General features: G+C 29.4%; 75 protein-coding genes and 1 riboswitch (1 of these 76 running past the window's edge). Of the genes, 50 read left to right on the forward strand and 25 right to left on the reverse strand.

From position 1 onward, the window contains the following. The 3 genes in view from ACWYN7_RS09935 to ACWYN7_RS09945 are tightly spaced (at most 9 nt apart) and all read right to left on the reverse strand, a layout consistent with a single transcriptional unit that may run on beyond the window. Nucleotides 1–515: the 5' portion of an HlyD family secretion protein gene (locus tag ACWYN7_RS09935; protein WP_462859772.1), read on the reverse strand. The gene continues 850 nt to the left of window position 1, outside the view; 515 of the gene's 1,365 nt are visible here — the first part of the coding sequence; the start codon lies at nucleotides 513–515; its stop codon lies beyond the left edge, outside the window. 9 nt (nucleotides 516–524) lie between these two features. Further along, entirely contained in the window at nucleotides 525–2,189 is a 1,665-nt protein-coding gene (locus ACWYN7_RS09940; protein WP_462859773.1) for a peptidase domain-containing ABC transporter, read from the reverse strand. A 4-nt stretch (nucleotides 2,190–2,193) separates the two neighbouring features. Beyond that, entirely contained in the window at nucleotides 2,194–2,865 is a 672-nt protein-coding gene (locus tag ACWYN7_RS09945) for a TetR/AcrR family transcriptional regulator (protein ID WP_462859775.1), read from the reverse strand. Nucleotides 2,866–3,169: 304 nt separating this feature from the next. On the opposite strand from ACWYN7_RS09945, the gene ACWYN7_RS09950 reads away from it, so the two are divergent. The 3 genes from ACWYN7_RS09950 to ACWYN7_RS09960 all read left to right on the forward strand — a co-directional run bounded on the left by ACWYN7_RS09950 (nucleotide 3,170) and on the right by ACWYN7_RS09960 (nucleotide 7,234). After that, nucleotides 3,170–3,622, forward strand: a complete 453-nt coding sequence (locus ACWYN7_RS09950) for a cold-shock protein (protein ID WP_462859776.1) — start codon at nucleotides 3,170–3,172, stop codon at nucleotides 3,620–3,622. 88 nt (nucleotides 3,623–3,710) lie between these two features. After that, nucleotides 3,711–4,526, forward strand: a complete 816-nt coding sequence (locus tag ACWYN7_RS09955) for an AraC family transcriptional regulator (protein WP_462859777.1) — start codon at nucleotides 3,711–3,713, stop codon at nucleotides 4,524–4,526. 191 nt (nucleotides 4,527–4,717) lie between these two features. Next, nucleotides 4,718–7,234 carry a TonB-dependent receptor gene (locus ACWYN7_RS09960; protein WP_462859778.1) on the forward strand — a complete coding sequence of 839 codons (2,517 nt, stop codon included), beginning with the start codon at nucleotides 4,718–4,720 and terminating at the stop codon, nucleotides 7,232–7,234. A gap of 92 nt (nucleotides 7,235–7,326) precedes the next feature. Here the strand turns inward: ACWYN7_RS09960 and aroB are convergent, their stop codons facing one another. Beyond that, nucleotides 7,327–8,385: a 3-dehydroquinate synthase gene (gene aroB, locus ACWYN7_RS09965; protein WP_462859779.1), complete on the reverse strand. Its 1,059-nt coding sequence runs from the start codon at nucleotides 8,383–8,385 to the stop codon at nucleotides 7,327–7,329. A gap of 89 nt (nucleotides 8,386–8,474) precedes the next feature. Between aroB and ACWYN7_RS09970 the strand changes: the two genes are divergently transcribed. The 11 genes from ACWYN7_RS09970 to typA all read left to right on the forward strand — a co-directional run bounded on the left by ACWYN7_RS09970 (nucleotide 8,475) and on the right by typA (nucleotide 19,604). After that, nucleotides 8,475–9,641, forward strand: coding sequence for a proline dehydrogenase family protein (locus tag ACWYN7_RS09970; RefSeq protein WP_462859780.1), 1,167 nt, complete (start codon nucleotides 8,475–8,477; stop codon nucleotides 9,639–9,641). Next, nucleotides 9,638–9,934 (forward strand): LETM1 domain-containing protein, encoded by a 297-nt coding sequence (locus ACWYN7_RS09975; RefSeq protein WP_462859782.1) that lies wholly within the window; start codon nucleotides 9,638–9,640, stop codon nucleotides 9,932–9,934. Before ACWYN7_RS09970 ends, ACWYN7_RS09975 begins: the two co-directional genes overlap by 4 nt. A gap of 49 nt (nucleotides 9,935–9,983) precedes the next feature. Beyond that, nucleotides 9,984–10,079: riboswitch (TPP riboswitch) on the forward strand. A gap of 72 nt (nucleotides 10,080–10,151) precedes the next feature. Then, on the forward strand, nucleotides 10,152–10,352 hold the full coding sequence (gene thiS, locus ACWYN7_RS09980) for a sulfur carrier protein ThiS (protein ID WP_462859783.1): 201 nt from the start codon (nucleotides 10,152–10,154) through the stop codon (nucleotides 10,350–10,352). Between the two features lie 168 nt (nucleotides 10,353–10,520). Continuing rightward, nucleotides 10,521–12,383, forward strand: coding sequence for a phosphomethylpyrimidine synthase ThiC (gene thiC / locus ACWYN7_RS09985; RefSeq protein ID WP_462859784.1), 1,863 nt, complete (start codon nucleotides 10,521–10,523; stop codon nucleotides 12,381–12,383). A gap of 121 nt (nucleotides 12,384–12,504) precedes the next feature. Beyond that, nucleotides 12,505–13,104 (forward strand): thiamine phosphate synthase, encoded by a 600-nt coding sequence (locus ACWYN7_RS09990; protein ID WP_462859785.1) that lies wholly within the window; start codon nucleotides 12,505–12,507, stop codon nucleotides 13,102–13,104. A gap of 199 nt (nucleotides 13,105–13,303) precedes the next feature. After that, complete coding sequence (locus ACWYN7_RS09995) at nucleotides 13,304–14,065, forward strand: hydroxymethylpyrimidine/phosphomethylpyrimidine kinase (RefSeq protein ID WP_462859786.1); 762 nt, start codon at nucleotides 13,304–13,306, stop codon at nucleotides 14,063–14,065. Then, a complete protein-coding gene (gene thiE / locus ACWYN7_RS10000) occupies nucleotides 14,065–14,697 on the forward strand; it encodes a thiamine phosphate synthase (RefSeq protein WP_462859787.1) in 633 nt (210 codons plus the stop codon). The genes ACWYN7_RS09995 and thiE overlap by 1 nt, the downstream gene beginning before the upstream one ends. A 24-nt stretch (nucleotides 14,698–14,721) precedes the next feature. Next, nucleotides 14,722–15,492: a thiazole synthase gene (locus ACWYN7_RS10005; RefSeq protein ID WP_462859788.1), complete on the forward strand. Its 771-nt coding sequence runs from the start codon at nucleotides 14,722–14,724 to the stop codon at nucleotides 15,490–15,492. 3 nt (nucleotides 15,493–15,495) lie between these two features. Next, nucleotides 15,496–16,608 carry a 2-iminoacetate synthase ThiH gene (thiH, locus tag ACWYN7_RS10010; RefSeq protein WP_462859789.1) on the forward strand — a complete coding sequence of 371 codons (1,113 nt, stop codon included), beginning with the start codon at nucleotides 15,496–15,498 and terminating at the stop codon, nucleotides 16,606–16,608. Between the two features lie 45 nt (nucleotides 16,609–16,653). Then, the gene (moeB, locus tag ACWYN7_RS10015) at nucleotides 16,654–17,706 is read left to right on the forward strand and encodes a molybdopterin-synthase adenylyltransferase MoeB (RefSeq protein WP_462859790.1); all 1,053 of its coding nucleotides are present in this window, start codon (nucleotides 16,654–16,656) and stop codon (nucleotides 17,704–17,706) included. A gap of 125 nt (nucleotides 17,707–17,831) precedes the next feature. Beyond that, nucleotides 17,832–19,604, forward strand: coding sequence for a translational GTPase TypA (typA, locus tag ACWYN7_RS10020; RefSeq protein WP_462859791.1), 1,773 nt, complete (start codon nucleotides 17,832–17,834; stop codon nucleotides 19,602–19,604). A gap of 89 nt (nucleotides 19,605–19,693) precedes the next feature. On the opposite strand, the gene ACWYN7_RS10025 is transcribed toward typA, so the two are convergent. Together ACWYN7_RS10025 and ACWYN7_RS10030 are read right to left on the reverse strand one after the other, a co-directional pair. After that, complete coding sequence (locus ACWYN7_RS10025; RefSeq protein WP_462859792.1) at nucleotides 19,694–20,548, reverse strand: alpha/beta fold hydrolase; 855 nt, start codon at nucleotides 20,546–20,548, stop codon at nucleotides 19,694–19,696. Between the two features lie 18 nt (nucleotides 20,549–20,566). After that, nucleotides 20,567–21,451, reverse strand: a complete 885-nt coding sequence (locus tag ACWYN7_RS10030; RefSeq protein ID WP_462859793.1) for an alpha/beta hydrolase — start codon at nucleotides 21,449–21,451, stop codon at nucleotides 20,567–20,569. A 90-nt stretch (nucleotides 21,452–21,541) separates the two neighbouring features. Here ACWYN7_RS10030 and priA point away from each other — a divergent pair, with 90 nt between their 5' ends. Next, nucleotides 21,542–23,983: a replication restart helicase PriA gene (priA, locus tag ACWYN7_RS10035; protein WP_462859851.1), complete on the forward strand. Its 2,442-nt coding sequence runs from the start codon at nucleotides 21,542–21,544 to the stop codon at nucleotides 23,981–23,983. A gap of 21 nt (nucleotides 23,984–24,004) precedes the next feature. Here the strand turns inward: priA and ACWYN7_RS10040 are convergent, their stop codons facing one another. Continuing rightward, nucleotides 24,005–25,642, reverse strand: coding sequence for a carboxypeptidase-like regulatory domain-containing protein (locus ACWYN7_RS10040; RefSeq protein WP_462859794.1), 1,638 nt, complete (start codon nucleotides 25,640–25,642; stop codon nucleotides 24,005–24,007). Nucleotides 25,643–25,798: 156 nt separating this feature from the next. Between ACWYN7_RS10040 and ACWYN7_RS10045 the strand changes: the two genes are divergently transcribed. The 4 genes from ACWYN7_RS10045 to ald all read left to right on the forward strand — a co-directional run bounded on the left by ACWYN7_RS10045 (nucleotide 25,799) and on the right by ald (nucleotide 29,650). After that, a complete protein-coding gene (locus ACWYN7_RS10045; protein WP_462859796.1) occupies nucleotides 25,799–26,359 on the forward strand; it encodes an RNA polymerase sigma factor in 561 nt (186 codons plus the stop codon). Next, complete coding sequence (locus ACWYN7_RS10050; protein WP_462859797.1) at nucleotides 26,346–27,143, forward strand: hypothetical protein; 798 nt, start codon at nucleotides 26,346–26,348, stop codon at nucleotides 27,141–27,143. Before ACWYN7_RS10045 ends, ACWYN7_RS10050 begins: the two co-directional genes overlap by 14 nt. 112 nt (nucleotides 27,144–27,255) lie before the next feature. Then, nucleotides 27,256–28,365 (forward strand): hypothetical protein, encoded by a 1,110-nt coding sequence (locus tag ACWYN7_RS10055; protein WP_462859798.1) that lies wholly within the window; start codon nucleotides 27,256–27,258, stop codon nucleotides 28,363–28,365. 202 nt (nucleotides 28,366–28,567) lie between these two features. Next, the gene (ald, locus tag ACWYN7_RS10060; protein ID WP_462859799.1) at nucleotides 28,568–29,650 is read left to right on the forward strand and encodes an alanine dehydrogenase; all 1,083 of its coding nucleotides are present in this window, start codon (nucleotides 28,568–28,570) and stop codon (nucleotides 29,648–29,650) included. Between the two features lie 31 nt (nucleotides 29,651–29,681). Here the strand turns inward: ald and ACWYN7_RS10065 are convergent, their stop codons facing one another. Next, nucleotides 29,682–30,596: a sterol desaturase family protein gene (locus tag ACWYN7_RS10065; RefSeq protein WP_462859800.1), complete on the reverse strand. Its 915-nt coding sequence runs from the start codon at nucleotides 30,594–30,596 to the stop codon at nucleotides 29,682–29,684. Between the two features lie 126 nt (nucleotides 30,597–30,722). Between ACWYN7_RS10065 and rpsF the strand changes: the two genes are divergently transcribed. From rpsF to ACWYN7_RS10120, 11 genes are all read left to right on the forward strand, one after another. Beyond that, nucleotides 30,723–31,064, forward strand: a complete 342-nt coding sequence (rpsF, locus tag ACWYN7_RS10070) for a 30S ribosomal protein S6 (protein ID WP_462859801.1) — start codon at nucleotides 30,723–30,725, stop codon at nucleotides 31,062–31,064. Nucleotides 31,065–31,067: 3 nt separating this feature from the next. Beyond that, nucleotides 31,068–31,364, forward strand: a complete 297-nt coding sequence (gene rpsR / locus ACWYN7_RS10075; RefSeq protein ID WP_015480245.1) for a 30S ribosomal protein S18 — start codon at nucleotides 31,068–31,070, stop codon at nucleotides 31,362–31,364. A gap of 15 nt (nucleotides 31,365–31,379) precedes the next feature. Beyond that, nucleotides 31,380–31,826, forward strand: a complete 447-nt coding sequence (rplI, locus tag ACWYN7_RS10080; protein WP_462859802.1) for a 50S ribosomal protein L9 — start codon at nucleotides 31,380–31,382, stop codon at nucleotides 31,824–31,826. Between the two features lie 100 nt (nucleotides 31,827–31,926). Then, nucleotides 31,927–35,055 (forward strand): TonB-dependent receptor, encoded by a 3,129-nt coding sequence (locus ACWYN7_RS10085; protein WP_462859803.1) that lies wholly within the window; start codon nucleotides 31,927–31,929, stop codon nucleotides 35,053–35,055. A 62-nt stretch (nucleotides 35,056–35,117) separates the two neighbouring features. Continuing rightward, nucleotides 35,118–35,585, forward strand: coding sequence for a DUF6495 family protein (locus tag ACWYN7_RS10090; protein ID WP_462859804.1), 468 nt, complete (start codon nucleotides 35,118–35,120; stop codon nucleotides 35,583–35,585). Nucleotides 35,586–35,729: 144 nt separating this feature from the next. Beyond that, nucleotides 35,730–36,143 carry a response regulator gene (locus ACWYN7_RS10095; RefSeq protein WP_462859805.1) on the forward strand — a complete coding sequence of 138 codons (414 nt, stop codon included), beginning with the start codon at nucleotides 35,730–35,732 and terminating at the stop codon, nucleotides 36,141–36,143. A gap of 226 nt (nucleotides 36,144–36,369) precedes the next feature. Further along, nucleotides 36,370–37,509 carry an FIST signal transduction protein gene (locus ACWYN7_RS10100; RefSeq protein ID WP_462859807.1) on the forward strand — a complete coding sequence of 380 codons (1,140 nt, stop codon included), beginning with the start codon at nucleotides 36,370–36,372 and terminating at the stop codon, nucleotides 37,507–37,509. Next, nucleotides 37,509–38,555 (forward strand): sensor histidine kinase, encoded by a 1,047-nt coding sequence (locus tag ACWYN7_RS10105; protein WP_462859808.1) that lies wholly within the window; start codon nucleotides 37,509–37,511, stop codon nucleotides 38,553–38,555. Before ACWYN7_RS10100 ends, ACWYN7_RS10105 begins: the two co-directional genes overlap by 1 nt. 2 nt (nucleotides 38,556–38,557) lie before the next feature. Then, complete coding sequence (locus ACWYN7_RS10110; RefSeq protein WP_462859809.1) at nucleotides 38,558–38,881, forward strand: Hpt domain-containing protein; 324 nt, start codon at nucleotides 38,558–38,560, stop codon at nucleotides 38,879–38,881. Nucleotides 38,882–38,894: 13 nt separating this feature from the next. Then, entirely contained in the window at nucleotides 38,895–39,599 is a 705-nt protein-coding gene (locus tag ACWYN7_RS10115; protein WP_462859810.1) for a LytR/AlgR family response regulator transcription factor, read from the forward strand. A 292-nt stretch (nucleotides 39,600–39,891) separates the two neighbouring features. Further along, nucleotides 39,892–40,167 carry an STAS domain-containing protein gene (locus ACWYN7_RS10120; RefSeq protein WP_462859811.1) on the forward strand — a complete coding sequence of 92 codons (276 nt, stop codon included), beginning with the start codon at nucleotides 39,892–39,894 and terminating at the stop codon, nucleotides 40,165–40,167. Nucleotides 40,168–40,172: 5 nt separating this feature from the next. Here ACWYN7_RS10120 and ACWYN7_RS10125 read toward each other — a convergent pair whose 3' ends face one another. Continuing rightward, nucleotides 40,173–40,862: an SIR2 family NAD-dependent protein deacylase gene (locus ACWYN7_RS10125; protein WP_462859812.1), complete on the reverse strand. Its 690-nt coding sequence runs from the start codon at nucleotides 40,860–40,862 to the stop codon at nucleotides 40,173–40,175. Between the two features lie 71 nt (nucleotides 40,863–40,933). On the opposite strand from ACWYN7_RS10125, the gene ACWYN7_RS10130 reads away from it, so the two are divergent. Together ACWYN7_RS10130 and ACWYN7_RS10135 are read left to right on the forward strand one after the other, a co-directional pair. Then, the gene (locus tag ACWYN7_RS10130) at nucleotides 40,934–41,608 is read left to right on the forward strand and encodes a TrmH family RNA methyltransferase (RefSeq protein WP_462859813.1); all 675 of its coding nucleotides are present in this window, start codon (nucleotides 40,934–40,936) and stop codon (nucleotides 41,606–41,608) included. Between the two features lie 2 nt (nucleotides 41,609–41,610). Then, entirely contained in the window at nucleotides 41,611–42,201 is a 591-nt protein-coding gene (locus ACWYN7_RS10135) for a YdeI/OmpD-associated family protein (RefSeq protein WP_462859814.1), read from the forward strand. A gap of 19 nt (nucleotides 42,202–42,220) precedes the next feature. Here ACWYN7_RS10135 and ACWYN7_RS10140 read toward each other — a convergent pair whose 3' ends face one another. The 3 genes from ACWYN7_RS10140 to tsaE are packed head-to-tail and all read right to left on the reverse strand — an operon-like array spanning nucleotide 42,221 to nucleotide 44,249. Further along, nucleotides 42,221–42,589 (reverse strand): DUF4258 domain-containing protein, encoded by a 369-nt coding sequence (locus tag ACWYN7_RS10140; protein ID WP_462859816.1) that lies wholly within the window; start codon nucleotides 42,587–42,589, stop codon nucleotides 42,221–42,223. A gap of 48 nt (nucleotides 42,590–42,637) precedes the next feature. Beyond that, nucleotides 42,638–43,834: an alanine dehydrogenase gene (locus tag ACWYN7_RS10145; protein WP_462859817.1), complete on the reverse strand. Its 1,197-nt coding sequence runs from the start codon at nucleotides 43,832–43,834 to the stop codon at nucleotides 42,638–42,640. Between the two features lie 7 nt (nucleotides 43,835–43,841). After that, nucleotides 43,842–44,249, reverse strand: a complete 408-nt coding sequence (gene tsaE / locus ACWYN7_RS10150) for a tRNA (adenosine(37)-N6)-threonylcarbamoyltransferase complex ATPase subunit type 1 TsaE (RefSeq protein ID WP_462859818.1) — start codon at nucleotides 44,247–44,249, stop codon at nucleotides 43,842–43,844. Between the two features lie 222 nt (nucleotides 44,250–44,471). Between tsaE and ACWYN7_RS10155 the strand changes: the two genes are divergently transcribed. The 3 genes from ACWYN7_RS10155 (at nucleotide 44,472) to ACWYN7_RS10165 (ending at nucleotide 51,131) form a co-directional block, all read left to right on the forward strand. Further along, nucleotides 44,472–45,152: a hypothetical protein gene (locus tag ACWYN7_RS10155; RefSeq protein ID WP_462859819.1), complete on the forward strand. Its 681-nt coding sequence runs from the start codon at nucleotides 44,472–44,474 to the stop codon at nucleotides 45,150–45,152. A gap of 10 nt (nucleotides 45,153–45,162) precedes the next feature. Then, nucleotides 45,163–46,854 carry a hypothetical protein gene (locus ACWYN7_RS10160; protein ID WP_462859821.1) on the forward strand — a complete coding sequence of 564 codons (1,692 nt, stop codon included), beginning with the start codon at nucleotides 45,163–45,165 and terminating at the stop codon, nucleotides 46,852–46,854. Between the two features lie 281 nt (nucleotides 46,855–47,135). After that, nucleotides 47,136–51,131: an FG-GAP-like repeat-containing protein gene (locus tag ACWYN7_RS10165; protein ID WP_462859822.1), complete on the forward strand. Its 3,996-nt coding sequence runs from the start codon at nucleotides 47,136–47,138 to the stop codon at nucleotides 51,129–51,131. A gap of 49 nt (nucleotides 51,132–51,180) precedes the next feature. On the opposite strand, the gene porX is transcribed toward ACWYN7_RS10165, so the two are convergent. After that, on the reverse strand, nucleotides 51,181–52,728 hold the full coding sequence (gene porX / locus ACWYN7_RS10170) for a T9SS response regulator signal transducer PorX (protein WP_462859823.1): 1,548 nt from the start codon (nucleotides 52,726–52,728) through the stop codon (nucleotides 51,181–51,183). A 251-nt stretch (nucleotides 52,729–52,979) separates the two neighbouring features. On the opposite strand from porX, the gene ACWYN7_RS10175 reads away from it, so the two are divergent. The 12 genes from ACWYN7_RS10175 (at nucleotide 52,980) to ACWYN7_RS10230 (ending at nucleotide 67,408) form a co-directional block, all read left to right on the forward strand. Then, a complete protein-coding gene (locus ACWYN7_RS10175) occupies nucleotides 52,980–54,203 on the forward strand; it encodes an HD domain-containing protein (RefSeq protein WP_462859824.1) in 1,224 nt (407 codons plus the stop codon). 45 nt (nucleotides 54,204–54,248) lie between these two features. Beyond that, a complete protein-coding gene (gene lpxD, locus ACWYN7_RS10180; protein ID WP_462859826.1) occupies nucleotides 54,249–55,277 on the forward strand; it encodes a UDP-3-O-(3-hydroxymyristoyl)glucosamine N-acyltransferase in 1,029 nt (342 codons plus the stop codon). Between the two features lie 4 nt (nucleotides 55,278–55,281). Continuing rightward, on the forward strand, nucleotides 55,282–56,673 hold the full coding sequence (locus tag ACWYN7_RS10185; protein WP_462859827.1) for a bifunctional UDP-3-O-[3-hydroxymyristoyl] N-acetylglucosamine deacetylase/3-hydroxyacyl-ACP dehydratase: 1,392 nt from the start codon (nucleotides 55,282–55,284) through the stop codon (nucleotides 56,671–56,673). 3 nt (nucleotides 56,674–56,676) lie between these two features. Continuing rightward, nucleotides 56,677–57,462, forward strand: coding sequence for an acyl-ACP--UDP-N-acetylglucosamine O-acyltransferase (gene lpxA, locus ACWYN7_RS10190; RefSeq protein ID WP_462859828.1), 786 nt, complete (start codon nucleotides 56,677–56,679; stop codon nucleotides 57,460–57,462). Nucleotides 57,463–57,470: 8 nt separating this feature from the next. Continuing rightward, the gene (gene efp / locus ACWYN7_RS10195) at nucleotides 57,471–58,037 is read left to right on the forward strand and encodes an elongation factor P (RefSeq protein ID WP_462859829.1); all 567 of its coding nucleotides are present in this window, start codon (nucleotides 57,471–57,473) and stop codon (nucleotides 58,035–58,037) included. 60 nt (nucleotides 58,038–58,097) lie between these two features. After that, nucleotides 58,098–59,018: a UDP-3-O-(3-hydroxymyristoyl)glucosamine N-acyltransferase gene (locus ACWYN7_RS10200; RefSeq protein WP_462859830.1), complete on the forward strand. Its 921-nt coding sequence runs from the start codon at nucleotides 58,098–58,100 to the stop codon at nucleotides 59,016–59,018. Nucleotides 59,019–59,084: 66 nt separating this feature from the next. Beyond that, nucleotides 59,085–59,957 carry a succinate--CoA ligase subunit alpha gene (gene sucD, locus ACWYN7_RS10205; RefSeq protein WP_462859831.1) on the forward strand — a complete coding sequence of 291 codons (873 nt, stop codon included), beginning with the start codon at nucleotides 59,085–59,087 and terminating at the stop codon, nucleotides 59,955–59,957. A gap of 104 nt (nucleotides 59,958–60,061) precedes the next feature. Then, the gene (locus ACWYN7_RS10210) at nucleotides 60,062–63,025 is read left to right on the forward strand and encodes a M16 family metallopeptidase (RefSeq protein ID WP_462859832.1); all 2,964 of its coding nucleotides are present in this window, start codon (nucleotides 60,062–60,064) and stop codon (nucleotides 63,023–63,025) included. Nucleotides 63,026–63,123: 98 nt separating this feature from the next. Beyond that, nucleotides 63,124–63,870, forward strand: a complete 747-nt coding sequence (gene fabG, locus ACWYN7_RS10215) for a 3-oxoacyl-[acyl-carrier-protein] reductase (RefSeq protein ID WP_462859833.1) — start codon at nucleotides 63,124–63,126, stop codon at nucleotides 63,868–63,870. Between the two features lie 221 nt (nucleotides 63,871–64,091). Then, a complete protein-coding gene (locus ACWYN7_RS10220) occupies nucleotides 64,092–64,301 on the forward strand; it encodes a hypothetical protein (RefSeq protein ID WP_462859834.1) in 210 nt (69 codons plus the stop codon). A gap of 237 nt (nucleotides 64,302–64,538) precedes the next feature. Then, nucleotides 64,539–66,512 (forward strand): VWA domain-containing protein, encoded by a 1,974-nt coding sequence (locus ACWYN7_RS10225; RefSeq protein ID WP_462859835.1) that lies wholly within the window; start codon nucleotides 64,539–64,541, stop codon nucleotides 66,510–66,512. Nucleotides 66,513–66,577: 65 nt separating this feature from the next. After that, entirely contained in the window at nucleotides 66,578–67,408 is an 831-nt protein-coding gene (locus ACWYN7_RS10230; protein ID WP_462859836.1) for a prohibitin family protein, read from the forward strand. Nucleotides 67,409–67,748: 340 nt separating this feature from the next. On the opposite strand, the gene ACWYN7_RS10235 is transcribed toward ACWYN7_RS10230, so the two are convergent. From ACWYN7_RS10235 to ACWYN7_RS10255, 5 genes are all read right to left on the reverse strand, one after another. After that, complete coding sequence (locus ACWYN7_RS10235; protein WP_462859837.1) at nucleotides 67,749–68,252, reverse strand: nuclear transport factor 2 family protein; 504 nt, start codon at nucleotides 68,250–68,252, stop codon at nucleotides 67,749–67,751. A 72-nt stretch (nucleotides 68,253–68,324) separates the two neighbouring features. Then, nucleotides 68,325–69,050 (reverse strand): head GIN domain-containing protein, encoded by a 726-nt coding sequence (locus ACWYN7_RS10240; protein ID WP_462859838.1) that lies wholly within the window; start codon nucleotides 69,048–69,050, stop codon nucleotides 68,325–68,327. A gap of 96 nt (nucleotides 69,051–69,146) precedes the next feature. Then, the gene (locus ACWYN7_RS10245; protein ID WP_462859839.1) at nucleotides 69,147–70,847 is read right to left on the reverse strand and encodes a PspC domain-containing protein; all 1,701 of its coding nucleotides are present in this window, start codon (nucleotides 70,845–70,847) and stop codon (nucleotides 69,147–69,149) included. Continuing rightward, nucleotides 70,840–71,184, reverse strand: coding sequence for a PadR family transcriptional regulator (locus ACWYN7_RS10250; protein WP_068358205.1), 345 nt, complete (start codon nucleotides 71,182–71,184; stop codon nucleotides 70,840–70,842). The genes ACWYN7_RS10245 and ACWYN7_RS10250 overlap by 8 nt, the downstream gene beginning before the upstream one ends. Before the next feature lie 108 nt (nucleotides 71,185–71,292). Beyond that, entirely contained in the window at nucleotides 71,293–71,733 is a 441-nt protein-coding gene (locus ACWYN7_RS10255) for a DUF4870 domain-containing protein (RefSeq protein ID WP_462859840.1), read from the reverse strand. A 231-nt stretch (nucleotides 71,734–71,964) separates the two neighbouring features. On the opposite strand from ACWYN7_RS10255, the gene ACWYN7_RS10260 reads away from it, so the two are divergent. Further along, complete coding sequence (locus ACWYN7_RS10260; RefSeq protein WP_462859841.1) at nucleotides 71,965–72,420, forward strand: DUF4442 domain-containing protein; 456 nt, start codon at nucleotides 71,965–71,967, stop codon at nucleotides 72,418–72,420. A 25-nt stretch (nucleotides 72,421–72,445) separates the two neighbouring features. Here the strand turns inward: ACWYN7_RS10260 and ACWYN7_RS10265 are convergent, their stop codons facing one another. Then, complete coding sequence (locus ACWYN7_RS10265; protein WP_462859842.1) at nucleotides 72,446–72,598, reverse strand: hypothetical protein; 153 nt, start codon at nucleotides 72,596–72,598, stop codon at nucleotides 72,446–72,448. Nucleotides 72,599–72,969: 371 nt separating this feature from the next. Between ACWYN7_RS10265 and ACWYN7_RS10270 the strand changes: the two genes are divergently transcribed. Continuing rightward, nucleotides 72,970–73,818: a TIGR00266 family protein gene (locus ACWYN7_RS10270; protein WP_462859843.1), complete on the forward strand. Its 849-nt coding sequence runs from the start codon at nucleotides 72,970–72,972 to the stop codon at nucleotides 73,816–73,818. Between the two features lie 70 nt (nucleotides 73,819–73,888). Here the strand turns inward: ACWYN7_RS10270 and ACWYN7_RS10275 are convergent, their stop codons facing one another. Both ACWYN7_RS10275 and ACWYN7_RS10280 read right to left on the reverse strand, forming a co-directional pair. Continuing rightward, nucleotides 73,889–75,151: a helix-turn-helix transcriptional regulator gene (locus ACWYN7_RS10275; RefSeq protein WP_462859844.1), complete on the reverse strand. Its 1,263-nt coding sequence runs from the start codon at nucleotides 75,149–75,151 to the stop codon at nucleotides 73,889–73,891. 240 nt (nucleotides 75,152–75,391) lie between these two features. After that, a complete protein-coding gene (locus tag ACWYN7_RS10280; protein ID WP_462859845.1) occupies nucleotides 75,392–76,108 on the reverse strand; it encodes a YebC/PmpR family DNA-binding transcriptional regulator in 717 nt (238 codons plus the stop codon). Nucleotides 76,109–76,261: 153 nt separating this feature from the next. Here ACWYN7_RS10280 and ACWYN7_RS10285 point away from each other — a divergent pair, with 153 nt between their 5' ends. After that, on the forward strand, nucleotides 76,262–77,431 hold the full coding sequence (locus ACWYN7_RS10285; protein WP_462859846.1) for a T9SS type A sorting domain-containing protein: 1,170 nt from the start codon (nucleotides 76,262–76,264) through the stop codon (nucleotides 77,429–77,431). Nucleotides 77,432–77,492: 61 nt separating this feature from the next. Here ACWYN7_RS10285 and ACWYN7_RS10290 read toward each other — a convergent pair whose 3' ends face one another. From ACWYN7_RS10290 to ACWYN7_RS10305, 4 genes are all read right to left on the reverse strand, one after another. After that, on the reverse strand, nucleotides 77,493–78,680 hold the full coding sequence (locus tag ACWYN7_RS10290) for an acetate/propionate family kinase (protein ID WP_462859847.1): 1,188 nt from the start codon (nucleotides 78,678–78,680) through the stop codon (nucleotides 77,493–77,495). Between the two features lie 2 nt (nucleotides 78,681–78,682). Beyond that, a complete protein-coding gene (pta, locus tag ACWYN7_RS10295; RefSeq protein ID WP_462859848.1) occupies nucleotides 78,683–80,776 on the reverse strand; it encodes a phosphate acetyltransferase in 2,094 nt (697 codons plus the stop codon). A gap of 100 nt (nucleotides 80,777–80,876) precedes the next feature. Continuing rightward, nucleotides 80,877–82,505 (reverse strand): acyl-CoA carboxylase subunit beta, encoded by a 1,629-nt coding sequence (locus ACWYN7_RS10300; protein WP_462859849.1) that lies wholly within the window; start codon nucleotides 82,503–82,505, stop codon nucleotides 80,877–80,879. Between the two features lie 72 nt (nucleotides 82,506–82,577). Next, nucleotides 82,578–83,464, reverse strand: an 887-nt coding sequence (locus tag ACWYN7_RS10305; protein ID WP_462859850.1) for a T9SS type B sorting domain-containing protein, incomplete at its 5' end; no start/stop codon positions are given.

Consider the following 83,464-nt stretch of genomic DNA (forward strand, 5'->3'; position numbering starts at 1 on the left):
CTATCACTTTTTACTTTCAACTTAGATTGCAATAATTTGTTTTGGGCTTGCTCTAACTTTAATTTTCGTTCTTCTTTTAAAGCAACAATTTGTCTTTCTAAAGCTTCTACTTTAAATTGATAAGCATTTACTGCAGATGCTTTTGCATTAATCTGTTCGTTTGTTCTTTCTATTAATTTGTTATCAAAATAATCGCTTTTTACTTCAGATATTCTTAAAATAACGTCGCCTTTTTTAACAGTATCTCCTTCTTTTACAAACCATTGTTCTATTCTACCAGGAATTTGAGATTGTATTGTTTGCGGCCTGTGATCTGGAGTTAACGTAGTTACCAAACCATTACCTGTAATGTTCTGTGTCCAAGGTAAAAAGAGTACAATAACTCCAAAAATTGCAGCAATTAGTAAAAACTTGTTCACTGATCTGTAATAGTTTTTTGCAAAAATGGCTTTTCCCGATTTAAACTCTTTTAAATCTACAGTTTTATTCAGTGGATTGTTAGTTATATTTAACATGACTTTTTCTTAGTTTATAGATTTAATTTCACCCTTTTCTAACGTAATAATTTGATTACATTTTGTTCTCCAACTTTTTTTACTACTCACCACAATTAACGCCCAAGGTTTTTTGGCGTCTGTTAAATAATCGATAATTCTTACAGTTTCTTCTAAATTAAACTGATCTAAAGGATCTTCTAAAATCATTATTTTAGGTTCCTTAATTATGGCTCTAGCTAAAATTATTTTTTTGGCAATGGTATAAGACATTTGTTTACCTTCTGGATAAAGAATGGTGTCTAAGCCATTAACTTGTTCTTTTAAAAATTGCGATAAACCAACAACCTCTAAAATTTCAAAGATTTTATTGTCTTTAATTTTATCATTGCCAAAAATTAAGTTTTCTCTAATAGTACCTTCAAAAGGCGTTTCTTCAGAAAGAGATAAACCTAATTGAGATCTATAATGATTTCTGTGTAAGCTGTTTAAGGAAAGATTGTTAATGTAAATGTTTCCAGAAGTTGGTTCTATTAGCCCAGAAATTAATCGGAGTAAACTCGATTTACCTGCACCACTTTCTCCCATCACCAATATTCTACTTTTTTGTTCAAGGGTTAAAGAAATATCATTAATAATGGATTTTTCTCTGTTTTCTACTTCAAAACAAACTTCATCTAATTCAACTCGTAACCCATTTTTAAACATTGGTTTTTCGCCTTCTTGCGATTCTAATTCTTTGTCTACAACCTGACCAATTTTTTCTATTGATGTTAAAACATCATAAAAAGATTCGAGTCCTATAATTAATTTTTCTACGGATGCAATTACCAAAAGAATAATAATTTCTGCTGCTACAAATTGACCGATATTCATTTCTTGACTTAATACCAAAGCACCACCAATTAATAATAAACTAGCAGTTACAATAACCTTAAAACCAATCATTTGACTAAATTGTAATAGTAATACCTTAAAGTGATTTTCTCTAGCTTCTAAGTATTTACTAACTAAGTCATCATTTTTTGTCATGGCTAAATTGGTGTTTCCAGAAAGTTTAAAACTAACCACGGTTCTTGCAACTTCTTGAATCCAATGTGCTACTTTATATTTAATTTTAGATTCTAATAAACTGGTTTCTAAACCTCTTTGAGCTGTAAATTTAAAAACGATAAATATTAGTAATAATAAAAGAAGACCAAAAATTATAAAAAATGGATGATAGAAAGATAACAATATCAACGCAAAAATAATTTGTAAAATTGCAGTAGGTACATCAATTAAAATTTTTGATAACCCTTTTTGAATGGTTATGGTATCAAAAAAGCGATTTGCCAATTCTGGTGGATAATAATTATGCAATTCGTGCATTTTTATTTTTGGAAAGCGATAACTTAGTTCAAAAGAAGCTCTTGTAAATATTCTTTGCTGAATAGTTTCTATAATTCTTAATTGCATCAGCTGTAAAGCTCCAGAAAAAAGCACACCAATAGTAACTACAACCACTAATACAATCCAAGAAGTAGATACTTGTGCACCTTGTATTAGGTTGATGATAGCTTGAATACCAAGAGGTAAGGTTAAACTTACAATACCGCCAAAAATAGCGTAATAAAATATCTGAAAAATATCTTTTTTCTCTAATCTTAACAATCCAATAAAACGGTGCCAAGGAGTTCGTTTTTTGTTTTCCATTGAATTAATTTAAAGTTTGGTGTATTAGGTTCATAAAAAATTTTGTGGGTGTTTTGCCTTTCTTGGCATTGGTAATTTTAGGAAAATGTTCGTGTAAAAAATGTTGATGTAAACCACCTTCTATAATAGTGCTCGCCAAACTTAAAGGGAATTTATAATCAGGATTTACATCAGTAATCATATTTTTTAATCGTAATATTAAACGTTTGTAAACTTCAAAATAGCCTTCTTTATTGTCTTTATCTACTTTTTTAGTTAAAAAAGATTTAGAGCTTTCGTTTACAATTATTTTGTACAATATGGTTTCGTTAATATGCGAAAAATTACTGTCCTTTTCAACAGTTTTTGTAACAATATGAATAGCCTTGTCTAATTTTTCTTTTTTATCAGAAATACTAAAAGTTTCTAATACCAATTGGTATTCTAACCAAGCCCAATACCAAGAAGATAAGTAGAGTAGTAGTTTGTGTTTGCTTTCAAAATATCTGTAAATAGAACTTTCGTTAGAACCTATTTTAACACCCAACTTTTTAAAGGTAAAATTTTCGAAGCCCATTTCATTTATTAAAATAATACTGTTTTCTATAATTCTTTTGCCTAATTCTGAGGTTTCAGGATCTTTAATGTAAATTTTATTGGGTACTGATATTTTTAAAACTGATAATAAATCTTTCATAATTAAAAATTATATATGCAAATATAATAGTAATACTATTAAAATTGAGATTGATAATTTTTTTAATGTTTTTTTAACATTAGTTATTCTAGTTAATAATTTATTATCGTTTTCAATTTTGAAAACCTTTTTTTTTATAATACCTTTGTAAAACTGAGAAATTTCTTAAAATTACCTACTTAGTACTTAGCTATTTTGTCTAGAATTTTATTTTTTAAGACAATTTCTAAAGCTTATATTCTTAGAAAAATAAGATTTCTCAAATGGGTATAGGTTAAATCATATTAAAACATTTATAGAGTTAATGGCAAAATCGCAACAAACATTTAGTAAAAGTGAGAAAGAAAAGAAGCGTTTAAAAAAACGTGAAGACAAGCGTAAAAAAATGGAAGCTAGAAAAGCTGCCAAAGATGAGAATGGAACCTCAGGAATTCAATTTGCATATGTAGATCATAATGGAAATTTAACAGATACTCCACCAGATCCAGAATTAAAAGTAGAATACGAATTAGAAGATATTCAGATTTCTGTAACTAAAAAAGAAGATTTACCAGAAGAAGATCCTGTAAGAAAAGGAAAAGTAAATTTCTTTGATACTTCTAAAGGTTTTGGTTTTATTATTGATGCTGATAATGGCGAAAAATATTTTACACACGTAAGTGGTTTAATAGATCAGATTGCAGAAAATGATAAAGTTTCTTTTGAGTTAGAAAAAGGAATGCGTGGTATGAATGCTGTTAAAGTAAAGAAAATATAACCTTCTTTTTTTTAAAAATAATAAATTGGCCTTTTTTTAAAGGCTTTTTTTTATGCCTATTATTTAGTAAAAATAAATATTGTTTTTGATGAAAAATGTGATTGATACCTACAATAAAATTCCGGATTATAAAGATATTAAAATAGAAGAGTTTGATGTAAACAAACGATATACAAAACCTCATAAACATAACAAATACTTAGAAATTGTTTACTTTATAAAAGGCTCAGGTTTTCATCATTTAGATTTAAAAAGTTACAAAATAAAACCAGCAACTGCATTTATTGTAAAAAAGGATGAAGTGCATCATTGGGAAATTACCACAAAACCCAAAGGCTATGTAATTATTATAAAAGAGGCTTTTTTAGCAAAAACTTTAGACAAGTTTTTAAACAATCAATTGTTAAAGCTACAGCATAAATCTTTTATAAAAATAGATAAAGATGATCTTTCTTTAAAGGCACTTTTTAAAGCTTTAGCTTGGGAAAAAAAGCAAGAAATAATTAATAAAGAAGCTGTAGAAGGTGGTTTAAAAGCACTTTTATCTAAACTTGTAAATTATGCAGAATTAGAAAAAGTACAACATACAGACTTGCTAATTCTGTTTACAGATTTTTTAGAACGAGATTTAAAGAATGATGTTCATTTTTATGCCGAAAAATTAAATACTACACCTCAAAACTTAAATGCTATTTGTAGAAAAGAGTTTAATAAAACAGCATCAGAAATAATATCAGAACATATTATTAAAGAAGTAAAAAGAAGTTTACTGTATACCAATAAAACAATAAGTGAAATAGCTTTTAGTTTGGGTTTTAAAGATTCTTCTCATTTTACAAAGTACTTTAAAAGGCACACAAATACTACTCCCAAACAATATAAATTAGAAAATTTAGCTTCTTAGACCATTTGTTTTTCAAATAGACCATTTTGCTATTGGTTTCAAAATTACATTTGTATACTATTGTTAAGGATTTAATTAAAAAGCGAAATTTTAATGGAAACTAACAAATCAATCCATTTTAGTTGTGTCGATATTTTATCCAACATTTAACATATAAGCAAACCAAATAAAATTAACTAAAAAGCAAAACAATGAAATTTGTAAAATGTATGTTTTTATTTCTGATTTTACTCACAAGTCAGATTTTAACAGCACAAATAACTGGAAAAGTTATTGAAAATGAAGAAGATTATCCACTAGAATACGCATCAGTTGTGTTGTATAATTCTGCTACAAAAAGCCTTGTAAATGGTGTGGTTACCAATGCTGATGGAATTTTTTCTATAGATAATATAAAACCAGGAAATTATTATATAGAAGCTTCTTTTATCGGTTATCAATTACAAACCATATCAAATATTATCATCAATAAAAAAGGAGAAAAGAAAGATTTAGGATTGATTAAATTAGCTTTAGGTACTAACAATCAGTTGAATGAAGTGGTTGTAAAATTAGAAAAAAAGACAGTTTTACATAAAATTGATCGTCAAGTTTTCGATACCAAAAAGTTTCAGAATACAGTTGGTGGTAATGCTGTAGATGTTGTTAAAAATTTGCCATCTGTAACTATAGATGGTTTAGGAGAAATTAGTGTAAGAGGTAGTAAAGGGTTTACAGTTTTAATAAATGGCAAGCCAACTCAAGGTGATGCAAGTGCAATTTTAGCACAATTACCAGCAAATGCTTTAGAAACTGTAGAGTTAATTACGGCTCCGTCTGCAAAATACGATCCTGAAGGTAAAGGAGGTATTTTAAATATCATCACTAAAAAAGGGGCAATTAACGGAACTTTTGCACAAGTAAATGTAAAAGGTGGTTTTCCTTCTATAGAAGATTACGATACAAAAGTTGCTGCAAAAAGATACGGAATTGATGTTACTGTAAACAACAGAACAGATCATTTTAATGTTTCTGTTGGTGCTAGTTATCAAAGAAATGATAAAACTGGTAGAAGAGAAGGAGATATGTTTATTGTAAATGCAGCAGAAAATAAAACCACATTTTTGCCTTCTGATGGCGAGCGTAGTTTTGATGAAGTTACCTACAATGGTCGTTTTAATATTGATTATACACCCAACACATCTGATAGTTATTCCTTAGGATTTTTTGCAGGTAAACGAACAAAAGAACGTTTGGCAGACATTGTGTATTATGATAATCATTCCATTTCGCCTATTGGCGGATCTACAAGAGATTATACTTTTGCGTATTACAATCATAATTTAAGAATTCGAAAAGGTGATTTTGCTTTAGGTAGTTTTGATTATGCACATCAATTTGATAATCAATCTAAAATTTCTACTTCAATTTTATACGAATATACTTTTTTAGGTGGTCCAACAGAGAATGACAATTTAGGGCATCCAGATAATGATATCGTTTATCAAAGAGAATACAATACCAATGATAATCCTTTGTATGGAGCTCGTTTTAATTTAGATTATAAATGGAAACCTTTTTCTTTCGGAACTTTAGAAATGGGTTATCAATACAGAAATTTAGATCATGCAGGTAAATTTGTGTACGAAAGAGATGGTGTTTTAGTACCAGAATTTTCTAGTGATGTAAGCTTAAAACGAAGTATACATTCAGGTTATGCACAAGTTTCTGCATCTAAAAACAAATGGGATTATGCTGCTGGTGTTCGTGTAGAATCTATGGACAGAGAATATAAAGAAGCGTTGCAAAGCGAAACCACAGAAAATGTTTATCATTACGATTTTGTAAAACTTTTTCCTTCTGCATCTTTACAATATAAAATTGATGAAAAGACAAATATTAAAACAGCTTACAGCAAAAGAGTAGAAAGAACCACTACTTTTAAAATGAATAGTTTTGCAGAACGTGAACATTCTGAAGTTTTTGAACAAGGTGATAATACTTTATTACCAGAGTTTATAGATTTGGTTGAATTAAGTGTAAATAAAAAATTAAAAGGCGGTAATTCTGTGTATGCAACTGCTTATTTTAGACATGTAGATAATGTTATAAATCGTGTAAATACCTTAGCTTATCAGGCAAATGGACAAGTTATAGATAGTATTATCAACCGAGTTTATTCTAATGTGGGTAAAAGCAATTCGTTAGGTTTAGAATTGGGTGCAACTTTAAAACCAACTCAAAATTGGACCAACTTTATAGGCGTAAATGTGTATAATTATGATATTGATGGCGTTTTAAATTTTAGACATAGAGATGGTATAGAAAGAAATTATGATATCGATTCTAAATCAACAATTTATTCTATCAATTTAAACTCAACCTATAATTTTTGGGAAAGCGCTTCTTTGCAATTTACCTTTAATTATTTATCTGATAGAAATACAGCAATGGGTGAAGACTCTCGTTTTTACTCACCAAATTTAACGTTTCGAAAAAAGTTTATGGACGATAGATTAACAGCAACTTTACAATGGCAAAATATAGATATGGGCTTGCTAAACACAAATGAACAACGGATTACAACCTCTAGAGCCAATGAATTTTACACAACCACAAATTATGTTTATGAAGTAGATATGGTTACACTAAATCTTTCTTATACATTTAATGCGGCTAAAAATAAATCGAAATTTATTGATAGTGAATTTGGTAAGCGTGAGTTTTAAAAATTTCTTGATGAAATTAAAAAGACCTTTCAAATGTAAAATTGAAAGGTCTTTTTGTATATTCTAAATTTAAAATTTTATCATCAAAAGTTTTATTGATTATAAAACTCCATACTTTCAATAATTAATTCTTCAGGAACTTTACAGTCAATTTTATAGTCTTCAAAATCATTTAGTAAAACAAAATTTACTTGTCCGTTTACGTTTTTCTTATCGTGTTTTAATAAATCTAAGATTGATGAAAAATCTTCTTTTAATAATTTAATTTTATCATAAATAGAAACAACAACTTCTTTAACATCATTCACTTTTTCTTCTGATAAACCTAATAATTTAGAAGACATGTAGCATTCGCAAACCATACCAATTGCAATGGCTTCTCCATGTGTTAAGTTTTCTTTGTCTTCAGATTCAAGGTAAAAAGATTCAATTGCATGCCCTAAAGTATGCCCGAAATTTAAAATTTTACGTAAGTTTTTTTCTTTAGGATCTTGTAAAACAACTTCATTTTTAATTTCAACAGATCTAAAAATTAAATCGCTAATTTTTAAATCTTTATTGTCTTTAATTTCATTAAATAAGTTGATGTCATAAGTTACACCATATTTAATAATTTCTGCAGTACCTGATTTTATTTCTCTTGGTGCAACCGTTTCTAAATATACATTATCAACAATAACCATTTCCGGATTTGCAAACAAACCAATTTGGTTTTTTAAAACACCAAGATCAACACCCGTTTTTCCACCAACAGAAGCATCAACCATAGATAATAAGGTTGTTGGGATGTTTACAAAATCAATTCCACGTTTAAAACAAGAAGCCACAAAACCACCTAAATCTGTAATCACTCCACCTCCTAAAGTAATCAATAAACTTTTTCGATCTCCACCTAAATCTGTAATTGCATTCCAAACACCAATGCAAGTTTCTAAATTTTTGTTGATTTCTCCAGATTCAATTTCTATCAATTCAATCTTTTTAACTGTAACTAAATTGGGTATAAATTTCGGATAACAATGCTCTAAAGTATTCTCATCAACCAAAATAAAGATTGTAGAATAATTATTTTTTTCGATTAATTTAGAAAGTGCTGCATAGCTTTCTTCTTGAAAATGAACAGGATAAGAAACTGCTTGTATGGTTTGCATTCGTGTATTTATTAAGTATGCAAATTAAAAATAAATAATTGAATTATTTGTACTCTTCAACTATCTTTGTTTTCAGTAAAATTCAAATTATGAAACTTTTCGATAACACAGAGGTTGCTTTTGCATTAAAATCTGATTCTCAATTAGAGCGTGCGTTTTTTTTATTTAAGATGATACAAAGTCAACCCATGGTAAAAATAGGTAGTGCAGTAACCAATTTTGCTTTAAAAGCGCATTTGCCTGTAGAAGGTTTAATTCGTACTACTGTTTTCGATCATTTTTGTGGAGGGGTAACCGAAGACGATTGTTTGCCAATTATCGATAATATGTTCGATAATGGAAAAGTGCACAGTGTGTTAGATTATTCTGTAGAAGGTAAAGACGAAGAAATTAGTTTTGATGGAGCTTTGAATAAAATTCTTAGAATCATTAATTTTTGCGAAGAAAAAAAATCCATTCCTTATGCTGTATTTAAACCATCAGGTTTTGGAAGATTTGGATTGTATCAAAAAATATCAGAAGGTATCGATTTAACATCCGAAGAAAAAGAAGAATGGAAAAGAGTAGAAGATCGTTTTCATAAAGTTTGTAAAGTTGCTGTAGAAAAAGATGTGCCTTTATTAATTGATGCAGAAGAAAGCTGGATGCAAAAAGCTGCAGACGAATTAATTGAAGAATTAATGGCAACTTATAATAAAGAAAAAGCCATTGTTTTTAATACTTTACAAATGTACAGGCATGATAGAATGGATTTTCTTAAAGCGCTACATCAAAAAGCACAAGAGAAAGATTTTTACATTGGTATGAAAGTAGTTCGAGGTGCTTACATGGAAAAAGAGCGAGAAAGAGCCCAAGAAAAAGGATATCCATCACCAATTTGTAAAGACAAAAAAACTACAGATGAAAATTATGATGCTGCCATAAAATATATGATGGAGCACCCGAAAATGGCCATTTTTGCGGGTACACATAATGAAGAGAGTTCTTATTTATTAATGGATTTGGCAAAAAAATATGATATAAAAGTTAATGACAATCGTCTTTGGTTTGGACAGCTTTTTGGTATGAGCGATCATATCAGTTATAATTTGGCAAGTAAAGGTTATAATGTGGCAAAATACCTACCTTTTGGACCTGTTAGAGATGTAATGCCGTATTTAATTAGAAGGGCAGAAGAAAATACCTCTGTGGCTGGGCAAACCAGTAGAGAATTGAATTTGTTAAAAACAGAACGTAAACGAAGAAAACTAGAATGATTTCTGTTGATGAATTAAAATTATTGCTTCAAAAAAATAAGAGAAATCTTTTGCAAGAATTAAAGCAAAGTAAAGAAGCTATGCGTTTAATTCAGAAATCAACACACACACCATTAACCCCTGAAGAAAAAGAAAAAGTAAAAATTCTTTTAATCGATATTATAAAATCTATACCTGCATTAACCGTTTTTTTACTTCCTGGAGGTTCTATTTTATTGCCACTTTTAATCAAATTAATTCCAGATATTTTACCTTCTGCGTTTCAAGACAATACTTCAGAAGACAAAAAATAAAAAGTACATCATTTTAAAATATTTCAGAATATTATAATATATTTGAACTATTAAACTTTAGGAGTAGCTAGTTTTACTAGTTTGAGAAATATCCTTAGAACCTGATTTGGTTAATACCAACGTAGGAAAAAGTCATTCTTAAATGCATGCTTATACATTTTTTGTGTATATAAATGTATCTATTTTCTTCTAGAGTTTACTTTAAAAATCAAGTACGATGACAATAAAAGTAAACAACAAAAGGCAAGAAATTTCCAACAAAACAACTTTACAAAAGCTGGTTGATGATTTAAAAATCACTACCAATGGCATTGCTATTGCCATAAATAATGCTGTTGTTAAAAAAACAGATTGGAGTTCTAAAATTCTTCAACAAGAAGATGTTGTTTTAATTATTAAATCCACTCAAGGTGGATAAATCTACTGATAATTAAATGTTTAAATAGGTCAGTCCGAATGATTTTAAGATACAAAAAATTGTATCGAGAACTTTTTGAAATCGTAAAATTTACGAAAGTTGACCAAGTTTTATAATACTGCACAATAGTTTTAATATTAAACAAAACAACATCTTTTAAAATATAATATGAAGAAAAAAGACACAGCACCTAAAAAAGGTCAAGTAACAAGAAACCCTTTTCCAAATTCGAAAAAGATTTATGTTCAAGGAAAAATCCATCCACAAATTAACGTAGCAATGCGTGAAATTTCTTTGAGTGATACAATTGATTCCATGACGAAAAAGAAAACGCCAAATGAACCTGTTACTGTTTACGATACTTCTGGGCCTTACACAGACCCAACTAAAGAAATCAATGTTCATAATGGAATAGAAAGAATTAGAGAACAATGGATTTTAGACAGAAATGATGTAGAAGAATTAGACACTTTTACTTCTAAATATTGTAACGAACGTTTAAATGATAAAAGTTTAGACCACATGCGTTTCGATTTAAAACATAAGCCAAAACGTGCAAAAAAAGGAAAAAACGTTACCCAATTACACTATGCTAAAAAAGGAATCATAACCCCAGAAATGGAATACATCGCAATTCGTGAAAATCAACGAATTGATGAAATGACTGAAATAAGAAAACAACACAAAGGAGAACATTTTGGAGCTTCAATTCCAGAAAAAATAACTCCAGAATTTGTAAGAAATGAAGTTGCCAGAGGTCGTGCAGTAATTCCATCAAACATCAATCATCCAGAAGCAGAGCCTATGATTTTAGGGAGAAATTTCTTGGTAAAAATTAATGCAAATATTGGTAATTCTGCCACAACTTCATCCATAGAAGAAGAAGTAGAAAAAGCAGTTTGGGCTTGCAGATGGGGTGCAGATAATATTATGGACTTATCTACAGGTCAAAATATTCATGAAACTCGTGAGTGGATAATCCGTAATTCTCCAGTTCCTGTGGGTACAGTTCCTATTTATCAAGCTTTAGAAAAAGTAAACGGAGTTGCAGAAGATTTAACTTGGGAAATTTTTAAAGACACTTTAATAGAACAAGCAGAACAAGGTGTAGATTATTTTACCATTCACGCAGGTGTTTTGTTACGTTATGTGCCAATGACTGCAAAACGTGTAACAGGTATTGTATCAAGAGGTGGTTCTATTATGGCAAAATGGTGTTTGGCACATCATAAAGAAAGTTTTTTGTACACCCATTTCGAAGAAATTTGCGAAATATTAAAACAATATGATGTTGCTTTTTCTTTAGGTGATGGTTTACGACCAGGTTCTGTTGCTGATGCCAATGACGAAGCTCAGTTTGCAGAATTAGAAACTTTGGGAGAATTAACACAAATTGCTCGTAAACATGAAGTTCAGTGTTTTATAGAAGGTCCAGGACACGTTCCAATGCACATGATTAAAGAAAATATGGAAAAGCAAATTGAGGTTTGTGACGAAGCTCCTTTTTACACTTTAGGCCCTTTAACAACTGATATTGCTCCAGGTTACGATCATATTACATCTGGAATTGGAGCTGCTATGATTGGTTGGTATGGCTGTGCAATGTTGTGTTATGTTACACCAAAAGAACATTTAGGTTTGCCTAATAAAGAAGATGTTCGTGTAGGAGTGGTTACTTATAAACTAGCAGCGCACGCCGCAGATTTGGCAAAAGGGCATCCAGGAGCTCAGCACAGAGACAATGCACTAAGTATGGCGCGTTTTGAGTTTCGTTGGGAAGATCAATTCAATTTAGGATTAGATCCAGAGCGTGCTCGCGAATATCATGATGAAACGTTACCAGCTGCTGGTGCAAAAATTGCACATTTTTGTTCTATGTGCGGACCAAAATTTTGTTCTATGAAAATATCGCAAGAGGTGCGTGATTTTGCAGCTGAAAATGAAATTGATGAGAACAACGAGGTTTTTCAAAAAGGAATGGAAGAAAAATCGAAAGAATTTAAAGAAAAAGGATCAGAAGTGTATTTGTAAAATTTTTAGGAAGTTCCCACGCTTTTGAAAAAAAAGCGTGGTCGGGCTTTACGTTATATCTTTTTTGTAGAAAAAACAAAAAAGGATGCCACTTCAATCCCTAACTCAAAACAAAACAGTTATGATAATTCTAATTGCTCCAGAAAAAGACATTCCAAATGAAATTGAAATAGTACATCAATTATTTAAAGAAGGTTTACAGTGCTATCATTTTAGAAAACCAGATAAATATTTCGAACAACATTGTGCGTATTTACATCAAATAGACAAACAATATCACAATAGAATTGTAGTACATTTTTATCATGAATTAATTAATGAATTCAATTTAAAAGGCATTCATTTTCAAGAGCAAAAAAGGAGAGATTGTTTAGAAAAAGGTATTGGATATTTTAATGGTTTAAAAATGAATGGTAAAACAATGAGCAGTTCTTTTCACGAACCAGAAGATGTAGAAGCTTGTAATTTAGTATTCGATTATCATATATTGAGTCCTGTTTTTTCATCAATTTCAAAAGTGGGTTATCAAGGTAGAGGTTTTGATGTCAATCATATCAATAAAACAATTATAGGAATGGGAGGAGTAAATGCCGAAATTATTCCACAAGTTTTAGCATTAGGTTATAAAGGAATAGGCGTTTTAGGTGGTGTTTGGAATGCAGAAAATCCAGTAGAAAGTTTTAAAACTATTAAAAGTCAGTTTGATTTGTTGATTAGATAAAATAATATTTAAGTCCTCACAGGTTTTTAAAACCTGTGAGGTCTAAATCAAAAAAAAAATTGCGTTAAGAATTGAGTATTTGGACTTCGCTCAATACAGGTTAATTGTTTGAGCTCTTTTTGTGAATTTTTATTTCACAAAAAAGCGAGTAACGAAAGCCTGACCTGCAAAGGAACGCCATAATTATAGAAAAAAGATATTGAAAAAAAATAATTACATACTAACGATAGCTGGTTTAGACCCATCAAGTGGAGCAGGAATCACTTCAGATATAAAAACATTTGAAGCACATAATGTATACGGATTGTCTGTTTGTACAGCAGTTACCGTTCAAAATGACATTGAATTTAAAAACTGCATTTGGATAGAAAAACAAGTGATTTTAAATCAAATTGAATTGCTTTTTCAGCGGTTTTCGATTGATGTAGTAAAAATAGGAATCATTAAATCATGGGAAGTTTTGTTAGAAGTTGTTTTGCTGTTAAAGAAGTTTAATCCTGAAATAAAAATTGTGTTAGATCCTGTTTTAAAAGCAAGTGCAGGTTTTAATTTTCATACAAAACAAAACGTAAACATTTTAGAAAAAGTATTAACGGAATGCTATTTTATCACTCCAAATTACGATGAAATAAAAGAGTTGTTTCCTGATAAAACGATTGAAGAAACCATCGATTTTATATCAGAAAGAACAAATATTTATCTAAAAGGAGGACACAGAGCAGATAAAAAAGGCTTGGATGAGGTGTATTTCAGTAAAATTGTAAAACTGAATATTCCACCAATAACCACGGATTCTAAATTCGAAAAACATGGAAGTGGTTGTGTTTTATCATCAGCTTTGGCTGCAAATTTATCAAAAGAAATTGCGTTAGAAGATGCTTGTAAAAACGCAAAATTATATACAGAACAGTTTTTAAGATCAAACAAAACCTTATTAGGAACGCATAATTATCAGAATTAATGATTTGTAAATTACAATACATAACACAAGGCAAAACACCAGAAGAACATTTAGAAAATTTACAAAAAGCCTGTGTTGCTAGTGCAGATTGGGTGCAATTACGATTAAAAAATATGGATGTTAATGTTATTTTAGAAACTGCCAAAAAAGCGAGAGAAATAACATCAAAATATCAAACAAAATTAATTATAAACGATCATTATAAAATTGCGAAAGCTGTAAATGCAGACGGAGTTCATTTGGGTAAAAATGATGAATGTCCGTTAATAGCTCGTCAGTTTTTAGGAAGCCTTTTTATAATTGGCGGAACAGCAAATACAATAGAAGATTGTAAAATTTTATTAGATAAAAAAGTAGATTATATTGGTTTAGGGCCTTATCAATTTACCAAAACAAAAAAGAATTTAAGTCCGGTTTTAGGTGTTTTAGGCTATCAAAATATATTAGAAAAACTAGAAACTGAAACACCCATAATTGCTATTGGAGGCATTGAACTAAAAGATGTTTCAGAAATTATAAATACAGGTATTTATGGAGTTGCTGTTTCTGGAGCAATTACAAAAGATACCCATACAATTTCAAAATTTCATCAAAATATAAATAATCAAAAAAAGCAAAAAGAAGTTTGCTAGATGATTGATAAAAAAAATAAAAATATGAATCAAAAATTAAAAATAGCCGATAAAGAATTTACATCTCGTTTGTTTACAGGAACAGGAAAATTTAGCTCTTCTAAATTAATGAGAGCATCTTTATTGGCATCCGAAAGTGAGTTGATTACTGTAGCTTTAAAAAGAGTAGATGTAACGAATGATGAAGATGATATTTTAACACATTTAAATCATAAACACATCAATTTATTGCCAAATACTTCTGGAGTTAGAACTGCAAAAGAAGCGGTTTTTGCAGCAGAATTATCAAGAGAAGCTTTACAAACCAATTGGGTAAAATTAGAAATTCATCCAGATCCAAGATATTTATTACCAGATCCAATAGAAACTTTAAAAGCTGCAGAACAATTAGTAAAGTTAGGTTTTGTGGTGATGCCTTATATTCATGCAGATCCTGTTTTATGCAAACGTTTAGAAGAAGTAGGTGTGCAATGTGTAATGCCTTTAGGTGCACCAATTGGGAGTAATAAAGGTTTAAAAACACAAGATTTTTTAGAGATTATTATAGAACAATCTAATGTGCCAGTTATTGTAGATGCTGGTATTGGATCTCCTTCTCATGCTGCTCATGCAATGGAATTAGGTGCAGATGCAGTTTTGGTAAATACTGCAATTGCGGTTTCTCAACATCCGATTTCCATGGCAAAAGCATTTAAAATGGCTGTTGAATCTGGTAGAATGGCTTTTGGAGCAAAGTTAGCTCCCATAAAAAATCAAGCAGAAGCCAGTAGTCCATTAACAAGTTTTTTAAATTAAAAAATGAGTCATTTTAAAACACTTTTTGATACTTATAATTGGGACTTTACACTAAAAAGTATTTTCGATAAAACTACTGTTGATGTAAAACAAGCTTTAGCAAAAAAGAAACGAGATTTAGAAGATTTTAAAGCATTAATTTCTCCTGCAGCCAAACCTTTTTTAGAGCAAATGGCTTATAAAAGTCAGGTTTTAACCAAAAAAAGATTCGGAAATACCATACAAATGTATGCACCAATGTATTTGAGTAATGAATGTCAGAATATTTGCACCTATTGTGGTTTTAGTTTGACAAATAAAATTCCGAGAAGAACCTTAACAGATGCAGAAATTTTAAAGGAAGTTGCATTTCTAAAGCACAAAGGTTATGATCATATTTTATTAGTTACTGGAGAAGCCAATCAAAAAGTGGGTGTAGATTATATTAATAATGCAATTAAATTAATTCGTTCTAATTTTTCTAATATCACTATAGAGGTTCAGCCTTTAAATCAAGATGAATATGAACTTTTAATACAAAATGGTTTGTATGCGGTTTTGGTGTATCAAGAAACCTATCATAGAGATGAGTATAAAAAACACCATCCAAAAGGAAAAAAATCGAATTTCGATTATCGTTTAGACACTCCAGATCGTTTAGGAAAAGCTGGAGTTCATAAAATTGGTTTAGGCGCTTTATTTGGATTGGAAGATTGGAGAGCAGATAGTTTTTTTACAGCTTTGCATTTACAATATTTGCAAAAAACGTATTGGAAAACCAAGTATTCGATTTCTTTTCCTAGATTACGTCCACATTCTGGAGGATTAGATCCAAAAGTAGAAATGACAGATGCAGATTTGGTACAATTAATTTGTGCTTTTCGTTTGTTAGATGAAGATGTGGAATTATCAATGTCTACCAGAGAAAGCGAAATTTTTAGAAATAATATTGTTAATTTGGGCATTACATCCATCAGTGCAGAATCTAAAACAAATCCTGGTGGTTATGCTGTAGAACCACAATCTTTAGAGCAATTCGAAATTTCGGATGAAAGAAGTACAGAAAAAGTAGTAGAAATGTTAAAAAGTAGAGGTTTAGAAGTGGTTTGGAAAGATTGGGAACATTTTAGTTATTAATTACTGATTTCAAATTATAAATTACGAGTTTTAATCAAAATAGAAATGCTAACATCCGAAGAAAAAAAGCAATACAATCGTCATCTTATTTTAGATAAAATAGGAGAGAAAGGACAATTAAAACTTAAAAAAGCCAAAGTTTTGGTGATTGGAGCTGGTGGTTTAGGTTGCCCTGTTTTACAATATTTAACTGCTGCAGGAGTAGGTACAATCGGAATTATAGATGATGATGTTGTGGATCAAAGTAATTTACAACGTCAAATTTTATATTCTATTGATGATATTGGATTTTCTAAAGCAGTAACAGTTTCAAAAAGATTATCAAAATTAAATCCTTTTGTAAAATTCGATGTATATCAAGAAAAGTTAACAAGAGAAAATGCAATTCCTTTATTTGAAAAATATGATATTATTGTAGATGGAAGCGATAATTTTTCTACTCGATATTTAACTAATGATGCATCAATTATCACTAATAAACCTTTGGTTTATGGAGCAATTTTTAAGTTCGAAGGTCAAGTGAGTGTATTTAATTATAAAGAAAGTGCAAGTTATAGATGTTTGTATCCAACTCCGCCAAAACCAAATGAATCTCCAAATTGCTCAGAAATAGGAGTTTTAGGAGTTTTACCAGGAATTATAGGTAGTTTTCAGGCAAACGAAGTCATTAAAATGATTTGCGAAATAGGAGAGGTGTTAACCAACAAAGTGCTTATATATGACACCTTAACAATGCGTCAGTTAACATTGAAATTTGAGAAGTCAGAAAATGCCAACATCACTAAATTAGAAAAAGATTATGATTTTTTCTGTGGATTAATATCAATAGAAAATGAAATTACTTTAAATGAGGTTGAAAATAATTTAGAAAACTACAATTTATTAGATGTTCGTGAAGAATATGAACATGAAGACTATAATATTGGAGGTAAAAATATTCCATTAAGCGAATTGGATGATAGATTAGATGAGCTTGATACTCAAAAACCAATTGTTGTGTATTGTGCATCTGGAATTAGAAGTAAAAAAGCGATAAACTTGCTAGAAAAATCAACTAAAAAACTCCAATTGTTAAACCTAAAAAACGGTTGTTTTTAGATGATAATCAAAAAAATAATGCTAAGTTTTAAGAAGTTAAATGTTAACAACCTAAAAATAATATGCAGAATAGTAATAAATTACATTTAATCAACTACTTTTGCACGAAATTTAAGAAATAATAAATGCAATCCATAAGAAACATCGCAATTATTGCACACGTTGATCACGGAAAAACAACGTTAGTAGATAAAATTATAGATCAAGCAAAAATTTTAGACGACAGAAAAGAGCGTACAGATTTATTACTAGATAATAACGATTTAGAAAGAGAAAGAGGAATTACCATTCTTTCTAAAAACGTTTCTGTTAACTACAAAAACACTAAAATTAACGTAATTGATACACCTGGTCACGCCGATTTTGGAGGAGAAGTAGAACGTGTATTAAAAATGGCAGATGGTGTTTTGTTATTAGTTGATGCTTTCGAAGGCCCTATGCCACAAACTCGTTTTGTATTAGGTAAAGCTTTAGAATTAGGATTAACACCAATTGTGGTTGTAAATAAAGTTGATAAAGAAAACTGTACACCAGATTTAGTACATGAAAAAGTTTTTGATTTAATGTTTGCTTTAGAGGCAACAGAAGAGCAATTAGACTTTACTACAATTTACGGTTCTGCAAAGAATAATTGGATGTCTACAGATTGGAAAAACGAAACTACAGATATTGTACCTTTATTAGATGCAGTATTAGAATCGATTCCTGAAACAAAATATAACGAGGGTACACCTCAAATGCAAATTACTTCATTAGATTTTTCTGCTTTTACAGGTAGAATTGCTATTGGACGTATTTTTAGAGGCGATTTAGAAGCTGGTAAAGATTACATGTTATGTAAAGCTGATGGTTCTACTAAAAAAGTAAGAATTAAAGAATTACACGTTTTTGAAGGAATGGGTAAAGTACAAGTAGATAAAGTTCCTTGTGGAGATATTTGTGCAATTACTGGTGTAGAAGATTTTGAAATTGGTGATACAATTGCAGATTTAGAAAACCCAGAACCATTACCAAGAACAGAAATAGACAAGCCAACAATGAGTATGTTGTTTACCATTAACAACTCGCCATTTTTTGGTAAAGAAGGTAAGTTTGTAACATCTCGTCATTTACGTGACAGATTGTTCAAAGAAATGGAAAAAAACCTTGCATTAAGAGTAGATACTACTGATTCTGAAGATAAATTTAACGTTTTCGGACGTGGAGTTTTACACTTATCAGTATTAATCGAAACAATGCGTAGAGAAGGTTATGAATTACAAGTAGGTAGACCACAAGTAATTTTAAAAGAGATAGATGGTGTAAAATCTGAACCTTACGAAACTTTATCTATAGATGTACCAGAAGATGTTGCTTCTAAGGCAATTAATTTGGTTTCTTTAAGAAAAGGAGATTTATTAGTAATGGAGCCAAAAGGAGATTTACAACACTTAGAATTTACAATTCCTTCTAGGGGTTTAATTGGTTTACGTAACAAAATCTTAACAGCAACTGCTGGTCAAGCAATTATTAATCACCGTTTTTCTGAATATGGACCTTATAAAGGCGATTTTTCTGAAGAAATTAAAGGTGCAATTGTATCGTCTGCAGCAGGTAAAGCAACAGCTTATGCAATTGATAGATTACAAGATAGAGGTCGTTTCTTTATAGATCCTAACGATGAGATTTATGTTGGTCAGGTTGTGGGTGAAAACTCCAAGGCAGACGATATGGGTGTAAACTTAATTAAAGGTAAAAAATTAACTAACGTTCGTTCTTCTGGTACAGATGATAGTGTTAAGATTGCTCCAAAAATCGATTTTTCTTTAGAAGAATGTATGGAGTATATTAAAGCTGATGAGTATTTAGAAGTTACTCCTGTTAGTTTACGTATGCGTAAAATTAATTTTAGACCATAACACAAGTTCTAAACAATTCTATTTTAATAGAATTAGATGATAAAAAAAGCTCAAGTTAATACTTGAGCTTTTTATTTGAATAAAAAAAATTAAGATTTTAAAATTAAATCGGTCAATTGTTTTGGCTGTTCTAACATTGGGTAGTGCCCACAATTTTCTATAAAATGAAGCGTGCTATTGTTAAATTGATCAGCAAATGAAATGGCTTCATTTTCATTAAAGATAACATCATTTTTACCCGAAATTATTTTTACAGGAAGTGTGTTTACTTGAGATGAGGTAAACCATCTATTCCATAATAATTTACTTTCTATCATGTAACTTGGTAAAAAATCGAGAATTTCTCTTCCGTTTTTATGTTCTATTATAGACCATTTTCCTTCAATTTCTTCTTCAGAAATCTTATCACCATCAAAGAAAAAATCTTTAATTTTCATTTTATAAAAAGGAAAAGAGATTAGCATCAATTTTATTTTTTGAGAAAATAACTCTAAAGGATGAATGCTACTATTCTCTATGTTTGATTGATTAAACGAAACTGTACTATTTAATATTATCAGTTTTTGTAAATCAATTTTTACAAAATTTAACCTTTGTCTTGTTAAAATTTCTAAAGCTATTTGTGTACTGATATTATGGCTTAAAAGTGTAATGTTTTCAAGTTCTAAAATTCGCCATAATTCAACGCAAACGTCTGCTTGTTCTTGTATGTTAATGTAATAGTTTTTAGGTTTATCAGAAAAACCAAATCCTAAAAAATCGTATAGAATAACTCTATAATGTTTGCTTAATTCTGGTAAAACTTTGTAATAATCTAAAGATGAAGTAGCATAGCCATGTAAAAGCACCAAAGTTTCTTTGCTATTACCTTCATCTATCACAAAAAGTTCTGTGTTTAATACAGAAACCATTTTTCCTTTCTTTGCCCATTCTTTTGCTTGCATTAAAATAATTTATAAAATTTAAAAAACGGGTTTATCTTGGTTTTGGTATTCAAAAACTAATTTTATCCAGCTATTTGGAGTTTCTATAATAGAATAATGTTTCACATTTTCTACCCAAACTAAATATTTACTAACATCTTCAGTAGCCAAAACAATAGCTATTTCTTTTACAGCAACAGGATCTGTTTTTTCCCAGAAAATTTTTACTGGTATTTTAGCTTCTTTTAAAGCGTTTGTCCATCTATGCCAATACGTGTAGCGCTCATTAATAAAATTACTTAAAAAGTGGACTTCTTTTTGCCCTTCACTAGAGTTTAATTGATTCCACATATCATTAATATCGTAATCTTTTTCAATTTGATAGTTGATATTATCTTTTTTGAATTTTCTTTTAATTTTACGATATCCGTAACTTGTAAGCCTAGAAATATATCTACCTAATTTTCTGTCTTTTAGTAGTTTGTCAATATTTCTTAAATGCAAATGTTCTAAGCGCATACTGCTGCTACACAGATACATTTTATGAATTCTAATCGGAATTAAATTGTTGTTTTTTCTGGCTAAAATTTCTTTGGCAATAGAAGTACCATAATCGTGAGCCAAAATAGATACACTTTTTAAACCTAATTTATGCCAAAGTTGCAAAGCAATATCTGCTTGGTCTATTAAAGAATAGGTTAAAGCATCAGGTTTGTCTGAAAAGCCAAAACCTAAATGATCATGTACAATAACTCTAAAGTGTTTGGTAAGTTCTGGTATTATTCTGTGATAATCGTAAGAAGAAGTGGGATAACCGTGTAAAATTACTAGAGTTCCAGGTTTATCGCCTTCATCAATAACAAAAATTTTTTTATTTTCTATGGTAACAAATTTACCTTTGTTTTTCCAGTTTTCAGCAGTCATTTTTTAGGGGGATTATTTGCTAAATTAATTTCCATAAAGGTACTATTTTTTCTTTAATTTTGATTTTTTAAATGTTAAAGGTTTTAAAATATTAATTACATAGACGTCATATTACCCATTCCAATTCAGAAAACTTTTACGTATTCTGTTACTGATGAAGAGTATACCTTTTTAAAAAAAGGAATGCGTGTAGCAGTATCTTTTGGCAAAACAAAGCTTTTTACAGCTTTGGTTTTCGATATACATCAAAATGCACCCACTTTATACGAAGCTAAAGATATTCATCAAATTTTAGATGATAAACCTTTGGTAAATGAATTGCAATTAAAACATTGGCAATGGATTGCAAATTATTATATGTGTAGTTTGGGTGATGTTTATAGAGCTTCTTTGCCTTCTGCATTTTTATTAGAAAGCGAAACAATTGTTTACAAAAACGAAGCTTTTAATGATGATAGCGAATTAGAAGATGACGAGTTTTTAATTTTTGAAGCTTTACAACATCAATCTCAATTAACCATTCATCAGGTTGCAGATATTTTAGGTAAGAAAAAAGTAATGCCCACAGTAAATGAGTTGATTAAAAAATCGGCCATTTACATTCAAGAAAAAATTTACGAACAATACAAACCCAAATTGGTAAAATACGTTCGTTTACATGCAGCTTATACTTCTGATGATGCTTTAAATTCTTTATTAGAAGAATTATCTAGAGCCAAAAAACAACGCCAAGCAGTTTTAACTTTTTTTCAATTAGCAACAACAAAAAAACCGATAAAAGCTAAAGATTTAGAAACAAAAGCAAACGTTTCATCAGCAGTTTTAAAATCTTTGGTAGATAAAAATATCTTTGAGTTTTACGAAATTCAAACAGATAGAATTAATTTTAAAGGCGATACAAATTCCCTTAAAACCTTAAATGAGTTTCAAGAAAAAGCCTTTAAAGAAATTAAAGAAACTTTTACTAAAAAAGATGTTACACTTTTACACGGAATTACAAGTTCTGGTAAAACTGAAATTTACACCAAATTAATTCAAGAGGTTTTAGATACGGGTAAACAGGTTTTGTTTTTACTACCAGAAATTGCTTTAACTACCCAAATTATAACTCGTTTGCAGTTTTATTTCGGAGAACAAATTTCTGTTTTTCATTCTAAATATTCAATGAACGAAAGAGTAGAAGTGTGGAATAATGTTTTAGAGAACAAAACAAAAGCACAAATTATTTTAGGAGCAAGATCATCAATTTTTCTTCCTTTTTCTAATTTAGGATTGATTGTTGTTGATGAAGAACATGAAACTTCTTACAAACAATTTGAGCCTTCACCAAGATATAATGCAAGAGACGCAGCCATTGTTTTGGCAAAAATGCATCGAGCAAAAATATTATTAGGTTCTGCAACTCCGTCTTTAGAAAGTTATTTTAATGCACAACAAAATAAATATGGTTTTGTAACATTAAATAGACGTCATGGAAATGTACAATTACCAAAAATTGAGTTGATAGACGTAAAAGACAAACAAAAGAAAAAAGAAATGAAAGGGCATTTTTCTGATCGTTTGTTAAAATTAATTCAAGAGGCTTTAGATGAAAAAGAACAAGTAATCTTGTTTCAAAATAGACGAGGTTATTCACCTGTTGTAGAATGTAAAACTTGTGGAGTAGCTCCACAATGTCCAAATTGTGATGTTAGTTTAACCTTTCATAAATTCAAACACGAATTGCGTTGCCATTATTGCAGTTATCAAAGAGCCATGCCAAATTCTTGCTCAGCTTGTGGTAGCAATACGTTAGATACCAAAGGTTTTGGTACAGAACAAATAGAGTTAGAGCTTAAAGAATTGTTCTCTGATTATAAAATTGGGAGAATGGATTTAGATACAACTCGTGGTAAATTCGGTTATCAAAAAATAATTGGTGCTTTCGAAGCCAGAGAAATTGATGTTTTAGTGGGTACACAAATGTTGTCTAAAGGATTAGATTTTGATAATGTTTCTTTGGTAGGTATTTTAAATGCAGACACCATGTTAAATTTTCCAGATTTTAGAGCGCATGAAAGAGCATATCAAATGATGGTGCAAGTTTCTGGTAGGGCAGGTAGAAATAAAAAACAAGGAAATGTGGCCATACAAACCTACAATCCTTATCATCAAATATTACAGCAAGTTTCTACTACAAATTATACAGAAATGTATAAAGAACAGTTGCAAGAACGTTGGCAATTTAAATATCCTCCTTATTATAGGTTGATTAAAATCACCCTAAAACACAGAGATTACAACAAAGTAGAAAGTGGCGTAAATTGGCTATTTAAAGCTTTGTACACGTCTTTTGGTGAGCATGTTTTAGGACCAACAGCACCTGCAGTAGCAAGAATTAGAAATCAGTATATAAAAAATATTGTGATTAAAATTCCGCCAAAACAAAGTTTAGCAAATACTAAAAATCAGGTTGCCAAGATTAGAAATACGTTTGAAGCTGTAAAAGATTTTAGACCTATTCGTTTTATTATTGATGTGGATGCGTATTAAAACATTAATCCGAAGAAATTTTTACAAATATTTTCTACTCAATCTTAATAATTGATTTTTGATGTTTTTATCAGTAAAATCGAATACTTCAATCTTTTTAGTCTGATTTTCTTTACCCCAATTATAGTAAGTTGTGATTTTAAAAGTAGTCGGTTTTTCTTGTTTATTGCCTAAATAGGTAAGGTTAACCAAGTAAAAACCAGGATTTAATTGATCAATAAAAACTTCTTTAGAAGTATAACCTTTTATTTTTTGACTTTTGATTAAACCTTTATTCTCTTTATACGAATTCTCAATTTTATAAGTTTCTAAATTAGGATTTACAAATTCTAGAATAAATTCTGCTTCTGTGCAATTCCATTCAAAAACAATTCTAACATCGCTTTCAATATTTTTATTCGGATTTTCGATCTTAATTTTCTTTCGTTTGTTATCGTTTTCGATATCTAAATTATATGCTGATATAATTTCGGAAGAAATTATTTCGCCAATATCATCTTCATCAATTTTATAACCTTTGTTTAAGTAATAATAATAGGTACTCCAAAACTCACTATATTCTTTCTGTTCTAAAAAAGCATTTGCTAAATCTCTAAAAGATTGACGATAATTGGGTCTTAATTTTACAATTTTTTTATAGATTTCTATGGCTTTATCATCTTCACCTATTTCTTGATATTTATATGCAATTGACTTTAAAAATTCTGGATTGTTATTCGCTTCTTCTTCAAATTTTGATACTATTTCTGATAAAAATGTATTCTCGAATTTTTTATCTTTAAAATATTTATAAATAATTGAGTAATAATTTTTAATGTTTTTATCCGTTTTGTAAGTTTTTGTAAATAATTCTAGTGCTTCTTTTTCTTTAGAAATTTTCTTGTATTTCTCTAAAAAAGGATATTGGTTTTTTATTTTCTTAATCTTTTTGGCATCATAACTGTAAAAATCATCCTCAGTAAAAAAATAATTATTAAAATCGATATTCTTTAATTCTTTATAATTTATGTTGGTAGTAACTCTAATAATTGGGTTCGTTTTTTCAGAATTAATGGCAATAACTTCATTTACTTCTGATATTAGAATAGGAAAAGGAATATCGAACTCATAATTATCAATGATCCAAACTGCAGAACCATTAAATTCCTTGCCTTTTAAATAGAGTGTTTCTTCTCCATATTTATTGTATTTTATGTAAAATATGGGAAGCTTTTCTACAATTGCTCTAGTTAATGAAGTAGCATATTTGTTTAAAGATTTTCCATCAATTTTAATAACTCCAAATTCAGGAGCATTTTCTCCAATATTAACATCACCCAATTTTGGGTTTGAGTTAAAGCTAAGTTTAGATGATTTATTTTCTACAATCATATCAATATTCAATGTTTTAGAAACATCTTCTATAATGATGTAAATTTTTAAAAATCCAGTATAACTATAACTTAAAGTTTCACCAATTTTAGCTTTAATACTATAAAAACCATTTTTATCAGAAACAGTATAACGCATTGTATTGTCTACAAAAATGGTAACATTAGAAAGTGCTTTGTCTTTATGTTTTATATAACCAGAAATTGTTTTTAAATTGGTATTATTGGTTGTCTGTCCAAAAACATAAAAAGGAATTAAAAGTAGAAATATAGCAAGTTTGTTTTTCATAGTTGTAATTACTTATAAAATATAAATGTATCAAATTTTATACCCATTTTCTGCAATCTTAAAATAAATTGATTTTTTTTTATCACCCAAAGCAACCTTTTTTAAAACTTTGTAGTCTCTATATTTGTAAGGCAATAAAAAACCAACTGAAGAGGCTTGAAAATTATAAAATTGCATAACCAAGAAAAATCGCTCATTAAAAAAGCGATGAATAACAATAGAGAAGCGCAACAACAATTGTTTGAGCAGCATTCGCCTAAAATGTTAGGGGTTTGTAGGCAGTATGTAAAAGATTTACATCATGCAGAAGATTTATTATTACAAGGTTTTTTAAAGGTTTTTAAAAACTTACACAGATTTAAACACGAAGGTAGTTTTGAAGGTTGGATAAGAAGAATTATGGTAAATACCTGTATTTCTTACCTCCGAAAAAAGAATCGAATTGATTTGTCTGACGAAGATTATGTTTTTAATGATGCAGCTACAGAAAGTTTAGAAAATACTTCTGTAGAAGATATTCAAAAACTAATAGATCAATTGCCAGAAGGTTATAAAATGGTATTTAATTTATTTGCCATAGAAGGTTACAAACATTCAGAAATAGCAGTGCAATTGGGCATTTCTGTAAGTACATCAAAATCGCAATTATTTAAAGCACGTAAATTATTGCAACAGAATTATATTAAAATGAATAAAGTTATTAATGAATACAAATAAAATAGATAAAAACGTTAAAGAAAAGTTCGAAAATAGAACTTTTAAGCCATCAGATTCTGCTTGGGAACGTTTGTCTGTACAACTAGATGAACAACCAAAACAAAAGAAATTTGGCTGGTTTTTTTATATAGGCGCAGCAGCAAGTATTTTGTTATTGGTTACTCTAGGAATCCAATTATTTTCTAATGATGCAGAAGAAATTACTCCAATAGAAACTGTAAAAACAAATCCTATTGATACAAGTACTATTGATAAAAAAATAGATCAATTAATTAATGAAATTCCTGCACAAGAAGCTTTAGTAAAGCAAAATGATACAAAAATTGAAAATCATAAAAACCTTGAAAAAGTAATTGTAAAGCAAGAAAAGTATCCACAGAAAAAAAATAACAATAAAACAAGTACAAAAGAACAAACTGTTATTGCTAAAGTTGATAAAGAAGTAGATAGTCAACCCAAAGATATTGTGATTCTTAAATCTAAAATTTTGGAACAAGATCCTAACAGCAGTATAAAAATAAATGCAGAAGATTTATTATATGCAGTAACACACAGTCCAAGAGAAGTAAAAGAATACTACGCAAAATATAATGTAAATAGAGAAGATGTTTTTAGAACGATTAAAAATGAGCTCAAAAAATCGAATCTAAAAGTAAATCCGAATACTATTTTAGCAGAAGTAGAACGTACTATAGATGATGATGATTTTCAGAATAATTTTATGAAATCATTAAAAAGAAGAGTATCAGACATTGCATCTGCAATTGCCAGTAGAAATGATTAAACCACAATTATTACAAATTTACGAAGTATTATTATTGACATAAACTACCTCAATAATACTTTATTCGCAATTCTAATTTAAAACAAAAACAAAACTTTAAAACCCATTAAAAATGAAAAGAATACTACTAATACTAGTGTTGTTATGTACAACAATTGCCCAATCTCAAGAAAAAACCTTTGAGAAAGAAGTAAGTAAAATATCAAAAAGAATAGAAAGAATTACCAAGCAACAAAAAGATTCTTTAAAAGAAAAAGTGATCGATATTGATAAAAAATTAGACAATGGAGAAATCACAATAACCACTGCAGAAACTTTAAAGAAAGAAGTTGCTGCATATCATGCAAGACGAATTGAAAAGTTAGTTGGCGAGCAAGAACGTTTGCTACAACTTTTAGTTCAAGATAAAACAAACGGAAAAATAGCTTCTTCTGAAGAAGAATCAATTACAAACGAAGACGAAGACAATACGTTTACTATTGGAAATAAAGTTTTTCGATTAAATATTTCTGAAGGAGATTTAGAAGAAAGAAACAATAGAAGAAAAGAAAGATGGGAACACAAAAACAAAAAACAACGCAGCACTACAACACAGTTTGTTTTTGCATTGGGTGTAAATAATGTTTTAAATGATAATAATTTTTCTTCTTTAAACGATTCTGAATATAAATTTTGGCAATCTCATTTTTACGAATTAGGTTGGACCTGGAAAACGCGTTTCTCTAGAAATCCTTCTAAATTATACTTTAAATATGGAGTTTCTTTCCTTTGGAACAACTTACGCTTAAAAGACAATAATATTCATATTAAAAATAATGATGTAACAGAAATTGTAGAATTTAGTAATCAATTGTCAGAAAGTAGATTACGTCATGTACAAATGAATTTTCCTATGCATTTAGAGTTAGATTTTTCTAAAAATAAAACCTATAATGATGGCAGAGTAAGAGATAGAACAAATAGAGGTGTACGTTTAGGAGTTGGTGGTTTTGTAGGTTTTAAGCTAGGTACAAGACAATATTTAGAATATAGAGACAATAGTAATATAGAAATTGAAGAAGTACAATATGACAATTTTAATATGAATACCATTAATTACGGATTAAGTGCGTATTTAGGTTATAGAGATACTAGCTTATACTTAAAATACGATTTAAATCCGTTGTTTAAAAATACCGAAACTAGAAACATTTCTATCGGATTACGTTTAGATTTGAATTAAAAACGCTTTAATTTACCTTTTTTGATTACATATTTTTATTAAAAAACATAAAATATTTAAAAAATATAATTAAAATTTATCATTTTATTATTCTGATGTTAAGATTATGCTTTTATCATAAAAATAACGATTTAAAACCTTTTTGTTTAAAATAAAACAAAAAGGTTTTAAATTTACACCATAATTATTTTGATAATATTAGATGATAATAGGGATACCTACAGAAATTAAAAATAACGAAAGCAGAGTTGGAATGACACCTGCTGGAGTTTTTGCATTAACAAAAGACAAACATACAGTATATGTACAATCTAATGCAGGTGCAGGTAGTGGTTTTTTCGATAAAGATTATGTTAGAGTAGGTGCTACAATCTTACCTACTATAGAAGATGTTTACAGTAAAAGTGATATGATTGTTAAGGTAAAAGAACCTATAGCAACAGAATATCCTTTAATTAAAGAAAATCAGATTGTTTTTACGTATTTTCATTTTGCTTCTAGTGAGTCTCTTACCAAAGCAATGTTAAAAAGTAAAGCCATTTGTATTGCTTACGAAACAGTAGAAGATGAAGATGGTAGTTTGCCTTTGCTAACACCAATGTCAGAAGTGGCAGGTAGAATGTCTATTCAACAAGGCGCAAAATATTTAGAAAAACCTATTAAAGGACGCGGAATTTTATTAGGTGGTGTGCCAGGTGTAAAACCAGGTAAAGTTTTGGTTTTAGGTGCTGGTGTTGTAGGTGTACAAGCTGCAAAAATGGCAGCAGGTTTAGGTGCACATGTTACTATTATGGATATTAATATGAAACGTTTACGTTATGTAAATGATGTATTGCCAAACCATGTTGTAACTGCTTTTTCTAGCGAATATAGTATTAGAGAACATATTAAAACACACGATTTAATTGTGGGTGGTGTTTTAGTAAAAGGAGGTAAAGCTCCTAAACTTATCACAAAAGATATGCTTAAAGAAATGCGTCCAGGAACTGTAGTGGTTGATGTAGCTGTAGATCAAGGAGGATGTTTCGAAACCACAAAAGCAACCACACATGAAGACCCTACATATATTATAGATGATGTAGTGCACTATTGTGTTGCAAATATGCCAGGTGCTGTACCTTATACATCTACAATGGCATTAACAAACGTTACACTTACTTACATTTTAAAAATAGCAAATCTAGGTTGGGAAAAAGCTTGCGAAGCAGATAAAACCCTAGCTAAAGGATTAAATATTGTAAATGGTAAAATAGTATATAAAGAATTAGAAGGTATTTTTGATTAATTATTTTTGGTTTTTATTGTAAAAAAGAGGTTTATGTGATGTTTACCTCTTTTTTCTTTTTATAAACTTTCTTTTCCCAGTTTTTTCTTAGATCTGTAGATAAAATTCCTGTTCCATCGTGTTTCCAACCAGGTGGTTTTAGTAAATATTTTAATCTATTTTTAAGCGATGTTTTAGAAGAATAAAAATCTTTAAACATATTTGTCCATTCTAAAAATGCAATTTTTATAGGATTATAGGTTTCTATGTTTTTTACCAATCCATAAACAGGTTTTTCAACTTCGGGTTCAAAAGTGCCAAAAAGTTTATCCCAAATAATAAAAATACCAGCATGATTTCTGTCTAAATATTGTGCATTTGTTGCATGATGAACTCTATGATGACTTGGTGTGTTAAAAATGGCTTCGAACCATTTTGGCATTTTATCAATCATTTCTGTATGTATCCAATATTGATAAATTAAACTAATAGACATTTGTACAATTACCATTACTGGATGAAAGCCGATTAAAACTAAAGGTAACCAAAAGATAAAAGTGTAAAAACTACCTGTCCAAGTTTGTCTTAAAGCAGTACTTAAATTGTATTTTTTTGATGAATGATGTATTACATGACTTGCCCAAAACAATCTGCATTCGTGCGCAATTCTATGATTCCAGTAATAACAAAAATCTTCGGCAAACAAAATTAAGATCCAAGACCACCATGTAAATTCAATTGTAAATAATCGATATTGATATAAAAATAAAAAACAAGTTAAAATAACACCTTTGGTAAAAAGGCCTACAAAAACATTACCCAAACCCATTAATATTGATGTGCCAGCGTCTTTATATTCATATTCTTCTTGCTTAACTTTTACAGTTAAAATTATTTCTAGTAAAACTGTTGCAGCAAAAAAAGGAATTGCATAATGAATTAAATCGGGTATTTCAGGTATTTCCATTTTTTTAAAATTAGAAGAGTAATTTAAGGTTTTAAAAATAAGAATTTTAAAACATAAAAAAGATGCTGTAAATACAAAAAAGTTACTATATTTGCACCCTTAAAATTAAACAATAAATTTTTAATTATGAATCATTACGAAACTGTTTTCATTTTGAATCCCGTTTTATCTGATACTCAGATAAAGGAAACAGTACAAAAGTTTGAGGACTATTTGGTTTCTAAAGGTGCCGAAATGATTTCTAAAGAAGATTGGGGCTTAAAAAAATTAGCTTATCCAATCCAAAAGAAAAAAAGTGGTTTTTATCACTTATTTGAGTACAAAGTAGCTGGAGAAGAAATTGCTGCATTTGAGTTAGAATTTAGAAGAGATGATAGCGTTATGCGTTACCTTTCTGTTAGATTAGACAAACATGCTGCAGCTTGGGCAAAAGTTAGAAGTGAAAGAGTTAAATCTTCAAAAAAATAAGAAATGGCATCAATAGAACAACAAGCAAAAGGTGGTAAATCTGCTGACGTTAGATATTTAACGCCATTAGATATAGAAACTAAAAAAGAAGCTAAATACTGTAGATTTAAGAAAAAAGGCATCAAATATATCGATTATAAAGATGCAGATTTCTTAATGTATTTAGTAAACGAACAAGGTAAAATTTTACCAAGACGTTTAACAGGAACATCATTAAAATATCAACGTAAAGTTGCACAAGCAATTAAAAGAGCGCGTCATTTAGCGTTAATGCCTTACGTTGGTGATATGTTAAAATAATAAATACCTAGAGAAATGGAATTGATATTAAGACAAGACGTAGAAAATTTAGGATTTAAAGATGATGTTGTATCTGTTAAAAACGGTTATGGTAGAAACTTTTTAATCCCAACAGGGCAAGCTGTTTTAGCAACTTCTTCTGCAAAGAAAGTTTTAGCAGAGAACTTAAAACAACGTGCATACAAAGAAGCTAAATTAATTGAAGATGCTAACGCAATTGCAGAAACAATTAAAGGTTACGAAATTAAAATAGCATCTAAAACAGGTTCAGGAGACAAATTATTTGGTTCTGTTAACAACATAGATTTAGCTGCTGCTTTAACAAAAGCTGGTACAGAAATCGACAAGAAATTTATTAAAGTTGTTGGTGGTTCTGTAAAAAGATTAGGTAAATACGAAGCTTCTGTAAGATTACACAGAGCTGTAGTTGCAGATATTACTTTTGAAGTAGTTGCAGAATAGTTACAAAATTGTTAACTATTTGTTAAAAAATAAACACTTGCTTACAAGCAAGTGTTTTTTTTTGCCTTATTTTTGCATCGAATTCAAATCACAATAAAAAATGAAAAAAACTTTACTTTTAGTATTTGCTTTAATTTTACTAGTAACAAGCTATTCCAATGCACAGGTTACTACTTCTAAAATTAAAGGTTTAGTTACAGATAATACTGGAGAGCCACTTTTTGGGGCATCCATTTCAGTATTGCATGAGCCAACAGGAACTTTAACAGGAACTACAGCACAAGAGAATGGTAGATTTACCGTTTTAAACTTAAGAGTTGGAGGACCTTATAAAATTACCTTTAGTTATTTAGGTTTTAAACCTCAAGTAGTGGATAACGTTTTTTTACTTTTGGGTAAAACTACAATTATTAATGGTAAATTGGTAGAAGAAGGCCAAGCTTTAGATGAAATTGTAATATCATCATCTAAAAATAAAACCTTTAATAGCGATAGAACTGGAGCACAAACAAGTGTTTCTGCAACTCAATTAAAAGTATTACCAACGATATCAAGATCTGCTTCAGACTTTACACGTTTAGAGCCATCTTCTAGCGGAAACTCTTTTGGAGGTAGAAACGATCAGTTTAATAACTTTTCTTTAGACGGAGCTATTTTTAACAACCCATTTGGTTTAGATGCTCCAACTCCTGGGGGTCAAACTGGTTCTCAACCAATTTCTTTAGATGCAATAGATCAAATATCGGTTTCAACTGCACCTTATGATGTAACTTTATCTGGTTTTACAGGTGCTTCTGTAAATGCTGTTACCAAAAGTGGTACAAACGAATTTAAAGGAACTGTTTATGGTTTTTATAGAAATGAAGACTTAACAGGTAGTAAAGTAAATGGCGATAAAATATTTGTGCCAGAATTATCTCAAAGTCAAGTAGGTTTTAGTATTGGTGGTCCAATAATTAAAGATAAGTTATTTTTCTTTGCCAATTTTGAGAAAGACGAACGTAAAGATTTAGGACAGAGTTGGGTAGCAAATACAGGCTCTGGAGCAATTAATGAATCTAGAGTTTTAGAACAAGATTTAATCGATGTTAGAGATGCTTTATTAGGTATAGGTTACGATCCTGGTACTTACGAAGGTTATACACATCAAACAGAATCTACAAAAGGTATTTTAAAATTAGATTGGAATATAAATGATAACAATCGTTTAGCTTTTATCTATAATTTTTTAGATGCATCTAAAGACAAACCAGCTCATCCAACAGCAATTAATAGAAGAGGTCCAGATTTTAACACATTACAATTCGAAAATTCTGGATACAGAATCAATAACATATTAAATTCTTTTCAGTTAGAGGTAAATTCAACTTTATCTGATAATGTATCAAATAAATTGCAAGTAGGTTATTCTCATTTCGAAGACTCAAGAGATCCATTTTCTGCTCCTGCTCCAGTAATCAACATTTATAAAAACGGATCACCATATATTATTGCTGGTCACGAACCATTTTCTATCAATAATAAGTTAGATCAGAAAGTTATTCAAATAACCAATAATATGAACTTTTTTCAAGGAAATCATACTTATACAGTAGGTTTTTCTTTTGAAAAATTTATGTTCGAAAACTCATTTAATTTAAAAGGTTATGGTTTTGATGTTTTTGGTAGCGTAGATATTAATGATTTTGATGCAAGTAATTATGCTGATGCTTTAGCGGCTGCTCAAAGTACTTTTAACTCTAGAAATGCTTTAGGAGATGGTGTTGATGGAGGTTGGAATTTAGCTGAAATGAACTTTGGTCAATTGGCATTTTATGTTCAAGATGAGTGGGAAGTAAGCAACAATTTTAAATTAACTTACGGTGTAAGATTCGATAAACCTTTATTTTTTAATACTTCTGAATTAGCTCAAAAATTTATTGATACAGAAAATTCAGAGTGGTTTGTACCAGGTATTGAATATTATGATCCAGCAGATGGAGAAGCTTACGTTTTCGATTCTACAGAAATGCCTTCTAATCAATGGTTAATATCACCAAGAGTTGGTTTTAATTGGGATGCTTATGGAGATGCTAGTTTACAAATAAGAGGAGGTACAGGCTTATTTACAGGTCGTTTACCTTTTGTTTGGATTGGTAATCAAGTAAGTGGTTCTGATGTTTTCTTTTATCAAGTTGTAGACCCAGACTTTAAATTTCCACAAGTTTGGAGAACAAATATTGGGGTAGATAAGCGTTTAGAAAATGGTTTAGTATTAACTACAGATATCTCTTATACAAAAGATATAAATGGAGTGCACGTACAAAACTGGGGATTAAAATCACCAACAGGTACTTTATCAGGAGTTGATAATAGACCAATTTATTTAGCAGAAGACCATGCAACATCATTTTTAGGAAATGCAAATGCTTATACTTTAACAAATTCTGATAAAGGTAGAATCTGGAATGCTACTTTTAAAGCGCAAAAAACTTTTAACGATGGTTTGTATACAAGTTTAGCGTATAATTACTTAAACGCAAAAGATGTAAACTCAATCGAAGCAGAAATTACAGGAGATGCATTTGCATTTAACCCAGCTTTAAATAATGTAAATGACGAGCAATTAAGCTATTCTAAATACGGTGATACACATCGTTTTATTGGTGTGGCTAGTAAAAAATGGACATATGGTACAGAAGATAAATGGGCAACTACGTTAACTGCATTTTTTGAGTATGCACAAGGTGGTCGTTTTAACTATACTTATGGTGGAGATATTAATGGTGATGGAGCTTTTGGTAACGACTTAATTTACATACCAACTTCTAGTGAAATTTCTCAAATGCAATTTTCTGCAGCTGGTCAAGGAGATGCTTTTGATGCTTTTATAGCTCAAGATGATTATTTAAGTGGAAGAAGAGGACAATATGCAGAAAGATATGGAGCTTTAGCACCTTGGAGAGGTAGATGGGATATTAAATTTTTACAAGACTTAAATATAAACGTTGGTAATGGTAAAACCAATACCATTCAATTTAGTGTAGATATTTTAAACTTTGGTAACTTATTAAGCTCTAAATGGGGTTTAATTCAACAACCAAACAGTGTACAACCAATTGGTGTTAGTTTTGATGCTGCTGGTGCACCTGTTTATACTTTTGATGGTACACAAACAAGTACATTTGGATATTCTTCAAATTTAGATTCTCGTTGGCAAGCGCAAGTTGGTTTACGTTATATTTTCTAAAAGAATAAAAAATTAAGATATTTGAACCGCCCAATTTTGGGCGGTTTTTTTATAAAAAAAATATGAAATACAGACAACTCACCAAAGAACAATTTGAAAGCTTAAATAGCGAATTTGCGCACTTTTTAGCTACACAAAGTATAGATGTAAAAGAATGGAATTTAATTAAAGAGGAAAAACCTAATTTAGCGGAAGAAGAGATGAATATTTTTTCTGATATTGTTTGGGATGATGTGTTAAACAAAACAAAATATGTAGAACATTTTTCAAAAAAATCGGCAAATTTATTTAAATGCGATGAAGCCGAAATCCATAGAATTGCAATCAAAATAAATTGGGATATCAATTTATTAGAACAAAAAGGTTTTGAATGGTTATTGCAAAATCCTTTGGATAATTCTGTAGAAATTTTTAAAGGTGCTAAACCTTATAATTTTGAAAGAAATAAAGAAATTTTCGAATTGATAGAAAAAGGTAGCTCAATCTCTAAAGGAGAAATATTTGAATATTTTAATCAATTAATCAACTAATCTTTTAATAATGTAAAATAACAGTTTATCGATACTTTTTTGTATTTTAACCAAACTTATTTACCTTTAAACACACAAAACTGCAAAAAATCAAAAGTTTAGACTTATTTTGTAAAGTAAATCTAGGTAATTCTAAAATCTGAAATGGAAAACATATTAAAAGTTTTATTAGTTGAAGATAATTTAATTGAAATAATGAAAATGAAAAGAACCATTTCGTTATTAAAATTAAAGCATACGATCTATGAAGCTAAAAATGGAGAAGAAGCCCTTCAGCTTTTAGAAGATAGATCCAATATTCCAGATATTATTCTTTTAGACCTAAACATGCCTAAAATTAATGGAATTGAGTTTTTAAAAATTATTAAGGCAAATGATGATTTAAAACACATTCCTACCATTATTTTAACAACATCCAGTAATCAAAAAGATTTGTTAGAATGTTATAGAACGGGTATGTCTGGTTATGTTTTAAAACCGTTAAAATACGAAGACTACGTTAAAAAAATCGAAACAGTTTTAGCTTATTGGAGTGTAAATGAATTAAGAAAATTATAGTTTTTCTTTCTTTAGGTTTACAATAATTAGTGATAAGAATTTGGTTTATAAACGTTTCTGAATTCAGAAATTATTACTTTAAAATAAATTTAAGGTTATTTTATAATCTTAATTATTTTTATGTTAAATTGTTATAAATATTGTAAATTTAACGTAATTAAAACTTGTATGGCATAAATCAATTTTTATCAATTAATTTATTTCTACTTTCAAAAAAAAATAAGAAATGAAAACTGTACAATTAAAAAAAAGTAAAAATGATAAATTAACCTATTTATCCGAAAAAATTAATTTAAAAGAACCTTTAGTACTAGTTTTTGGAAATAGATTTATGTTGCAAGATAAAAATATCTACAACGAAATTAGAGAAGTTTTTAAAGACGGACATATTGTGTTTGGTTCAACTGCAGGAGACATTACTTCAGAAGCTGTAGAAGACGAAACCATTGCCATAACAGCCATAGAATTCGAGAAAAGTACATTTTCAATCAGTACAACCAATGTTTTAAATTCTGATATTAAAATTGATAGTTTTAGTACAGGTAAGGAATTAATACAGCAATTACCACAAGAAAACTTAAAATATGTTTTTGTTGTTTCTGATGGAAGTTTTATAAACGGAAGTCAGTTAACAAAAGGAATGAATGCAGCTACACAAGATAATTTGCTAATTACAGGAGCGCTTTGTGGAGATGGATCTCGATTCGAAAAAACATTAACTTCTTATAACGAATTGCCAAAAGAAGGTAAAATTGTTGCCATTGGTCTGTATGGAGAATCTTTAGAAGTAACCTTTGCCACTAAAGGAGGTTGGACACCCTTTGGACCTGAAAGAATTGTAACCAAAGCAGAAGACAATATTTTATTTGAATTAGATGGTAAACCAGCTTTAGATTTATACAAAACTTATTTAGGCGAAAAAAGTAAAGAATTACCTGGTGCAGCTTTATTGTATCCTTTAAAAGTAAAGTCGTCAGACGAAACAAAATCTATTGTTAGAACTATTCTTAATATCAACGAAGAAAAAAATTCTGTAATATTAGCAGGTGATATAAAAGAAGGATCTAGAGTGCAATTAATGATGACTAATGTAGATAGTATTGTAAATGCTGCAGAAGTAGGAGCAGTTAAAGCTCTTGAACATAGAAATAAGAAACCCGAATTAGCAATTTTAATCAGTTGTATTGGTAGAAAATTAGTTTTAGACCAAAGAGTGGAAGAAGAAGTAGAAGAAGTAATAGAAGTTGTTGGCAAAGAAGCTACAGTGTGTGGTTTATATTCTTATGGAGAAATAGCACCATTTAATGAAGAAATAAATTGTCAATTACACAATCAAACCATGGCTATTACTTTAATAAGTGAATAATGAACTCCCTCTTAAAAAGACAATTAAGAAAATATTTACCCAAAGAATTGCAATCTAATAAAGACTTAGAACCTTTTTTAGATGCAGTAAATAGGTCTTACATTACTTCAGACGATCAATTTGCAATGTTGCAAAGAGCAGCATCTATTAGTTCAGAAGAACTTTATCAGTCTAATAAAAAATTAAGAGAAGAAACAGAATCGCAAAAAGAAATTATTTCTAAGTTAAATAATGTAATCAATAATTTAAAATTTTACGAACTAGATGAAGTAAAAAATATCGAAAGTTCAGATTCTTTAAAACTTGTCGATTTAATCGATAACCAAACTAAAGAGATTATTGAAATTAATAAACAAAAAGACAAATTAGTAGCTAGTTTAGAGCAACAAAATAGAGAGCTGAATGATTATGCTCACATGGTTTCACATGATTTAAAATCTCCATTGCAAAGTATAGATGCCTTAACAAATTGGATTAAAGAAGATTATTTTGATAATTTAGGTGAAGGAGGTAGAGAAATTGTTAATTTAATACAAGAAAGTGTAGAAAAAATGGATACCTTAATTAAAGGAATCTTACAATATTCTACCATAGGTAAAGTAGAAAAAAAACGCTACAAAATTGATTTAAATTGTCTTTTAGAAGATTTAATTTTAGCCATAGATAATCCTGATAATATAGATATATATATTCCACAAATACTGCCTCACATTTATGGAGATCAACATAGAATAGAACTATTATTTTATCACTTAATCAGTAATGCCATAAATTTTAACGATAAAGGAGCCCAAGGTTTAGTAGAAATACTTTATTCTGATGAAGGAGATTATTGGAAATTTAAAATAAAAGATAATGGCAAAGGTATAGCAGAAAAATATTTTGATACCATTTTTATAGCATTCCAGAAATTAGAAAATAATTATAAATCTACAGGTATAGGTTTATCAATTGTAAAAAAAATTGTAGAAGCTTACAAAGGTAAAATAGTCATAGAATCATTGGCTGGTAAAGGAACAACCTTTATCTTTACGTTAAAAAAATAGCTATGGAAAAACCCAACTTAGATTACATCGAAAAATTAGCCAGAGGAGACGAATCTATAAAAAATACACTCCTAGAAGTTATAAAATCAGAATTTCCAGACGAAAAGAAAGCCTATTTAAATAGTATCAAAAAAAAAGATTTTAAAGAAATAGAAGATAATGTTCATCGAATTAAACATAAATTTAGTATTTTGGGACTCGAAAAGAGTTACAATAATGCTAATGATTTTGAGAAAAATCTACGTGAACATAATTTAGATACTATGCAGAAAGAACATTTTGACCAAACATTATTAGACATCTCTTTATTTTTGAAAACAATTTAGACGTCTTTTCCCCATGGATTGTATTGTTATTGATGATGAACAAATGGCAAGAGTCATTATAAAAACTCTTTGTAATGAAATTAAAACTTTAAATCTTGTTAAAGAATTTTCTGGCGCAATTGAAGCCATGAAATATCTAAACGAAAATACTGTAGATTTAATTTTTTTAGATATACATATGCCAAATTTTAGTGGTTTAGACTTTATAAAAACACTAAAAAATCCACCAAAAATAATTTTTACAACTTCCGATCCAAAATTTGCGATTGAAGCATTCGAATTCGATTTTATAGCAGATTATCTTCTAAAACCAATAGAGTTACCTCGATTTGAAAAAGCGATAAAAAAAGCACAAAAACTGCAGTTAGACGATGTTAAAGAAGCACCTAAAAAAGAGGTAAGTGTTAAAAATGATTTTTATGTAAACATAGATCGAAGGTTAATAAAGATTGATTTGTCTAGTATTTATTTAATTAAAGCAAAAGGAGATTATATCGATATTAAAACCGAAGATAAAAATTACGTAGTGCATTCTACTTTAAAAAAGATAGAAGAAAAATTACCAGATTCTTTATTTTTAAAAGTACATCGTTCTTACATTATTAACGTAAAAAAAATTATCGATATCGAAGATAATAGTGTTTTAATTAAAAAAGATGTGGTGCCTGTAAGTAGGTCTAACAGACCAGAGTTAATGAAAAGATTAGATTTACTCTAGTTTATTTATCGCTTGTAAATAAGCATTCATCGAACATTTTTATAGCTATAGCGTTTTTTCTACTAGTAAAATTCATAAAAAAGTAAGTTTATATTATGTTATTGTATTTTATTTGTAAAATATTAACATTATTTTAGTATTTTTAAAAGTATTATTCAAGATTTAGTTCTAATGTTTTAGTTTTTATAAAATTTAAAAACGAACTACTGTTTTAAAGGTTTTAAAAATGTTAAGAAAATAAAATAGTTACAAATGTGATATAATAATTAAGTTAACCCCAAAATTTTACTTTATGATGACGCTAAAAATTCTTAAGCAAAAAAATGTTTATCACTTAAAAGGAAAAGTGAATACCCTAAATGTGCCTAAATTCTTAAAATATTTTACTTCAAAAATTAACAAAAAAGCAAAAATTACTGTAAACATCCAAGAGGCTAATGAAATTGATAAAAATGGATTGCATGCAATTCAGCAATTAATGATTTTAGCAAATTCTAAAAACAAAAACTTTACTATAATTGGTAGTGGCTGCAAAGAAATTTACGATCACTTTCAACAAGCTAGTTAATACGTTTAAGCGTTAACTTTTAGTAACTCAATTAATTGATCAGTACCTGAACTAGCAACATCATTAATAATTGTAAGGTTATTAAAATCGATTTCAGAAACTGATGGTTTTGGATCTATAAAATAAATAGGGATATTTTGCTGTGCGTAATTTATTAAACTCGCTGCAGGATATACTTGCATAGAAGTACCTATAATTACCAAAATATCTGCTGTTTCAGTAATTTCTATGGCTTTATTTAACATTGGTACCATTTCTCCAAACCAAACAATATGAGGTCTTAATTGGCTATTGTTTATGCATAAATCACCTACAAATAAATCTTTATGCCAATCTAAAACAAAAGATTCGTCTGCTGTACTTCTAACTTTTAAGAGTTCGCCATGCAAATGAACAACTTTAGAACTACCTGCTTTTTCGTGTAAATTATCTACATTTTGAGTAATGATTTCTACGTCAAAAAACTGTTCTAGTTCAGCCAAATTAAAATGCGCTTTATTTGGTTTTACTGTTAACAACTGTTTTCTTCTTTTATTGTAAAAATCTAAAACCAATTCAGGATTTGTAGCAAAACCTTGTGGAGAGGCAACTTCCATAACATCATGACCTTCCCATAAACCATCTGCATCTCTAAAAGTTTGTATACCACTTTCTGCTGAAATGCCTGCACCTGTTAATACAACAATTTTTTTCATTCACTATATTTTAAGTTTTATAAAAAAGACTAATCCCACTAAAATAAAAATAAAATTGTTATTTTGTGTTTATGATGGATAAAAAACAGTTACAATATTTAGAAAGCTTTTTAACCGATAAAAGAAAGGATACTTTTAAAAATGTTTTAAAAAATAGAACAAGACATTTTACGGTAGTTTTAGAAGATATCTATCAACCACATAATGCGAGTGCTGTAGTAAGAACTTGCGATATTTTTGGCATCCAAGATTTACATGTTATCGAAAATAAATATATCAATAGAGTTTCTAGATATGTTGCCAAAGGTTCTCAAAAATGGATAACTTCTCATCGTTATAAAACAGATGGAAATAATACAAAAAACTGCTTAGACAAATTAAAAGAAAAAGGATATCAAATTATTGCAACTACGCCACATCATGATTCAGATTTTTTACAAAATTTTGATATTCATAAAAAATCTGCATTTGTTTTTGGTGCAGAGGCTGAAGGGGTTTCTGACATAGTAAAAGATAATGCAGACGGTTTTTTAAAAATACCTATGGTTGGTTTTACAGAAAGTTTAAATATTTCTGTTGCTGCTGCTATTATTTTGCAAGATGTTACTACAAAACTTAGAAATTCTAAATTAGATTGGCAATTATCAACCAAAGAAAAGGAAATTTTATATTTTGATTGGGTAAAAAAAACAATTAAAAATGTTGATGACATAATTACACACTACCAAGAAAAATTAAAAGACTAGAGATGAATAAAATTGACGAATACATTTCTAAAAAAGAGAAATGGAGTGATGAATTGACTTTATTAAGATCGATAATTACTTCTTTACCCGTAGAAGAAACGATAAAATGGGGTGCACCAACTTACATTTATAATGGTAAAAATGTTTTAGGATTAGCTGCTTTTAAAAATTATTGTGGCTTATGGTTTTTTCAAGGTGCATTGTTAAAAGACAGACATAAAGTATTTATTAATGCACAAGAAGGTAAAACCAAAGCCATGTTGCAATGGCGCTTTAATACTATTGATGAAATAGATGCAGAATTAATCAAAATTTATATTTTAGAAGCTATAGAAAATGTAAAATTAGGCAAAGAAATTAAAGTAGTTAGATCTAAAAAAGAAGTCGTTATTCCTGATGAATTGGCCGAAAAATTATCAAAAGAGAACACTTTAAAAACTAAGTTTGATGATTTAACAAATGCCAAACAAAGAGAATTTTGTGAGTATATATCATCAGCAAAAAGAGCAAGCACTAAACAAACTCGATTAGAGAAAATTATTCCGTTAATTTTAAGTGGTTCAGGTTTGTACGATAAATATAAGAATTGTTAAACCTTATATTAAACAGAGATTATTTAATAATAATTTTTTCTATAGTTGATGTAGAATCGCACCTAGAAACATATAAACTTACGTTTTCTAACTCTTTTTTACCTGTAATATAGTATTCAGCACAAGGTTTTTGTCTAGGTTTACTGCTGCTAAAATCAACATCGCCATTTTGTAAAATGGTCGAAATTTTAAGTGTATCTATATCAGAATTTAGCATTGTTTTTTTAGCATCATCAGAAAAAAATCTTTTTTTAATTCTAATGGTTTTTAATGTTCGTGCATCCATTCCGTAATCGAAAGTTGCATTTTTCTTTTGCCAAAAAAAATACACTCCAACTGAACTAATAGCAACTCCAACTAAATAATATCCAATTCTTTTAATTAACATTGTAAAATTTTGAGCTACAAATGTACTTTTTTACAATGAAAAAAGAGCTTATAAAATTAATAAATTAATATCTCTGTAAGGGATATCAAACCAATCTGCAACAGTTTTATTGGTTAAAATTCCGTGATAAAAATACATTCCGTTTCTCAAACTTTTATCAAAACGTGCAGCATTTTCAAAACCACCCTCATCTGCTATATTTAATAAATAAGGAGTAAAAATATTACTAATAGACACAGAAGCTGTTCTGGCGTATCTAGAAGGAATATTAGGTACACAATAATGTATAATTCCGTGTTTTACAAAAGTAGGATTGTTGTGAGAAGTTACACTCGAAGTTTCGAAACAACCACCTCTGTCTATACTAACATCAACAATTATAGCGCCTTCTTTCATAGTTTCTACCATTGTTTCAGTAGCACAAATTGGCGATCTATTTTTACCTCTAATAGCACCAATAGCAACATCACATCTCATTAAAGCCTTTGCAACAGATTTTGGCTGAATGGTAGAGGTATAAATAGGAGCATTTAAACAATGTTGTAATTTTCTTAGTTTAGAGATAGAGTTGTCGAAAACTTTTACTCTAGCCCCTAAACCTAAAGCTGTTTTTGCGGCGAATTCACCTACAGTTCCAGCACCAAAAATAACCACACTAGAAGGTGGTACACCACCAATATTTCCTAAAAGTAAACCATTACCTTTATTAGCTCCGCTCATTAATTCTCCTGCAATTAAAATTGAGGCAATACCTGCAATTTCGCTCAAAGATTTTACAACTGGGTAAGTGTCATGATCATCTTTTATATAATCAAATGCAACAGCCGTAATTCTTTTTTTCTCTAAAAGTTCAAAGTATTTTTTAGATTGTGTTTTTAGTTGAAGCGAAGAAATTAAAATTGTTTGCGGATTTATGTAAGTAATTTCTTTTTCTGTGGGAGGTGCAACTTTTAAAACAATGCTGCATTTAAAAGCTTCTTCAACATTATACGATATTTTTGCACCAGCTTCTGAATATTCTTTGTCTGTATAATTAGCCCCATCACCAGCACCAGTTTCTACTACAATTCGATGTCCGTGAGCAGTTAAGGCAGTAACTGCATCAGGAGTTAAACAAACTCGTTTTTCACCAACGTAAGATTCTTTAGGTAAACCAATAAATAATTCTCCTTTTTTCTTTTTAACCTCTAACATTTCTGTTTGTGGTATTAATTCTTCCTTACTAAAAGGAGAAAATGAACTCATAGTTTGGTTATTTTAGTTGAATATTACGTTGTTGATTCTCTAATACTGTAAGATGAATTTCAACAGCATCTAAAGGTAGTAAATTTTTGATATTTTCTGGCCATTCAATTAAACACCAATTATCAGAATAAAAATATTCTTCTATGCCCATATCTAGAGCTTCCTCTTCGTCGTTAATTCTGTAAAAATCAAAATGATATACGATTTCATTTTTTTCTGATTGATATTCATTAACCAGTGAAAAAGTAGGAGAGGAGATGTTGTCTAAAACTTCTAATTGTTTGCAAATTTCTTTAATTAGTGTTGTTTTACCAACACCCATTTGTCCGTAAAAAAGTAGCGTCTTGTTTTCTACGGATGAAATAAGTTCTGATGCAACTGCTGATAAATTTTTTAAAGAATAGTTTGTATTCATGGTAGTACAAAAATAGTGAAGTTATTGAAAAAAAATAGATTTTATCAAAATCTTAATTATTGTATAAAAATAAAGTGATTTTCATAAAAATTAGAGAGTTGGAGATTTAAAAATACCTATGAATAGGTATTGTATTTTCATTAATTCAAAGTCATATTTGCTAAAACTAATTTTATAAACTTAATAAATTATGAAAAGAATCAAATCAATTAAACAAAACCTATGAAAAAAATTATTACAACTTTACTCCTTGGTATTTTGATTTATGGAAATCAATATGCTCAAGATGAAATGATGTCAAATTCTATTAAAAACACAAAAAATGCAATTGGTGTATCATTTGGTACAGGGTTGGGAATAGATTATTCTAGAACCTGGAAAAAAGATAAGCTATATTTTTCAGCTAGCTACAATGCTTTTGTCTATACCATAGATGGAATTGAACAAGAAATTAGTGGAGAAGATTTAATCTCTGATACAAGTTTAGATTTTAAAAATTTTGATATAAAATTAAGTTATCATCCCTTTTCAAGTGCCTTTAAAATTGTTGGAGGAATAGGATTCTTCTCATCAAACAATATCAACATACTTACAACTTTTAAAAATAATATTACTGTAGGAGAAGTTGAGTTTAATGCAGAAGATTCTGGAAATTTGGATATTGACTTTAATTGGTCTAAAACTGCACCTTATTTGGGTTTAGGTTTTGGTAGAGCTGTACCTAACAAAAAGTTAGGGTTTGCTTTTAATTTTGGAACTTATTTATCTAGTTCTCCTGAAGTTACTTTAGATGCTTCAGGTATTATAGAACAAACAGAAGATCAGGAAGTTTTATTAAATGAAAGTTTTGAGAGCTTTAAATTTATTCCTTATGCTTCATTTAGATTATCATACTCATTTTAAAAAAAAAAATATGAAAAATATACTTAAAATATTTACATTATGCCTAGTAATAGTATCTTGTGATTTTCAAAAAGCCTTAGATTTACAGGATGATTTCGAAATTAAAGTTTCTGCTGAGCCTGTATTAAGCATCGTAAATTTAAAAGTTTTTAATGCTAAAGACGGTTCAGATATTATTGAAAATTTAGATATAAATTTTACAGGTAAGAATGCCGATAAAATATACACGGTTAATGGAACAAAAAATTTTAAAATTGAAAACGGATTTGTAACTTTAGGGATTCATAGAAATACTACTGTAACAGGAGATAGTCCTATAAGTGTAACAGCAGTAATTAGTGCAAATGGTTTCGTTACAAAAACTCAAGCTGTAAATTTTGATGGTAGCGATATTCAAGAAGTTCAGATTTCCATGTTAAAAGAATCGGACTTGCCTCAATCTATTTTTTTTAAGTCTGTTACTGAAAATTTAGTAGATAACAAGACGACTAAAGAAATCTTAATAGAAATTCCTCCTACAAACGATGAAGATGATATTATGGAAGTTTCTATACCTGCAGATACTGAGTTTTATGATGAAAATGGAAATACAATCACGGGAAGTGATGTTACCATAGAATTACAGACTTTTGACACGACTGTGCCAACTATAGATGAGCTTTCTGATAATGTTGTAAATCCAGAAACTTTGGCAGGTGGTTTTAACGAATTTCCTGGAAATTTAGAAATAGAGGCAGCAGCTAAAAGTAGTAATTTTAAAAAAACAACAGGCTCTTATTTATCTCCAATAGGATCTTTATATTGCATTTATTATTACGTAAACGGAAGGAGGGTTTCTGGTGTTTCTAGACCAACAACTTATTCTTTTAGTGTAAATAGTAGTATTATCAATCCAAACACGGGTCAAAATGTTAAAGTTGGAGACATAATTTCTTTTTATAGAACCGTTAACAATAAGAATACCAAGATAGCCGATGTTCCTATTTATAGTAGAACTTCTTGGTGGGGACGTACTTACCTATCTTTTACAGTAACTATACCTGCAGGTCCTGGTATTTATCCTTATGGTTTTGAATTAACACCTTCTTGTAATACATTATCTAGCGAAGGCGGAGTAACATTTAAAAATGATGGAAAAAGAACATTTTATTGTTATTATGTGGCTAATAAGTATAATCCACAAAGAGCTCTAAGATGGGGTTATATGTATTTTGATGGCACATATCAAGTAAATGGCAGTAATCTTGGATACTATCGAAATAGAGCATTGAATATGCTAAAAGATGATATGATTTTAACAATGTATTATTACAGCTATCAAGAGAGAAGATATAAGATAGTGTATAGTGAAGAAGTTAGTAAGTGTGATTTGGATGGGCAAACTATAGATATTTCTAATCAAGATTGTTATCAAGAAAGAGATCTAGATTTAAGTTTAGAATGCCCAGATGCTACTTATTTACTAAACAATTTATATGTTTATTATAAGAAAGAAAATGATCGTTATTGGTCTTATTTTGATAGAGTTTCTAACTCTAGATTAAATGGTAAATCACCATGTTTAGAATCAGGTCAAAAATATCAGTTTGGTTTTTGGTATGGTGGATGGAAAGTAACGCCACCATTAACAGAACAAGAAATGTTAAACCTTTATGAAAATTTTGATTTGCCTACCATATGTAACGCAATTAGAAATTTATAAAGTAGTATTTATTATTTTATTAAGTTTGAATAAACGGGCTGATTTTTAATTAGCTCGTTTTTTAAAATTATATAACTCTACTACATTTATAATACTACTCTTTTTTAACAGAGAAAACAATTGATTTTATTAATGAAAAGAATACAATTCTTACTATTATCTCTTCTAAAATAAATTGCCAAGTGAGTTTCTAAATACTAATATCAAGAGTAAATTAATGATTAAAAATGTTCAAAAAAATAATTGTATAAACTGGTTTTATCTAAATTTAAAGAATTCTGATGAAGTATATTTTATTTAACATAATAGCATGTATATTTTTTTTAAATCCTTCTAATGCTCAAAATTTTCAGCAGATTCAAGAATTAGCAGGTTTGGGTGTTTTAGAACAAAATAATGGTATAGCAGTAGCTGATTACGATGGAGATTTAGATTTGGATATTTTTGTTGTTGGAGCAAGAAAAGATGTAAATGATGAAGAAGAAACACATAGTAAACTGTTTAGAAATGATAACAATGGGGCATTTACAGATGTAACTAAAGAATCGGGCATATCAAATTTATTTCCTTCAATAAGCTACACACCATCAAATCCTGCCTTAGAAGGTGTAAAATATGGGGTCTCATGGGGTGATTATGATAATGATGGCTTCCCTGATTTATTTTTTACGCATCAATATAAAGTGCAACTCTTTCATAATAATGGAGATGGTACTTTTACAGAACAAACTACAGAAGCAGGTATAAAAAGCATCAATAATTGTCTAAATACAAGTGCCACTTGGTTCGATTTTAATAATGATGGATTTCTTGATATTTATATTTCTGATTGGGGTGAATGCGATTACAATAGTTTTTACATTAATAATGGTGATGGAACTTTTAAAAACGAATCACTAAAATTTGAAAGTTCCAAAAAAAATAGGCCTTCCTTTTTAGCTTTTCCATACGATTTTAATAAAGATGGTTGGTTAGATATTTACATATCTAATGATCTAGATGAACCTAATGAGCTTTTAATCAATGTAAATGGAATAGATAGTTTTGAAGATGCTGCAAGTTATGGTCTAGACCATGCAAAAGATGACATGGGTATTGCTATAAACGATTATAATAATGATGGAAATTTCGATTTTTTTATCACCAATATCAATGAAAATGCATTGCTTAAAAATAATGGAAATAACACCTTTACAGATGTAGCACTAGATAAAAATGTAAAAGAAACAGGTTGGGCTTGGGATAATATTTTTGCTGATTTTGATTTAGATGGAGATGAAGATTTGTTTATTGTTAACGGATTTGAATTAAGTGGACCACAAAATAATTTTTACTTTAAAAACTTACAAAATGAAGGTCAAGATACTTTTCAAGATATTTCATCAGAAATACAATTAAATGATGTTTCAAAAGGGTATAGTGCTTGTTCTTTTGATTTTGATAATGATGGCGATTTAGATTTATTTGTATCTAACTTAGATAGGGCATCTTATTTTTACAGTAACCAAACTATTGAGCCTAATCAAGCAAATAATTTCAGTTGGTTTAAATTATCTTTACAAGGTACAGTGTCTAATAGAGATGCAATTGGAACTACAATTTCAGTTGAAACAGACAAAGGTACTTTTCATCGGTATTATACTGGTATAGGTTTTTTATCACAAAGTTTACAAGCCGTTCATTTTGGTTTAGCAGACGCAACAATAATAAAAAAACTAACCATTAAGTGGCCTTTAGGTCTTATTGAAACCTACCAAAACCTTGAAGTAAAGGAGTATTTCAAGGCTACAGAGGGTAAGGGGTTAGAGGTTCTTACTGTACAACCAGCCAACTATATTTATGGCTGTACAGACCCAAAATCGTGTAATTATAATCCATTAGCAACAAGAGATGATGGCAGTTGTGAGTATTTGTCGGCTACAGAAATTACAGGTATAACTGAATCTGGTTTTAATAATATAGATACTTACAGCTATAATCTTTTAGAAAATAATCAAATTATATGGACAGTAGAAGGTGGTCATATTGTTGAAGGTCAGGGTACTAATTCAATATCTGTAACCTGGGGTTTAGAACCATTAGGAGTTGTCACAGCGCAAGTTTATAACGAAAATTGTATTAGTGACACATCGCCCCTTAATATAGCACTTAACATTAATAAGGCTACAGAAAATGTTTCAATTGCTAGAATTTGGAACGAAGCCCTTTTAGAAGCTATTCGTAAAGATTTTGCAAGGCCAACTGTGCATGCACGTAATTTATTCCATACCTCAGTAGCTTTATTTGATAGTTGGGCTATTTACAACAATACTGCAAGGCCATATTTTATAGGAAATACCGTTCATGGCTTTACAAGTAATTTAAAGGAATTTACACCATTAGAAACAGAAGATGTTTCTCAAAAAAAAGCAATGAGTTATGCCGTTTATCGACTTTTAATGCATCGTTTTAAAAATTCTCCTGGAGCCGAAAAAAGTTTAGAACGTTTTAGTTTAATCATGGATCAGTTAGGGTTTGATACATCTTTTACTTCAGTTGATTATGAAACTGGAGATGCGGCTGCATTAGGAAATTATATTGGCCAAAAGCTTATTGAATATGGTAAAAATGATGGTTCTAATGAGGGGAATGATTATGAAAATTCTTTTTATGAACCCGTAAATTCAGCATTAAATTTAAGTGTATTTGGGCAGCCCACAGGATTGTCAAATCCTAATCGTTGGCAACCTTTATCGTTTAACACTTTTATAGATCAAAGTGGAAATTTATTTACAGGATCTGTGCCAAGTTTTTTAGGTGCAGAATGGGGCAATGTACTTCCTTTTGCATTATCAGAATCTGATAGTGAATTATTTGAAAGAAATGGAGAAGCATATCGTGTTTATCATAATCCTGGACAGCCACCAGAGTTAGATATCACAAATAAAACCACAGCAAACGACGAGTATAAATGGAACTTTTCATTGGTTTCAGTATGGGGTTCTCACTTAGATCCTTCAGATGGTGTTATGTTAGATATTTCACCAAAAACCATTGGAAATATTGATATACAGAACATGCCAAAATCGTTTTCAGATTTTCCTGATTTTTATAAATTAATTGAAGGAGGTGATATTAGTAAAGGGCATTCTGTAAACCCATCAACAGGTCAGCCTTATGATGTGCAAATGGTTCCTAGAGGAGATTATGGAAGAGTGCTTGCAGAGTTTTGGGCAGATGGTCCAGATTCTGAAACACCTCCAGGTCATTGGTTTACTATTTTAAATTATGTAAGTGATCATCCTAAATTAGAAAAAAAGTTTAATGGACAAGGAGCAATATTAAGTTCGTTAGAATGGGATGTAAAAGCCTATTTTATTTTAGCGGGTGCTATGCATGATGCTGCCATTTCTGCATGGGGTATAAAGGGGTGGTATGATTATATACGACCTATTTCTGCAATTAGATATATGTGCGAATTGGGGCAAAGTACAAATCCTGATTTAGACAATTATCATATTGGAGGCATTCCATTAATTGAAGGTTTTATTGAAACAGTAGAAGTTGGTGACGCCTTAAGTGGCATAAATAACCAAAATGTAGGAAAGATAAAATTGTATTCTTGGAAAGGTCACGACTTTATTTCAAATTCTGAAACAGATGTAGCTGGTGTAGGTTGGATTTTAGCTGAAAACTGGTGGCCTTATCAAAGGCCATCGTTTGTAACACCTCCTTTTGCAGGTTTTGTATCTGGTCATTCTACATTTTCTAGAGCTGCAGCAGAAGTCATGACACTTATTACAGGAGATGAATTTTTTCCTGGTGGTATAGGCGAGTTTGTGGCCAAAAAAGATGAATTTTTGGTTTTTGAAAAAGGCCCTTCAGTGGATGTAGTGTTGCAATGGGCAACTTATAGAGATGCTTCAGATCAAACAAGTTTATCAAGAATTTGGGGAGGTATTCATCCACCAGCAGATGATCTTCCTGGTAGATTTATTGGAGAGAAAGTTGGGGTTGAAGCTTATAATTTTGGGATACCATATTTTAGTCCTCAGCCACCTACTGTAGAAAATTCAAAAGATATATCATTACATCCAAATCCTGCAAAATCAATATTATCTATCTCTGTATTTAATAATTTAGAATTTAAAAGTGTAGAAATATATAATTTACTAGGTAAGAAAATCTTATACTCAACTAGTAATAGTATAAACCTACAATCATTAGCAAAAGGTATTTATTTAGCTAAGGTGCTTACTAATAATGGAATACGAAATGAAAAATTTATAAAAAAATAATTTATATAGAGGTAATTTTTTAGTTAAAATAATAATAATTATAAATTTTTTACTTCGGACTATAAACAGCACAAGGTATAATAACTTCTTCTAAAGAAACACCTCCATGTTGATACGTGTTTTTGTAATATTTTACAAAGTGGTTAAAGTTGTTTGGATACGCAAAAAACAAATCTTCTTTCGCAAAAATAAAGGGACTATTCATAGCCACTGTAGGTAAAAAAATGTCTTTAGGATTTCGAACAGCAAAAACATCTTTGTCTTCATAACTCAAACTTCTACCCGTTTTATAACGTAAATTAGAACTGATATTTTTATCGCCAATTACTTTTGTAGGATTTTTACAATTAATTGTACCATGATCTGTTGTAATAATCAATTTCTTCCCTAAATTTTGAGCTTTTTGAATAATTTCGAACAATGGCGAATTCTTAAACCAGCTTAATGTTAAACTTCTATACGCTTTATCATCGCCAGCCAATTCTTTAATAACTTCCATTTCTGTTTTAGAATGCGAAAGCATATCAACAAAATTATAAACAACTGTTGTTAAATCGTTTTGCTTGGTGCCGTTAAAATTATCTGCTAATTCTTTTCCGCTTTTTAAAGAAGTAATTTTGTAATATTCGTGTGTAATATTTAAACTTAATCTTTTTATTTGGGCTGATAAAAATTCATTCTCAAACATATTCATTCCACCTTCATCAGTATCATTTTTCCAAAAATTTGGATAACGTTTTTCCATTTCAGAAGGCATTAATCCAGAAAAAATGGCATTTCTAGCATACTGAGTGGCAGTAGGTAGAATAGAGAAATAAGAATATTCTTCGTCTTTTTTATAATGATTATTAATTAATGGTTCTAGAATTCTGTATTGATCGTAACGTAAATTATCAATCACAACCCATAAAACGCCTTGATCTTTGCTTAATTCTGGTACAACATAATCTTTAAACAATGTATGCGAAAAAGTAGGTTTGTCATTTGAAGTTAAAAAATCTTCATAATTCTTTTTTATAAATTTAAAAAACTGACTATTAGCTTCTTGTTTTTGACTTTCTAAAATGCCCAACATTCCAGGATCACTAATATTCTCTAATTCTAACTCCCAGTGAATTAGTTTTTTATATAAGTCAATCCATTCCTCGTAAGAATTTACCATTGCCAAATCCATAGAAATTTTTCGAAACTCTTGCTGATAACTAGAAGTTGTTTTTTCAGAAACCAAACGAGAATGATCTAAATTTTTCTTTAAACTCAACAAAATCTGACTCGGATTTACTGGTTTTATCAAATAATCAGCAATTTTAGAACCTATGGCTTCTTCCATAATATATTCTTCTTCGCTTTTTGTAATCATTACAACAGGTAAGTTTGCTTTCTTTTGTTTAATTTCTCCAAGCGTATCTAACCCAGTTAAACCAGGCATATTTTCATCTAAAAAAACAATATCAAAATTCGTTTCATCAACTAAATCAATAGCATCAGCACCATTTGTACAAGTTGTAACTTTATAGTTTTTACGTTCTAGAAAAAGAATATGAGGCTTTAATAATTCGATTTCATCATCAACCCATAAAATTTGTATGCTACTCATATATTTTAAAATTTAAACTTTCAAGGTTAAAAGTACCATTTTGTTATATTTTTCTAAGGGTTAAAATGATAAAATATTGCTAATTTTAATTGATAAAGTATTCAATAATTAATAATCTAAAATCAGAAAACGATAAAACACCTATCAGTTTAAAACAAGTTTGATCATTTTTATAGAAAAACGAATATTTTTAATTTGCGAATTAAAGGCATTAAATCGTACTTTGCATTTAGATTGATAAAACCCATCTTTTGAAGAAAAAAAAGCCCAATAAACTCAAAATATTAAACGATCCTATCTACGGATTTATTCAAATTCCGAATTCTTTAATTTTTGATATTATAGAACATCCTTATTTTCAGCGTTTAAGAAGAATTGCACAAATGGGGTTGTCTAATTTGGTGTATCCAGGAGCAAATCATACACGTTTTCATCACGCTTTGGGTTGTATCCATTTAATGGAAAAAGCAGTTAGAGTGTTGCGTTTTAAACAAATAGAAATCTCTAAAGACGAAGAAAATGCAGTTTATATGGCTATATTATTACACGATATTGGTCATGGAGCTTTTTCACATGCTTTAGAGCATAGTATTGTAAGCGGAATTTCGCACGAAGAAATTTCTTTAAAGTTTATGAAAAAACTTAATGAAGAGTTTCAAGGAAAACTAAGCTTAGCCATCGAAATTTTTGAAGGGAAGTATCATCGCAAATTTTTATGTCAATTAATTTCTAGTCAGTTAGATATAGATCGTTTAGATTATTTAAAACGAGATAGCTTTTATACAGGTGTAACCGAAGGTAATATTTCATCAGACAGATTAATTGCTATGATGAATGTTAAAAATGATGAACTAGTTATAGAACAAAAAGGAATATATTCTGTAGAAAAATTTTTAATTGCCAGACGTTTAATGTATTGGCAAGTGTATTTGCACAAAACAGGTTTGGTTGCAGAAAATATGTTGGTTAATGTATTAAAAAGAGCCAAACAATTGGCAGAAAGAGGAGAGGAGTTGTTTGCAAGTTCTGCTTTAAATTATTTTTTATATAACCAAATACATCAAGATAATTTTACAGAAGAAACATTAGAAATGTTTTCGAAACTAGATGATTATGATATTCTGTCTGCCATAAAAGAATGGGTATATCATAAAGATAAAGTTTTAGCAATGTTGTGTAAAATGATTGTAGATAGAAAGTTGCTAAGAATCGAAATACAAAACAAATCTTTTACAGCATCTTACATCAATAAAAAGAAAGATAAGTGTATCAAAAAGTTAGAAATTGATCAAAAAGATATCGATTATTTTATATTTTCTCAAGAAATTAGAAATTTAGCCTATCAAACAGAAAAGCCAATTTATATTCTAAATAAAAAAGGAAAGCTTAAAGATATTGCAAAAGCATCAGATCAATTAAACCTGCAAGCGCTTACAAAACCAGTAATAAAACATTTTATTTGTTATCCAAAGTAAAATGAGATTAGCCAAATACCTATAAATTTTATACTTTTGCGGTTGATGAAATTTACAGCACAACAAATAGCAGATATTTTAGAAGGTAAAGTAGTTGGTAATCCTGATGAAGAAGTATCTAAATTATCTAAAATAGAAGAAGGTGAAAAGGGCTCTTTAACCTTTTTGTCTAACCCAAAATACAATCCATATTTATACACTACAAATGCTTCTATTGCTATTGTAAATGATGATTTTAAGTTAGAAAAAGAAATTTCTACTACACTTATAAAAGTAGAGAATGCTTATAAATCTTTCTCTAAATTATTAGAATTTTACAACGAAGTAAAAAACAATAAAACTGGTAGAGAAACACCACATTTTATTGCAACTTCAGCAAAAGTGGGTAGCAATGAATATTTAGGAGCTTTCTCTTACATAGGCGAAAATGTAATAATTGGTGATAATGTTAAGATTTATCCTAATTGTTACATAGGAGATAATACAGTAATTGGCGACAATTGTGTAATTTTTGCAGGTGTAAAAATTTATTCAGAAACTCAGATTGGTAATTATTGTAAAATTCATTCAGGCTGTACTATTGGTTCTGACGGATTTGGATTTGCACCCAATGAAAAAGGTGAGTTTAAAGCTATTCCACAAATCGGAAACGTTATTATAGAAGATTATGTAGATATAGGTTCAGGTTCTACAATAGACAGAGCCACATTAGGATCTACTATCATAAGACAAGGTGTAAAGCTAGATAACCAAATACAAATAGCTCATAATGTAGAAATAGGTAAAAATACGGTTATTGCAGCTCAAACAGGAGTTGCAGGTTCTACTAAAATTGGCGAAAATTGTATGATTGGTGGGCAAGTTGGTATTGTTGGTCATTTAGTATTAGGCAATAACATTAAAATTCAAGCACAATCTGGTATTACCAAAAACTTAAAAGATAATGAGGTTGTACAAGGAACCCCAGCTTTTAGTTATCCAGATTTTAATAAAAGTTATGTTTATTTTAGAAATTTACCTAAAATCGCAGAATCAATAAACAAAATTGAAAAAGATCTTAAAGCTCAAAAATAAAGGCATGAGTAAAAAACAAAAAACGATAGAATCAGAAATTACGTTATCAGGTGTTGGTTTGCACACTGGTAATAATGTATCAATGACGCTAAAACCAGCCCCAATAAATCACGGTTTTGCGTTTAGTAGAATAGATTTAGAAGGATCTCCAATTATAGAAGCCAAAGCTGAATATGTAGTAACCACGCAAAGAGGTACTAATTTAGAAAAAAATGGTGTTCAAATTCAAACTTCTGAGCATGTTTTAGCTGCTGCAGTAGGTTTAGATATTGATAATTTATTAATAGAGATTAACGCATCAGAACCTCCAATTATGGATGGGTCTTCTAAATATTTTATAGAAGCTCTAGAAAAAGCGGGTATTAAAGAACAAGAAGCTGATATTGAAGAATACGTAGTTAAAGAAATTATTTCTTACAAAGACGAAATTTCTGGAAGCGAAATTATTTTAATGCCTTCAGATCAATATCAAGTAACAACAATGGTAGATTTTGGAACTAAAATTTTAGGAACTCAAAATGCTACTTTAGAAGATATTGCCGATTTTAAAACTGAAATTGCAGATGCAAGAACTTTTAGTTTTTTACACGAAATAGAAATGTTGTTAGAAAATGACCTTATTAAAGGAGGTGATTTAAACAATGCTATTGTTTATGTTGATAAGGAATTGTCTGATAGTACAATGCAAAAATTAAAAAAAGCATTTAAAAAAGATAATATTTCTATAAAACCAAACGGAATTTTAGACAACCTAAATTTACATTGGGCAAACGAAGCTGCTCGTCATAAATTATTAGATGTTATTGGCGATTTGGCTTTAGTAGGCACAAGAATTAAAGGTAAAGTAATTGCTAATAAACCAGGACATTTAGTAAACACTCAGTTTGCTAAAAAATTAGCAAAAATCATAAAAACAGAAAAGAGAAACTACGTTCCTCAATATGATTTAAATGCACCACCTTTGTTAGATATTCATCAAATTATGGATATTTTACCTCACAGACCTCCATTTTTAATGATAGATCGAATTTTAGAACTATCAGACAAGCATGTGGTTGGTATGAAAAATGTTACCATGAACGAAAATTTCTTTGTTGGTCATTTTCCTGGTGCTCCAGTTATGCCAGGTGTTTTACAAGTTGAAGCTATGGCTCAATGTGGAGGAGTTCTAGTATTAAGTACAGTTCCAGATCCAGAAAACTACTTAACTTATTTTATGAAAATGGATAATGTTAAGTTTAAACAAAAGGTTTTACCTGGAGATACATTAACGTTTAAAGCAGAATTAATTACACCTATTAGAAGAGGTATTTGCCATATGCAAGCATATGCTTATGCAAATGGAAAATTAGTAGCAGAAGCAGAATTAATGGCACAAATAGCCAGAAAAAAATAAAATATGAATCAACCTTTAGCCTATGTACATCCCCAAGCAAAGATTGCAAGAAATGTTGTAATAGAACCATTTACTACCATACATAATAATGTAACAATTGGTTCAGGAACTTGGATAGGTTCTAACGTAACCATTATGGAAGGAGCTAGGATTGGAGAAAATTGTAGAATTTTTCCAGGTTCAGTAATTTCTGCAATACCACAAGACTTAAAATTTAACGACGAAGAAACTACAGTAGAAATTGGAAACAATGTTACTGTTAGAGAGTGTGTTACAATTAATAGAGGAACCAAAGATAGAATGAAAACTGTTGTGGGTAACAATTGTTTAATAATGGCATATTGTCATATTGCACACGATTGTTTTGTTGGCGATAATTGTATTTTTTCTAACAATACTACTTTAGCAGGTCATGTAACTATTGGTAGTTATGTAGTTTTAGCAGGTATGGTTGCAGTGCATCAATTTGCATCTATTGGTAATCATGCTTTTGTAACTGGTGGTTCTTTGGTTAGAAAAGATGTACCTCCTTATGTAAAAGCGGCAAGAGAGCCATTATCTTACGTAGGTATAAATTCGGTTGGTTTAAGAAGAAGAGGGTATACCACAGAAAAAATTAGAGAAATTCAAGCTATATTCAGAATTTTATTTCAAAAAAACTACAATAATTCTCAAGCTATAGATATTATAGAAGCAGAAATGGAAGCAACTCCAGAACGTGATGAAATCATTCAGTTTATAAAAGATTCTCACAGAGGAATAATGAAAGGATATTATAACGCAAATTAAATAAATAAATGGCAACAACATCAGATATTAGAAACGGATTATGCATCAGATATAATAATGATATTTATAAAATTGTAGAATTTTTACACGTAAAACCAGGTAAAGGACCTGCGTTTGTAAGAACAAAATTAAAAAGTGTTACCAATGGTAAAGTTGTAGATAATACTTTTCCTGCAGGTAGAAAAATTGATGATGTTAGAGTAGAAACACACAAGTTTCAATACTTATATAATGATGGAGATACCTATCATTTTATGAATGAGCAAGATTATTCTCAAATTCAATTGCAAAAAAATGCTTTAGATACTCCAGAGTTAATGAAAGAAGGAGAGATTGTAACCATCATTATCAATTCTGAAGATGATATGCCTTTGTCTGTTGAAATGCCACAAAGCGTTATTTTAGAAGTTACACATACAGAACCAGGTGTTAAAGGTAACACAGCAACAAATGCAACAAAACCAGCAACTGTAGAAACTGGAGCATCAGTAAATGTACCTTTGTTTATTAATGAAGGTGATAAAATTAAGATAGAAACAACAAAAGGAACTTACCAAGAACGAATTAAAGAGTAAAAAAGCTTTTAGCAATTAGCTTTTAGCTAATAGTCAATTGCCAAAAGCTAATAGCCAAATATGAAATTCAAAACTCCACAAACTTTACAAGAAATTGCATCACTTTTAGATGTAGATTTTATTGGTGATAAAAATTTTGAGATTCTAGGAATCAATGAAATTCACGTGGTAGAAAAAGGAGATATCGTTTTTGTAGATCATCCTAAATATTACGATAAAGCTTTAAATTCTGCAGCAACAACTATTTTAATCAACAAAGAAGTAGAATGTCCAGAAGGTAAAGCTTTATTAATTTCTGAGGATCCTTTTCATGATTTTAACAAGATTACAAAACATTTTAATCCATTTATAGCATCCAAAGTAAGTATTGCAGAAACTGCGATTATTGGTGAAGATTCTATAATTCAGCCAAATGTTTTTATTGGTAATAATGTAGTTATTGGTAAAAACTGTGTCATATATCCCAATGTAACCATTTACGATAATACTATAATTGGTGACAATTGTACAATTCACGCCAATACAGTTTTAGGGGCTGATGCTTTTTATTACAAAAACAGACCAACAGGTTTTGATAAATTAATTTCTGGAGGAAGAGTTGTTCTAGAAGATAATGTAGATTTAGGTGCTTCTTGTACTATTGATAAAGGAGTTACAGGTGATACAACCATAAAACAAGGAACTAAGATTGATAACCAAGTTCATGTAGGGCATGATACCGTAATTGGTAAAAAATGTTTAATAGCTTCACAAACAGGTATTGCAGGTTGTGTAATTATAGAAGATGAGGTTACCATTTGGGGACAAGTTGGTACCAATAGCGGAATTACAATTGGTAAAGGAGCTGTTATTCTTGGGCAAACAGGAGTTACAAAATCTGTTGCTGGAGGCAAATCTTATTTTGGTACGCCAATCGAAGAATCTAGAGAAAAATTAAAACAGTTAGCAGGTTTAAAAAGACTGCTAAAAGAAAATAAATAGTAAATATCTTTTTTATAAAAGTAAACAATAAACTATTTTTGTAACACAAAATAAATATCAGAGCAAATGAGTGTTTTAGTTAATAAGAATTCAAATATTATTGTACAAGGTTTTACTGGTAGTGAAGGAACTTTTCACGCGGGTCAAATGATTGATTATGGAACCAATGTTGTTGGAGGTGTAACTCCAGGAAAAGGTGGTCAAGAACACTTGGGTAAACCTGTTTTTAATACAGTTGCAGAAGCTGTAGAAAAAGTTGCAGCAGATACTTCAATTATATTTGTACCACCAGCATTTGCTGCTGATGCAATTATGGAATCTGCGGATGCAGGTATTAAGGTAATTATCTGTATTACAGAAGGTATACCTACTGCAGATATGGTAAAAGTAAAAGCTTACATTGCAGATAAAGATACAAGATTAGTTGGGCCAAACTGCCCAGGAGTTATTACTCCAGACGAAGCTAAAGTTGGTATTATGCCAGGTTTTATCTTTAAAAAAGGTAAAGTAGGTATCGTTTCTAAATCTGGTACTTTAACTTACGAAGCTGCTGACCAAGTTGTAAAACAAGGATATGGAATTACAACTGCTATTGGTATTGGTGGAGATCCAATTATTGGAACTACAACTAAAGAAGCTGTAGAAATGTTAATGAATGATGATGAAACTGAAGCAATTGTAATGATTGGTGAAATTGGTGGTAATTTAGAAGCTGAAGCTGCACAATGGATTAAAGCTGATGGTAATAGAAAACCAGTTGTTGGTTTTATTGCTGGACAAACTGCACCTGCTGGAAGAACAATGGGGCATGCAGGAGCTATTGTTGGTGGTGCTGATGATACTGCACAAGCAAAAATGGAAATCTTAGCTGCAAATGGTGTACACGTTGTAAGTTCACCAGCTAAAATTGGAGAAATGGTTGCGAAAGTATTAAAGTAATCTCCATTTCTTTAAATAACTGTTAAAGTTTTATAATAAATCTTATTAAAATCCGTTGAATTTGTAAATTCAACGGATTTTTTTATTCAACCAAATTAAATATTATGAAACAGATTAAAGTATTTGCTTTGAGTATGTTTTTAGTTTCAGCAATAAGCTGTAATACTAATAAAGAAAAAAGCTACGAAGTAACTTCGCAAAAAGACACCAATGGTATAACCTACGAAACTGTAGAAAATGATCCTACAGGTTTACGATTATATACCTTAGACAATGGTTTAAAAGTGTACCTCAGTAAAAATGAAGACGAACCCAAAATTCAAACTTATATTGCTGTAAGAGCTGGTTCTAATTACGATCCAAAAGAATCTACAGGTTTAGCTCACTATTTAGAGCATATGGTGTTTAAAGGCACTCACAGAGTTGGTACTGCTGATTGGGAAAAAGAGAAAGTGTATTTAGAAAAAATTTCTGATTTGTATGAGCAACACAGAACAGAAGAAGATCCAGAGAAAAAGAAAGCCATTTATCAAGAAATAGATAAAGTTTCTTTAGAAGCTTCTAACTATTCTATTGCTAATGAATATGATAAAATGACAGCTTCTTTAGGAGCAACTGGCACAAATGCTTATACTTGGTTTGAGCAAACTGTGTATACTAATAAAATTCCTGCTAATGAATTTAACAAATGGATTACATTAGAATCTGAACGTTTTAGCACGTTAGTGTTACGATTATTTCATACGGAATTAGAAGCGGTTTTTGAAGAGTTTAATAGAGGACAAGACAACGACTTTAGAAAACGTTATGCAGCCATGTTAGATGGTTTATTTCCAAATCATCCTTATGGTCAACAAACAACAATTGGTACAGGTCAGCATTTAAAAAATCCTTCAATGGTTGATATTCATAATTATTTCGATAAATATTATGTACCCAATAATATGGCTATTGTTTTAGTTGGTGATTTAGATTTCGATAAAACAATATCAAAAATAAAAGAAACTTTTGGAAAGTTCGAAAAGAAAGAGTTAACGCATCCAACTTTACCAAAAGAAGAACCAATTACACAACCCATTGTAAACGAGGTTTTCGGACCAACATCAGAAAATATTTCTATTGCTTACAGATCTGGAGGTGTAAATACAACTGATGAAAAAATGGTGACTTTAGTTGATATGATCATGGCAAATGGAAATGCGGGGTTAATCGACTTAAATTTAAATCAAAAACAAGTTGTACAGTACGCATCTTGTTCACCTACTTTTTTAAATGATTATGGATATCATACGTTTACAGGATCACCAAAATCAGGTCAATCTTTAGATGAGGTAAAAGATTTGTTATTAGAACAAGTTACAAAATTAAAGAATGGTGAGTTTGATGAATGGATGATTGCTGCAGTTGTTAACGACTTAAAATTAAGTGAAACTCGTCAATATGAAAATAATTCAGCTTTAGCAGATAAATATGTGGAAGCATTTATTTATCAACAAAACTGGGCAGATAGAGTAAAGTTTTTAGACGATTTAAAGAAAGTAACTAAAGAAGAGTTAGTCGCATTTGCAAATACTTTTTATCAAGATAATTATGTAGTTACCTATAAAAGAAAAGGTGAAGATAAAAATATTGTAAAAGTCGAAAACCCAGGAATAACACCAGTAAACTTAAATAGAGACAAAAGTTCAGAGTATATTTTAGCTTTTAATAAAATGGAATCTGAGGAATTAAAACCTCAATTTGTAGATTATAAAACGGCAATTAAAGAAACTAAAACAGAAAATGATATTAAAGTATCTTATGTTTTAAACGAAAAGAATGATTTGTTTGATATGAACATCATTTTTGATATGGGAAGTGATAATGATAAAAAATTATCCTTAGCAGCAGGTTATTTAGAGTATATAGGTACAGATAAATATACCAACGAAGAATTAAAAAAGGAATTTTACAAATTAGGAATTTCTTATTATGTAAGTACAGGAAGAGATAAAACCTATGTAGGTTTAAACGGATTAAAAGAAAATTTACCAAAAGGATTAGAATTGTTAGAGCATTTATGGGACAATGCCAAAGCTGATGAAGATGCATACAATAAATATGTTGAAAAAATTTACAAAGAGCGCCAAGATGGAAAAACCCAAAAAGGAAATATTCTTTGGAATGGATTAATGAATTTTGGTAAATATGGTGAAGATTCTCCCTTAAGAGATCTTATGCAGATTGATGAGTTAAAAGCCATAAACCCAGAAGAATTAGTTGCTTTAATTAAAGACATGAAAAACTACAAACAACGTGTTTTTTATTATGGTAAAGACGTTGATAATGCAGTAACAGCTTTAAATAATGAGCATAAGATTTACGGCGAATTAAAAGAATATCCTGTTGCAAAAGAATACAAAGAAACCGAAACTGGTGGTAATGTTTTCTTTACAGATTATGATATGGTGCAAACAGAAATGTTATTCTTAGCAAAAGGTGATCCTTTTACGCCAGAAAATATGGCTGCATCAACATTATTTAATACCTATTTTGGTAGCGGATTGTCATCTATTGTGTTTCAAGAAATTAGAGAATCTAAATCGTTGGCATATTCTGCATTTGCATCTTATCAAGGAGCATCAAAAAAAGATTCACCTAATTATGTTATGGCTTATGTGGGTACACAGGCTAATAAATTAGAACAGGCTGTAGATGCTATGATGGAGTTAATGAATGATATGCCAGAGGCTGATAAACAATTTCAAGCAGCAAAAGAATCAACCTTAAAAAAATTAGCAGCTCAAAGAATTACAAAATCAAATATTTTTTGGTCTTATGAAAGATTACAAAAATTAGGAATTGATAATGATAACCGAGAAGAAATGTACAATACCATTAAAAACATGACAATGGAAGATTTAAAAGCATTTTTTGATAAAAATATTAAAGGCGAATCTTACAATGTTATGGTTATTGGTAATAAAAAAGATTTAGACGTAAAATCTTTACAAAAACTAGGAAAAATAAAAGAATTGGAAGTAGATTATTTATTTAACTATGTTGATGAAAAAAAGGTAAAATCTTAATAGAAATACTTCCAAAAAGATAAAACTCGTAAGGTAAAATTTACTTTACGAGTTTTTTTATTTTAGTATATTTGATGTCTTAAAAACAACTAAACTATATGAAATTACTAGAAAATAAATCAGCAATAATAACTGGTGCAACCAGAGGAATAGGTAGAGGAATTGCTATTGAATTTGCAAAACAAGGTGCAAATGTAGCTTTTACGTATAGCTCTTCTGTAGATGCTGCAAAAGCCTTAGAAGAAGAATTAAAAGCTTTTGGTGTTTCTGCAAAAGGGTATCAATCTAATGCTGCTGATTTTAATGCTGCTCAAGAATTGGCTAAAGAAGTGCAAAAAGAATTTGGTGCAATAGATATTTTAGTAAACAATGCAGGTATTACCAAAGACAATTTGTTAATGCGTATTTCTGAAGAAGATTTTGATAAAGTAATCGAAGTTAATTTAAAATCTGTTTTTAACCTAACTAAGGCAGTTATTAGACCAATGATGAAACAAAGAGCAGGTTCTATTATAAATATGAGTTCTGTAGTTGGTTTAAAAGGTAATGCTGGGCAAACAAATTATGCAGCATCTAAAGCTGGTATTGTTGGTTTTTCTAAATCAGTAGCTTTAGAGTTGGGCTCTAGAAATGTTAGAAGTAATGTTATTGCTCCTGGTTTTATTGAAACTGAAATGACAGACAAACTAGATGAAAAAGTGGTGCAAGGTTGGCGAGATTCAATTCCTTTAAAAAGAGGAGGTAAGCCAGAAGATATTGCGAATGCTTGTGTGTTTTTAGCATCTGATATGAGTGCTTACATTACTGGGCAAACTTTATCTGTAGATGGAGGTATGTTAACCTAAAATTTAAATTAAAATACGTTTATGAATTATAAATGTTAAAAATATAGACTAATTTTTGTTCTAAATAATTAGTTGATAAATACTTAACACCTGTGAAAACAGGTGTTTTTTTATTCGTCTATATTAAAACGCCAATCATCTAACTTAAAAGATTACTTATCTAAAATTTAAATTTAGGGCTCAAATGCATAGTATCTTTACACTGTAAAACAACAAACACTATGAAAACTCAAGAATTTACAACAAGACAATTAGAAGTAATTAACGAATTAAAAAACGAGCATTTAACAAGCTTCCAAATTTTAAAAAGAAGTAATAATTTTTCTTTAATACTTGGAGTTTACAATGTTTTAGACGAATTAAAAAATATGGGAATATTACAGAGTTATATGAAACAAAATGTAAAATATCATTACATAAAAACAAGTTAAATTCATTACTCTTAATTAAATCCTTTAAAATACCACCCTAAAAATAAAACCATAGTACTCCTAAAAGTACACTCAAATTTATCCCTAAGTAAATTTGAGTTTTAAGAATTACCTACAATATTTAACGTTGTAGGTTTTTTCTTTTTCAAATAGTTCTCATATCTTTCCCATAAAAACAAACTATTGCAGTCAACTTTAATTTTATACCTCATTTTAGCCTTGTTATTTAGCTTTGCAATGGCGTACTTTCAATATTATTTGAAAGTAAAAAATAAACTAAAAATTGCAGTTATTCTATTTGTTTTAAAAGGATTAGGTTTGTTTTTGTTAATTTTATTATTGATAAATCCAAAAATAGAAAAGACAGAAACCACCAATATTAAACCAATTTTATCATTATTAATAGATAACTCTAATTCTGTTTCTTTTTTTAAAGAAGATAAAAATGTAGCCAACTTTATTAAAGAATTAGAAAATAATTCTCAAATCCAACAAAAATTTGATGTTCAAAAATTTTCTTTTGCAAATGATGTAAAAGTTTTAGATGGTTTAGATTTTACCAAAAAACAAACCAATATTTCTAAAGCTATTTTGGGTATTAATGAGTTGCAAAAAAATAAGATTTCTCCTATTGTTTTAATTTCTGATGGAAACCAAACTGTGGGTCAAGATTACGAATTTATAAATACAGATCAATTAATTTATCCAATTGTAATTGGTGATACTACAACATATGTTGATGTTAAAATCAGTCAATTAAACGTAAATAAATACAGTTATATTAAAAATAAATTTCCTGTAGAAGTTATTTTAAATTACGAAGGGAATGAAAATGTAACCACACAATTTTCAATTTCTAGCAAAGGAAAAACTGTTTTTAGAAAAAATGTTCGTTTTTCAGCCTCAAAAAAATCGGCAACAGTTGTAGCAAATTTAACATCAACAGAAGAAGGTTTGCAATATTATACTGCATCTATTTCTAAAATAGAAAATGAGAAAAATATTAAAAATAATACCAAAAGTTTTTCTGTAGAAGTTATTGATGAGCAAACAAAAGTCTTGTTATTAACTTCGGTTTTACATCCAGATTTAGGAGCTTTTAAAAAATCAATAGAAAGTAATAAACAACGCTCTGTAGAAATTTATCATATTGATAATTTTAAAAATAATATCCAAGAATATCAGTTAGTTATATTTTTTCAGTTAAACAATAAGTTTAATAAAATTATTGATAAAATTAAAGAAAACAACCAAAACTATCTATTGATTTCTGGTGCAGAAACAGATTGGAATTTCATCAACCAAAAAGATTTAGGTTTTCGAAAAAATGCAATCAATCAAACTGAAAATTATGCAGCAGTTTACAATGCTAATTTTCTAACTTTTTTACAAGAAGACATAGGTTTTAATAATTATCCGCCTTTAAAAGATAAATTTGGAGAAGTCAGTTTTACCAAAGAACACCAAACATTATTATACCAAAATATAAATGGATTAGAAACTGAGCAACCTCTTTTTACTGTGTTTGATGTAAACAATCAAAAAGGTGGAATTTTGTTAGGTGAAGGTATTTGGAGGTGGAGAGCAAACAGTTTTTTAATGTCTAATTCTTTTAGAGATTTTGATAAATTTATTGGGAATATCATTCAGTATTTATCATCAAACAAAAAAAGAAATCGTTTAGAAGTAGAAGCAGCATCTTTGTATGCTGCAAATACCACCATTCATATTTCTGCTTTTTATACCGATAAAAATTATCAATTCGACCCAAGGGCTAGTTTAGAAATTAGCATTACCAATACAGCAACAAAAGTAGTAACTAAAGTTCCTTTTTCTTTAGTAAATAATGCTTTTCAAACAGAAATAGAAAATTTAAATACTGGAGATTATACCTATACTGTAACTGTTTTAGGGCAGAATATTCGTAAATCTGGTCGATTTAAAATTACCGATTATAATATTGAAGAGCAATTTACCAATGCAAATCATCTAAAACTTCAAAAACTAGCAAATAAAAGTGGAGGAAAGCTGTATTACAAAAATCAATTCGATAAAATTACCCAAGAGTTGTTAGAGAATGAGGCTTTTTATACGGTTCAAAAATCAACTAAAAAACAAGTAAATTTAATTGATTGGCAATGGATTTTATTCTTTGTGATTGCCCTATTTACTGCAGAATGGTTTCTTAGAAAATACTTCGGAAAAATATAAAATTCATATCCATTGGGTTTCACCAATAGAAATTGTAAATTTGATAAAATTTAAAAAATATTAAAATGGCAAATAATCAGATGGAATTAAACTTCCCAAAAGGTGGAATATTCCTAATTATAATTGCAGTAGCTGCAATCATATTATTCTCAAAATCTACAGTAACCATTGGTCCTGGAGAAGGTGGTGTAATTTTTGAAACTTTAGGGAAAGGTATTAACACAGAAAAATCTTATGGAGAAGGTTTTCATATTGTTTTACCATGGAACAAGATGATTGTAAGAAAAGTACGTCAGCAATCTATTTCAGATGAAATGAATGTACTTTCTGTAAACGGATTAGAAGTAAAAGTAAATGGTACAATTTGGTACGAACCAGAATTTGAAAATTTAGGAAAATTAATTAAAACTAAAGGAGAAGATTATGAGCGCGAATTGTTAGATCCTGCAATTAATGCAGCTGCCAGAAGTGTTGTAGGTAGATATACACCAGAGCAATTGTATTCTAGTAAAAGAGATGTTATTGAACAAGAAATTTTAGATGAAGTTCAAATTCTATTAAAAGATCAATACTTATCAGTAAAAAGAGTTTTAGTAGAAGATGTAAAACTACCCACTACAATTAGAACTGCAATTGAAACCAAATTAAAACAAGAACAAGAGTCTTTAGAATATGAGTTTCGTTTAGCAAAAGCTAAAAAAGAGGCTGAAAGGCAAAAGATTGATGCAGAAGGTAAAGCAACTGCAAACAAAATTTTAAGTGCATCTCTAACCGATAAAATTTTACAAGAAAAAGGAATTGAAGCTACTATAAAATTATCAGAATCGCCAAATAGTAAAGTAATTGTTATTGGTTCTGGAAAATCTGGAATGCCAATAATTTTAGGTAATCAATAAGAAGTGTTTTTCTTTTAAGATATTAAAAAATCTAGCTTTTGGCTGGATTTTTTTTTGTAATCTAATTTTCTGGTTAATTTACTATTTTGTGGCTGGTAATTTCGTTTTTTAAAATTATAAATAGGTGTAAATGGTCTTAAAGTTTTACAAATTCCATCAGATTATAACCTTTTAATTACATTTTAATTTCAATACTATTTCTATTCAAACAAATTACAAATAATATAAAAAAAGTAAGCGCCGTTTTTTTAAAAACGACGACTTACCAAGTAAACTAATAAAACCAAGTATTAGTACTGTTATTAGAGTTAGCTATTCTAATGTCAGTTTTTTAAATATTTTAATGAAGACTAATTACTTTGGTAATTGTCCATTTTTCATGTTCTTTTTTCCAAGTAACAATAAATTTACTGGGAACCGATTTTGCATTTGGTTCTTCTTTATTGTAAAATTTATGATAACCAATTTCAATTGCACCATAATTATGTATTGGGTACACTTCTACGCTGCCTTTAATTAAAGTTCTGTTTACTTTATTACAGATATTATCTTCTATAGATTTTAAAAGTTGATTTTTGTCTGATAATAAACCGCCTTTATCATGATAAAACTCGATATTATCATGATAAATAGCAGCCTGAGTTTTTATATCGCAGTTATTATAAGCTGTAAAATAAATACTATCCATTTTTACAATATCATTGTATAATTTAGTATTTGTTATTTTATATTCAGGTATTTCTTGTACTTGAGCAGCAGTAAAAAAGCTATGCAAAAATAGGAGTATAGCAATAAATATTTTTATAATAAAAGCTTCTTTAAAAGAGTCTATAAATGAGTTCATAGCTAGTTTTTGTTGAAATCTCAAGGCTGTTTCCAGCCTCAAGAAATCTTTGGTTGATTGATAATTTTGTAATTATTTGGCAGAAATACTTCCACCAGAAGAAGATTTTTTATTCACTTGTTTTGGGCTTCCTTTAAAGTCAATATCTCCTCCACTTGTAGCTTTAGCATCTATACTTTCTGATGCATAAACATTAATATCTGCACCACTTGTAACCTTTGCAGTTACATTTTTACTTTGCAAATCGTAAGCATCTATAGAAGCACCACTTGTAGCGCTTGCAGAATGTTGGTTTGTAACACCAGATATTTCTATATCAGAACCACTTGTTGCACTACTTGAAACTGAATTTGCATCTAAAGCCATTCTAATATCTGCACCACTTGTTGCGCTAACAGAAATGTTGTTTACTTTTAAAGTTTCTTTAGTATATACATCAGAACCACTTGTAGCAGTAACCCCTTCTAAAGTTTCTACAGTAACATATACTTTTCTTGCTTTTGCTTTCCAGATATTTTTTTCTGAATAAATTTTTAAAACCCCATCATTAATTTCTGTAATAATGATGTCTTGTAAATTTTCATCTGCTTCTACAGTAATTTCTGTTGATTTTCCTTGAGAAAGATATAAATCTAAGCCTGTGCTTACTTTTATTTTAGTAAAATCTTCTTTTAAGTTTCTGTCTTCAGTAATTACATTTCTGTTTCCGTTAATTCTGTTAAACATATTAACATTACAAGAAGTTAAAAATGTAGCTAAAAATAAGATTGATAATAGTGTTTTGGTAGATGTTTTCATGGTATTTGTTTTATTTTATGTTGTAAAGGTCATTTATTAGACGCTTAAAAAGAAACAAAGGTTACTCAGTTGTTGTTTTTTTAGGCTGAATTGTTTTTAAAAAGTTACTTCTAATTCAGATTCATTTTCTTCATCCATGTCATCTTCTTGTTCTTTAAATAAATCATCACAATCTGTACATTTTAAAGTTTTATTAGTCATTTTAAAATGATGATTTGCCATGTCTTTGTCTCTAATATCACCTTCATTCTTAACATTCTCTAAAAAGTTTTTTACAGAATTATCGAAATAAATGGTAACATTTTCTGGTACAAAAACTGTAATTTCTATTTCTTCATCCTTCCAAATATTTTTAAAAGAAGATAAATAGTATGCATCAAAAATTATTGTGTTGTCTTCAATTTTATAATTGTAGCTTATTCTTTTTGCATTATTACTAGCATTGCCTTTGTTTTTTCCTTTAGATTTTTTTAGGATGATGATATAGCTTTCATCAGAATTACTTTTTTTAACATCAATATTTACATGGTTACTGTAAACCATTTTTTGATTATCGATAAAAACTTCTTCTCTATACGTATTCGATCTTAAATTATGTCTGTAAAAAATTTCATCATCATTAATAATCTTTAGGTTTAAAGTATCATTCTCTACAATATTTAAACTCTTTTTTTCTGATGATTGTCCGTAAATAGAATGCGATGTTCCAAATTCTATACCCGTAAAAATGATGACTAATAAACATACAATCCAAATTCCGGAAAGCGTTAAAGAGGTTGGTTTGTTTAACTTTTTTACATTGCTAGATAAAATTCTTAAACCTAGAATAAATAATAGTAAAAACGGAATACCAATCAATAAAAAACAACATAATGTTAACAGCCAAGTTGGTAAAACTGAACCGTAAAAAAATGGTGGATATTGTAAATGAGCATCTACATTTAACCATTCTAAACTTCCTACAGAAAACCCTCCAATGATTAGAGATAAAATAACAGCAGCAGAAATAAAAATTATAATAATACCTATAAACTTACCAATAACCCTAAAAATGGCTAAAATAATTTTACCAATGGTATCTAAAAAATCACTTGCTCCGTTATTTTTTTTTGTCTTTCCCGAAAAAGTTTTACTCATTTTATCAGAAAACTCATTAGCACCATCTTTTATTTTTTCTGATGCTTCTTTGGCTACCACACTTACTTTATCTGATACATTGTTAAATTCTTCACGAATCTTTTTTTCAATATTATCGATATTTACAGGTTCTCCTTCCATTTGTAATTTTTCTGAAGTAGTTTTTGCTTCAGGTAATAAAATCCAAAGAATTATGTAAAGTAATACACCAAAACCAGCACCAAAGAATAAGGCTAATAAACCTAAACGAATCCAAATGGTATCTATATCAAAATAATGTGCAATTCCAGAAGCAACACCTCCAAGAAATTTGTCATCACCATCTCTAAATAATTTTTTACCAGAAGCGCTATTTCTTTTGTAAGAATAACTAGAATCGCTGTAAGATTCTTCTGCATCTGCATAATCTTCTGGTTGGCCCATTATTTTAATAATATCATCGATATCACCTTCATTTACAACCTGTCTTACATCCATAATTTTTTCTGATAAAAGCTCGCTAATTCTTGCTTCTATATCTGCAATTATTTCGTTTTTTCCTTGAGGATCATCACTTAAAGATCTAGAAATCGATTCTAGATATCTTCGTAATTTCTGATAGGCAATTTCATCTATGTGGAAGAAAAATCCGCCTAAATTTATATTTATGGTCTTATTCATTTGTAGTCGATTTTTTACTAGTTACTTGGTGTACTGCGTTTACTAAATTATTCCATGTTTTGCTTAATTCTTTTAAAAACATGCCTCCGTTTTCGGTTAAAACGTAATATTTTCTTGGTGGTCCAGAAGTTGATTCTTCCCATCTATAAGTTAATAACCCTGCGTTTTTTAAACGAGTTAGTAGTGGATAGATAGTTCCTTCAACCACAATCATTTCTGCACTTTTTAGCGTAGAAAGTATTTCAGAAGTATAAGCATCACCATTTTTTAGGATGGATAAAATACAGAACTCTAAAACACCTTTTCGCATTTGCGCTTTTGTGTTTTCAATCTTCATATATTGTGATTTATGTACTCATTCCAAATCTTATCATCATAATAAAACGTCGAAGAGTGTTTTTTGTTAATTATTATTGTTTTATTTCTTATCATTAAATAGTTATCATTATTTAATAAATTTAATGGTTAATGGGTATTTGTAATTTTCGCCTTCTCTAGCTTTAATCGATGCTATAATTACCAGTGCAATACCAATAATGTAAACCAAACCAGCCACAGAACCAAAGCCTAAAAAACCAAATAGGTTGTGCGAATCGAAATCAAAATTTAGGTTGATGTTGTTCCAATTAAAATGACGACGATGACCATTAAAAATAGAGCTAAAAGCAAAAGGAATAAATAATATAGAAATTAGAAATACATAAAGTGTATAACTAATATTAAAATTTACAGCTTCTTTACCTTGTTCATCTAAAAATAAACTTCTGTCTTTTAGAGTTTGCCATGCAATTAAAGGAGTTATAATATTGCCAAAAGGAAACATAAAACCTGCAAATGCAGAAATATGTATTAAAAAGGCGTTGGTGTTATCGTTATTTTTTTTCATTTTCTAAAATATATAATACTTTCTTATGCAAATATATATCTTAAAAAAGGTATTATGCAATACATAGTACTATAATTAACATTATTTTAACAAATGAAATTTGGAATTAAAACAAGTAAAAAGACTGAAACCTGCTGTTATTACTGTATTTTAATATAATTTAGCTATCTTGCATTTTAATTTTTACAAAAAATTAAAAATATTATTAAAATCAATTTTAACAATTAATCGATGAAGTTTACACCAGCCAAAGTCAATTTTTTTAACCTAATAAAGCTGCCTTTAGCCTATTTTGGAGGTGTAAGAGTAAAGTTAATTACAGATTCTGAAGTGGTGGTTACTATAAAACATAGATGGATGAATCAAAATCCATTTAAAAGTATGTTTTGGGCTGCACAAGGTATGGCTGCAGAAATGCCAACAGGTATTTTAGTAATGAAAGCCATTTACGATTCTAAAAGAAAAGTTTCGATGTTGGTTACGCACCAAGAAGCAGATTTTTATAAAAAAGCTACTGGTAGAATTACATTTATTTGTTCAGGTGGAAATGAGATTAAAGAAGCAATTCAAAAATCTATAAAAACTGGAGAAGGACAAATGATTATTTTAACTGCAACAGGTTTTAACTCTGATGGAGTAGAAGTTTCGAAATTTCGATTTCATTGGAGTATAAAAGTTAAAAACTAATGGGCTTTACTCCATTTTTATAAGATTATTTCTTTTTATTAAGATTGTATAATTGTGGTCTTTGTTCTGTATAATCTAAATCTTGAAAAATTCCACAAGACACATTAGGTCTGGCTAAAGACTTTGTAATTTCGAATTCTTTAGATAGGGCTTCAATTTCTGGGGTTAAATATTTCATATTGATTGTTTAATTTTGGATCAAAAATAATTCTTTTGTTAAAAGTTGTAAGTTAATAAAACTTTAAAATTGAAAATTTTAGTTTAATTTAATGTAATTTTTAATCGATAATTGAAGCATATTTTAATTTTAAATTAATGCAAATTATACTATTAGAGTGGTATAAAGTTTGTTAATAGTTGTAATTTTAAAAAAAAAACACTAATATGAAAACTAAATCTCTCTACTTAGCTTTAATTACACTACTTTTCTTCTTTTATAGAAATACAGAAAAGCTTTTTATAGAAGCAAAATTTCTTAAATTTGAGAAATGATTATAATTTTTGTAACAAAAGTTTCATTTATCAATCTAATAAGTAAACTTAAATAATATGTTCCAAGATAGACTACCAAACAACCCATCAAACAGAAATAACAATTTAAACGCTCACGAAATAGATTATAAAATTTTCGGAGAAGAAATGCAATTTGTAGAAATAGAACTTGATCCACAAGAAGGTGTAGTTGCAGAAGCGGGTACATTTATGATGATGGATAATCATATTAAAATGAATACTATTTTAGGTGATGGTTCTAATCAAGATACAGGAATTTTAGGAAAAATATTTTCTGCAGGAAAACGAATTTTAACTGGCGAAAGTTTATTTATGACTGTTTTTACAAATGATGGTGTTGGTAAAAAGCAAATTTCGTTTGCATCTCCTTATCCAGGAAAAATAATTCCTATAGATTTGAATGAGTTTGGTGGTAAATTTATCTGTCAAAAAGATGCTTTTTTATGTGCTGCAAAAGGGGTTTCTATAGGAATCGAGTTTTCTAAAAAATTAGGAAGAGGTTTATTTGGTGGCGAAGGTTTTATCATGCAAAAAATGGAAGGTGATGGTTTAGGATTTATTCATGCAGGAGGTACAATGGCTAAAAAAGTTTTACAACCTGGCGAAGTTTTAAAAGTAGATACGGGTTGTATAGTTGGTTTTACCCAAAGTGTAAATTATGATATTGAATTTGTAGGCGGAATTAAAAACACCGTTTTTGGAGGTGAAGGTTTGTTTTTTGCAAATTTAACAGGGCCAGGTACTGTTTATATTCAGTCTTTACCATTTAGTAGATTAGCAGGTAGAGTGCTTTCTATGGCACCCAAAACTGGAAATGGTAGTAGAGGAGAAGGTTCTATTTTAGGAGGAATAGGAGATATTTTAGATGGAGATAACAGATTTTAAGATTTAAAATTACTCATAAAAAAAATCCCAACTTTTAAGTTTGGGATTTTTTTATATTATAGAAAAGTGTTTATATTTTTAATAAATATTCTCTTAAATCTACATCTTCGTGTAAATCCATTTTCTTTTTTATTCTATATCTGGCAGTTTGAACAGATCTTGGATCTATAGATAAAATTCTTGCAATTTCTTTGGTTTGTAAATGCAACTTAATAAACATGCAATGCCTTAATTCAGTTTCTGAAAGAGCAGGATGTTTTGCTAAAAGTTTATCAAAAAAGTTTTCGTGTACCGCATTAAAATGTTGTTTTAAAACTTGCCAGTCTTCATCATTTTCTAAAATGTAATCAATTTGATTATTAATGCTTTTTATTAAAGATTTATCATCAGTTTTTATCCCTTTTACATCAGCTTTAATCTCTTTAAAATATTGTTTATGATGCAATAAATTGGTAGATAATGAAATCATTTCTTTCTCTTTTTCTAAGTTTTTAGAGTTTAAAGAAACTATACTCGCTTTCATTTCTGCAATTCTTTTTTTATTATTCTGGATAATAAAATAAACGCCTACTAAAACTCCAAAAAGCAACATAAATAAGATAAATACTAAGATTTGTAGGCTTAATTTTACATTTTCTAAACTTTCTTTTTTGTTTAATATTTTTTCATTTTCGAATTTTAAATTTAAAAGTTCAAGTTTATTGGCTAATTCTTGGTTTGTTTTATTCTTATTTTCTACTACAAAAGACAATACATCTGAATTGTTATGGCCAATTAATTCTAAACTAAAAATACAATCACTAGAGGTTACATAAGATTGATGTACAGAAATGGCAATGGTATTTTCGCCTTCCTTAAACACATTTTGATCAAAAAAATGTTGGAAATATTTATGCTCCTCTTTTCCTTTAACTGTACTAATGGCAAAAGTTTTGTTGCTTATTGTAGAGTTCGGCATATTATCTCTAAATAATTCTTTACCATTTATATAAACAACAGCTCCATCGTCTCTTAATAATTTAAATTCGTAAGCTAAATGAAGGTTCTTTATAAAAATTTTCTTCGCAAAATATTTTGTTATTTTTCTATCTTCTCTAACTACTTCTGTATAAATTGTAGTGATATTTTTTTTATCTCCATAACCAATTGGAGAGATGCCAGATTTCCAATCAGAGAAATCTAAATCTTTATACCAATCATTATTTAAGTAATCTTGATCGTAATAATGCCAATTTTCTTCATTTTTTATTAAAATATCTTGAGATAAAATTGAAGAAATATTTAGAAAAATGACAAGTACACTAAAATATTCTATTTTGTTAAGATTTTTCATTTTTTTTGGAAAAATAAGCTGTAAAGCGTAAATATAGTAGTTTTATAGTTATAAATAGACTTATGTAGTAGCTTAGTTGTGCTAAAATTTTAACATTTTTAAAATACTATACTATATTTGTAGTATTAATAATAATTATTAATGTATTGAATATTGGGGGATATTTTACATTAAATTAAAAAAGTCGTGATTTTTAAAAATCACGACTTTTGCTTTTTATACTAAAAGGATGAATGCTAGTTATTCTTCCATAGAATGATAAACTGAATTTACATCATCATCTTCTTCTAATTTTTCTAATAGTTTTTCTACATCTGCTTTTTGTTCATCATTTAATTTAACAGTTGTAGTTGGTATTCTTTCAAAGCCTGAAGATAGAATTTCTATATTATTATCTTCAAAGTAAGATTGTAAAGATCCAAATTGCTCAAAAGGAGCATAAACAATAATGCCTTCTTCATCATCAAAAACTTCTTCTACCTCAAAATCGATTAATTCTAATTCTAACTCTTCCATATCAATAGTAATGTCTTCTTTCTTTATGGTAAAGTTACAAGTATGGTCGAACATAAATACAACTGAGCCAGAAGTTCCAAGACTACCATTGCATTTGTTAAAAGCAGCTCTAACATTTGCTACTGTTCTATTGTTATTATCTGTTGCAGTTTCTAAAAGAATAGCAACTCCATGTGGTGCATAACCTTCAAACAAAACTTCTTTATAGTTGGCAGTATCTTTGTCTGTAGCCTTTTTTATAGCGCGTGCAACATTGTCTTTAGGCATATTTGCTGCCTTTGCATTTTGTATAACTGCTCTTAAACGTGAATTTGAATCTGGGTTAGGACCACCTTCTTTTACTGCCATTACAATGTCTTTACCAATTCTGGTAAAAGTTTTTGCCATTGCTGACCAGCGTTTCATTTTTCTTGCTTTCCTGAACTCAAATGCTCTACCCATTTCTATTGATTTTTTAAATGCACACAAAGGTAAAAATTAGCTATTAGTCTTGCAATATTTTTAAAGTTTGATATTTAAAATATACCTAATTGTAGTGATGAAATTTTAGAATAAGCTTTCTAAATTTGAATTATAATATAAAACTTAAACACTATGAAAAAAATTACATTTTTATTGCTTACATTTTATTCTTTTGCCTTGATTGGGCAAATAAAATTAACATCTGCAACAGATGAGTATTTTGATGGTACAAATTGGACTAGCAATTATAAAACTTTGTATACCTATGATGCTAATGGCAATTTATTAACTGAAGAATATGTTTTTAAATCGAACCCATCTATTGATGTTTGGGTAACATCTAGTAAAACAATAAATACATATAATGCCAACAATAAAATGATAGAACAGGTATACGAAGATTGGGATACTTCTACAAATACTATTTCTTACTCATTTAAAACAGTTTATAGTTACAACACTCAAAATAATTTGATAGAGTTTATAGATTATGAATTAGAAAATAATCAATGGGTAGTAGATTCTAAACTAATTTTGAGTTACAATTCTGATAATCAAATTACAACAGGAATTTATTACTTATGGGATGGATCTAACTTTGTATTAGATAGTGATGATAGTGAAAAAACAACATTAAATTATAATAGCGATAATCAGTTGTACAATATTGTTGTAGAAGCTTGGAATGGTTCTGCTTGGGTTATGGATTATAAAACGGATAATACGTTTAGTAATGGTAAGTTAGTACAATCGATAACTTCTACCTATAATGGAACTAGTTGGGTAAATGATTATAAAATTGACTATACTTATGATAGTAATGATAATAAGCTGAGCGAAACATACAGTGAGATAAATAATGGTATTTGGGAAGCCAATTACCAAGATACTTTTGTATATGATACAACAAAATTATTATCTGATTTTATTCATCCTTTTAAAGATAAAACAGGAATAGAATATTTATTTGAAGGGAATTTTCCATATAAAAATAAGTTAGTTAGTAGTAGTTACAGTGATAATAGTAGGGTAATTTATAACTATGGAGAAGCCACAGCAAACACCAAAGAAACAGTTCTGTTAAATTTTGAAGTTTATCCAAACCCTGCAACTTCTTTATTAACTATAAAAGATCATAATTTTACAATTAAGAAAATAGAATTGTATAATGTTCTTGGTAAAAAAGTGCTAAGCACTACCGAAAACAAAATTAATGTAGCTCCTTTAGTTTCTGGTGTTTATTTAATGAAAATAGAATCAGAAGAGGGTAATTTTGCTACAAAAAGAATTATAAAAAAATAATTGGTTCCCCAAATAAAAAGGTATTTCTGAAAACTATTGTCTTCAGAAATACCTTTATTTTTTACTTAATTAAATGATAAGATTGTTTCGCAATCTCAATTTCTTCGTTAGTTGGTATAATTAAAACCTTAACTTTAGACTCGTCCGTTTGTATTTCTCTTATTTCTTTAGAACGGATGCTATTTTTATCATCATCTAAATTAATGCCTAAAAAATCTAAATTTTCGCAAGCTAATTTTCTCATTAAAGCCGAGTTTTCTCCAATACCAGCTGTAAAAACAATTGCATCTAGTCCGTTAAGAATTGTAGCAAAAGAACCAATGTATTTTTTAATTCTGTAAGCAGCTAAGTTTAAAGCATTTTGGCAATCTTCATTTCCGTTTGCTGCTTTTTCAGAAATTTCTCTTAAATCAGAAAAACCCGTTAAACCTTTCATACCAGATTCTTTCTGTAACAAATTATTTACTTCATCTGCAGATTTGTTTAGTTTTTTCATCAAAAAGAAAACTACTGAATGATCTATATCTCCAGACCTAGTTCCCATAATTAAGCCATTTGTAGGAGAGAAGCCCATAGAAGTATCTATACATTTGCCTTCTTTTACAGCAGCCATACTACAACCATTACCCAAATGAATGGTAAGTATATTTTTAGAATTTTGATCACCTAAATATTCAATTGCTTTTTCAGAAACGTATTTATGACTCGTTCCGTGAAAACCATAAGCTCTTATTTTATGCTCATTTAAATAAGAATTGGCAATGGCATATTGATATGCTTTTCTAGGCATAGTTTGATGAAAAGCAGTATCGAAAATTACAATTTGTTTGGCAGCAGTAAAAATAGTTTCAGCAATTTCTATTCCTGTTAAATTAGCAGGATTGTGTAAAGGTGCTAAATCGAAAATATCTCTGATGTTATCTTTCACTTCTTGATCTACTACTACAGTTTCGCTAAATTTATCTCCACCATGAACTACTCTATGACCAACAGCCTCAATTTCATCAACAGAATTAATAACACCAACATTTTTATCTAATAAAGCTTTGGCTACTTTTTGTAAACCAATTTCATGATTTAAAATTGGTAAGGTTTCTGTAAATTCTTCATTTCCTTTTTCGTGAGTAAAAATGGCATCTTGCATACCAATTCTTTCTACAATACCTACACACTTTACAGTTTCTTCAGGCATTTCTATCAATTGGTATTTTAATGATGATGATCCTGCGTTTAAAACTAAAATTTTCATAACTATTTTTGTTCTGCTTGAATTGCGGTTAATAATACTGTATTAAAAATATCGTCTACTGTACAGCCTCTACTTAAATCATTTACAGGTTTGTTTAAACCTTGTAGCATTGGGCCAATTGCTAAGGCACCCGTTTCTCTTTGTATGGCTTTATAAGTGTTGTTTCCTGTATTTAAATCTGGGAAAATTAATACAGATGCTTGCCCAGCAACTTTAGAATTTGGCATTTTAGTTTTTGCAACAGACATGTCTACAGCAGCATCGTATTGAATTGGTCCTTCAATTTTTAAATTAGGATTTTTTTCTTTTACTATTTCTGTTGCTTTTCTTACTTTTTCTACTTCTTCTCCTTTTCCAGAACTACCTGATGAATAAGACAACATAGCTACTTTAGCTTCTATACCAAAAGCTTCAGCAGATTGTGCAGAAGATATTGCAATTTCTGCCAATTGTTCTGCATTCGGATTTGGATTTACAGCACAATCTCCCATTACAGAAACTCTATCTGATAAACACATAAAAAATACTGATGAAACTACAGAAACACCAGGTTTTGTTTTTATCAGTTGTAAAGAAGGTTTTATAGTGTGCATTGTGGTATGCACAGCTCCAGAAACCATACCATCTGCTAAACCATTCATAATCATTAAGGTTCCGTAATAAGAAACATCTCTGGTTAAATCGTTGGCAGTTGTTTCTGTCATTCCTTTATGTTTACGAGCTTCGTATAAAGTTTTTGCAAAATCATCATTATGAATAGAATTTTCTGGATTTAGAATATTAATATTGTCTAAATCGATTTGTAATCCTATTTGATCGCATTTTAGTTGTATTGTGTTTTTATCACCTAATAAGGTTAAATCTACAATATCTAATAGTTGTAAACGTGCAGCAGCTCTAATAATTCTTTCATCATCTCCTTCTGGCAAAACAATGTGTTTCTTTTTAATTCTTGCTTTTTGCAATAAATTATATTGAAACATACTTGGTGTTAACTTGTCTGATTTATGTGATGTTAATTTATTTGTTATTCCTTCTGCATTCACATATTTATCGAAAGTATCTAAAGACAATAAAATCTTTTTTTCGTGAGTTGCATAAATTTTAGATTTTACTGAACCAATTTTATTGGTGATTTTAAATGTACCTCCATCAGCTAAAATAATTGGTACCGTAGATTGTACACCTTCTATTAATTTAAGTATAGATTCTTCTGGCGTTAATGTACCCGTTAAGATTATACCCGCAATTTTTGGATAATTACTAGAAGCATTTGCTTGCAACGCACCCAAAATAATATCTGCTCTATCTCCAGGAGTTACTACTAAAGCATTTTCTTTAATACGAGTTAAATAATTACGCAATTGCATGGCCCCTGTACTATAGCTACCAATAGCATTGTCTAAAAATTGTTCGCCAAATAAAACACGTCCATTTAAAGCCTGAACTACTTCTTTTACAGTTGGAAATGCTAAGAAATCTACTTTAGGAATAATGTCTATTTGTAGATTTTTTGGGAAGCTATTTTTTAGTTCTTTGCAGATGTATTCTACTTCGTCTTTTTCAATTTTATTAGCTACAATACCAATTACATCTACTTCTTTATTGATAAAAGATTTGTAGGTTAACTGCATTGTGTTGATAAAATCTTTCTTCTTTTTGCCATTACCAGCACCAACGATTAAAGCTGGTACATTTAAGTTTTTGGCAATCATTAAATTAACATCTAACTCAGTAAAACCACCCTCACCAGAAAAATCTGTACCTTCTACTAATACATAATCGTATTTTGCTTCTAATTTTTTATATTTTTTGATGACATTGTGAATTACATCATCAGATTTTCCTTCACTTAATAACTCTACAACTTCACTTTGTTTGTACGCATAGCAGTCATCATAATCGATATCTAAATTAAAAAAATTAATAGCAGTATTGGTATGGTCATCATACTTACTGTCTTTTACTTCGTTAATAATAGGTCTAAAATAACCAACTTTAGAAGATTTGGTTAACATCATTCTTAAAAGACCTAAAGAAATTAAAGATTTACCACTATCAGATTCTATAGTAGCAATATAAATAGCTTTACTCATGTTTATGATAATTTGTTAGGTTACAAAAATAATAGTTATACGAAGTGTTATTTATGATAATAGTCATTAAATACAGATAAAAAATAATCCCAATTTTTTATTAAACCTGTAACACCCCCATGTTAAATTGCTTTTCAATAGGTGCATGATTAGCAGCTTCTATACCCATAGAAATCCAAGTTCTTGTTTCTAAAGGATTTATTACTGCATCTGTCCAAATTCTTGCTGCTGCATAATAAGGTGAAATCTGTTTGTCGTAGCGCGATTTTATTTTATCAAATAATTCAGCTTCTTTTTCTGGAGTAATTTCTTCTCCACGTTTTTTTAAGGAAGCTGTTTCTATTTGCAATAACACTTTTGCAGCAGAATTACCACTCATTACAGCCAGTTCTGCACTTGGCCAAGCTACAATTAATCTTGGGTCGTAAGCTTTACCACACATTACGTAATTACCTGCTCCATAAGAATTACCAATAACTATCGTGAATTTTGGAACTACAGAATTACTCACTGCATTTACCATTTTTGCACCGTCTTTTATTATGCCTCCATGTTCTGATTTAGAACCCACCATAAAACCAGTAACATCTTGTAAAAAAACTAAAGGTATTTTTTTCTGATTGCAATTGGCAATAAATCGTGTTGCTTTATCTGCAGAATCGTTATAAATAACTCCACCAAATTGCATTTCTCCTTTTTTAGTTTTTACTAATTTTCGTTGATTGGCAACAATACCAACAGCCCAACCATCAATTCTTGCATAACCAGTTATAATAGTTTTTCCATAACCTTCTTTGTATTGTTCAAACTCAGAATTATCTACCAAGCGTTTTATGATTTCTAACATATCATATTGCGCATTTCTTTCTTTTGGTAAAATTCCGAAAATATCGTCTTCATTTTCTTTTGGCGGAAAAGCTTCTGTTTTACTAAAACCAGCTTTATCATAATCACCAATTTTATCAACAATAAACTTTATTTTATCTAAAGCATCTTTATCATCTTTAGCTTTGTAATCTGTAACTCCAGAAATTTCGCAATGTGTTGTTGCGCCTCCTAAAGTTTCGTTATCAATGCTTTCACCAATTGCAGCTTTTACTAAATAACTACCTGCCAAAAAGATACTTGCAGTTTTGTCTACAATTAAAGCTTCATCGCTCATAATTGGTAAATAAGCTCCACCAGCAACACAGCTACCCATAACTGCAGAAATTTGGGTAATACCCATACTACTCATTATAGCATTGTTTCTAAAAATACGACCAAAGTGTTCTTTGTCTGGAAAAATTTCATCTTGCATTGGCAAATAAACACCTGCAGAATCTACCAAATAAATTATCGGAATTTTATTTTCAATGGCTATTTCTTGTGCACGCAAATTCTTTTTTCCTGTTATTGGAAACCAAGCACCCGCTTTTACAGTTGCATCATTAGCCACAACAATACATTGTTTGCCTTTAATGTACCCCATTTTTACAACTACACCTCCAGAAGGACAGCCACCATGTTCTGCATACATATCATCACCTGCAAAAGCTGCTATTTCAATTGATTTTGCATTAGTATCTAAAAGATAATCAACTCTTTCACGAGCTGTCATTTTTCCTTTTTGATGATGTTTGTCTATTCTTTTTTGTCCACCACCTAATTTTACTTTGGCAAACCGTCTTTTTAAATCAGAAACTAAAAGTTTGTTATAATCTTCGTTTTTATTGAAGTTGATATCCATCTAAATCGATTTCTTAAGTTTATGCTAAATTAAGAAATAATAGTGGCTTTTGTTAACAAAAATTTTGGCTTTCTATTTTCTTAAGAGTGAGAAATTTCCTTTTTTGTTGATGGTGTGTTTATTAGTATCTGCAGGAATTAGCGTAATATTATACCAGTAATCATCAGAAGGGAGTAGTTTGCCTTGATACATTCCATCCCAACCTTGGCTGTCTATAGGTTCTTGAGCCACTAATTTACCATATCTATTAAAAATATTGATACTTGCATTCGGATAAAACGTTTTATTGGCTCCTTTTACCACCCAAGTATCGTTATTTCCATCACCATTTGGGGTAAAATATTTTGGAAACTGAATTACAGAAACCTCTAAAGTTGTGTCTGGTGAGCAACCATTTTTATCATTTACAATAATGGTGTAAATTCCACCCTCTAAATTTTCGAAAAGTGGTTCATCCTGAAAACCAATCATCGGAATTCTTTCATTATTTTCAGTGGTATTGATAATGGCAAATTGATAATCTCCAGGACCTAAATCGTTATTGATAAGATCAATAGAAATGGATAAATTATCTTCGCTACCAATATTGTTAGATTCATCAATTATGGTGATAAAACTACTCTCTAAAGTGGCAATATTTGATGCATTTACTTCAATAGTTTCTACTCTTTCGCAAAAAGTACCATTGGTTGTTGTAGCTGTAACTGTGTATTTGCCAGCAGTGGTTACATCAATATTATCAACAGAAGTTGTGTTTAAAGTGTTTCCATTTTCGTCTTTCCAAACATAAGTGTACACATCTCTTGGGCTCTCTACAGCAATGTTTAAAGGCAAATCGTTTAAACATAAAATTTGAGGAGAGGTCACCATAAAATCGGGTAAAGGATTTACAATAACATCAAAAGTAGCATCGTCATTTACACAAAGTGTTTGTTTGTTTTGTATGCGTACAAAAAATG

This window comes from Polaribacter sp. M10 (assembly GCF_054968445.1).

Bases quoted from the DNA above. Each gene is read 5' to 3' on its own strand.
- ACWYN7_RS09940 (WP_462859773.1), bottom strand. From the start codon at position 2,189: ATGGAAAACAAAAAACGAACTCCTTGGCACCGTTTTATTGGATTGTTA.
- ACWYN7_RS09945 (WP_462859775.1), bottom strand. From the start codon at position 2,865: ATGAAAGATTTATTATCAGTTTTAAAAATATCAGTACCCAATAAAATT.
- ACWYN7_RS09950 (WP_462859776.1), top strand. From the start codon at position 3,170: ATGGCAAAATCGCAACAAACATTTAGTAAAAGTGAGAAAGAAAAGAAG.
- ACWYN7_RS09955 (WP_462859777.1), top strand. From the start codon at position 3,711: ATGAAAAATGTGATTGATACCTACAATAAAATTCCGGATTATAAAGAT.
- ACWYN7_RS09960 (WP_462859778.1), top strand. From the start codon at position 4,718: ATGAAATTTGTAAAATGTATGTTTTTATTTCTGATTTTACTCACAAGT.
- aroB (WP_462859779.1), bottom strand. From the start codon at position 8,385: ATGCAAACCATACAAGCAGTTTCTTATCCTGTTCATTTTCAAGAAGAA.
- ACWYN7_RS09970 (WP_462859780.1), top strand. From the start codon at position 8,475: ATGAAACTTTTCGATAACACAGAGGTTGCTTTTGCATTAAAATCTGAT.
- ACWYN7_RS09975 (WP_462859782.1), top strand. From the start codon at position 9,638: ATGATTTCTGTTGATGAATTAAAATTATTGCTTCAAAAAAATAAGAGA.
- thiS (WP_462859783.1), top strand. From the start codon at position 10,152: ATGACAATAAAAGTAAACAACAAAAGGCAAGAAATTTCCAACAAAACA.
- thiC (WP_462859784.1), top strand. From the start codon at position 10,521: ATGAAGAAAAAAGACACAGCACCTAAAAAAGGTCAAGTAACAAGAAAC.
- ACWYN7_RS09990 (WP_462859785.1), top strand. From the start codon at position 12,505: ATGATAATTCTAATTGCTCCAGAAAAAGACATTCCAAATGAAATTGAA.
- thiE (WP_462859787.1), top strand. From the start codon at position 14,065: ATGATTTGTAAATTACAATACATAACACAAGGCAAAACACCAGAAGAA.
- ACWYN7_RS10005 (WP_462859788.1), top strand. From the start codon at position 14,722: ATGAATCAAAAATTAAAAATAGCCGATAAAGAATTTACATCTCGTTTG.
- thiH (WP_462859789.1), top strand. From the start codon at position 15,496: ATGAGTCATTTTAAAACACTTTTTGATACTTATAATTGGGACTTTACA.
- moeB (WP_462859790.1), top strand. From the start codon at position 16,654: ATGCTAACATCCGAAGAAAAAAAGCAATACAATCGTCATCTTATTTTA.
- typA (WP_462859791.1), top strand. From the start codon at position 17,832: ATGCAATCCATAAGAAACATCGCAATTATTGCACACGTTGATCACGGA.
- ACWYN7_RS10025 (WP_462859792.1), bottom strand. From the start codon at position 20,548: ATGCAAGCAAAAGAATGGGCAAAGAAAGGAAAAATGGTTTCTGTATTA.
- ACWYN7_RS10030 (WP_462859793.1), bottom strand. From the start codon at position 21,451: ATGACTGCTGAAAACTGGAAAAACAAAGGTAAATTTGTTACCATAGAA.
- ACWYN7_RS10040 (WP_462859794.1), bottom strand. From the start codon at position 25,642: ATGAAAAACAAACTTGCTATATTTCTACTTTTAATTCCTTTTTATGTT.
- ACWYN7_RS10050 (WP_462859797.1), top strand. From the start codon at position 26,346: ATGAATACAAATAAAATAGATAAAAACGTTAAAGAAAAGTTCGAAAAT.
- ACWYN7_RS10055 (WP_462859798.1), top strand. From the start codon at position 27,256: ATGAAAAGAATACTACTAATACTAGTGTTGTTATGTACAACAATTGCC.
- ald (WP_462859799.1), top strand. From the start codon at position 28,568: ATGATAATAGGGATACCTACAGAAATTAAAAATAACGAAAGCAGAGTT.
- ACWYN7_RS10065 (WP_462859800.1), bottom strand. From the start codon at position 30,596: ATGGAAATACCTGAAATACCCGATTTAATTCATTATGCAATTCCTTTT.
- rpsF (WP_462859801.1), top strand. From the start codon at position 30,723: ATGAATCATTACGAAACTGTTTTCATTTTGAATCCCGTTTTATCTGAT.
- rpsR (WP_015480245.1), top strand. From the start codon at position 31,068: ATGGCATCAATAGAACAACAAGCAAAAGGTGGTAAATCTGCTGACGTT.
- rplI (WP_462859802.1), top strand. From the start codon at position 31,380: ATGGAATTGATATTAAGACAAGACGTAGAAAATTTAGGATTTAAAGAT.
- ACWYN7_RS10085 (WP_462859803.1), top strand. From the start codon at position 31,927: ATGAAAAAAACTTTACTTTTAGTATTTGCTTTAATTTTACTAGTAACA.
- ACWYN7_RS10090 (WP_462859804.1), top strand. From the start codon at position 35,118: ATGAAATACAGACAACTCACCAAAGAACAATTTGAAAGCTTAAATAGC.
- ACWYN7_RS10095 (WP_462859805.1), top strand. From the start codon at position 35,730: ATGGAAAACATATTAAAAGTTTTATTAGTTGAAGATAATTTAATTGAA.
- ACWYN7_RS10100 (WP_462859807.1), top strand. From the start codon at position 36,370: ATGAAAACTGTACAATTAAAAAAAAGTAAAAATGATAAATTAACCTAT.
- ACWYN7_RS10105 (WP_462859808.1), top strand. From the start codon at position 37,509: ATGAACTCCCTCTTAAAAAGACAATTAAGAAAATATTTACCCAAAGAA.
- ACWYN7_RS10110 (WP_462859809.1), top strand. From the start codon at position 38,558: ATGGAAAAACCCAACTTAGATTACATCGAAAAATTAGCCAGAGGAGAC.
- ACWYN7_RS10115 (WP_462859810.1), top strand. From the start codon at position 38,895: ATGGATTGTATTGTTATTGATGATGAACAAATGGCAAGAGTCATTATA.
- ACWYN7_RS10120 (WP_462859811.1), top strand. From the start codon at position 39,892: ATGATGACGCTAAAAATTCTTAAGCAAAAAAATGTTTATCACTTAAAA.
- ACWYN7_RS10125 (WP_462859812.1), bottom strand. From the start codon at position 40,862: ATGAAAAAAATTGTTGTATTAACAGGTGCAGGCATTTCAGCAGAAAGT.
- ACWYN7_RS10130 (WP_462859813.1), top strand. From the start codon at position 40,934: ATGATGGATAAAAAACAGTTACAATATTTAGAAAGCTTTTTAACCGAT.
- ACWYN7_RS10135 (WP_462859814.1), top strand. From the start codon at position 41,611: ATGAATAAAATTGACGAATACATTTCTAAAAAAGAGAAATGGAGTGAT.
- ACWYN7_RS10140 (WP_462859816.1), bottom strand. From the start codon at position 42,589: ATGTTAATTAAAAGAATTGGATATTATTTAGTTGGAGTTGCTATTAGT.
- ACWYN7_RS10145 (WP_462859817.1), bottom strand. From the start codon at position 43,834: ATGAGTTCATTTTCTCCTTTTAGTAAGGAAGAATTAATACCACAAACA.
- tsaE (WP_462859818.1), bottom strand. From the start codon at position 44,249: ATGAATACAAACTATTCTTTAAAAAATTTATCAGCAGTTGCATCAGAA.
- ACWYN7_RS10155 (WP_462859819.1), top strand. From the start codon at position 44,472: ATGAAAAAAATTATTACAACTTTACTCCTTGGTATTTTGATTTATGGA.
- ACWYN7_RS10160 (WP_462859821.1), top strand. From the start codon at position 45,163: ATGAAAAATATACTTAAAATATTTACATTATGCCTAGTAATAGTATCT.
- ACWYN7_RS10165 (WP_462859822.1), top strand. From the start codon at position 47,136: ATGAAGTATATTTTATTTAACATAATAGCATGTATATTTTTTTTAAAT.
- porX (WP_462859823.1), bottom strand. From the start codon at position 52,728: ATGAGTAGCATACAAATTTTATGGGTTGATGATGAAATCGAATTATTA.
- lpxD (WP_462859826.1), top strand. From the start codon at position 54,249: ATGAAATTTACAGCACAACAAATAGCAGATATTTTAGAAGGTAAAGTA.
- ACWYN7_RS10185 (WP_462859827.1), top strand. From the start codon at position 55,282: ATGAGTAAAAAACAAAAAACGATAGAATCAGAAATTACGTTATCAGGT.
- lpxA (WP_462859828.1), top strand. From the start codon at position 56,677: ATGAATCAACCTTTAGCCTATGTACATCCCCAAGCAAAGATTGCAAGA.
- efp (WP_462859829.1), top strand. From the start codon at position 57,471: ATGGCAACAACATCAGATATTAGAAACGGATTATGCATCAGATATAAT.
- ACWYN7_RS10200 (WP_462859830.1), top strand. From the start codon at position 58,098: ATGAAATTCAAAACTCCACAAACTTTACAAGAAATTGCATCACTTTTA.
- sucD (WP_462859831.1), top strand. From the start codon at position 59,085: ATGAGTGTTTTAGTTAATAAGAATTCAAATATTATTGTACAAGGTTTT.
- ACWYN7_RS10210 (WP_462859832.1), top strand. From the start codon at position 60,062: ATGAAACAGATTAAAGTATTTGCTTTGAGTATGTTTTTAGTTTCAGCA.
- fabG (WP_462859833.1), top strand. From the start codon at position 63,124: ATGAAATTACTAGAAAATAAATCAGCAATAATAACTGGTGCAACCAGA.
- ACWYN7_RS10220 (WP_462859834.1), top strand. From the start codon at position 64,092: ATGAAAACTCAAGAATTTACAACAAGACAATTAGAAGTAATTAACGAA.
- ACWYN7_RS10225 (WP_462859835.1), top strand. From the start codon at position 64,539: ATGGCGTACTTTCAATATTATTTGAAAGTAAAAAATAAACTAAAAATT.
- ACWYN7_RS10230 (WP_462859836.1), top strand. From the start codon at position 66,578: ATGGCAAATAATCAGATGGAATTAAACTTCCCAAAAGGTGGAATATTC.
- ACWYN7_RS10235 (WP_462859837.1), bottom strand. From the start codon at position 68,252: ATGAACTCATTTATAGACTCTTTTAAAGAAGCTTTTATTATAAAAATA.
- ACWYN7_RS10240 (WP_462859838.1), bottom strand. From the start codon at position 69,050: ATGAAAACATCTACCAAAACACTATTATCAATCTTATTTTTAGCTACA.
- ACWYN7_RS10245 (WP_462859839.1), bottom strand. From the start codon at position 70,847: ATGAATAAGACCATAAATATAAATTTAGGCGGATTTTTCTTCCACATA.
- ACWYN7_RS10250 (WP_068358205.1), bottom strand. From the start codon at position 71,184: ATGAAGATTGAAAACACAAAAGCGCAAATGCGAAAAGGTGTTTTAGAG.
- ACWYN7_RS10255 (WP_462859840.1), bottom strand. From the start codon at position 71,733: ATGAAAAAAAATAACGATAACACCAACGCCTTTTTAATACATATTTCT.
- ACWYN7_RS10260 (WP_462859841.1), top strand. From the start codon at position 71,965: ATGAAGTTTACACCAGCCAAAGTCAATTTTTTTAACCTAATAAAGCTG.
- ACWYN7_RS10265 (WP_462859842.1), bottom strand. From the start codon at position 72,598: ATGAAATATTTAACCCCAGAAATTGAAGCCCTATCTAAAGAATTCGAA.
- ACWYN7_RS10270 (WP_462859843.1), top strand. From the start codon at position 72,970: ATGTTCCAAGATAGACTACCAAACAACCCATCAAACAGAAATAACAAT.
- ACWYN7_RS10275 (WP_462859844.1), bottom strand. From the start codon at position 75,151: ATGAAAAATCTTAACAAAATAGAATATTTTAGTGTACTTGTCATTTTT.
- ACWYN7_RS10280 (WP_462859845.1), bottom strand. From the start codon at position 76,108: ATGGGTAGAGCATTTGAGTTCAGGAAAGCAAGAAAAATGAAACGCTGG.
- ACWYN7_RS10285 (WP_462859846.1), top strand. From the start codon at position 76,262: ATGAAAAAAATTACATTTTTATTGCTTACATTTTATTCTTTTGCCTTG.
- ACWYN7_RS10290 (WP_462859847.1), bottom strand. From the start codon at position 78,680: ATGAAAATTTTAGTTTTAAACGCAGGATCATCATCATTAAAATACCAA.
- pta (WP_462859848.1), bottom strand. From the start codon at position 80,776: ATGAGTAAAGCTATTTATATTGCTACTATAGAATCTGATAGTGGTAAA.
- ACWYN7_RS10300 (WP_462859849.1), bottom strand. From the start codon at position 82,505: ATGGATATCAACTTCAATAAAAACGAAGATTATAACAAACTTTTAGTT.